Raw genomic sequence first — 112,712 nt, forward strand, 5'->3', positions numbered from 1 at the left:
CCGAACGCTTCAATTTCGACTCACCCATCGGGTGACTTCCTTGATCAACGCCAAACCCTTAGCCTGCCAGTATTACGGGCAAACTGCACCTCACCAACTGAGGTTTCTAGGTTCATGCCAAAAAAAATCCGTACCGAGGCATTTCAGCCCATCGTCGACGTGACCGCCCGACACCCGGAAGGCATCGGCGGCAGCGTGTATCTCCCGGTCGCGCTGCCACAGCGCCTCGCAGAGCTGTTCGGCATCGTGCTCCAGATCGCCGGTGAAATCGACGACCCCTTCGAGCAGGCCTTCTTCCTGATGGTGCACCTGCCTTACCTGCAACCCTTCGAAGACGTGAATAAACGTGTTTCGCGCCTCGCCGCCAACATTCCGCTGGTCCGCCACAATCTCTGCCCGCTGTCCTTCATCGACCTGCCGGCACAGGCTTACGTCGATGCGATGCTGGGGGTGTATGAACTCAACGACGTCGCCCTGCTGCGCGACGTATTCGTCTGGGCCTACGAGCGTTCGTGCCAGCAATACGTCGCCGTGCAGCAGCAGCTCGTGCCGCCCGATACGTTCCGCCTGCGCTACCGCAACGAACTCGCCGAAGCCGTCGCTGCCATCGTGTGCGGCGGGCAAGCCGCCGACGAAGCAGCGATCCGCGCCGTGTTGCCGGTAACGGTGGCGGAGGAGGACCGGGTACGTTTCGTGACATTGACGCTGGCCGAATTCAAGACGCTTCACCCCGGCAATGCGATCCGCTTCGGGCTCAGGCCGCTGGAGTTTTCGACGTGGTTGGAGCGGGAGGCTGGGCGTGATTGAGGCTGGAAAAATGCCAATGCCAATGCGAAGGCATGGATCCAGGAGAGCGGGGTTGTCCTATGGCATCGGGGTTGGAAATTGGGGCCTGTCCCCTATTCCCCCTGCTTGCCGCCGCCCGCGCGGCGCTCCAGACGCCGGCACCGCAAGCCGCGGTGATCGAGGCGGCCGAAGACTTCCTCGCCCGCGTGAGCGGGGAGGACCCGCGATCCTGCCGCGCGCCATCCAATGTGGATGGCCTGCGCGTAGAATCCCGCCCGAGCTTCCGGGTACTGCCCGACGAGTACTCCTTGGGCGTGAGCCCGAACCAGCTCGCAAAATGACGGGCATCCTTGAAGTGCGTCATGTCGCCGCCGGTGGCCGCCACCATCGCCGTCGCGGTCAACAGGCCAATGCCCGGCACCGACATCCGTTGTGTGCACGCGGCACTATGCCGCGCCACTTCGGTGAATTCGCGCTCCAGCTGCGCGACGCGTTGTTCGAGCAGGCGGATCTCTTCGATGAGCCGCCGCATCGTTTCGCGGATCAGCGTCGGCACGGGCGAGCGCGGGCCGGCCAGCACGCGGCTGATCGTCTCGGCGCCGGTGCGTGCTGCTACAGGGCGGTCATCCGCGCGCCTGCGAGCAGGCCGACATAGCAGGCGAGTTCCGCCGCCTGCTGCAGCGCGCCGAGCAGGTCGCCGGTGTAGCCGCCGAGGCGGCGCACGAACATGCGCGCGGCCCAGGCGGTGACGCCGGCTACCGCGGCCAGTACGGCGAGGGCTTGGGCCGGCGCCAGCCAGGCCAGCGGGAGCAGGCCGAAGACGGCGGCGATGGCGAGTTCGGTCGGAGTCAGGCGCTTGGCGAGCGGCTTCGACTTGGCGGTTTCGTCCTCGCGCACGTAGGGCAGCAGGTGGATCAGGCTGGTCGAGGCGAGGCGCGACAGCGGGTGGGCGACGAAGAGTGCGAGCGCCACCGCAGGTCCGCCACCGGCCGCCGCCAGTTCGAGCAGCGCCGCGGCCTTGGCGAGCAGCATCAGCACGATGCCGACGGTGCCGTAGCTGCCGATGCGCGAGTCCTTCATGATCGTCAGCACCTGCGCTTTGTCCCAGCCGCCGCCGAGGCCGTCGCAGGCGTCGGCGAAGCCGTCCTCGTGGAAGGCGCCGGTGGCGCGGATGGTCACCGCCATCGACAGGATCACGGCGAGCGCGGGCGGCAGCGCCAGGGCGAAGACAAGGTAGCTGACCGCGCCGAGCGCGCCCACCACCCAGCCCACGAGCGGGAAATAGCGCGCGGCGTGGTTCAGGCGTTCGGACGACCACGGCACCCAGGCCGGCACCGGCAGGCGGGTGAAGAAGCCGAGCGCGGTGAAGAAGAGTTCGAGCTGGTAGCGCATCGCCGCGGGCCTGTTCCTATGCCTCAGCCCTTCTCGCTGACGCCGGCCGATTCGAAGCTCGCCATCTCGTTGAGGAAGTTCACCGCCGCCTGGACGAGGGGGTAGGCGAGTGCGGCGCCGGTGCCTTCGCCCAGGCGCAGGTCGAGCTCCATCAGCGGTTCGGCGCCGAGGAAGGCGAGCTGCACGCGGTGGCCGGGCTCCTGCGAGCGGTGGGCGAACACGCAGTAGGGCAGGATGGTGGGGGCGAGGGCGTGGGCGACGAGCAGGGCCGAGGTGACGATGAAGCCGTCGATCAGCAGCACCATGCGCTTTTCCGCGGCGCCGAGCATGGCGCCGGCCATCATCGCGATCTCCAGCCCGCCGTATTCGGCGAGCGCTTCGAGGGCGTCGGTCGGGTAGCCGCCGCGGGCCAGCGCCTGGCGCAGCAGGGCGCGCTTGCGCGTCAGGCCGGCGTCGTCCAGGCCGGTGCCGCGGCCGGTGACGGTGTCGAGGTCGGCGTCGCGCTCGGCGCCGATCAGGCAGTGGGTCAGCAGCGAGGCGGCGGCGGTGTTGCCGATCCCCATCTCGCCGAAGCCGATGCAGTTGCAGCCGTTGTCCGCCAGCGCATGGGCGAGGCGGCGCCCGCGCGCGAGCGCGGCGTCGCGCTGTTCGGCGCTCATCGCCGGGCGTTCGAGGTAGTTGGCCGTGCCGGCGGCGATCTTGGCGTCGATCAGCGCGGGGCGGGGGGCGAACGCATGATTGACGCCGGCATCGACGACGCTGAGGTCGAGGCCGAGCTGGCGGCTGAAGACGTTGATCGCGGCGCCGCCGGCGAGGAAGTTCTCCACCATCTGCCAGGTCACGTCCTGGGGGAAGGCCGACACGCCGGCGCGTGCCGCGCCGTGGTCGGCGGCGAAGACGGCGAGGTGGGGCTGGCGCAGTTCGGGGGTGAGGCTCTGCTGGATCAGGCCGATCTGCAGCGCGAGCGCTTCCAGCCGGCCGAGTGCGCCGGGGGGCTTGGTCTTCTGGTCGATCTTGTGCTGGAGGGCGGGGGCGAGGGCGGCGTCGGGCGCGGCGATGTCGAAGTTCATGTGGGCGTGTCGGTGGTGGCGGAATCGTCGGGGTAGAACAGGCTGTCGTCCGCGGCCAGGCGCAGGCGCACGTTGGTCATGAACACGCTGCGGCGGGTGCCGCGCAGCGCGTTGCGCAAGGCGATGTAAGTGTTGCCGGTGATGGTGTTGGGCACGTCGGTGCCGCCGGCCATGACGAAGGCTTCGCCGTCGACGAATTCCCAGCGCTCGGGCTGTTGCCCCTCCCAGGCGAGGAATGCGTCCAGGTTCATGGCGCGCTTTGCGGCGGGCAGGCTCAAGTCGTGCTCCTCGGTTGGCGTCCAGGGCGCAGTTTAGCCCTGCTTGAGCACCAGCGGCAGACCGGCGGCGACGAACACCACGTGGGCGCAGCACGCCGCCACCGCCTGGTTGAGCCGCCCGGCCTCGTCGCGGAACAGGCGCCCGAGCGGGGTTTCCGGCACCAGGCCGAGGCCGACCTCGTTCGCCACCAGGATCACCCGGCCGGGCAGGGTGGGGAGGACGGCAAGGAGCGCGCCGCGCTCGTCGCGAAAGCGCGGCAGGGCTTCGGCTTCGGCGCCGGGGGGCAGGGCCTCGGCACCGGCGAGGAGGTTGGCGAGCCACAGCGTCAGGCAGTCGACGACCAGGCAGCGTCCGGGTGCGGCTTCGCGGCGCAGCGTGGCGGCGAGCGCCAGCGGCGCTTCGACGGTGCGCCAGGCGGCGGGACGGTCGGCGCGGTGGCGGCGGATGCGCGCCGCCATCTCGTCGTCGAGCGCCTCGGCGGTGGCGATGACGGTGACGGCGAGGCCGGAGGCGGCGGCGCGGCGCTCGGCCTCGCCGCTCTTGCCCGAGCGCGCGCCGCCCAGGATCAGTTCAGCGCTCATCGGATCAAGGGCCTGGGTTGTGCTTGAGGTGTGGCCGTAGGGCCTCGTTCGGTGGCATGTGCGGGTGGGCAGGTTCGATGGCACTGCAGGATTGCGTCCGGGACGGTATCATCCATGCCCATTGCCCCGGAAGGGGCAACGCGTCATCGGTGCCCGCGGGCGGTTCTCGCCCCGGGTTAAACGGGAAACAGGTGCGCGGCCCATCGCTGGAACGATGGCCGCAATGCCTGTGCTGCCCCCGCAACGGTAAGTGCGCGCAAGGCGGATCACGCAGCCACTGGGACACCCTCCCGGGAAGGCGATCCGCTGCGACCGGCCCATCGGCCGGTACAGCGCCCGAGCCCGGAGACCGGCCGAACGCGATTTGGCGGATGTGCCGCGGGGTGGTGGCGACGGGCGCGGGTTTTCCTGCTCGGTTCGGTGCGCTCCTGCTTCCGGCATGTCCATGTGCAGCTGCCATGACGTGCGGGGACGCGCGCCCTGGCGAATGGAGTCCCCCGTTCAAATGAAAATCCGCCTTTCCGCGCTCGTCTCCGCGTGCGCGCTCGCTTACCCGTTCGTCCCGGCCCAGGCCGGCGATCCCCAGCTCGACCACGTCGTGGTCACCGCGACCCGCCAGGAAAGCAAGGTCGACGACTTGCTCGCCGACGTCACCGTGGTCACCCGTGAGCAGATCGAGCGCCTGGGCGACACCACCTTGGCGCAAGTGCTGTCCCGCACCGCCGGGGTGTTCGTCACCGACGGCGGCCTGCCGGGCAAATCCGCCTCGGTGCTGATTCGCGGTACCGACAGCGGGCACGCGCTGCTCCTCGTCGATGGCATGCCGGTCACCTCGGCCACGCTCGGGCAGGCGCCGTTCGAGACCCTGAACGCGGCCGAAATCGAGCGCATCGAGATCCTGCGCGGCCCGGCTTCGTCGCTGTACGGTTCGGAGGCGATCGGCGGCGTGGTCCAGGTCTTCACCCGCCGCGGCCAGGGCCCGGCGAAGCCGCGGCTGGCGCTGCGCTACGGCAGCCACGACACGCGCGACCTGCAGGCCGGCGTGTCGGGTGGAACGGAGCAATGGTCCTATGCGCTGTCGGCCAGCCGGCTCCAGACCGACGGCATCTCGGCGACGCGCGGCCCGAGCGCCAATCCCGACCGCGACGGCTACGACAACAGCGCCGCTTCGGGCAGCCTGCAGTGGCGCCCGGCCGAGGGCCATGAGCTCGGCGTGCACGTGCTGCGCTCCGCGGACGAGAACCACACCGACGGCGACTTCGATTTCGACAACCACACCGACAACGACATCCTGAGCTGGAATGCCTACACGCGAAACCGGCTGAGCGAGCGGTGGACGTCCACGCTGCGGGTGGGGGCGATGGAATACGCTTCCGACAACTTCCGTCCCGGGGCCAAGGACCGCTTCGTCACCGATACCGGGCTCGTCTCCTGGCAGAACGACATTCGCACGGTGTGGGGCACCTGGCTCGCCGGCATCGAGCAGCAGCGCCAGGAGGTCGATACCAGCGGTGCCCTGGTGGTCGATTCGCGGACCACCGATTCCGCCTTCCTCGGCTGGACCGCAGCGTTCGGCGCGCACGGCGTGCAGGTCAACCTCCGCCACGACGACATCGAACGCTTCGGCAGCGAGAAGACCTGGTCGGCCGCCTACGGCTACCAGCTCACCGAGGCGCTGCGCGCCTTCGCTTCATTGGGGACGGCGTTCAAGGCGCCCAGTTTCAACGACCTGTACTATCCGGTGAACTGCTTTTCCTTCGGCTGCTTCGGCGGTAATCCGGACCTCGCGCCGGAGTCGGCGCGCAACCGTGAGGCCGGCCTCGCCTGGGAGCACGCCGGCCAGGAAGTGCGCGTGGTCTACTTCGACAACCGGATCTCGGACCTCATCGACTGGGGCTTCACCCCGGAGAACATCGGCAAGGCCAGGATCCGCGGCCTGACCGCCAGCTACCGCGGCCGCGCGCAGGCCTGGCAGTGGAACGTGGTGGCCGATTTCCTCGATCCGCGCGACGAGCAGACCGACAACGTGCTGCGCCGGCGCGCCCGCCAGCGCCTGCTCGCCGGAGTCGATTACAGCGTCGGTGCGTGGACCGTCGGCGGCCAGTGGACCGCGGTCGGTGCGCGCTACGAGGATTCCGCCAACGATCAACGGATGGGCGGCTATGGCCTGGTCGATCTGTTCGCCCGTTACCGATTCGACAAGGCGTGGACGCTGGAAGCGCAGCTCAAGAACGCGGGCGACAAGGACTACGTGCTCGAGCGCGGCTACCAGAACACGGTGTTCGCGACCGAAGGGCGCACCGCCTTCGTCGGCCTGCGCTACACCCCGCGCTGAGCCCCGGTGGCCGTGTTCCGCCCGCCTTCGGCCCACGGCTCCGCGCTTGCCGGACGGCGGGCGCGGATCGTCCTCGCCGGGCTTGCGCTGTCGGCGGTGCTGGCCCTGCTGTGGGCCTTGTCGGCGGGTGAGCTCGACATTCCGGCGGGCACCGTGTTCGGCGCCCTGTTCGGCAGCGAGCAGGGCATGTCCGCCGCGATCGTGCGCGAACTGCGCCTGCCGCGCGCGGTTGCCGCCTTCGCCTGTGGCGGCCTGCTCGCCACCGCCGGCGCGCTGATGCAGGTGCTGCTGCGCAATCCGCTCGCCGACCCCTACATCCTGGGCATTTCCGGCGGTGCAGCGGTGGGGGCGCTGGGCGCGATCACGCTCGGCGCGGCGAGCTTCTGGATCGATGCCTCGGCCTTCGTTGGCGCACTCACCGCGATGCTGCTGGTGTTCGGGCTGGCGCACGGCGACGGCAGCTGGACGCAGACCCGGCTGCTGCTGACCGGGGTCATCGTCGCCGCCGGCTGCGGCGCGGCGGTGTCGCTGATGCTTGCGCTGGCATCGGATACGCGGGTGAAATCGATGCTGTTCTGGCTGATGGGGGACGCCAGCGCGGCGGTGCGGCCGTGGCCGGCGCTGGTGGTGCTGGTGGGGGCGCTGGCGCTGGTGGCGCCCTGTGCGCGCGACCTCAACGTGCTCGCGCGCGGCGAACTCGGCGCGCGCGCGCTCGGGGTGGCGGTGTCCCGCCTGCGCGTCGGCCTGTACGTGCTCGCTTCGCTGCTGACCGCGACCGCGGTGACGCTGGTGGGCTCGGTCGGCTTCGTCGGCCTGATCGTGCCTCACCTGGTGCGGCTGGCGCTGGGCAACGACCAGCGCGTGCTGATTCCGGCCGCGGCGCTCGCCGGCGGCACCCTGCTGACCCTGGCCGACACCGCGGCGCGCACGGTGATCGCGCCCCAGCAGCTGCCGGTGGGGGTGCTGACCGCGCTGATCGGCGTGCCGGTCTTTCTGTTCCTGCTCTCGCGCAGCCCGCGATGAACGCCGTCCGCCGCCCCGCCACCGACGCTCCCCTGCTCGAGGCCGAGCGCCTCGCGCTGCAGGTGGGCGGGCGCTGGCTGTGCTGCGAGTTCAGCCTGCGCCTGGCGGCGGGGGAGTGCCTGGTGCTGCTCGGCCCCAATGGCGCCGGCAAGACCACCTTGCTGCACACCCTGGCCGGGCTGCGCGCGCCCACGGCGGGCGCGGTGCGGCTCGGGGGGCGGCCCTACGCGGCGTGGCCGACGCTGGAGGCGGCGCGCTTCCGCGGCCTGCTGGTGCAGCAGCAGCCGGACCATTTCGCCGCGAGCGTGCTCGAGACGGTGCTGATCGGCCGCCATCCCCACCTCGGCCGCTGGGGTTGGGAGGGCGCCGAGGATGTCGCCATCGCCCGCCGGGCGCTGGCCGACGCCGGCCTCGCCGGGTTCGAGGGGCGCGACGTCCTGACCCTGTCCGGCGGCGAGCGCCAGCGCGTGGCGATCGCCGCCCTGCTCGCGCAGGCGCCGCGCCTGTTCCTGCTCGACGAGCCGCTGAACCACCTCGACCTGCACCACCAGATCGCCACCCTGGAGCTGTTCCGCCGCATCGCCCGCACCGATCCGGCGGGCCGCGGCGTGGTCATGGTGATGCACGACCTCAACCTGGCCGCGCGCTTCGCCGACCAGGTGATCCTGCTCGACGGCCGTGGCGGGGTGATTGCCGGCGCGCGCGACCGGGTGCTGCGCGAAGACGTCCTGAGCCAGGCTTTCGGCCATCCGCTGCGGCGCTGCGAACTCGACGGCCGGGCGATTTTCGTGCCGGACTGAACGCGCGCAGGCAGATCGGGGACAATGTGCACCGTGCGCGTTGGGGCGCGCGATGCAGCTAATCGAGGAAAGGACAGCATGACCGAAAGCGAGGAACGCGACGCCCGCCACAACGCGCGCATGGCGCACAAGAAGGCGGTGATCGACGACCGGATCGCGCACGCACAGGCCGAGCGCGGTGTGCTGCTGGTCAACACCGGCAACGGCAAGGGCAAGTCGAGCGCCGGCTTCGGCCTGGTGGCGCGCGCCCTCGGCCATGGCCTGCAGGTGGGCGTGGTGCAGTTCATCAAGGGCCGCGCCGACACCGGCGAGGAGGCCTTCTTCCGCGCCCAGCCCGGCGTGCGCTGGCTCGTGATGGGCGAAGGCTTCACCTGGGATACCCAGGACCGCGCGCGCGACGTCGCCCGCGCGCAGGCGGCCTGGGCGCTGGCACGCGAGATGCTTCAGGATCCGGGCATCGGCCTGGTGGTGCTCGACGAGCTCAACATCGCGCTCAAGCACCGTTACCTGGAGGTGGACGCGGTGCTCGCCGATCTGCGCGCGCGGCCGCCGCGCCAACACGTGGTGGTCACCGGCCGCGGCGCGCCGTCCGCGCTGCTCGAGGCCGCCGACACCGTCACCGACATGACGCCGGTCAAGCACGCCTTCGCCGCCGGGGTGAAGGCGATGCCCGGCATGGAGTGGTAAAGATGGCACTGCCCGATCTCGCGGTCTATCGCCCCGGCCCGCTGCCGGGGCATGTGTACCTGGTGGGCGCCGGCCCCGGCGACCCGGAACTGTTCACCCTGCGCGGCGCCCGCCTGGTGGCGGGGGCGGATGTGGTCGTCCATGACAACCTCGTCAGCCCGGCGATCGTCGACCTCGCCCCGGCGGCGGCCGAGCGCATCTACGTCGGCAAGAAGGCCGCCGACCACACCCTGCCGCAGGACGAGATCAACCGCCTGCTGCTGCGCCTGGCGCAGGCCGGCAAGCGGGTGGTGCGGCTCAAGGGCGGCGACCCCTTCATCTTCGGCCGCGGCGGCGAGGAGATGGAAGTGCTGGTCGAGGCCGGGATCACCGTCGAAGTCGTTCCCGGCGTCACCGCCGCGGCCGGCGTCGCCGCCTATGCCGGCATTCCGCTGACCCACCGCGACCATGCGCAATCGGTGGTGTTCACCACCGGTTTCCTCAAGAACGGCGCGCTCGATCTGGACTGGGCGATGCTTGCCCGCCCGCAGCAGACGGTGGTGATCTACATGGGCATTTCGCGCCTGGCCGAGATCTGCCGCCAGTTCATCGCCCACGGCCTGCCGCCGGACACGCCGGCCGGGGTCATCGAGCGCGGCACCACCCATGCGCAGCGGGTGGTGGTGGCGGATCTGGCGACCCTGGCCGAGCGCGTCCACCAGGAAGGGGTGCGCCCGCCCTCGCTCACCGTGATCGGCAGCGTGGTCGGCCTCTACCCGAAGCTGTCGTGGTTCGAGCCCGCCGCCCAGCCCCAGGCTTCGCCGCTGCCGCACGCCGGCTGTGCGGTGGTGCATGGGGAGGGCCGGAAGTGAGCACTGTCGTGGTGCGCCAGGCCGCGGCGGCGGCCCCGCAAACGGCCGCGGCGCGCTGCCCGGCGCTGTTCGTCGCCGCACCGGCTTCGGGCCAGGGCAAGACCACGATCACCGCCGCGCTCGCCCGCCTCCACACCCGGCTCGGGCGCCGCGTGCGGGTGTTCAAGTGCGGGCCCGACTTCCTCGACCCGCAGATCCACGCGGTGGCCAGCGGCGCGCCGGTGGATAACGTCGATCTCGGCATGTGCGGCGAGGCCGACATCGCCTGGCGCCTGTACCGGGCGGCGGGCGAGGCCGATCTGATCCTGATCGAAGGGGTGATGGGGCTGTACGACGGCGCCCCTTCGGCGGCCGACATCGCCCGCCGCTTCGGCATTCCGGTGATGGCGGTGATCGACGCGCGGGCGATGGCGCAGACCTTCGGCGCCGTCGCCCATGGCCTCGCCCACTACCGGCCCGGGCTGCCGTTTGCCGGCGTCCTCGCCAACCACGTCGGCAGCGCGCACCACGCCGAGCTGCTGCGCGCATCGCTGCCCGCCGGCATGCGCTGGTTCGGCGCGGTGATGCGCGATGCGGCCGCGGCGCTGCCCGAACGCCATCTCGGCCTGTTGCAGGCGGCCGAGATCGAAGACCTCGATGCGCGGCTGGACCGCCTCGCCGACCATCTGCAGCACACCGGTGCGGTGGCGTTGCCGCCGGCGGTCGAATTTCCCGCAGTGCCGGCGCCGGTGATTCCGCCCCTGCTCGCCGGGCGGCGGGTGGCGGTGGCGCGCGATGCGGCCTACGGCTTCCTCTACCCGGCCAACCTCGACACCCTGCGCGCGCTCGGCGCCGAGCTGGTGTTCTTCTCCCCCCTCGCCGGCGAGCCCCTGCCGCCCGCCAGCGACGCGGTGTGGCTGCCCGGCGGCTACCCGGAACTCCATGCCGCCGCGCTCGCCGCCAACACCGGCCTGTGGTCGGCGCTGCGCGCCCACGTCGCCGCCGGCAAGCCGCTGCTGGCCGAATGCGGGGGGCTGATGAGCCTGCTCGAAACGGTGGTGGACCGCGACGGCGCGGCCCACGCCTTCGCCGGCCTGCTGCCCGGGCGCGCCGTGATGCAAAAGCGCCTGGCGGCGCTCGGCATGCAGGAAGTGACACTGCCCGAAGGCCGGCTCAGCGGCCATACCTTCCACTATTCGAAGACCGAAACCGCGCTCGTGCCGGCGCTGCGCGCGCGCCGCCCCGACGGCGGCGAGGGCGAGGCGATCTACCGCTGCGGCGCGCTCACCGCGTCCTACGTGCATTTCTGGTTTCCGTCGAACCCGGCAGCGGTCGCGGCCCTGTTCGGCGCCGCGGCGAGTGTGGCGGTGCAGGCGCTCAGCGCCGGCTGCCGTTGTGGCGCACCAGGCTGACCGCCAGGGTGATCACGGTGAGCGGCATCACGTAGCCGAGCATGACGCTGGAGAAGGCGGGCAGGCTGGCGTGCTGCTGAGCCTGGAGGGCCAGCCAGGCGGTGTAGGCGGCGTAGTAGCCGAGGAAGATGCCGCCTTCCCAGCGTGCGATTTCGCGCCCGGTGATCATGATCGGCAGGCAGGCGAAGGCGACTGCGAGCATCACCCACAGGTCGAAGTTGCGCGCCGCCTCCGAGACCGGCAGGCCGGCGCCCGAGGCGATGCCGGCGGCGCCGAGCACGGCGAGGATGTTGAAGACGTTGCTGCCGACGACGTTGCCCACGGCGATGTCGCGCTGGCCGCGCAGCGCGGCGACGATCGAGGTGGCGATTTCGGGCATCGACGTGCCGACGGCGACGATGGTGAGGCCGATCACCAGGTCGCTGACGCCGAAGGCGCGGGCGAAGGCGACCGCGGCGTCGACCAGCCAGTCGGCGCCCACCACCAGCATCGCGAGGCCGATCGCGATCAGCGCCAGCTGCGCGCTCCAGTGGCGGTCCCAGGTCGAGGTCGGGAGTTCGGTTTCGAACTCGTCCTGGACCTCTTTCGAGGCGCGCCGCGACTGCACCACCAGGAACACGGTGTAGGCGAGCACGAGGCCGAAGAGAATCGCGGATTCGAGCAGGCTCAGGCTGCCGTCGAGGGCCATCACCACGAGCAGCGCCGAGACCCCGATCATGATCGGGATTTCCTGGCGGATGATCTGCTCGTCCACCAGCAGCGGTGTGATCAGCGCCGAGATGCCCAGGATCAGCAGGATGTTGGCGATATTGCTGCCGACCACGTTGCCGATCGCCAGGTCGGGGCTGCCGGCCAGCGCCGAGCCGACCGACACCGCCATTTCCGGTGCGCTGGTGCCGAACGCGACCACGGTCAGGCCCACCACCAGCGGCGACACGCCGAAGGATGTGGCCAGCCGCGAGGCGCCGCGCACCAGCAGTTCCGCGCCGGCGACGAGGACGACGAGACCGAGGACGAACATCAGGACTTGCTGGAGCATGGGCGGTACGAAAAGTCGTTGATGGAGGTCTGAATGCCGGCGGCGGCAGGCGATGTCCGATCCCGCCTGCCGCCGCCGCGATGAAAAAGAGCCGCTTACAGCCCGGCGTCGGCGCGCAGCGCGGCGGCCTTGTCGGTCTGCTCCCAGGTGAACTCCGGCTCGTCGCGGCCGAAGTGGCCGTAGGCGGCGGTCTTGGAGTAGATCGGGCGCAGCAGGTCGAGGGTCTGGATGATCGCTTTCGGGCGCAGGTCGAAGTGCTTGCCGATCAGGGCGGCGATGCGGTCGTCGGCGATCCGGCCGGTACCGAAGGTGTTGACCATCAGCGACACCGGGCGCGCCACGCCGATCGCGTAGGCGACCTGCACTTCGCACTTGCCCGCCAGGCCCGCAGCGACGACGTTCTTGGCGACGTAGCGGCCGGCGTAGGCGGCCGAGCGGTCGACCTTCGACGGGTCCTTGCCCGAGAACGCGCCGCCGCCGTGGTGGGCGGCGCCGCCGTAGGTGTCGACGATGATCTTGCGCCCGGTGAGGCCGCAGTCGCCGTGCGGGCCGCCGATGACGAAGCGCCCGGTGGGGTTGATCAGGTAGCGCACCTCGCCCTGCATCAGCTCCTTCGGCAGCACCGGCTTGATGATCTCCTCGATCACCGCTTCGGAGATCTGTGCATGCGACACGTCGGGGTGGTGCTGGGTGGACACCACCACGGTGTCGATCGCCACCGGCTTGCCGTCGACGTACTTCACCGTAATCTGGCTCTTCGCGTCCGGGCGCAGCCACGGCAGGCGGCCGTCCTTACGCACTTCGGCCTGGCGCTGCATGATGCGGTGGGCGTAGTAGATCGGCAGCGGCATCAGGCTCGGAGTTTCATCGGTGGCGTAGCCGAACATCAGCCCCTGGTCGCCGGCGCCCTGGTCGAGATCGAGGCCTTCGCCTTCGTTCACCCCCTGGGCGATGTCGGGCGACTGGCGGTTGATCGCCGCCAGCACCGCGCAGCTCTTGTAGTCGAAGCCGATGTCGGAGTTGTCGTAGCCGATGCGGCGGATGACTTCCTGGGCGATCTCGCGGTAGTTGGGGTGGGCGGTGGTGGTGATTTCGCCCGAGATCACGACGAGGCCGGTCGACACCAGGGTCTCGCAGGCTACGCGCGCTTTCGGGTCGTCGGCGAGGATGGCGTCGAGGACGCCGTCGGAGACCTGGTCGGCGACCTTGTCGGGATGGCCTTCGGAAACCGATTCGGAAGTGAAGAGAAATTCAGCCATGGTGCCACTCCTTGAAAAACGAAAATCCCCGTGCTGTCGGCCTTGCGTCTGCGGCCAGCTCCGGGGATTTCGTCGAGCAGCCGACGCTTTAGCAGTATTTTTGCCGGTGGCCTGCGCCTGCCGTACCGCCCTGCAAGTTGTCGAGTTAACTCGGCGGTGGGGACGGATTATAGACCGGGATCGCCGGCTGTGTAAGCATTCGGGTCCTGCAACTCCCCATGCCAGTCGCCGACGTGCTGCTCGACCTCTTCTTCCGCCTGCTCTCGCGCCTGCCCTTGTCCTGGCTGCACCGCCTCGGCGGCTGGATGGGCTGGCTCGCCTACTGGGCTTCGCCGTCCTACGCCCGCCGCCTGCGCGCCAACCTGGCCAACGCCCTCGGCCGCGAGGACGACGCGGTGCGCCGGGCAGCGATCGCCGAAGCCGGCCGCCAGGCCCTCGAGCTGCCCTTCATCTGGTTGCGCCCGGCGCCCGAGGTGGTGGCCGCCGCGGTGCGCACCGAAGGCTGGGAGCTGGTCGAGCAGGCGCGCGCCGAAGGCGCCGGAATCCTCTTCATCACCCCGCATCTGGGCTGCTTCGAGATCACCGCGCAGTGCATCGCGGCGCGGATTCCGATCACCGTGCTCTACCGTCCGCCGCGCAAGGCCGCGCTGCAGCCGCTGATGGAGGCCGGGCGCGCGCGTGGCCGGATGCGCACCGCGCCGGCCGACGTGTCGGGGGTGCGCAGGCTGGTCAAGACCCTGCGCAGCCACGAGGCGGTGGGGATGCTGCCCGACCAGGTCCCGGGGGCCGGCGAAGGCGTGTGGGCGCCGTTTTTCGGCAAACCGGCGTGGACGATGACGCTCGCCGCGCGCCTGGCTGCGGTCAAGGGCGTGCGGGTGATCTACACCTGGGCCGAGCGCCTGCCGCGCGGCGCCGGCTACGTGTTCCGCCTGCAGGCGCCGGCCGAGGCCTTGTCGGGCGAGCTGGAGGCCGACGTGGCGGCCATCAACCGCGAAGTCGAACGCCTCATCCTGCAGTGCCCGCAGCAGTATCTGTGGGGCTACAACCGCTACAAGCAGCCGCGCAAGGGGCGCGAGGATGAAGCCGCCGGGGCTTCGGCGGGGCAGGAGCCGCAGCGATGAGCCGGCTCGCGATCGCCCTGTTCTGGCTGCTGCACTGGCTGCCGCTGGCCGTGCTCGCGCCGCTCGGCCAGGCCTTCGGCCTGCTGCTCTACGTGCTCGTGGCGCCGCGGCGCAAGGTGGTGCTGACCAACCTGCGGCTGTGCTTCCCGGAGCTGTCCGAGGGCGAGCGCCGCGCCCTCGCCCGGCGCAACTTCGCCGTCACCGGGCGCAGCATGCTCGAACGTGGCCTGGCGTGGTGGGCGAGCCCGGCGCGCCTGCGGGCGACGGTGCGCATCGAGGGGCTGGAGCGGCTGGACGCGCTGAAGGCGGCCGGCCGCCCGGTGATCCTGCTCGCGCCGCATTTCGTCGGCCTCGACATGGCCGGCACCCGGCTGTCGCTGGAGGGCGACTTCGTCAGCGTCTATGCGCGACAGAAGGACCAGGTCTTCGACCGCTGGCTGTACCACGGCCGCAGCCGCTTCAACGACCAGCTGCTGCTGTCGCGCCACGACGGCGTGCGGGCGACGGTGAAGGCGATGAAGGCCGGGCGCCCGTTCTACTACCTGCCCGACCTCGACTATGGACGCAAGGAATCGATTTTCGTGCCTTTCTTCGGCGTGCCCGCGGCCACCATCACCGGCCTGCCGCGCCTGGCGCGCCTGGCGGGGGCGGCGGTGGTGCCGTGCGTCACCCGCATCCTGCCCGGCGGTGCGGGTTACCTGCTGGAGCTGGGGGCGCCGTGGGCGGACTACCCGTCGGATGACGTCGAAGCCGATACCCGGCGCATGAATACCTGGCTCGAAGGGGTGATCCGCACCATGCCGGAGCAGTATTATTGGGTCCATCGACGCTTCAAGACGCGGCCTGCGGGCGAACCGCGCTTTTATTGACCGAGCACATGGACCGTCCCGGTCCGGGAACGAACCGATGAAACTGCGCTTTACCAAGATGCACGGCCTCGGCAACGACTTCGTCGTCATCGACGCCACCCGCGCCCCGGTCGACCTCGATCCGGCGCGGGTGCGGGCGATCGCCGACCGCCATTTCGGCGTCGGCTGCGACCAGCTGCTGGTGGTCGAGCCGGCGAGCCGGGCGGATGTCGACTTCCGCTATCGCATCTTCAACGCCGACGGCGGCGAGGTCGAGCAGTGCGGCAACGGCGCGCGCTGCTTCGCCCGCTTCGTCCACGACCGGGGCCTCACCGCAAAGCGCGAGATCCGCGTCGAGACCCGCTCCGGCATCATCGCGCCGCGCCTGCGCGAGGACGGTCTGGTCACGGTGGACATGGGCGTGCCCGAGCTGGCGCCGGCGAAGATTCCCTTCCGCTCCGACTCCGACGCCGTGGTGCAGCCGCTGCAGGTGGGCGAGGCCACGCTGGCGATCACCGCGGTGTCGATGGGCAACCCGCACGCGGTGCAGGTGGTGGCCGATGTCGATGCCGCGCCGGTGGCCGCGCAGGGGGCGCTGATCGAGCGCCATGAGCGTTTTCCGGCGCGGGTCAATGCCGGCTTCCTGCAGGTGGTCGATCCCCATCGTGCGCGCCTGCGCGTGTTCGAGCGCGGCGCCGGGGAGACCCTGGCCTGCGGCACCGGCGCCTGCGCGGCGGCGGTGGCCGGCATCCTGCGCGGCTTGCTGGAGTCGCCGGTGCGGATCGAGACCCGCGGCGGCGAGCTCGAAATCGCCTGGGACGGCCCCGCTACCAACGTGTGGATGACCGGACCGGCGGTCACCGTGTTCGAAGGCGAGATGACGCTCGACTGAGGGGGGCGGCGGCCCCGTTGCGGGCGCGGCCCTCCGATTGCAAACCGGACGGAGGAGGATCGGCGGGAGCCTGCGCCGCCGGCGCACGCTGCGGTTCACGTCGCGGGAATGCCGCGACCGGCACAACGGAACGAACTTCGGGCCGCCCGGCGGCCCTCAGGAGTGGAAGCGATGAATGCCGAAGATCTCGCGCGCTACCTGCGCGAACACCCCGACTTCCTCTGTGAGCACGGCGAAGTATTTGCCGGGTTGACCGTGCCGCATCCGCAGCACGGCGGGCAGGCGATTTCGCTCGCCGAGCGCCAGCTGCACACCCTGCGCGAGCGGATTCGCCAGCTCGAACTCGATCTCGCCGAGCTGATCCGGTTCGGCGCCGACAACGACGACATCAGCGCCAAAGTGCATCGCCTGTCGTTGGCGCTGCTCGAAGCCGGCAGCGCCGAAGGCGTGCGCCAGGCGCTGACCGACAGCCTGCAGGACGACTTCGCCGTGCCCTATGTCGCGCTCAAGCTGTGGGCTGCAGATCCCGTGACGGGGGCGGGCGAAGTCGGGGAGGCGGCGCGGCGCCAGCTCGACGGCCTGCGCCAGCCCTACTGCGGCGTGCCGGAGCATGCCGAAATGGCGGGCTGGTTCGGCGAATCCGGCGCTCACATCCGCTCCCTCGCGCTGATGCCGCTGCGCCGCCAGGGAGTCTGCTTCGGCCTGCTCGGGCTCGGCAGTGGCGAACCCGAGCGCTTCTACCCCGGAATGGGCACGCTCTACCTGGGACGCATCGGCGAGCTGGTGGCGGCGGCGCTGGCGCGGAGCCCGGCCTGAGTCCGCGGCCCGGCTCCGGCCTGCCGGCGGCGGCTCGCGGACCCTTCCGGCAGGGTAAAGAGGCGCGGCGATGAAGGGCGCGGAACGGCCGGAGGCGATGCTGCCGGCGGAAATCGAAGCCTGGCTGGAGTGGCTGGCGACCCAGCGCCGCGCCGCGGCGCCGACGCTGAAAGCCTACCGCGCCTGCGTGCACGCGCTGCTGCGCCTGGCCGACGGGCGGGCCTTGCCCGCGCTCGAAGTGCAGGACATCCGCCGCTTCGTCGCCCGCCTCCACGGCGAAGGCCTGGCCGGGCGCTCGATCGCGCTCCACCTCGCGGCCTGGCGCGGGCTGTACCGCTGGCTGATCCGCCACCGCGGGGTGCGCGTCAATCCGGCGCTCGGGGTGCGCCCGCCGAAATCGCCTGCGCTGCTGCCGCGTGCGCTGTCGCCCGACCAAGCCGCGGCGCTGCTCGATCCGGAGGCGGAAAGCGCGCTCGAAGTGCGCGATGTGGCGCTGTTCGAGCTGGTCTATTCGTCCGGGCTGCGGGTCGCCGAAGTCGCGGCGCTCGATGTGGAGCGGGGGGTCGATCTCGTCGAGGGTGTGGTGACCGTCAGCGGCAAGCGCAATCGCATCCGCAGCGTGCCGGTCGGGGCGCGGGCGCGGGCCGCGCTCTGGGACTGGCTGGCGGTGCGCGCGCAGTTCGTGCGGGGCGGCGAGCGGGCGCTGTTCGTCACCCGCCACGGCACCCGCCTGTCGCCGAGCGGCATCGCCAGCCGCCTGGCACGGCGGGCACAGGCGCTGGGGCTGGGCGTCCATGTCCATCCGCACATGCTGCGCCACAGTTTCGCCAGCCACCTGCTGCAATCGAGCGGCGACCTGCGCGCGGTGCAGGAACTGCTCGGCCACGCCAGCATCCGCAGCACCCAGGTCTACACCCACCTTGATTTCCAGCACCTGGCCAAAGTCTATGACCGCGCCCATCCGCGCGCGCGCAAGGCCGACCCGGCGGGAAAAGGTTTTCCGGCGGAAAAAGACCTCCCGGTGGGAAAAGGCTCCCCTGCGGGGAAGGCCCCCCCGGCGGCGGGCGGGGGCGGGGAGAGCGACGGCGACGGCTGAAGCCGGCGGGCGCCGGGCCGGTGCTCCGGAACGCGGCGCGGCGCCCGTGCCGCCCCGTGCGGGACCGCCCTGGCGCTCCGAATTAGGCGCCGAACAGGTCTCCGCCCTGCCCGCTGCGCGGCGGGGCGAGGTCGAAGTGCTGCCAGATCGAAGGTGTCGCCATGCGCCCGCGCGGAGTGCGCTGCAGGTAGCCCTGCTGGATCAGGTAGGGCTCGATGACGTCCTCGATGGTGTCGGTCGATTCGCCGATCGCGGCGGCGAGGTTGTCGAGCCCGACCGGGCCGCCGCCGAACTTCTCCAGCATCGCGCCGAGCAGCTTGCGGTCCATCAGGTCGAGACCGAGATGGTCGACGTCGAGCATCTTCAGCGCCGCGTCCGCCACCGCGCTGCCGATGTTGCCGCCGGCCTTCACTTCGGCGTAGTCGCGCACGCGGCGCAGCAGGCGGTTGGCGATGCGCGGGGTGCCGCGCGCGCGGCGGGCGATCTCGAGCGCACCGGCGTCGTCGATGGCGACGTTCAACAGCCGCGCCGAGCGGCCGACAATGAAGGCGAGCTCGTCCGCGGTGTAGAACTCGAGCCGCGAGACGATGCCGAAGCGGTCGCGCAGCGGATTGGTGAGCATGCCGGCGCGGGTGGTGGCGCCGACGAGCGTAAACGGCGGCAGGTCGAGCTTCACCGAGCGCGCCGCCGGGCCTTCGCCGATCATGATGTCGATCTGGAAGTCTTCGAGGGCCGGGTAGAGGATTTCCTCCACCACCGGCGACAGGCGGTGGATTTCGTCGATGAAGAGGACGTCGTGCGGTTCGAGGTTGGTGAGCAGTGCGGCGAGATCCCCGGCGCGTTCGAGCACCGGCCCCGAGGTCTGGCGCAGGTTCACCCCCATCTCGGCGGCGACGATGTGGGCGAGGGTGGTCTTGCCCAGGCCGGGAGGGCCGAACAGCAGCACGTGGTCGAGCGCTTCGCTGCGGTTGCGGGCGGCAGTGATGAAGATCTCGAGCTGCTCGCGGATCTTCGCCTGGCCGACGTATTCGGCCAGGCGCTTGGGGCGCAGCGCGCGCTCGACGGCGTCTTCCTGGCGGTCGGCGGGGCGCGGCGAGATCAGCCGTTCGGCGGGGGCGGCCTGCAGCTTGTCGGTTTCGATCATGGCGTGAGTGTAGCCGTTCCGGTACGGCCCGGTGCGGTCCGGACGGTGGATTCGTTCAGGCCCTGGACAGCGCCTTCAGCGCCTGGCGGATGCCTTCGGACACGCCCGCGTCCGCGGCCAGCCCCTTCATCGCACCGAGCGCCTCGCGTTCGTTGTAGCCGAGCGCGAGGAGCGCGTTGAGGATGTCGCTCTTGGCATCGGGCGGTGTGCCGGGGGCGGCGGCGAGTTTGGCGCCAGCCAGGTTCGGCAAGGCTTTGCCGAGCTTGTCGCGCAGCTCGAGCAGCAAGCGCTCGGCGGTCTTCTTGCCGATGCCGGGAATCTTCACCAGGCGGCCGGCTTCCTGCAGCGCGACCGCCTGGGCGAGGTCGTTCACCGACAGTCCGGACAGCACCGCGAGCGCCATGCGCGCGCCGACGCCGGATACCTTCAGCAGCTGGCGGAATGTGGTGCGCTCTTCCGAGGTGGCGAAACCGAACAGGAAGTGGCCGTCCTCGCGCACGACGAAGTGGGTGTGGAGGCTGACCTGGGTGCCGGCTGGCGGCAGGCCGTAGAACGTGCTCATCGGCACGTCGACTTCGTAGCCGACGCCGTGGACGTCGATGAGGATCTGGGGAGGGGTTTTTTCCAGCAAGGTGCCGGTGAGGCGGCCGATCATCGGAAGGCGTCCGGGAGGTGAGACGCCGAGTGTACCAGTCCGGCCGCAGCAGGGCGGCATCGCCCCGGTCAGAACAGCGCCAGCGCGGCGGTGAGGAGCAGGCCGTGGACCAGGGTGGCGGCGATGGTGCGCCGGATCGCGGGGGCGAGTTCGGCCGGGGTGGCGGCGTATTCGAGCAGGTCGCGGGCGGCGGGGAAGGAAATCGCCACCGTCAGCGCGGCGGCGGCGGTTTTTTGCGGCAGCTGGTGGGCGGTGACCATGGCGATGAGCCAGGCGTAGGCGGTGATCGCGATCAGCAGGTAGCCCCATTTCGCGACCTGCGGGCCGAGGCGCACGACCAGGGTGCGCTTGCCGGCGGCGGCATCGCCGTCGTGGTCGGGGAACTGGTTGATGAACAGCAGGTTGGCCACCAGCAGGGCGTAGGACAGGCCGGCGGCGGCCGGCAGCATGGCGAAGGCGCCGCGCTGGACGTAGTCGGCGCCGACCACGACCAGCAGCCAGCAGGCGGTGATCACCAGTTCGCCGCAGCCGCGATGGACCAGTTGCAGGGGCGGGGCGGAGTAGGCCCAGCCGAGGACGAGTCCGGCGGCGCCGACCAGCACCAGGCCGGGGCCGGCCTGGGCGGCGAGCCACAGTCCCGCGGGGACCACCGCGGCGAGCAGTCCGTAGCCGAAGCGGGCGGTGTGGCGGGCACCGAGGACGCCGTTCTGGATGAAGCGGCTGCCCCCGGTGAACGGAAACAGGCGCCCGCGGTTGGCGTCGTCGGCCCCGCTGACGGCATCGTGGTAGTCGTTGATGACGTTGCCGCCGGCATGGGCGGCGAGGGCGGCGAGCAGGGTCGGCAGGGCCGTCCAGGCGTCGATGGCGACGCCGTCGGCGTGCGCGCTGGCGAGGCCGATCAGGCAGGCGACCAGGGTGACGGCGAGGAAGGCCGGGCGGGTGGCGGCGAAATGGCGGGCGAGTGCGCTGCGGTAGCGTTCCGGGCGGGGTTCGGCAGGATGGGGGGCGGCAGGAGGGGGCGAGGCGGTGTTCACGGGGCTGCAGGCGGGCGTTTCGCGCCGGGCGGAGCCGGCGCGTGGGCGATCAGAACCGGCAGGGTATCAGCGCCGCCCCGTACATGCACGAAAACGCAGGGCCGTCCGCTGCCGCCCGCAGGGCACGGCCGGCGGGCGGGGCGCGCCGGTGCCGATTCCGACAATCACCGTTTCGTGTAGGCGCCCACTCCGACCAGATGACGGCCCACGCGCTTCACGTAGGAAACCTTCTTCTCCGTCTTGCGGGTGACGGGATTCATCCACAGATAATCGACCTCGGCGACATCCTGCTCCGCGCTCAGCCGGATCATTTCCTGGATGAACGGTTTCCCGTCCGGGTCGCGCAGATCGCCGACGTCCTTTCCGATCTGACGCGGTTGCGCGCCGTGGGCACGCGTCCGCTGGTCGTCCAGATCGATCACGAAGACGTAGAGATCGTCCTGGACAAAGCCGCCGTTGAGATCGTTGAAGGTCCGGATGGCCGCTTCCGGCTCCTGCTTCATCTCATGAACCGCCCGCCAGAGCATCGACCGGGCCTGATCCGCCGAGGAATGCGGGATGTAGTAGCCGACCGCGATGATGACGTCGCCTACGGCCTGGTAATGGACGACTTTCGGGACCGACTTGCCGTACTGAGGATTGAGCCAGCGGTATTTGACCGTACCCGCGCCGCGGCTCCGGGCGCCGTCGAGCATTTCACGGATGAAGGGCTTGCCGTCGGCATCCTTCAGGTCGCTGATATTGCGGTCGATCAGGGTGATGGAGGGGCCGCCGCTGGCCTTCATGGTGCCGTCGACGCCGAGCGCATAGACGTACAGGTCGCCGGACAGGAATTCACCGGCACGGCTGAAGGCGGCGAAGGCGGCATCACCGTCGGCCTTGTAGCGAGCAACGGCGCGCTCCAGGAGGGCCTTGGCGGCGGCGCTGTCGGAGGCCGGGGCCACGGCGATGCGCTCCGCCGTTTCGGCGGCCGGAGCGGAGACGGGCATCGCCAGAAGAATGGAAGCGGCAATCAGGGCGCGTGTCGATTTCATGATGGGAAGTCACTCAAAAAGGTAGGACGGCCGGTCGACGAAGATATAACTGTATGCTCGCAAGCGATTGATTGCACAAATCGTTCTTTGCTGGTCAACGGCAAGTGGGTCGCTGCGGCAACCCTGGGTTCGGCAGGATGAGGTGAGCCGGCAGGGTATCCCGTGCCGGCCCGCACATGCACGAAAACGCAGGGCTGTCCGCTGCCGCCCGCAGGGCTCAGCCGGCGGACAGGGCGCGCCGGTGCGGCAGGGGCGCGGCATGCTGTGGGGCCGCGTCCGGGAACGGCAGCAGGGTTTCGGGGGCGGACATCGCAGTCTGCCCGTTCGCGGCATCACCGAGGACGAAGGCGCGGATCAGGTCGTTCAGGTGCTCGGCATGGGCGCGCATGGTGCTGGCGGTGGCGGAGTTCTGCTCGACCATGGCGGCGTTCTGCTGGGTCATGGTGTCCATCTGGGTGACCGCGGTGTTGACTTCGCCGATGCCCACGCTCTGCTCGCGTGAGCCGGCGCTGATTTCGGCGATGGCGCTGGTCACTTCGGTGACGCGCTGCACGATCAGCTGCATCGTCCTGCCGGCCTGTTGCACGATCTCGGCGCCGCTCCGGGAGTGCTCGACGGACTCCCCGATCAGGGTCTTGATCTGCTTTGCCGCATCGGCCGAGCGCTGCGCCAGCATGCGGACTTCCTGGGCGACGACGGCGAAGCCGCGGCCGTGATCGCCGGCGCGGGCCGCCTCCACCGAGGCGTTGAGGGCGAGGATGTTGGTCTGGAAGGCGATCGCGTCGATCATCGAGACGATGTCGCCGATCTGCGTCGACGAACGGCTGATGTCGGCCATGGTCTTCTCCACCTTCTCCATCGCCTCCCTGCCCTGGTGTGCCACCTGGGCGGCGGACTGGACGAGACGGTCGGCCTCCTGGGCGTGCTCAGCGTTGTTGCCGACGGTGGAGGTGATCTGCTCCATCGCCGAGGAGGTCTGCTGCAGGCTGGCGGCGGCCTGGTCGGTGCGCGAGGCGAGTTCCTCGCTGCTCTGGGCGATCTCGGTGGAGGCCTGGTAGACGTCGGACGCGCTCTGGCGGACTTCGATCAGGGTCGCCTGGATGCGGGCCAGGAAACCGTTGAATTGGGTGGCGAGCTCGCCGATCTCGTCGCCGCTGGTGATGCGGAGGCGGCGGGTGAGGTCGCCCCTGCCTTCGGCCACCTCGTGGGCGATCTTTTCCATGGCGGTCGCGGTGTCGCGGACCTGGCGGGCGATCCGGCGGGTGACGAGGACGGTGATCGCCGTGATGGTGAGCAGCAGGGCCGAGGCAATGAAGAAGAAGCGGATCAGCGTGGCGCGCAGATTTTCCTGCGCGGCCTGTTCGATGGTGGCCATCGCGGCGTCGATCTCGGTGACGTAGACACCGGCGCCGATCACCCAGCCCCATTCGGGCAGGTTGGCGACGTAGGAGTATTTCGGCTCCTGCTTGCCGGTGCCCGGATGAGGCCAGGCGTACTGGTAGTGGCCGCCGCCGTTGCGGGCGATGTCGATCATGTCGCGGATCAGCGGCTTGCCGTTGGGGTCGGTGGCGTCGATCATCCGGGTGCCTTCCTGGCGGGGCACGGCAGGCTGGACGAGCATGGTGCCCGCATGATCGAAAACGAACACGTAGTTGTTGTCGTCGAAGCGCATGTTGCGCAGCAGGGCCTTGGCGGTTTCCTTGGCGACTTCGGGGTCGGCCGTTCCGGCGGCCACCTGCTTCACCATCGATCCGGCCAGGGCGACGACGTCTTCGACGCCCTGCTGGCGGGACTCGATGAGCAGCTTGCGCTGCTGCGCGAGCTGGGTGCGCGTGTCTTCGATCCGTGCCATGTTTTCCATGATCACCAGGCTGGTGGAGGAGATCACGAGCGGGATCAGCACCAGCAGCAGGATCTTGTTCTGGAGGTTGAGCGAAAGGAAGTTTCTCAGCGAGCGGGAAGCGCCTGCGGGCAGACTGCGTTTTTGCATGGATGCCTGTCTCCTGGATGGCCGGTCCGGTCGTGGCCGGTTGTCGTTGCCGCGGGGCGCGGTCGTGCGGGGAAGCACGGAAGCGATGCCGGCTCGACGGCTTCGGCATCTTCTAACGCTACGGCATCCAGAGCTTACCTCGGCCGGATATCCACAAGCTGGGCGCGCTATGCTGTTGTTGTTATCCTTTGATCTGGGTCAATGTTTGGGGTGGGCGGAGAACGGCAGAACCGGGCCGGCCCGCTCGGCGGGGTTCACAGCAGGACGATGTCGAACTGCTCCTGGGTGTAGCTGCCCTCGGCGTGGAGCGAGACCTTCTTGTCGATGAAGTCCGACAGCATCGCCAGCGACTGGCTTTCCTCGTCGAGGAAGAGGTCGATGACGTTGGGCGCGGCGAGGACGCGGAACTCCCTGGCGTTGAACTGGCGCGCCTCGCGCAGCAGCTCGCGCAGGATCTCGTAGGCTACCGTGCGCGCGGTCTTGACTTCGCCGCGGCCGCTGCAGGTGGGGCAGGGCTCGCACAGCAGGTGGGCGAGCGACTCGCGGGTGCGCTTCCGCGTCATCTCCACCAGGCCGAGCGCGGTGAAGCCGTTGATGCTCATCTTGGTGTGGTCGCGCGCCAGCGCCTTGCGGAATTCCTCCAGCACCATTTCGCGGTGCTCGACGTTCTCCATGTCGATGAAGTCGATGATGATGATGCCGCCGAGGTTGCGCAGGCGCAGCTGGCGGGCGATCGCCTGGCTGGCTTCGAGGTTGGTCTTGAAGATGGTGTCGTCGAAGTTGCGCGCGCCGACGAAGCCGCCGGTATTGACGTCCACCGTGGTCATCGCCTCGGTCTGGTCGATGATCAGGTAGCCGCCCGACTTCAGGTCCACACGGCGGGCGAGCGCCTTCTGGATTTCCTCTTCGACGTTGTAGAGCTCGAACAGCGGGCGTTCGCCGCTGTAGTGCTCGAGCAGGGGCAGGACCTTGGGAGTGTATTCGGCGGCGAAGGCGGAAAGCTTCTGGAAGTTTTCCCGCGAATCGATGCGGATGCGGGTGGTCTCGTCGTTGGCGAGGTCGCGCAGGGTGCGCTGGCCCAGGCCGAGGTCCTCGTGCACCAGCTTGGGCGGGAACGCGCCGCGGGTGCTGCCGGAGACCTCGCCCCACAGCTTGCGCAGGTAGGCGATGTCGGCGCCGAGCTCGGCGTCGGAGGCGGATTCGGCCATCGTCCGGACGATGAAGCCGCCCGGTTCGTCCTCCGGCACCAGCGCGGTGAGGCGGCCGCGCAGGGCTTCGCGCTCGGCCTCGTCCTCGATCCGCTGCGAAATGCCGATGTGTTTTTCCTGGGGGAGGTAGACGAGCAGGCGCCCGGCGAGGCTGATCTGGGTGGACAGGCGCGCGCCCTTGGTGCCGATCGGATCCTTGAGCACCTGCACCATCAGGCTCTGGCCTTCGGCGAGGATGCGCTCGATCGGCCGCGCCGGCTCGCCATGGGGGCGGTCGGTCCAGATGTCGGCGACGTGGAGGAAGGCGGTGCGCTCGAGGCCGATGTCGATGAAGGCCGACTGCATGCCGGGCAGCACGCGGACCACCTTGCCGAGGTAGATGTTGCCGACGATGCCGCGGCAGGTGGTGCGCTCGATGTGCAGTTCCTGCACGACGCCCTGCTCGACGATCGCCACCCGGGTTTCCTGCGGGGTGCAGTTGATGAGGAATTCGATGCTCATGATGTCGTTTCGAATGGGATCAGGTCTTGCTTCTGCGCTTCCGCGAACGGGGGCGGGGAGGCGCGAATTCAAGAGCTGATCCCACTGCCGATGACGCCGCAGCCGAAGGCATCGAGCAGCTGCGCGGTCTCGAACAGCGGCAGCCCCATGATGCCCGAGTAGCTGCCGCGGATCTCCTCGACGAACACCGCGGCGCGCCCCTGGATGCCGTAGGCGCCGGCCTTGTCCATCGGTTCGCCGCAGGCGATGTAGTGGCGGATGTCGTCTTCGCCGAGGGGGCGGAAGCGCACTTCGCTGACCGACAGCCGGCTGCGGATGCGCCGGCCGTCGCCGACCGCGATCGCGGTCAGCACCCGGTGGCTGCGCCCGGACAGGCGGGACAGGATGGCGCGGGCGTCGGCGGCGTCGACCGGCTTGCCGATGATGTCGCCGTCGACTTCGAGCGCGGTGTCGGCGGCGAGCACCGGGCGCTGCGGCAGCTTGCGCCACAGCACGCGGCGCACGCCGGCTTCGGCCTTGGCGAGGGCGAGGCGTTCGACGTAGCGCTCGACCGCCTCGCCGGGCAGCGGCGTCTCATCGACGTCGGCGTCCTCGCCGCGCTCGCCGCTACGGAAGGCGAGCACGTCGAAGCCCACGCCGATCTGGCGCAGCAGTTCGCGGCGGCGCGGGCTGGTGGAGGCGAGATAGATGCGCGGACTGATGGGCATGGGCGAGGCCTCATTCGCGGTGATAGGGGTGCTTGCGCAGTACCGTCCAGGCGCGGTACAGCGCTTCGGCGAGCAGCGGACGCACCAGCGCGTGCGGCAGGGTCAGGCTGGAGAGGCGGAGCGCCTCGTCGGCGCTGGCCTTGAGCGCCGGAGCGAGGCCGTCGGGGCCGCCGATGATCAGGGCGATGTCGGTGCCGCCGGCCTGCCAGGCTTCGAGCCGGCGGGCGAGGGCCGGCGTCGTCAGGTCGGCGCCGTGCTCGTCGAGGATCACCCGCCGGCAGCGCGGCGGCAGCGCGGCTTCGATGCGGGCGGCTTCGGCGGCCATCAGCGCGTCGACGGTCTTGCCGCTGGTGCGCGGTTCGGCCTTCACTTCGACGAGCTGCAGCGGCAGCTCGCGCGGCATGCGGCGGGCGAACTCGTCGAAGCCGGCCTGCACCCAGCCGGGCATGCGGTGGCCGACGGCGACGACGGTGAGCTTCACGTCACCGGCCGGCGGCGGGGCGGGGCGAAGCCGGCGCGTGGCCCCACAGTTCCTCGAGCTTGTAATAGCTGCGCACCGCGGGCTGCATGATGTGCACGACGATGCTGCCGAGGTCGACCAGCACCCACTCGCCGCTTTCTTCGCCTTCGGTGCTGAGCACTTCGCCGCCGGCGGATTTGACCTTGTCCTGGACGTTGTGGGCGAGGGCGCGGGTCTGGCGCCCGGAGTCGGCGCTGGCGATGACGATGCGGTCGAACAGCGGGGTGTGGCGGGCGGTGTCGATGACTTCGATGTCGCGCGCCTTGATGTCCTCGAGCGCTTGGACGACGATTTTCTGCAGGGCGGGGATGTCCATTCAGGTCCTGGTGAGGGTGGGCGGGGTTCGGTAGGGCGCGGCCCGATCAACGCGGCCTGGCCGGCGCCGCGGGGCCTTTGCCCGCACATGCCGGGAGCGCCGCCCGGCGGGGGGCGTCAGCGGTACAGGCGGTGCGCGGCAATATAGTCGAGAACCGGATCGGGCAGCAAATAGCGCACGCTGTGGCCGTTGTTCACCAGATCGCGGATCAGCGAGGCGGAAATGGCGAGCGGGGTCATGTCGAACGGGATGACCCGGCCGGCCGGGGCGGTGCGCAGGTCGGCCGGGTCGGCGCTGTGGCGGGCGCGGCAGGCGGCGTCGAGCGCCGGCGACAGGGTGGCGGGCCAGCGCCGGCCGTGGGGCGCGTAGCCGGGGCGGTTGGCGACGGCGATGTGGGCGAGCTCGAACAACGCTTCCCAGCGATGCCAGCCCGGCAGGCCGGCGAAGGCGTCGGCGCCGAGGATCAGCACCAGCGGTCGCTGGGCGCCGAGTTCGGCGCGCAGGCGCTGGAGGGTGAGCACGGTGTAGCTCTTCTGGGCCGAGCGCACTTCGCCGTCATCCACTTCGAGGGCGGGGTTGCCGGCCGCAGCGAGTTGCGCCATCGCCAGGCGGTCTTCCGCGATGCTGTGCGGCGTGCCGCGGTGCGGCGGCTGGCCGGCGGGAATCAGGCGCACGCCGGCGAGGGCGAGCGCTTCGCGGGCTTCTTCGGCGAGGCGCAGGTGGCCGAGGTGGATCGGGTCGAAGGTGCCGCCGAGGATGCCGAGCGGGCCGCCCGCCGGAGCCGCTGCGGCTTCGGTGTCAACCGCCATCGCCGTCGTCCGCGGCGGCGTCGATCGCCGGCAGGGTGCTGCCGTCGGGCAGTCCGAAGACGTCGCGCGCGCAGGTATAGAAGCTGGCGAAGATCACCGGCACGATCAGCAGCGGGATCGGCAGCGAGGCCAGAGTGCCGAGCGCGGGCGAGATCAGGCCGAGCACGCCGATGACGATGCCCGGCAGGATCGCGCCGAAGATCGCCAGGCCGATGGCGTAGGCGAGGAAGGGGCGCCAGTTGCGCAGGCAGGCATGGAAGCTGAAGAACAGCGCCTTCGGCGCGGACACCCTCCACCATGCCGCGAGCATCGGGGCGAACCAGTAGGCCATCATCACCGGGGTCGACAGCGCGACGGCGACGATCAGGGTGAAGCCGAGGGTCGAGTCGCCCGCCGTCTGTGCGTCGACTTCGCCGCCGCGCAGGATCTCGAACAGGGTGCCGTCGTCGATCGCGGTGAGGATCAGCAGCACCACCATGGTGGCGATCAGGTAGAGGCCACCGATCGCCACCAGCGCCTGCAGGTTGATCCTGAACCCGGAAAACAGCACGTCGGGGCCGGCCTTGCGGCGGGCGTCGATGGCGCGGCAGGCGTTGAGCACGCCCACCGACAGCGCCGGCATGATCAGCGAAGCGGCGAGCTGGCCGATCAGCGGCACCACGCTCAGCACCACCAGGGTCAGCAGGTAGCCGAAAGTGGCGAACGTGATCAGCGCCGGGTTGCGGCGCCACAGCTGCACGCCGTCGCGTAGCCAGGCCCAGCCGCGCTGCATCGGGAGTTGGTTTGCTTGCATGAGTCTTTTCAGGGTCGAGGAGGTTCGGACGGCGTGTCCGGGGCGGGGTGGGGGGCGCTCACGGCCGCGGCCGCCGGCGGCTCGAGCAGGGGAGAGAAGGTTTCCTTCCACGCCGCGTACAGCGCGCCGGCGATCACCGGGATCAGGATCAGCATGCCGAGCCCGGCGGGCAGCATCGCCACCCACAGCAGGACGTACAGCAGCGCGGCCAGCACGATGAAGGCGAGCAGGTTGTGGACGCAGGCGCGCGCCGACAGCGTCATCGCGTCGAGCGGGGCCACGCCGTGCAGCATCACCAGCGCGGGGGCGAACCAGAGCGCCATCATCAGCAGCGCCCACAGCACGGTGAACACCAGCATCCCGAGCATCATTCCGCCAGCGGCCATGCCCATTCCGGCGAAGGCGCCGATCGCCGCGCCGGTAAGCATCGCGCTGCCGCCGCTGGCCGCCGCCACCGTCGCTGCCAGCAGCAGGCCGAGCAGATGGAAGACGCCCACCAGCAGCAGGTTGCCGGGGTGGCGGCGGAGGCCCTCGAACAGATGGTCGACGCGCAGCGCCTGGCCGCGGTCGAGCGCCTGCGCGCCCGCCAGCATGCCGGCCACCAGCACCGGCAGCGCGATCGGCGCCGCCGCCCAGCCGAGGATGGGGAGGAAGCCGAGGGCGGTGATGACGATGATGAAGATCAGCGCCTGCACCGCCCAGGTGCCCGGCGCCTGCATGAACAGGCGCCAGCCGGCGCTGATCCACTGCAGGGCGTGGCTGGGGGCGACATCGCCCGGTGCGGGCGGAGGCGGAAGGGGGCGGGGGGCGTTCATCGTGGCAGGGAGGGCACGTTGGCGATGCGCAGGCGCAGGATGTCGCGGTACTCGTCCGGGTTCTTCACCAGCACCAGCTCGCCGCTGCGCGGCAGGTGGAAGTCGGCGGCGCGCGACAGCCAGAAGCGCAGCGCGGCGGCGCGCAGCATTGCCGGCCAGGCGTCGATTTCCTCCGCGGTGAATGGGCGCTCGGCGTGGTAGGCGGCGAGCAGGGCGGCGCTGCGGGTGGGGTCGAGGCGGCCGTCGGGGGTGGAGCACCAGTCGTTGACGGTGACGGCGACGTCGAACAGCAGGGCGTCGAAGCCGGCGAAGTAGAAGTCGATGACGCCGCCGATGTGCACTTCGCCGTCGTCACCCGCCTCCCACAGCACGTTGTCGCGGAAGAGGTCGGCGTGGATCGCGCCGGCAGGCAGGCGGGCGAGATCCACCGTGGCCTGGAAGGCGAGTTCGGCATCGAGCAGGCGGCGTTCGTCGGCGGGCAGGAAGTCGTGCACCGCGCGTGCGGTTTCGACGCGCCAGGCCGGGCCGCGCGGATTGTCCTGGCGGCGGCCGTAGGACTGACCGGCGAGGTGCAGGCCGGCGAGCATGGCGCCGACTTTCGCGCAGTGGTCCGGGCCGGGGGCCATCTCGGAGGCGCCCGACAGGCGCATCACCAGCGCCGCGGGGCGCTCCTGCAAGGTGCCGAGGTATTCGTTGTGGCGGTTGGCGATCGGCCCCGGCACCGGCAGGCCGTGGCGCGACAGGTGGGCCATCAGGTGCAGGTAATAGGGCAGTTCGGCGCGGGTCATGCCTTCGAACAGCGTCAGCACGTAGCGCCCGAGGGTGGTGGTGACGAAGAAATTGCTGTTCTGGACCCCGGCGGAAATGCCTTTCAGGACGATCAGGCGGCCGATGGCGTAATCCTTCAGCCATTCGGCGAGCACGGATTCGGGAACGGGGGTGAAGACGGACATGCGGGCTCCGGGGGTGGGCGGCGGTCGGCTCAGGCGGCGAGGGCGCGCGCGGCTGCGGGCAACGTGTCGGGCGAAGGGCCGCGGCGGGTCGGTGCCGGGCCGTCGCCGGCGGCGGCGCGCAGCGCCTGCCAGGCTTCGAGCTTGGCTTCGAAGCGGCGCGCGGCGTGGGCCGGGCTGGTCGACGGCAGGCGGACAAGGCGCAGGGGCGGGCTGCCGGCGGCGCGCTGGACGTGGCGGCGAAAAGCGGTTTCGGCGGCGGCGCCGTTGAAAAAGACCGTGCTGAGCTGCGGGCAGGCTGCGAACAGGGCGGCGAAATCGTTGGGCACGACGCTGTCGGGCTCGATTGCGCTGTCGAGGCTGCCGGCACGCGCGCAACTGCCGATCACATCCCACAGGGCGACGCCCGCGGCGACCAGCCGGTCGAGACGGTCGGCGTAAGGCAGCTGCGGCCCGGCGCCGAACAGGGCGCCCATGATCGGCCAGAAGGCATTGCGCGGGTGGGCGTAGTACTGCGCCGCCGCCAGCGAGGCCGCACCCGGCATGCTGCCGAGGACCAGGACCCGGGCGTCGGCGCCGAACACCGGCGGGAAGCTGCGCACCCGCCCCGCATCCCCGCGGGGCGCGGCGGCGGTGCGGGGGGACGTGCTCACCAGGACTTGACCACCCACATCGGCACCGCCAGCGTCGGCGCGCTGTCGTCGCGCACCATCTGGCCGTTGCCTTCCTTGTCGATCAGGTAGTAGGGCACGCCGTGCGGCGGCGTGACCTTGACCATGTAGAGCTTGCTGCGGATGCGGTATTCGGTGACGGTGTCCTCGCCGCGCTTGACGATGGTGACTTCGGGCTCGTCGACGGCTTCGCTGTCGGCCGGCATCGGCGGCGGTTCGGGAATCGGCTCGAGGGCCGGGGGCTGCTGGGCGAACGCGGGCAGTGCAGCGGCGAGCAGCAGGGCGGTCAGGGTGCGGCGCATGATGTTCTCCTGAATATGGCTGGATTCTAGCCGTTTCGCAGGCGCTTTCGGCGCCCGGGGCAGCGTATCGCCCGATTCGCCGGCAGCGCGCCGGTGCCGTGCCGCTCAAAGGTTCAGCATCATCTCGTGTTCCGCCGGCAGGGGCTGGAAGCCGCGGCGCTCGTAATGCTTGAAGATCGCCTCGACCACCTCTTCGGGCTTGTCGATGACCTGCACCAGGTCGAGGTCCTCGCGGTTGATCATGCCTTCGGCGACGAGGCGGTCGCGCAGCCAGTCGAGCAGGCCTTTCCAGAACGGGCCGTGGACCAGGATGATCGGGATGCGCCGGCTCTTTTTGGTCTGGATCAGCGTCATCGCTTCGAGCAGCTCGTCGAGCGTGCCGAAACCGCCCGGCATCACCACGTAGGCCGCGGCGAACTTGACGAACATGAACTTGCGCGCGAAGAAGTGCTGGAAGGTCTGCGAGATGTCCTGGTAGGGGTTTGCGCCCTGCTCGAGCGGGAGCTGGATGTTGAGCCCTACCGACGGGCTCTTGCCGAAGAAGGCGCCCTTGTTCGCCGCTTCCATGATGCCCGGGCCGCCGCCCGAGATCACCGAGAAGCCCGAGTCCGACAGCAGGCGGGCGATCTTCTCGGTGAGCATGTAGTACATGTGGTCCGGCGGCGTGCGCGCGCTGCCGAAGATCGACACCGCCGGGCGGATCGCCGACAGGCGTTCGGTGGCCTCGACGAACTCTGCCATAATTCCGAAGATTCGCCAGGATTCACGCGCGTTGTAGCGCGGCGCCGTGCCATCCGGCACGCTGCGGGGGAGTTTTTCTTTCGCGGTCATGTTGTTCTCGTAGGGTGGGGACAGGCTCTTTGCACGTGCCCGCCGGATTCGCTGTCGGTGCGCGGACAAGGTCGGGGGCGCGGACCGGGGCGGTACGCTCGCTGCTCCGTGGCGCCTTACCCTGTTGCCCCGGCTTCGATCGCCCGGTTTTCCCGCAAGGATTTTTCCAGCATGCCCACTTTGCTTCTCGTCGACGGCTCCAGCTACCTGTATCGCGCCTTCCACGCCCTGCCCGACCTGCGCAATTCGCGGGGCGAGCCGACGGGGGCGATCCGGGGCGTGCTGTCGATGCTACGTCGCCTCGAAAGCGACTACAAGGCCGAATTCCGCGCCTGCGTGTTCGATGCCAAGGGGAAGACCTTCCGTGACGACTGGTATCCCGACTACAAGGCGCACCGTCCGCCGATGCCCGACGACCTGCGCGCCCAGATCGAGCCGTTGCACGCGGCGGTGCGGGCCGAAGGCTGGCCGCTGCTGGCGGTCGATGGGGTCGAGGCCGACGACGTCATCGGCACCCTGACCCGCCAGGCGCTCGAGCGCGGCTGGGAAGTGGTGATCTCGACCGGCGACAAGGACCTCACCCAACTCGTGCGCCCGGGCGTGCGCTGGGTCAACACGATGAGCGAGGAAGTGCTCGACGCGGCCGGTGTCACCGCCAAGTTCGGCGTCCCGCCCGAGCGCATCGTCGACTATCTGGCGCTGGTCGGCGACACCGTCGACAACGTGCCCGGAGTGGAGAAGTGCGGACCGAAGACGGCGGTGAAGTGGCTCACCGAGTACGGCAGCCTCGACGCCCTGGTGGCCAACGCCGGCAAGGTCGGCGGCAAGGTCGGCGAGAACCTGCGCCGGCACCTGGATTTCCTGCCCCTGGGGCGGCGCCTGGTGACGGTGGCGACCGACCTCGCCCTGCCGGTGACGCTCGATGAGCTGCCCGCGCGCGACGACGACAAGGCGGCGCTGCGCGCGCTGTACGAGCGCTTCGAGTTCCGTGGCTGGCTGAAGGACCTCGATGGCGCAGCGGCGGGTGCGGCGAGCGTCGCCGACGCCAAGGCGGCGACCGAGGCGCGCCGCTTCGCCGCTGAACCCGCTGACGCGGCGGACGACCCGCCGTGCGCCCCCGGCGCCCACCGCAGCGGCTACGTCGCGATCCTCGACTGGCCCACGTTCGACGCCTGGCTGGCGAAGATCTGCGCCGCCGGGCTTACCGCCTTCGACACCGAGACCACCAGCCTCGACCCGATGGCGGCAAAGCTGGTCGGGATGTCGTTCGCGATCGCCCCGGGCGAGGCTGCCTACCTGCCGCTGGCGCATCGTGGCCAGGATCTACCCGCGCAGCTGGCGCTCGCCGACGTGCTGGACAAGCTCAGGCCCTGGCTGGAGTCCGATGCGCACCCCAAGCTCGGCCAGAACCTGAAGTACGACGCCCACGTGCTTGCCAACCACGGCATCACGCTGCGCGGCATCGCCCACGACACCCTGCTCGAATCCTACGTGCTCGAAAGCGACAAGACCCACGACCTGGATTCGCTCGCCCGCCGCCACCTCGGCCTGACGACCATCCCCTACACCGAGGTCTGCGGCAAGGGCGCCAAACAGATCGGCTTCGACGAGGTCGCGATCGGGCGCGCCACTGAGTACGCCGCCGAAGACGCCGACCTCACCCTGCGCCTGCACCGCACGCTGTGGCCGCAGCTCGAGGCCGCGCCGCGGCTGGCCGCGCTGTATCGCGACCTCGAGCTGCCGGTACTCGAAGTGCTGCTCGAAATGGAGCGCACCGGGGTGCTGATCGACCCCTTCCTGCTCGCCCAGCACGGCGAGGAGCTCGGCCGCCGCCTGCATGGGCTCGAACGCGAGGCCCACGCCCTCGCCGGCCAGCCCTTCAACCTCGGCTCGCCCAAGCAGCTCGGCGAGATCCTGTTCGCCAAGCTCGGCCTGCCGGTGGTGAAGAAGACCGCCACCGGCCAGCCGTCCACCGACGAGGACGTGCTCACCCAGCTCGCCGAAGACTACCCGCTGCCGAAGCTGCTGCTCGAACACCGCAGCTTGTCGAAACTCAAGAGCACCTACGCCGACAAGCTGCCGCGCATGGTCAACCCGCACACCGGCCGCGTGCACACCAGCTTCTCCCAGGCCACCGCCGTCACCGGGCGGTTGTCGAGTTCCGAGCCGAACCTGCAGAACATCCCGATCCGCACGCCCGAGGGCCGCCGCATTCGCGCCGCCTTCATCGCCCCGCGCGAGCACCTCATCGTCTCCGCCGACTATTCGCAGATCGAGCTGCGGATCATGGCCCACCTGTCGGGCGACGCCCGCCTGCTCGAAGCCTTCGCCCACGGCGAGGACGTGCACCGCGCCACCGCCGCCGAGGTCTTCGGCTGCACTCCGGCCGAAGTCACGAGCGAGCAGCGCCGCTACGCCAAGGTGATCAACTTCGGCCTCATCTACGGCATGAGCGCGCACGGCCTGGCGAAGAACCTCGGCATCGAGCGCGCCGCCGCGCAGGGCTGGATCGACCGCTACTTCGCGCGCTACCCCGGGGTGGCCGACTACATGGAGCGGATCAAGGCCGAGGCCAAGGCGGCGGGCTACGTCGAGACCGTGTTCGGCCGCCGCCTCTACCTGCCCGAGATCCGCGCCCAGCAGGCCGGCCGCCGCCAGGCCGCCGAGCGCGCGGCGATCAACGCGCCGATGCAAGGCACCGCGGCCGACCTGATCAAGAAGGCGATGATCGCGGTCAGCGACTGGCTGGCCGCGTCGGGACTGAAGTCGAAGCTGATCCTCCAGGTCCACGACGAGCTGGTGCTGGAAGTGCCGAAGGCCGAGCTGGAAGCGGTCCGTGCCGAGCTGCCGCGGTTGATGGGGGCGGTTGCGGCGCTGGAGGTGCCGCTGCTGGTGGAGGTCGGTGCGGGGGAGAACTGGGACGAGGCGCATTGAGCCTGCCCCGGGCGGGAGAGGGGCAGGCGCTGCTTGGTCCGTGTGCGAGTGGTTGGCCGGTGCTGCGGGCGGCGTGGATGTTGGTCGATACGGGGATCACGACCCCTGATCGAGCAGGTCGTTGACCGCGGCCTGGATGCGGCGGATCACCTGCGCGTGGTCAATCCCGGGATTGCGGATGCTGCGCAGCAGCAGGCCTTCGAACAGCGTCGCCAGGACCTCGACCATGCTCGCGATCGCGGCCTCGTCGTCGGCGTGGCCGGCGGCGCGACGGATGTCGCGGATGGTGTCGGCGAGCCCGCGCCGGCAGGCGATGTCGGCATCGCGCACGATTTCGGCCACCCGCGGGTTGCGTGCCGCTTCGGCGACGATTTCCAGCTTCAGCCCGGCGCGCAGCGGATCGAGCTGATCGAGCACACCCTCGGCCACGCGTTCGATCATCGCCGCGCGCACGTTGCTGGCCGAACGAAGTTCTGCCGTCAGGGTCAGCAGATCTTCCAGATCCTGCGCCACGATCGCGGCGATGATCGCTTCCTTGTTCTCGAAGTAGTGATAGATGTGGCCCGCGCTCATGCCCGCGGTCTTGGAAATCTGCGCGATGCTGGCGCCGTGGAAGCCGTGCTCGCGAAAGCACTGGGCGGCGGCGCACAGGATCTGCTGGCGGCGCGCTTCGGCGCGTGGCTGCTCGGTGGCGGAAGGGGGCGGGACGGACATCGCGGCGTTCTCCTGGGGGCGCGTCGGGCGCACTTGTATCTTGCGTCGCAGCAAAGCCTAACATAGAATGAGCATTCAATCTAGAACAGGCATTCGATCGATCGCGGTGGCGGTGGCGGCCATGAGCCGGCAATGTCGCCCGATCCTCGTCCGGAGACGCCCTTCATGCAAACCCCTCGCAACCCGCTGCTCGATTCCCTTGCCGTCGCCGCGCTGAGCGCGACCCTGCTCGCCGCCTGCAGCGGCGGCGAACCCGGGGCCGCCGCCCGCTCGGCGCCGCCGCCGGCGCCGGTGGTCACCGTCGTCACGGTGCAGGCCGAGGCCGTTCCGATGGTGGCGGAGCTTCCCGGCCGTACCGCGCCTTACCTGATCGCCGAACTGCGTCCCCAGGTCACCGGCATCGTCAAGGAGCGCCCATTCACCGAGGGCAGCGAGGTCAAGGCCGGGCAGGTCCTGTACCAGATCGATCCCGCCCCCTACCAGGCCGCGCATGACAGCGCCGAGGCCGACCTCGCCCGCGCCGAGGCCAACCTCCATGCCGCGCGCCTGAAGAGCGAACGCTACGCCGAGCTGGTCAGGATCGAAGCCGTCAGCCGCCAGGCCAACGACGATGCCGCTGCCGCGCTCGGCCAGGCGCGCGCCGAAGTCGCGGCGGCGAAGGCGGCGCTGGAGAAGGCGAAGATCGATCTCGACTACACCCGGGTGAAGTCGCCGATCACGGGGCGCATCGGCCGCTCGGCGGTGACGCCGGGCGCGCTCGTCACCGCCAACCAGGACGCCGTGCTCGCCACCGTGCAGCAACTCGACCCGATCTACGTCGACCTCACCCAGTCGAGCGTCGAGCTGCTGCGCCTGCGCCGCGAAATCGCCGCCGGCCGCCTGCAGGCGGGGGCGAAGGGAGAGGTGCCGGTGAAGCTCATGCTCGAAGACGGCAGCGAGTACGCCGCCGAAGGCCGCCTCGCGGTGGCCGAAGTCACCGTCGACGAGGGTACCGGCAGCGTCACCTTGCGGGCGCGCTTTCCCAATCCGAAGGGCGAGCTGCTGCCCGGCATGTACGTGCGCGCACGCCTGCCGCAGGGCGTGCGCAGCGACGCGATCCTGGTGCCGCACGCGGCGCTGTCGCGCGATGCGCGCGGCACCGCGCTAGTGATGGTGGTCGATGGCGAAGGCAAGGTCGAGGCGCGACCGGTGACGGTCGCGCAGTCGTTCGGCGAACGCTGGGTGATCACCGGCGGCCTCGCCGGCGGCGAGCGCGTCGTCGTCGAAGGCCTGCAGAAGATCCGCCCCGGTGCGCCGGTGCAGGCCCAGGAAGCGGGGGCGGCGCCGGCCGCCCCGGCGCAGTGAGGTCGGCGCCATGGCCCGTTTCTTCATCGACCGACCCATCTTCGCCTGGGTCATCGCGATCGTCATCATGCTGGCGGGAGCGCTCTCGATCCAGCAGCTGCCGGTGTCCCAGTACCCGTCGATCGCGCCCCCGGCGATCGTCATCAACGCCAAGTACCCGGGCGCTTCGGCGAAGGCGGTGGAAGACTCGGTGACGCAGATCATCGAGCAGAAGCTGACTGGCCTCGACGGCCTGCTGTACATGAAGTCGACCAGCGACGCCTATGGCAACGCCTCGACCACGCTGACCTTCTCCGCCGACACCGACCCGGACATCGCCCAGGTCCAGGTGCAGAACAAGATCCAGACCGCGCTGCCGCTGCTGCCGCAGGCGGTGCAACAGCAGGGGGTGACGGTCGCCAAGTCGGCGATGAACTTCCTCATGGTGGTCGGCTTCGTGTCGGAGGACAACACCCTGTCGGGCACCGACCTGTCGGACTTCCTCGTGTCCGCGGTGCAGGATCCGCTGTCGCGCGTCGACGGCGTCGGCGAAGTGACCGTGTTCGGCGCCCAGTACGCGATGCGGGTGTGGGTCGATCCGGCGAAGCTGACTAACTACCGCCTCACTCCGGGGGATGTGCGCAGCGCGCTGCTGGCGCAGAACACCCAGGTGTCGGCGGGCCAGCTCGGCGGCACGCCGGCGCTTCCGGGACAGGGCTTCACTGCCACGATCACCGCGCAGAGCCGGCTGCAGACCGCGGCCGAGTTCGAGGACATCCTGCTGCGCAGCAGCACGCAGGGCGGCGAAGTGCGCCTGAAGGACGTCGCCCGCGTCGAGATCGGCGCCGAGAACTACGGCACCGTGGCACGCTTCAACGGCCAGCCCGCCGCCGGCGTCGGCATCCGCCTCGCGTCGGGGGCCAACGCGCTCGATACCGCGACCGCGGTGCGCACCCGCCTCGACGAGATGCAGCGCTACTTCCCTGCCGGGGTGAAGTACGTCGTGCCCTACGACACCACGCCCTTCGTCAAGATCTCGATCGAATCGGTGGTGATGACGCTGATCGAGGCGGTGGCGCTGGTGTTCCTGGTGATGTACCTGTTCCTGCAGAACTTCCGCGCCACGCTGATTCCGACCATGGCGATCCCGGTGGTGCTGCTCGGCACGTTCGGCCTGATGGCGGCGTTCGGTTTCTCGATCAACACCCTGACCATGTTCGGCATGGTGCTGGCGATCGGCCTGCTGGTGGACGACGCCATCGTCGTGGTCGAGAACGTCGAGCGGGTGATGAGCGAGGAGGGGCTGCCGCCCCGGGAAGCGACCAAGCGCTCGATGGACCAGATCACCAGCGCGCTGATCGGCATCGGCCTGGTGCTCTCCGCGGTGTTCGTGCCGATGGCCTTCTTCGGCGGCTCGACCGGCGTCATCTACCGCCAGTTCTCGATCACCATCGTCTCGGCGATGGCGCTGTCGGTGCTGGTGGCGATCGTGTTCACGCCGGCGCTGTGCGCGACCATGCTGAAGGCGGTGGAAAAGGGCCACGAGCATGGTGAAGGCGGCCTCTTCGGCCGCTTCTTCCACTGGTTCAACGTCAAGTTCGAGCGCAGCACGCGGCGCTACGAATCCGCCGTCGGCGGCATCGTCAAGCGCAGCGTGCGCTTCCTCGCGATCTACGTTGCCATCGTCGCTGTGCTCGGCCTGCTGTTCGCCCGCATGCCGACCTCCTTCCTGCCCGAGGAAGACCAGGGGGTGATGTTCACCCAGGTGGTGCTGCCCGCCGGGGCGACCCAGGAGCGCACGCTGGACGTGCTGAAGAAGGTCGAACACCACTTCCTCGACAACGAGAAGGACACCGTGCGCGCGCTGTTCACCGTCGCCGGCTTTTCCTTCGGCGGCAGCGGCCAGCACATGGGCATCGGCTTCGTGAACCTCAAGCACTGGGACGAGCGCCAGGCGCCGGGGCTCGACGTGAAGTCGGTCGCCGGGCGGGCGATGGGCGCGTTCGCGCAGATCCGCGAGGCGATGGTGTTCGCCTTCGTGCCGCCGGCGGTGATCGAGCTCGGCACCTCGGGCGGCTTTACCGTGCAGATGCAGGACCGCTCCGGCCTCGGCCACGACGCCCTGCTCGGCGCGCGCAACCAGTTCCTCGGCATGGCAGCGCAGGACCCGCGCCTGGTCGGGGTGCGCCCCAACGGCCAGGAGGACATGCCCGAGCTCAAGCTCGACATCGACCACGCCAAGGCCGGCGCGCTCGGGCTGTCGATCGCCGACATCAACGACACCTTGTCGACCGCCTGGGGCGGCAGCTACATCAACGACTTCCTCGACCGCGGCCGGATCAAGAAGGTCTATCTGCAGGGCGACGCACCGGCGCGGATGACGCCGGAGGACCTCGGCAAGTGGTACGTGCGCAACAAGGCCGGCGAAATGGTGCCGTTCTCGGCCTTCGCCACTTCGCACTGGACCTACGGCTCGCCGCGCCTGGAGCGCTTCAACGGCCAGCCGTCGATGGAGATCCTCGGCCAGGCCGCGCCCGGACTGTCCTCGGGCGAGGCGATGGCGGCGGTGGAGGAGATCATGGCGAAGCTGCCCGCCGGCATCGGCTACGACTGGTCGGGCACGTCCTACGAGGAGCGCCGCTCCGGCTCGCAGGCGCCGGCGCTGTACGCGCTGTCGTTGCTGGTGGTGTTCCTGTGCCTGGCGGCGCTGTACGAGAGCTGGTCGGTGCCGTTCGCGGTGATGCTGGTGGTGCCGCTCGGCGTGCTCGGCGCGCTGCTCGCCGCCACCGGGCGCGGGCTGTCGAACGACATCTACTTCCAGGTCGGCCTGCTCGCCACCATCGGCCTGTCGTCGAAGAACGCGATCCTGATCGTGGAGTTCGCCAAGGCGCAGATGGAAGAAGGCAAGGACCTGGTCGCCGCCACCCTGGCCGCGGTGCGCATGCGCCTGCGCCCGATCCTGATGACTTCGCTCGCCTTCGGCTTCGGCGTGCTGCCGCTCGCCATCGCCACCGGCGCCGGCGCCGGCAGCCAGAACGCGATCGGCACCGGCGTGCTCGGCGGCACCATCGCCGCGACCGCGCTCGGGATCTTCTTCGTGCCGCTGTTCTACGTCGTGATCAAGCGCGTTTTCCCGGACAAACCCAGGAAAGAGGCCGTCGTGCCGGCCGCCCAGGAGGGACGTTGAAATGAATGACTTTGCTGCACAGTCCGCGCTGCAGGCGGAGGTGGTGTCCGCAGGGCGGGGACGCGCGCGCCGGGCGTTGCGCGGCGTGGCGCTGGCGCTCGCCGCTGCCACGCTCGGCGCCTGCGCGCTGATTCCCGCCTACGAGCGCCCGGCGGCGCCGGTGGCGGCGAGCTTCCCGCAGGCGCCGGCAGCCGCTTCTGCCGCGCCTGCGGCCGATGCCATCGCCTGGCGCGACTACTTCGCCGATCCACGCCTGCGCGAGCTGATCGCGCTCGCGCTGGAGAACAACCGCGACCTGCGCGTCGCCGCGCTCGCCATCGAACGCGCCCGCGCCCAGTACGGCATCCAGCGCGCCGAGCTGTTCCCCTCGATCGCGCTGAGCGGCGGCCAGAACGCGCAGCGCGCGCCGGGCGCGTTCAACGCCGGCGGCGAATCGACCGTGAGCCGCCAGTACAGCGCCAACCTCGGCTTCGCCGCCTACGAGCTCGACTTCTTCGGCCGCGTGCGCAGCCTCGAGGAGCAGGCCCTGCAGACCTACCTCGGCACCGAGGAGGCGCGCCGCAGCGCGCACATCAGCCTCGTCGCCGAGGTCGCCGGCGCCTGGCTGCGCCTGGGTGCCGACCGCGAGCGCCTGGCGCTGGCGCGCAACACCTTCGAGACCCGGCAGAAGTCCTACGAGCTGACCCGGCGCAGCTTCGAGCTCGGTGCGGTGTCCGCGCTCGACCTGCAGCAGGCCGAGACCCTGCTCGAGGGTGCACGCGCCGACGCCGCGCGCTACACGGCGCAGGTCGCGCAGGACGAGAACGCGCTCGCCCTCGTGGTCGGCGCCGCGGTGCCGGCCGCACTGCTGCCGCAGGCGCTCGGCGGGGATGTCGCCGCGGTCGCCGAACTGCCCGCCGGGCTGCCGTCCGAAGTGCTGGCCCGCCGTCCCGACATCCTGCAGGCCGAACGTGCGCTGCGGGCGGCCAATGCCAGCATCGGTGCGGCGCGCGCGGCCTTCTTCCCGCGCATCAGCCTCACCGCCAGCGCCGGCAGCGCCAGCACCGCGCTCGACGGCCTGTTCGAGAGCGGCTCGCGGGCGTGGAGCTTCGTGCCCCAGATCCGCCTGCCGATCTTCGAGGCCGGCCGCCTGCAGGCCAGCCTGGACGTGGCCGAAATCCAGCGCGACATCCAGGTCGCCGAATACGAAAAGGCGATCCAGTCCGCCTTCCGCGAGGTCGCCGACGCCCTCGCCGAGCGTGCCACCCTGGCCGAGCAGCTCGGCGCCCGGCGCCGGCTGGCGGCGGCGGCGGGGCGCAGCTTCGAGCTGTCCGAGGCGCGTTACCGGGGCGGGGTGGACAGTTACCTGAGCCTGCTCGATGCCCAGCGCAGCCTGTACGCCGCCGAGCTGGAGCTGATCGCCACCCGCCTGGCGGACGCCACCAACCGCGTCGCACTGTACAAGGCGCTCGGCGGCGGCTGGCAGTAGAACCGTCGCCATGGGCAGGCGCCGAATTCGGCGCGGATCGTAGTCGGTCGGTATAAAATGCGAAGCATTCTCATTGCTGGAGGTGCCCATGCATCCGCGACTGCCTGCCCAGGCGCTGCTCGAACTGATCGAGCAGCGCCGTTTCGGTGTCGAGTACCAGCCTGTCCTTGCGCTCGCCGACGGGGCGATCATCGGCTACGAGGCGCTGGCGCGCTTTTATGACGCGCGCGGGCGCGCGCTCGCCCCGCAACAGGTGTTCGATTCGCTGCACAGCAGCCCGCTGAGCCTGTTCCAGGTTGAGTACGAAATGAAGCGCCTGCAGCTCGCCCACGCGCCGCGGGAGGCGGGGCGCGTGTTCGTCAATCTCGACCCCGACGCCTTCCAGGTGGCCGCCGCCGACGAGCACCACCCGCTGGTGGCGCTGCTCGCCGCCCGCCCCGGCGTGGTGGTCGAGATCATCGAGAACAGCAGCATCAACGATGCCGACCTCAGCGATGCGATGGTCGCGGCCTTCGCCGGCACCCCGGTCGAGCTCGCCCTCGACGACATCGGCGCGCCGCGCACGATGCTGTCGCTGCCGATCCTGCTCGCGGTCGATTTCATGAAGTTCGACCGCTCGTGGATCGGCCACCTCGACGATCCGGTGCGCGTCGCCGCACTGCGCCATCTGGTCGCCTTCGCCCGCGAGTGCGGCAAGCAGACGGTGCTGGAAGGCATCGAGCACGAATGGCAGCGCGCGTTCGCCGCCGCGATCGGCTTCGACCACGTCCAGGGCTTCCTCTACCGTCACTTGTTCCGTAGCACCGCTTGCCTGGCCGGCGTGGCGGGGGACGGCGCAGCCGCGCTGCCGGCCGCAGCCTGATACCCTGGCGCTCGCCGGCGCATCGCCCGGAGTGTGAAAATAGCCCTGCGCCCCGCCGGGCCGCCCATCCGGCCTTTGCGCGCGCTACCAGGACACCGGACATGAACGACACTGCCCCCCGCCCCGACGACCGCCGCCTTCCCGTCACCGTGCTCACCGGCTTTCTCGGCGCGGGCAAGACCACGCTGCTCAACCACCTGTTGCGCCAGCCGCGGATGGAGGGCTGTGCGGTGCTGATCAACGAGTTCGGCGAAGTCGCGGTCGATCACCATCTGGTGGAAAAGGTCGACGAGACCCTGGTCGTGCTCGATTCGGGCTGCCTCTGCTGCAGCGTCCGGGGCGATCTGGTGCGGGCGCTGAAAGGGCTGTTCATGCGCGCGCTGCGGCGCGAGCTGAAAGGCTTGCGCCGGGTGCTGATCGAGACTACCGGGCTGGCCGACCCGGCGCCGCTGATCCATACCCTGATGGCCGAACCCTTCCTCGCCGAGCGCTACCGTATCGATGGCGTGGTCGCCGCGGTGGATGCGACCCATGCACTGGCCCAGCTCGCCACCCATGGCGAAGCGGTGCGCCAGGTGGCGATGGCCGACCGCCTGCTGCTGACCAAGTGCGACCTCGCCGATGCGGCGGCGCGGGCGGCGGTGGCCGCTCGCCTTGCGCAGCTCAATCCGGGTGCGCGCCAAGTGGAGACCTGCAACGGCAAGGTCGAGGCAGGCGTGCTGTTCGACTGCGGCTTGTACGATGCGTCCGGCAAGGCGCAGGACGTGGCCGCCTGGCTGGGGGAGGCGGCGGTGCGCGGCGCGCCCCCGGCGTCGGGCGGCGGGGCCGCGTCGCGCCACGGCGCCGGGGTGCACAGCTTCGTCCTGCGCTTCGACGCGCCGCTGCCATGGTACGAATTTTCCGACGCCCTGGCGCTGCTCCTTCAGGTCCATGGCGGGCGCATCCTGCGCATCAAGGGCCTGCTCGACGTCGCCGGCGACCCCCTGCCGCGGGTGCTGCAGTGCGTGCAGCACAGCGTCTATCCTGCCGCCAGCCTGGCGGCGTGGCCGTCGCAGCCGCCCTACGACGAGCGCTGCAGCCGCCTGGTGTTCATCGTCCGCGACCTGGCGCGGGACGACGTCGCTGCCATGCTGGCCTCTTTCATCGGGCAGCCGCCGGTCGCGCCGGGCTGAGCCGGCTCCGGCGGGGAGGGGAGAAGGCGCGCCCGCCCGCGGCGGCGCTCATTCGCAGCTCGCGCGGCAGGCTTCCGTGCTGCAGTCCGCGGCCTGCACGGTGCAGACCGCCTTGCTGCGGTGCTCCAGGCGGTGGTCGTTGTCGTAGTCGCAGATCAGCCGGGTCAGGCTCTTGTTGCGCTCCACTTTCATGCGTAGCGCCTGCGAGGCGCGGATCTGCGCCGGCGGCACCTCGCACGACAGATAGCCGTTGAAGCCACCGTCGGCCGACTCCCACAGTGCGGTGTTCTTCACCGCGCGGTAATTCTCGAAACTGGCGCAGGTCAGCACGTCGCGGCCGTACAGGCGGGCGTTGTCGGCGCAATACCCCATGAAGGTGTAGCGCAGCTCGGCGTCGGTCGGGCAGGCGGCGACCTGCACCGCCTCCTGCAGGTCGGGGCAGGGCAGCTCCGTGGCGTGGGCGCTCGCCCCCAGGGCGGCGAACAGCACTGGAAGGAGGGTCGTTTTCAGTCGGGTTCGCATGGCGTCTCGGCAATGGGCGGAGGTGAGGACAAGGCGTCCGAATCCGGGAGACTAGCCTTTGCCGCCGACCGAAGAATGATCTCGATCAAGTTCTCTGCAGGCGCCGGCGGTCGTTGCCCGAGCGCGGGTTTCCTGCGCCCCCGCAGCCGGCATCCGGGGTTCGATCATCGGCTCGAATTCTGATAGCGTAGTACCCCATCCATCGATTTCTCCGTCGCCCGCCTATGAGCCGTCCTTATCCAGACAGGGGTCAGAACGAGGACGAAATCCTCCGTCTGCGCAAGGCGCTCGACAATGTCGGTGCATATGTCTTCATCAAGGATCGCGACGGCCGTTACACCTATGTGAATCGGATGGTGTCCGAACTGTTCGGCACCGCCCCGGAAGACATCCTCGGCAGCACCGACGAGCGCTTTTTCGATCTTTCGGTCTCCACCGACCTGCGCGACCACGACCGCCGGGTGGTCGAGGAGGCGGTCCGGGTCGAAGGCGAGGAGCGCAACGTCGTCGCCTGCAGCGGCGAAACCCGCTACTACGACACCGTCAAGCAGCCCCTGTTCGATGACGACGGCGCCGTCACCGGCGTCCTCGGCGTATCCACCGACATCACTGCGCGCAAGCGTGTCGAGATCGCGCTCCGGGAGCGCGAATCGCTGCTGAGCGACATCCTCGACACCGCCAGTGTCGCGATCTTCCTCGTCGATCGGGACGGCGTCATCACCCATGCCAACCGCCGGATGGCGGAAATGTTCGGCCATCCGCTGGCGCAGCTGATCGGCAGCGAGTACGTAGACCATATCCATCTGGCCGAGCGCGACACCGGGCGCGAACGGATGCGGGCGCTGCTCGCGAGCAAGATCGCCGCGGTGGATCTCGAGCGGCTCTACCTGCGCGCCGACGGCAGTGAATTCTGGGGGCACCTGACCGGGCGCCGCTTCCAGGATGCGCAGGGGGCGGAGCGCGGCCTCGTCGGCGTGATCGCCGACATCTCGGCGGCCAAGCGTGCCATCGAGCGCCATGCAAGCGTGATCAATCTGGCGATGGATGGTTTTCTCGCCGTCGGTGCGGACGGGCGGGTGCGCGAATGCAATGCCGCTTTGTGCGCGCTGACCGGCTACCTCCGCGAGGAAATCCTCGGCAGCAGCCTGAGCCGCTTCGAGGCGCAGGAGTCCGCGGATGAAGCCGCCGCTCACACCCGGCGCATCTTCGCCACCGGCAACGACCGCTTCGAGACGCACTGGCGGCGCAAGGACGGCAGCGTCGTCGAAGTCGAGGTGACGGCGACCTGCCTGCGCCGCGACGAGGAAATCGGCGTCTTCGTGCGCGACATCACCCAGCGCAAGGCGCATCAGGACGAACTGCGCTACATCGCCAGCCACGACCTGCTCACCGGCCTGCCCAACCGCGCGCTGCTCTTCGACCGCATGCCGCAGGCCGTGGCCCAGGCCGACCGCGCCGGCACCCTGCTCGCGGTCTGCTATCTGGATCTGGACGGCTTCAAGCCGGTCAACGACCGCTTCGGCCACCAGGAAGGGGATGGCGTGCTGATCGAAGTCGCCCGCCGCCTGAAGGGCTGTGTGCGCGGTGACGACACCGTGGCCCGCATCGGCGGCGACGAGTTCGTGCTGCTGCTGCAGGGGCTGGGCGACACCGGCGCGGTCGACACCGCGCTGCGGCGGGTCCTCGCCGCCGTGGCCCAGCCGCTGCGGGTGGGCGGCAGCGAAGTCGCGGTTTCGGCCAGCCTGGGCGCCGCACTGTACCCGCGCGACGATGCCGATACCGACACCCTGCTGCGCCATGCCGACCAGGCGATGTACCTGGCCAAGCAGGGCGGGCGCAACCGCTTCCACGTCTTCGACACCGAGCAGGACCGCTGCGTACGGGAACGCACCGAGCGCCAGGCGCGGATTGCCCAGGCCCTGCGCGACCAGGAGCTCGTCCTCCACTACCAGCCCCAGGTCGACATGCGCTCCGGGCGCGTGCTCGGCGCCGAAGCGCTGGTGCGCTGGCTGCATCCGCAGCGCGGCCTGCTCGCGCCGGCCGAGTTCCTGCCCGCAATCGAAGACAGCGACCTGATCGTCGAACTCGGCGACTGGGTGATCGCGACCGCGCTCGTCCAGCTCGAGGCCTGGCGGCGCGAGGGGCTCGAGCTGCAGGTCAGCGTCAACATCGCCGCCCGCCACCTGCTGCGCACCGACTTCGTTTCCCGGCTGTGCGCGCATCTGGACGCCTGCCCGCAGCTGCCCCGCCATGCGCTCAAGCTCGAAGTCGTCGAGACCGCGGCGCTGGAAGATCTGGAACACGTCTCGGCGCTCATCCGCGAGTGCCGCGAGCTGGGAGTGGCGTTCGCGGTCGACGACTTCGGCACCGGCTACTCCTCGCTGTCCTATCTCAAGGCGCTGCCGGCGCAGGTGCTCAAGATCGACCAGAGTTTCGTGCGCGACATGCTGGCCGACGCCGAGGACCGCGCCATCGTCGAGGGCGTCATCGGCCTGGCGCGGGTGTTCGGGCGCACGGTGATCGCCGAGGGGGTCGAAACCGCCGAGCACGGCGCGATGCTGCTGGCCCTGGGGTGCGAGCGGGCGCAGGGGTACGGCATCGCCCGCCCGATGCCGGCCGCCGATCTGCCGGCCTGGGTCGGCAGCTGGCGCCCGGATGCGTCATGGCAGTAAGCGCGGCGGGAGCCTGCCCCGCCCGTGGTGAAGGGGCCCGGCGCCCGGCGGCGGGCATTGTTATCCTATTGTCCTCGTCCTTGCGCTGTGCCGTACCGTCTTGACCGCTCCTGTTTCCCTTTCCCCGTTCGAAGCGCGCTGGCTGGCCGAAATCGTCCGCCGTCATGAAGAACATCACGGCCTGCTCGAAGATGCGGCCGAGCCGGCGGCGGCGCCCGCTGCGGCGCCCGACTTCGAAGGCCAGATCCTGTGCCGCGCAGACCGGCTCGGTGCACGCCAGGGCTGGCGCGCTGCCGTGCTCGCCTGGCGGCGGCGCGCCCGGACGCTGCTGCTGGTCGCGCTGGCGCTGGCGCTGGTGCTGGGCTTTGGCGCCGCGGCAGGCGTGCTCGGCGACGGCTCGCGGCCGGTCAACGTGGTGTGGACGCTGGGCGGCTTGCTCGGGGTGCACGCCCTGAGCCTGTTGCTGTGGCTGGCCGCCATGGCTTTGCAGGGCCGGGGCGGCGGGCGCATCCGCGGCGGTGGCAGCGCTGGATGGATGTGGCTGCGCCTGGTCGCCCTCTTCGACCGCAGCCGGACGGCGGCGGACCTGCCGCTGGCGCTCGGCGGCCTGCTCGGACGCGGCCGGCTGGCCGGCTGGGGCATCGGCGCCGCCAGCCATGCGCTGTGGCTGGCGGCGCTGCTCGGCGCAACGGCGGGCGTGCTGCTGCTGCTGGCGACGCGGCGCTACGGTTTCGTGTGGGAAACGACGATCCTGCCGGCGCGCAGCTTCGTCGACCTGAGCGCCGCGGTGGGCGCCCTGCCCGCGCTGCTCGGCTTTCCGGTGCCGGATGCGGCGATGGTGACGGCCAGCGGCGCGGCGCCGCTGGCCGACGAGGTGGGCCGGCGGGCCTGGGCGGGCTGGCTGGTGGGGGCGATGGTGGTGTATGGCGTGCTGCCGCGGCTGCTGCTCGCCCTCGCCTGCGCCGGGCTCTGGCGCCGCGGCCTGGGCCGGCTGCGGCTGGACCTGTCGCGCCCCGGCTATGCCCGCCTGCGTGCGGTGCTGATGCCCGGCAGTGCGCGCATCGGGGTCAGCGACCCCGCGCCCGCGGTCCTGCCCTGTCCGCATCGCCCGGCGCCGCCGGCCGGCCGCGGGGGTGCTGCGGTGGCGGTGGCGATCGAGCTCGGTGACGACCTCGCCTGGCCGCCGGCTGCCGCCGCTGCAGCGGAGACAGGGGCCGGGCGCACGCGCTGCAGCGGCGCTTGGGAGGATGGCGGGCGGCTCGACAGCCGCGAGCAGCGCCGCGCCGCCCTCGGCCGGCTGGCGGCGCGACCGCCGGCGCGCCTGCTGGTTGCGGTCGATGCGCGCCAGACCCCCGATCGCGGCACGCTCGGCCTGGTCGCGGAGCTCGCCGAGCGTGCGGTGGCGACGCGGGTGTGGCTGTGCGCCGGCGCGCGCGCGCCGGCCGGGCGTGCCGCGCAGTGGCGCGCGGGGCTCGGCCGCATCGGGCTGGATGCGGCGGCGCTGTTCGAGGATGCGGCCTGCGCGCAAGCCTGGCTGGAGCATCCGGAGGCGGACGGCGCATGAGCGAAATCCTGCGCGTGGCCGTGGTCGGCCACACCAATACCGGCAAGACTTCGCTGCTGCGCACCCTGGCGCGCGACGTCGGCTTCGGCGAAGTGTCCGATGCCGCCGGCACCACCCGCCATGTCGAGGGCCTGCAGCTGATCGCCGACGGGGTGCCGGCGCTCGCCCTGTTCGACACCCCGGGCATGGAGGACGCGATCGCCCTGCTCGAATTCATCGACGGCCTGGCGGCGCCCGGCGAGCGCGTCGACGGCCCCGAGCGCATCGCCCGCTTCCTCGCCACAGCGCAGGCCGGCACCCGCTTCGAGCAGGAAGCCAAGGTGCTGCGCCAGTTGCTGGCGAGCGACGCCGCGCTCTACGTGGCCGATGCGCGCGACCCGGTGCTGCCCAAGCACCGCGATGAACTGGCGCTGCTCGCCGCCTGTGCCCGGCCCTTGCTGCCGGTGCTCAACTTCGTCGCCGCCCCCGCCACCCGGGCCGCCGACTGGCGCGCCGCGCTCGCCCGCCTCGGCCTGCACGCGGTGCTCGGCTTCGACACCGTGGCGCCGCCGCTCGATGGCGAGCGCGAGCTGTTCGACACCCTCGCCACCCTGATCCACGGCCACCGTGACGCGCTGCAGCGCCTGATCGAGGCCCGGGCGCGCGAGGCCGACGAACGCCTCGCCGCCGCCCAGCGGCTGGTGGCCGGCCTGCTGGTCGGGCTGGCCGCGAGGCGCGAGCGGGTCGCCGGCAGCGACGAAGCCGCCCTGCACGATGCCGTTGCCGCGCTGCGCGACGAGGTCCGCGCGCGCGAGCAGGCCTGTGTCGATGCGCTGCTGCGCCTGTACCGCTTCCGCCCCGGCGATGCGCGCGCCGGCGAGCTGCCGCTCACCGACGGGCGCTGGGACGACGACCTGTTCAACCCTGAGACCCTGCGCCAGATGGGCATCCGCCTGGGCACCGGGGCGGCGGCGGGCGCGGCCGCAGGGATCGGCATCGACCTGATGACCGGCGGCCTGACCCTGGGGGCCGCTGCCGCCCTCGGTGCGGTCGCGGGCGGCCTGTGGCAGAGCTTCGGCCACTACGGTGAGCGCATTGCGGCGAAGTTGCGCGGCCACCGCGAGCTCACCGTCGATGAGGCCATCCTGCGCCTGGTCGCATTGCGCCAGCGTGCGCTGCTGGCCGCGCTCGAAGGCCGCGGCCACGCGGCGATGACGCCGATCGAGCTGCCGTCGCCGGCCACCGGCGACGATCCGGTGGCGCGGCGCTGGCGCGACGGCGCCTTGCCCTACGCCCTGGTGCGCGCCCGGGCCCACCCGGAATGGGCCGCGGGCGAGGGCGACGAAGAGCGGGGGGCGGCGATCGACGAGGTGGTGCAGGCGCTGCGCTGAATTCTGCCCGCCCCGGTGTCGCCTTCCTCCTCCCATGGCGCTTACAGCCGCCCGCTCGCGCGCAGGCGGTGGAGCACGGCCGTGCGGTACAGCCACGACAGCAGCGGGCGGATCACCGGCAGGCCGATCAGCCACGCCAGCGGGCGCAGCCGCGGCGTGCGCGCCATCAGCACGATGTAGGCATCGAGCTCGCGGTGGACGCGGCCGTCGGTGTCGGCCACGTGCAGTTCCCGCAGCGCCGCGTGCGGATCGATACCGCGGCGGCGCAGTTCGTCGTCGCGGCCGCTGATGTCCACCCAGCAGGTGTCTGCGGCGTGCTCGCCGGCCAGCCGCTCGTAGCGCGCCCGGTCGCGCACGCAGCGCGGGCAGGCGCCGTCGTAATAGACGGTGAGCGGGCCCCGCCCGGTCGCCATCGAACGCTCCTTCCGCCGTGCTCAGGAACCAGTCTCGTGCGCGCGCTCGGCGTCATAGCGCGCGGGCGTGACTCCGGCGTCGGCGAGGAACTCGCGCAGCTGCTTGACTGCCTGGCGGTTGAACTCGTTGCCGTGATGCGGGTGGTGGAGGAGGAACTCGTGGCGGTTGAGGACGACGCGAAAGCGGGCGCCGTGGCCGGGCTCGACGAGGGCGCCGAGGTGGTGGAGGAGGGATTCGACCTCGCGCCACTGGATTCCGGCCGGCGGCGGCTCGCGGAACAGCGCCTCCAGGACATTGCGGTGCTTGTTGCTCATGATGGGCCTCGGTGCGGGAGTTCCGACGCTTTCATCTTAGCTGCTGCGGCGGCGTCCGGCGCGAGCCGGGCGGCGGCGCGCTCCGACGCGACCAGGATCAGCTTCAGCGTCGCCCGGGTGGCGCCGACGAAGAGCTTGCGCAGGGCGAGCTCGTCGATCGCCTCGAAGTCGATTTCGGTAAACAGGATGCAGGGCGCGGACTGGCCCTTGAAGCGGTACACCGAATCGATCAGCAGTTCTCCGGGCGAGTGCTCGGGCTCGCCGAGGAGGTCGTAGCGCCCGGTGAAGGCGCGCAGGCGATGCGGGCCGAGCTGCGCGAGCGCGGTGAAACGCGAGTGCTCGCGGCCGCGGAAGGTCAGCAGCACGATCTCCTCGCGGCGGAAGCCGAGGCCCAGGGCGCGGGTGATCGCGCGCCGGGTGGCGTCCATCAGCCCGGCTTCGTCGGACCAGGACAGCATTTCAGGCGCGCTGTCGGTGACCGGGCTGCCGGCGCGGATGGGGGCGGGCAGCGGCAGGCAGGCGTTGAGCAGGGCGAGGATGTCTGCCGGCGTGCGGTAATTGGTGTCGGCGGTCAGCCCTGCCCAGCCCGGCAGCGCCACCGGTGGGCGGCCGTAGAGGTTCTGCAGTGGGTCTTCCAGCCACCACGCGCGCGCGTCGGACTGAAGCAGGGCGAGGAGGGCATCGCGCCAGGTTTCGGTGAAGTCCTGGCCCTCGTCGACGATCAGCTCGTCGAACAGCCAGGCGGGGTCGGGCTGGTCGTGTGCGAGTGCGGCGAAGTCGGCTTCCATGCGGCGGAACGCGCCGGGTGCGCCGAATGCGGGCTTGCGCCCGGCGTCGCGCAGGCGGCGGTCGCAGAGCTGGTGGTAGGTCGCCACTTCGCCGCCGGGTGGGGCGATGCGCGCGAAGTGGTCGGCGAGCGGGCGGTTGTAGCACACGTAGAGCGGGCGCCGGCCGGCGGCCAGGGCGTCGGTGTAGGCGGCCAGCGCGAGCTGGGTCTTGCCGCTGCCGGCGGTGGCGGTCACCCGCAGGCGGTGCGGCGCGAGCGTGAGCCGGCGCGCCCATTCGGTGAGCCCGCCGGCGAGCCGGGTGGTGAGCGCGTCGGCCTGGCCGGCGTAGGCCTGCACGTCGGGCACCAGCTCCAGCAGATCGGCGAAGAAGCGGTGCAGGGCCTGGCGCTGGGCGGGGGCGAACGCCGGGTCGCGGTCCTGCGGCCGGGTCAGCGCGGCGACGCGTTCGGGCAAGGCGTCGCGGCGGGCGGCGTCGACGATCCGTGCCGGATCGAGCCCGGCGGTGCCCGCTTGGCGCACGGTGTGGTCGGGGCAGTGCAGCAGCACGTCGAGCAAGGGCTCGGCGCCGTCGAGCAGCGGGCGCAGGCGGGCGCGCAAGGCGTCGGCGTTGCGCGCCAGCGCCACGCTGATGCTCTGTGTGCGCCGCCGCCCGGGGGGCACCAGGCCGGCGGCGGTTTCGTCGAGAAAGCCGGCGTGCTGCTCGATCAGCAGCACCCGCCCGCCCGCGCCGACGACGGCGAAATCGACCGCGCCGAACACCGCCGTGTCGCCCTCGGCGCGCGTCCAGTGCAGGCCGTGGTAGATCGTGCTGTCGTCGGGCAGCGCCGCGGCGAGGCGGGCGAGAGTGGCGAGTGCGCGTCCGCGCGCGCCTTCGGCGGGAAGCAGGCGCCAGCCTTCGGGGTGGGTGCGGGCCATGGCGGGCTTCAGCGGAGGCGCCTGAACAGGGGGTCGATCCGCTTCTGGTGACTGGCGAGCTTGAAGGTTTCAGGCGGGCAGGCGCGCGCGCCGTCGAGGACGCGCTCGATCAGCGCGTGGGGGGCGGAATCGCAGACGGGAGGATGGCTGGTTTCGGGCATGTCGCAGGGAAAGGGGTTCGTTTGGGGAGAGTGGCTTGTATCGACGAACCTTCGGTAGCAGGCCGGATTAAACCCCAGATTGAAGCGGCGGGGTGTTCGCTCTGAATCGGGGCGTGGATGCGGGCTAGAATCCCGCCCCATGCCGCTCACCCTCGCCGCCCCCGTCCATAGCGAACTGATCATCAAGAAAAGCCGCTTCATCGGCTGCGTGCAGCCGATGGCCGACCGCGCCGGGGCGCAGAAGGTGGTGGCCGCGCTGTGGGCGCAGCATCCGGGCGCGCGCCACGTGTGCTGGGCGCTGCTCGCCGGTGGCCAGTCGGCGGCGGTCGATGACGGCGAGCCGAGCGGCACTGCCGGGCGGCCGATGCTCGACGTGCTCCGCCATCAGGACCTCGAGGGCGTGCTCGCCACCGTGGTGCGTTACTTCGGCGGGGTCAAGCTGGGGGCCGGCGGTCTCGTGCGCGCGTATACCGACGCGGTGGCGCAGGCCCTGCTCGGCGCGACCAAGGTGCCGATCGTGCGCCTGACGACACTGCATTGCGCCATCCCCTATGCGCTCGAAGGCCTGCTGCGGCGTGAGCTCGACGCCGCCGGCGCGCAGGGGCTGGAGGTGGCGCACGGGGCCGAAGTCGAGCTGTGCTTCAGCCTGGCCGAGGATGCGGCCGCAGCGCTGGTGGCACGCCTGAACGAGGCCGGCCAGGGGCGGGTGCGCTGGCGGGCGGATGTCGGGCATTCCCTTCCGTGACGCTAGGGCAGCGCAGCGTGCGTTCATTACGGACGCTAGCTGAACGTTCATGGTGAACGTAAAGGCCGTAGTGAACGGTCCCGTTCACTCTGGATTAATTTGTTTTTCAATAAAAACAGCAAGTTGCAAAAGTGGTACGGAATTTGCCTCATAAGGTGATGTAAGCAGCGCATGGTGCGCTGGTTATCGACAAACTTAGAGAGGCTCACAATGAAAAAGCAATTCCTGACCATCCCCGCACTCGTCCTCGCCATCGCCGCCGCTGCGCCGGCCCAGGCCAAGATCGCGACTTCCGAGGAGATCGTCACGATCGGCACCGAGCGCCTGGTGGAACTGACCAACCAGGGGCAGACCACCCTGAAAGTGCTCGTCCGCACCGGCCACGGCGTGGTTTCCGAAGGCAATCCCGACGGCAACGATATCGCCGAGTACTTCGTCGCGCCGGGCCAGGCGGTGCTCGTCAAGGGCCGCTACCGGGCCTACGAATACGTCCCGACGCCGGACTCGGCGAAGGTGTTCGAGGCGATGTATGCGCCCGGGCACTGAGTGCCGGACCAGGCCGGTGATGGCGGCATGCGCCATCCGGCCCGCGATCCCGGCGGGCCGGCCCGGACCGGTGTGCTCCGCTCGCCGCCCGGCGAGCGGGCGCCACCGGGGGGGCGAGCGGGGCGCGTGGCGGGACCACGCCTGAGATCGAGGAAAGGGGAGAAAACATGCTGCAAGACATTGTCTGGATCATCTCGTTGGCGCTGATGGCCGTGGTCGGCCTCGGCTGGGGGTTCGCGCTGCTCAATTCCGGCGCGCGCGAAGAGAATTACGCACCGCTGCAACAGCGCGCCTACCGTTTGCGGGCGCGCTTCTTCTGGGGGCTGGTGGCGGTGTTCGGGGTGCCGATGGTGCTCACCCTGAGCGACCTGCCCTATGACGCGATCCGCCCCGCGCAGGCCGGCGGCGAGGCCCAGGTGGTCGACGCCACTGGCTACATGTGGCGTTGGGAACTGAGCGAGGAGCGGATCGAGGCCGGCCGGCCGGTGGAGTTCCGCGTCCGCAGCGCCGACATCAACCACGGCTTCGCGATCTACGACGAAGAACTGAAGATCGTCGCCCAGGTGCAGGCGATGCCCGGGCTCACCAACACCTTGCGCCACACCTTTACCCGGCCCGGCACGTACCGCGTGCTGTGCCTCGAGTACTGCGGCCTCGGCCACCACAACATGTTCGCCGAATTCACCGTTGAAGAAAGGAGCTGAGCGATGGCAGCCTACAACTATCATCCCGCGCCGGACCACGGCGCGAAGGCCGGCGTGCTCGCCTACCTGGTCACCGCGGCGGCGGTCCTGCTGCTGCTGATGGTGTTCGGCCTGTTGATGCGGCTGGAGCAGGGGGAGCTGATCGAGCTTGGCCCGAACGGGTTCTACCAGCTCATGACCGTCCATGGCGCCGGTATGGTCGGCATTGCCGGCATCGGCGGTGCGGCGGTCATGTGGCACTTCCTCGGCCACTACGTCGCGCTCTCGGCGCGCCTGCTGCTGGTCAACCTGGTGCTGTTCCTGATCGGGGTGGCGATGGTCCTGGGCAGTGTCTTCCTGGGCAATTTCCACGCCGCGTGGACCTTCCTGTATCCGCTGCCGAGCCATTCGATGGGCTTGTGGAGCACCGGAGCGGCGGCGCTGTTCCTCGCCGGGATGCTGGTCATCGGCACCGGCTTCCTGCTCTTCCACCTCGACATCGCGCGCGCGCTGATCGCCCGCTACGGCAGCTTTTCCCGCGCCCTGGGCTGGCCCCAGCTGTTCGGCACTGACGACGGCAACGCCCCGCCGCCGACCGTGGTCGCGAGCGCAATGGTGACCATCGTCAATGTCGTCGGCCTGGTCGTCGGCGCCAGCATCCTGGCGATGATGCTGGTCAATCTCTACGCGCCCGAGTTCGCCATCGATCCGCTGCTGGCGAAGGGCATGATCTACTTCTTCGGCCATGTCTTCATCAACGCCACCATCTACATGGCGGTGATCGCGGTGTACGAGATCCTGCCGCGCTACACGCGCCGGCCGTGGAAGGCGAACAAGGTCTTCCTCGCCTCGTGGACGGCGTCGACGCTGATGGTGATGTTCATCTTCCCGCACCACCTGCTGATGGATTTCGGCTTTCCGAAGTGGATGCTGGTGATGGGCCACATCATCGGCTACCTGAACACGGTGCCGATCCTGGTGGTGACCGGCTACGGCGCGCTGATGATCGTGTACCGCTCGGGGATCCGCTGGGACATGGGCACGCGGCTGCTGTTCCTGTCGATGCTGGGGTGGGCGGCGGGGGCGATGCCGGCCTTCATCGACGGCACGATCCGGGTCAACTACGTGATGCACAACACCCTGTGGGTGCCGGGGCATTTCCACACCTACCTCCTGCTCGGCATGGTGTCGATGCTGTTCGGCTTCATGTACTACCTGACCAAGCCGGCGAAGAATGGGGCGGGGGCGGCCGAATCGGCCCTCGATCGCCTCGCCTACTGGGCCTATCTGGTCGGTTCGCTGGGGTTCACGCTGACCTTCCTCTATTCGGGCAAGGAAAGCGTCGCCCGCCGCTACGCCGAGCATCTGCCCGAATGGGTGCCGTACGACCGTGTCGGCTCGTTGTTCGCGGCGCTGATCGTTGCCGCGGCGCTGATCTTCGTGCTGCGCTTCCTGACCCGCCTGGGCCATGCCGGCAGCAGCCACATGCGGGCGAGCGTGCCGGCCGGAGTGGTTGCGGCATGAAGTCCGGGGCGCGGAATTTCGCTGCCGCGGTGGGGGTCGCCGTGCTCGGGACCGCCACCCTGTGGTGGGGCAGCGACGGCTTCACTGCCTTCACCAGCGAGGCGGCACGCCGCCTGAGCGTGCTGGAAAATCCGCGCCCGCTGCCGGCCGTCGCCCTCGAAGACCAGGACGGCCGGCGGTTCACCCTGCAGGACTACCGTGGGCGGCTGCTCGCGGTGGAGTTCATCTACACCCGCTGCGAGACGATCTGCTACAGCCTGGGTACGGCGTTTCGGCAGATCCGCGAGCAGGTGCCGGCTGCCGCCCTCGGGCGCGAGTTCGCGCTGTTGAGCATCAGCTTCGACCCGGGGCACGACGCGCCCGCCCGCCTGCGCGACTACGGCCGCCGCTTCGGCGCGGACGGGGGGGACTGGCGGATCGCGCGCCCGGCCGACGCCGACGGCCTGCGCGCGCTGCTCGCCGCGTTCGGCGTGGTCGTCATCCCCGATGCGTTCGGGGGTTTCGAGCACAACGCCGCGCTCCACCTCGTCGGCCGCGACGGCCGGCTCGAAGAGATCCGCGACCTCGACGCGGTCGCGCCGTTCGTCGCCGCGCTCGGAGCCCGGCTGTGAGCCCGGCTGTGAGCCCGGCGGTGAGTCCGGCGGTGAGTCCGGCGGTGAGTCCGGCGGTGAGTCCGCGGCGCATTCCCCGCAAGCCGGCCGCGCTCGCGCTCGCCGCCGTCTATCTGGCGCTCGCCCTGCCGCCGGCGCGCGCCTGGCTGGAAGCGTCGATGGTCGGCCACATGCTGGTCCAGATCCCGCTGCTGGCCGCGCTCGGGGCGGGCGCCGGCCTGCTGCTGCCGGCGCCGCGCCGGGCCGTGCTGCGGGCGGCGCTGGGTGGGCCACTCGCCTGCCTCCTCGCGGCCGCGTTCGCGTCCACTTACTGGATGCTGCCGCGGGCGCTCGATGCGGCGGTGCTCGATCCGCTCGCCGCGCTCGCCAAGTTCTCGAGCCTGCCGCTGCTCGTCGGCCTGCCCCTGGCGCTCGCCTGGGAGCGGCTCGGCCTGATCGGCCGGGGCTTCATCTGGACCAACCTGATCAGCATGCTGGGGTTCACCGGCTGGCTGTACCTCGCCGCCCCGCTGCGGGTGTGCAACACCTACCTGGTCGATGAGCAGGCGCGCGTCGGCTGGTGGATGATCGGGCTCGCGGTGCTGCTGTTCGCCTTCTGGCTGGGCGGGCTGTTCGCCGGCCGGCGTCCGCCGTGCGCCTCTCCCGGGCGCTGCGCCGACGGGCAGCCGGTCTGAGCGTTGCGGTCCGGTGTGCTGCGGCCGGCCCGGACCGACGGCCTGGAACGACCGGCCCGGAACGAGCAACTCAGCGCGCGGAATCGAGCTCGGGGTAGCGGGCCAGCCGCTTCCACAGCGTGGTGCGTGAAATGCCCAGACGGCGTGCGGCTTCGGCCTTGTTGCCGCCGGCGGCGCGGAGGGCGTCGCGGATCGCGGCGCGCTCCTCGTCCGCGGACGGCGGCGGCGCGTAATAGCGGGTCAGGGGTTTGGCGGGCGGGGGGGGGGGCGGTGCGCTGTCCGCCGCCGGGGCGGCCGCGGAGAGCACGGCCAGTTCCGGCGGCAGGCTTTCGGGCTGGATCAGGGCGCCATCGGACTGCACCACCGCGTACTCGAGGCAGTTGAACAGCTGGCGGGCGTTGCCGGGCCAGTCGAACGCTTCCAGCCGGCGCATCGCTTCCGGGGATAGGCGCAACGGGGGGCGGGCATAACGGGCGGCCAGCGTCGTCAGCATGTTGCCGACGAGCAGGGGGATGTCCTCGCGCCGTTCGCGTAGCGCCGGAATGTGCAGCGGCAGGACGCACAGGCGGTAGTAGAGGTCCTCGCGGAACAGGCCTTGGGCGATCATCGCCTTGAGGTCGCGGTGGGTGGCGGCGATGATTCGCACATCGACCTTGCGCGCTTCGTTTTCGCCCACGCGCACGATTTCGCGCTCCTGCAGCACGCGCAGCAGCTTGACCTGGGTGGCGGGCGAGATCTCGCCGATTTCGTCGAGGAACAGGGTGCCGCCGTGGGCCGCCTCGAACCGCCCGGTGCGGGCTGTCAGGGCGCCGGAGAAGGCGCCGCGCGAATGGCCGAAGAGCTCGGTTTCCTGCAGCGTCTCGGGCAGGGCGGCGCAGTGGACGGCGACGTAGGGGCCGCCCGCGCGCGGCGAATTGTCGTGCAGTGCGCGCGCGGCGAGTTCCTTGCCGACGCCGCTTTCGCCGCTGATCAGCACGCGCGCATCGCTTGCCGCGGCGCGCAGGATCTTCTGGTAGAGGTCCTGCATCTGCACGCTGCGCCCGGTCAGGCCGCCGAGCTGCCAGTGCTCGCGCACTTCGGCTTCGAGTTCGCGCTCGCGCGAGCAGTCGCGCAGGATGATCGTGCAATGCACGCCGGCGGCGTTGTGCGGCACCCGCATCGCCCACACCCGCAGGGCGCGTTCGCGGCCGTCGGCGTTTTTGATCAGCACGTCCTGGATCTTGCGTTCCTCGCCGTCGTCCGGGGTGAGCGTGCACAGGCCGCTCGTTCTGCAGTGGTGGGCGCAGGGCATCGCGGGGAACAGCGACGGACAGGGGCGGCCGACGAGCTCGCGGCCTTCGCGCTGGAGCATCGTGCTCGCGGCCTCGTTGTTGGCGAGGATGCTGAGCTGGGCGTCGAGCAGCAGCACGCCTTCTTCCAGGGAGTTCAAAAAGCTGCTGCTCATCAGGAAATCGGACATCGGGCCTTTCCTTCGGGGTGGGTGGGCGCAGTGTAACGGGCGTTCATTGCGGACGCAAGCGAACGTTCATGATGGACACTGACGCTGGGGTGGACGGTCGCGTTCACTACGAATGAATTTATTTTTCAGTAAAAACAGTTAGTTGCAAAATTGGTATGGAATTTGCGTCACAGAATGATGTAACGCTCAAACAATGTTCGCGGAGAAATCGCGATGGACCATTTTTCTTCCTCCCGGCTGATGGACGAGATCGCAGCGACCAGCCGCAACAAGGCCGCGCTGAGCATCGCCGGGATGCTGCTCAAAGGCTTCCTTTCCGGTGCGCTGTTCGCCTACGCCACGGCCTTCGCCTTTACCGTGTCCGAGGGGTTGCCGGCAGGGGTCGCCACCCTGGTGTCGGCGGCGGTGTTTCCCGCCGGCTCGGCGATCATCGTCCTGCTCGGGCTCGAACTGGCCACCGGCAACTTCGCCGTCCTGCCGTTCGGCCTGGCGCGCGGCAGCAACCGGCGCGGCGCGGTGGTGCGCAACTGGAGCTGGGTCTATCTGGCCAACTTCCTCGGCAGCGTCTTCGTCGGCGGCCTGCTCACCTTCGCCCTGACCAAGGGCTTCACCGAGAGCGCCGGCGCGCTCGGGGCGAGGATCGTCGCCGTCGCCGAAGCGAAGACGCTGGCCTACCAGCATGCCGGCGCCAGCGGCTGGTTCACCGCGCTCGTCAGCGGCGTGCTGTGCAACTGGATGGTGGCGCTCGGCACCGTGCTCGGCCTCGGTTCGACTTCGTCGATCGGCAAAGTCACCGCGGTCTGGCTGCCGATTTCGATGTTTTTCGGGCTCGGGCTCGAGCATTCGGTGGTCAATATGTTCGTCGTGCCGACCGCGATCGCCCTCGGCGCCGACATCGGTGTCGGCCAGTGGCTGTGGTGGAACCAGCTGCCGGTCACGGTCGGCAACCTGATCGGCGGTGTCGTGCTCACCGGGCTGCTGCTGCATTTCGGCCATCCGGCCGCGGCGCCGGCGGCGGAGCCGGTCGTGCTCGCCGAAGAGACGTCGTAACCGCGCCCGACGTAGGGCACGATACGGGGCGGGTGCAGGTCGAAAGCTTGCCTCGGCGGAGGTCGATTTTCCCATTTTGGAGGAGCACACCATGGACAACAGGCTGGCAGGAAAAACTGCTGTGATCACCGGTGCAAGCAGCGGAATCGGGCGCGCGATCGTCGAACACTACGTCGCCGCGGGGGCGAAGGTGGTCGCCTTCGCCCGCAACCGGGCGGCGCTCGAGGCGCTCGCCGCCGCCCATCCGGGGGCGGTGCTCGCCGTCACCGGCGACGTCACCCGCCCCGCCGACCTGCAGCGCCTTGCCGACGAGGCGGTGAAGGCGTTCGGCGGCGTCGACATCGTGGTGCCGAATGCCGGCATCGCCCGGGTCGTGTCCTTCGAGGACAGCACGCCCGAAGCCTTCGACACCCAGTTCTCGGTGAACCTGTTCGGTGCGGTCGAGACCGTCCGCCGCCTGCTGCCGCATCTGCGCAAGGGCGGCTCGGTGCAGTTCATCAGCACCTTCCTGACCCAGGTCGGCTTTCCCGGGCTGGCGATCTACAGCGCCAGCAAGGCGGCGCTGAAATCGATCACCCAGACGCTCGCGGCCGAGCTCGCGCCGCAGGGCATCCGGGTCAATGCGATCGCCCCGGGGCCGATCGGCACGCCGCTGTGGGGCACGGTCGGGCTGCCTGCGGACGTGCTCGACAGCGTCGCGCACAAGCTCACCGCGCGCCTGCTGCCGGGCGCCTTCGGCCGCCCGGAAGACATCGCCGCGACGTCGGTGTTTCTCGCCTCCGACGACGCACGCAACATCTACGGCCAGGAGATCGTCGTCGACGGCGGATACACGGTGGGCTGAGCAGCGGCGCCCGCGCCCGCGCCCGCCTGCGCTGCGAGGGTAAGTACGAATGGCGGGTGCGGACGGCTTTACATGGTGGCGGGGAGTGAAGTAAAAGCGGGGCTGCCCTTGCCGGCCCGCCCCGCCTGCTCCTGAAGGAAATCCATGCTCCTGCGCCCCCTCGCCGTTTCCCTCGCCGCCATTTTCCTGTCCTTGTCCGTGCCGGCGCAGGCGGCCGAAGTGCAGGTCGCGGTGGCCTCCAACTTCCTTGCGCCGATGCAGCGCATCGCCGCCGCCTTCGAGCGCGACACCGGCCACCGCGCGCGCCTGGCCTCCGGCGCCACGGGCAAGTTCTACGCCCAGATCCGCAGCGGCGCGCCGTTCGAGGTCCTGCTCGCGGCCGACGAGACCACGCCTGCGCGCCTCGAGGCGGAAGGGCGGGCGGTGGCGGGGACGCGCTTCACCTACGCGATCGGCCGCCTGGTGCTGTGGTCGCCGCGCGCGGAGCACGTCGACGCCGAAGGGGCGATCCTGCGCCGCGGCGGTTTCGCCCATCTTGCCGTGGCCAACCCGCGCACCGCGCCCTACGGCGCAGCCGCCGCCCAGGTGCTGGCGGCGCTCGGCCTCGGGGATGCGCTCGCCGCCCGCCTGGTGACCGGCGAGAACATCGGCCAGACCTACCAGTTCGTCGCCTCGGGCAATGCCGAGCTCGGCTTCGTCGCCCTCTCCCAGGTGATGGCCGACGGCAAGCTGGCCGGCGGCTCGGCGTGGCAGGTGCCGGACGAGCTGTACCACCCGATCCGCCAGGATGCGGTGCTGCTCGAGCGCGGCGCGGACAACCCCGCCGCTGCCGCGCTCCTCGACTATCTGCGCGGCGACGCCGCGCGCGCGCTGATCGGCGGCTACGGCTACCGCTTCTGACCCGATGCTCGACGCCACCGACCTCGCCGCGATCCGCCTCACGCTGGAGCTGGCCGCGCTGTCCACCGCGATCCTGCTGGCGCTGTGCACTCCGCTGGCGTGGTGGCTGGCGACCACCCCTTCGCGCTGGAAGGCGCCGATCGATGCGGTGGTGGCGCTGCCGCTGGTGCTGCCGCCGACCGTGCTCGGCTTCTACCTGCTGGTGGCGATGGGGCCGGAGGGGCCGATCGGGCGCTTCACCACCGCGCTCGGCCTGGGCACGCTGCCGTTCACCTTCGCCGGGCTGGTGGTGGGCTCGGTGATCTATTCGTTGCCCTTCGTCGTCCAGCCCCTGCGCCAGGCCTTCGCCGCGGTCGGCCGGCGCCCGCTGGAAGTCGCCGCCACCTTGCGCGCGGGGCCGTGGGACAGCTTCTTCAGCGTCGTCCTGCCGCTCGCCCGCCCCGGTTTCGTCACCGCCGCGGTGCTCGGCTTCGCCCACACCGTCGGCGAGTTCGGCGTGGTGCTGATGATCGGCGGCAACATCCCGGAGCGTACCCGGGTGGTCTCGGTGCAGATCTACGATCACGTCGAGGCCCTCGAGTACGCCCAGGCGCACTGGCTGGCGGGCGGCATGGTGGTGTTTGCCTTCATCGTGCTGCTGTTGCTGTATTCGAGCCGGCGCCTCCGCCCGGGGTGGAGCTGAGATGGGCATCGACGCCCGCATCGAGGCGCGCTTCCGGGTCGCCTACGGCGGTTTCAGCCTCGACGTCGACCTGGTGCTGCCGGGGCGCGGGGTGAGCGCGCTGTTCGGCCACTCGGGTTCGGGCAAGACCACCCTGCTGCGCTGCGTCGCCGGGCTGGAGCCGGCGGCGCAGGGGCGGCTGACGGTCAACGGCGAATGCTGGCAGGACAGCGCGCGCGGCGTATTCGTGCCCACCCACCGCCGCGCGCTGGGCTACGTGTTCCAGGAGGCGAGCCTGTTTCCCCACCTGTCGGTGCGGCGCAACCTCGAGTTCGGCCTGCGCCGGATCCCGCCCGCCGCGCGCCGGGTGTCATTCGCCCAGGCCACCGCCCTGCTCGGCATCGATGCCCTCCTCGAACGCATGCCCGCCCACCTGTCGGGCGGCGAGCGCCAGCGCGTGGGAATGGCGCGCGCGCTGCTCACCAGCCCGCGCATCCTGCTGATGGACGAGCCGCTGGCCGCGCTCGATGCGCGGCGCAAGCAGGAAATCCTGCCCTACCTCGAACGCCTGCACGACGAGCTCGACATTCCGGTGCTGTACGTCAGCCACTCCCCCGAGGAGGTGGTGCGCCTCGCCGACCATGTGGTGATGCTGGGCGAGGGTCGGGTGATGGCCTCCGGCGAACTGCATGCGACGATGGCGCGCCTCGACCTGCCCATCGCGTTCACCGAGGATGCGGGGGTGGTCATCGACGGCATCGTCGCCGAGCACGACGAGCACTACCACCTGACCCGGCTCGACTTCCCCGGCGGCGCGGTGTTCGTTGCCCGCCAGGGGGCGGCGCCCGGGCAGCGGATGCGCTTCCGGGTGCATGCGCGCGACGTCAGCCTCGCCGACCACCGCGTCGACGGCAGCAGCATCCTCAACCTGCTGCCGGTCACGGTGCAGGAGATCGTCGGCGCCGACACCCCCGCCCATGTGCTCATCCGCATGGACGCCGGCGGTACGCCGCTGCTCGCGCGCATCACCCGGCGCTCGAGCGAGCAGCTGATGGTGTGCCCGGGGCGCACGCTGTGGGCGCAGATCAAGTCGGTGGCACTGCTGTAGCAAAACGGGGCGAGGATGCGATGATGCACGCCCCCCAATCAACCGAGAGCCTTTGCCGATGAGTGAAAAACCCCACCTCCGCGCCCGCAACTTCCCCTCCGCCGAAGACGAGGCGCGCGCGGTCCAGCCCCACGGCCGCTACGACGGCCCGGGCAGCGCCTTTCGCATGGCGTTTGCCGACTCCGAGTTCCTGCTGCGCGAGGAGCTGCGTCCGGTGCGCCTCCAGCTCGAGCTGCTGAAGGCCGAGCTGATCCAGCAGGAGCAGGGGGTGGAGTCGAGCGTGGTGGTGTTCGGCAGCGCCCGCTTCAAGGCTCCCGACGTTGCTGCGGCGCTGTTCGCCGATGCCGTGGCGAGCGGCGACGAGGAGGCCATCCGCCGCGCCCGGCAGATGGTGAGCAATGCGCGCTGGTACGAGGAGGCACGCCGCTTCGGCGAGCTGGTGACGCGCGAGTCCGAGGCCCTCGGCGAGCCGGTGATCGTCGCCACCGGCGGCGGGCCGGGGATCATGGAAGCGGGCAACCGCGGTGCCTTCGAGGCCGGCGGGCGGAGCATGGGAATGAGCATCTTCCTGCCCTTCGAGGAGGCGCCGAATCCCTGGATCACCCCCGAGCTGTGCTTCCAGTTCCACTACTTCGCCATCCGCAAGATGCACTTCCTGATGCGCGCGGTGGCGCTGGTGAGCTTTCCGGGCGGCTTCGGCACCCTCGACGAGCTGTTCGAGGTGCTGACCCTGACCCAGACGCGCAAGATCCGCCGCCGTCCGATCGTGCTCATCGGGCGCGATTTCTGGCAGCGCCTGATCGACTTCGAGGTCCTCATCGAGCACGGCGTGATCAGCGCCCAGGACGTCGAGCTGTTCCACTACGCCGAAACCGCCGAGGAAGCCTGGGACGCGATCAAGGCCGCCTACAGCGGCGACAACCCGGCGCTGGTGGCGCGCCAGATGAAAGGCAACTGAGGACAGGCCACCGAGTGCGGCACGCCGGGTCGGGGGAGGGGCGATGACGACGCCGGGCGACATCGTGCTGGTGCACGGGCTGTGGATGCACGGCTGGGTGTTCGCGTTGCAGCGCCGGCGTCTGCAGCGGCGGGGCTGGCGCACCCATGCGTTTTCCTATCGCTCGGTGCGCGGGACGCTGGACGGGGCGGCCGACGCGCTGGCCGAGTTCGTCGCCGCGCTGGGGGACGGGCCGGTGTTCCTGCTCGGCCACAGCCTGGGCGGTCTGGTCGTGCTCGACATGCTCGCCCGCCGGCGCCCGCCGCAGGTGGCGCGCGCGGTGCTGCTCGGCGCGCCCTGCCAGGGCTCGCACAGCGCGGCGGTGCTGCTGCGCCTGCCGCTGTTGCGCGGGCTGGTCGGGCGCGGGCTGGCACAGTGGCTGGTGCGCCCCCTGCCGCAGGTGGACGCCGCGGTCGACATCGGCACGATCGCCGGCAACCGCCCGCTCGGCAGCGGGCGCCTGTTGCCCGGCCTGCCGAGGCCGAACGACGGCATGGTCGCGGTCAGCGAGACGCGCTGGCCGGGCGTGCGCGACCACATCGTGCTCCCGGTCACCCACAGCCAGATGCTGGTGTCGCGGGCCTGCCTCGAACAGGCGCAGCATTTTTTGCTGACGGGCGCTTTCGATCATCGCGCGGCGGGGGCCCCGCCGGCCTGACTTGTGTTGCTTCACCCCGCGATCGGCTTCACCGCCTCCGCGTCTGCGCGCCGGTCGGCGGCGCTTCGTGGAGGACGCCGTCCACGTAATACCAGCGCCCGCCGTCGCACACGAAGCGGCTTGTTTCGTGCAGCCGGTGAGCGCGTCCGCCGACCTTGTAGCGCGCCACGAACTCGACCGTCGCCGCGTCCGCGCCGCTCGTCTCGTGACCCCGCAGCTCGAGGCCCAGCCACCGCGGCGGGTCCCCGGCGTCGAGTTCCAGGCCGGTCGGCCGCGTCGTCGCGTGCCAGGTGGCGAGCAGATACGCTTCGTTGCCGAGCACGTAAGCGGTATAGCGGGAGCGCATCAGCGCCGCGGCGTCGGGTGCCGCCTCGCCGGCGTGGTAGCGGCCGCAACAGTCGGCCAGCGGGCGGCCGCTGGCGCAGGGACAGTTTGTTGCGGCGGGGGAGGGAGAGCGTTTTTTCACGTTGGGCAAGTCCTGGGACGGGGGGAGCGTTGACGCCAGAATTGTGCGGGAACCGGGTGCCGTCAATAAAGCTGGCCCGATCCTGTCGTTATTTGTCCTGCGGGCCGGTTTTCCCCGGCTCCGCTTGCCGGGAGAATCTGCACTCGAAGCCGGACCCGGTATCCTGGCCGGATGCCCCGCCGCTTCCGCCATATGAATCCGGTCCTCGCGCTCTGTGCGGGGCCGCGTCAAAGGACTGCCATGAAGCTTCTCACCCTTTTCCGCAACCTCGCTGCCGTCGCCGGCGTTCTCTCGCTGGCGGCGTGCACAGGCGCACCCACCCGGAACGCCGCCGATACGACAGCCGCTACCCCGACTTCGGCGGTCAAGTTCCAGCAGATCCGTAACGCCACGATCAAGGTGGACTACGCGGGGACGACCTTCCTGATCGACCCGATGCTGGCGAAGAAGGGGGCCTATCCCGGCTTTGAGGGAACTTACAACAGCCATCTGCGCAATCCCCTGGTCGAGTTGCCGATGCCGGTCGACGAAGTGATGCGAGCCGACGCGGTGATCCTGACTCACCTGCATCCGGATCACTGGGATGAGGCCGCGAAGCGCAACTTGCCCAAGGACATCCCGATCTTCACGCAGAACGAGGCGGACGCCCGGGCGGTCCGCAAGGACGGCTTCGAGGACGTGCATGTGCTCAGCGAAAACACCGTCTTCGAAGGCACCCGCCTGAGCAGGACATCGGGCCAGCACGGAAGCGATGCGATGATGCAAAGCCCGCTCGGCGAGATCCTCGGCACAGTATCCGGCGTCGTTTTCCAGCGCCCGGGCCACAAGACCGTCTATGTCGCGGGCGACACGGTCTGGAACAGTCACGTCGAAGAGGCCATTCGTGGCTACCGGCCGGACGTCATCGTGCTCAACGCGGGCGATGCCCGGGTGCCCGGTTTCGACGGCTCGATCATCATGGGCAAGGAGGACGTATACCGTGCCAGTCAATTTGCGCCCCGGGCAATCCTGATTGCCAGTCACATGGAGGCGGTCAACCACGGCATGCTGACGCGCAGGGAATTGCGCGACTACATTGCCGAAAAGCAGATCAACCCGCAGCGCGTTCGCGTCCCTGAGGATGGGGCGTCCTACGTCTTCTGACCATCCGCCGGGGCGGGGCGATTTTCGGGTGCCCCGCGCGGGGCACCCGGCGCCTACCTTCGAACGACCGAGCGCATGACGATCCCTGCGGTAGCCGTCGTGGCCTATCCCGGCTTCAGCCCATTTCATCTGTCCGTGCCGTGCATCATTTTCGGCGATGTTCTGCCAGGGCAGGCCCTGTTCCGGTTGGAGATCTGTGCCGCCGAGCCTGGCCCGATCCGGTCCGTCCATGGGCTAAGTCTCAGTCCCGCGGCCGGCGTCGAGGGTTTGGCTGCGGCCGACATCGTGATTGTGCCGGGCTGGGACGATCCCGCTCTGGCGCCCCCTCCTGAACTGGCTGAAGCGTTGAGGGCCGCGCATGCACGAGGCGCGCAGGTGGTCGGTCTGTGCCTGGGCACTTACGTCCTGGCGTACGCGGGTCTCCTTGACGGACGCCGCGCCTCCACTCACTGGGAGTTCGAGCAGGACTTTCTTCTGCGCTTTCCGCAGGTGCGGCTGGACACCAACGCGCTCTACGTCGACGAGGACCGCCTGATCACGTCCGCCGGCACCGCAGCCGGTGTGGACTGCTGCCTTTACCTGGTTCGCCAACATTACGGCAGCGTCATCGCCAACAAGATCGCCCGACGCATGGTGGTGCCGACCTATCGCGAAGGCGGTCAAGCACAGTTCATCGAAAAGCCCGTGCCTGCCAGCACCCAGGATATCCGCATCAACGAACAGCTGGACTTCCTGCGGCAGAACCTGAGCGTCAGTCACTCGCTCGACACCTTGGCGGCACGGGCGAACATGAGTCGCCGCAGCTTCACCCGTTACTTCCAGAGGGCGACGGGGATGTCGGTGGGGGAGTGGGTGCTGACCGAGCGCCTGCGACGCACGCAGGAGTTGCTGGAGGTCGGCACCCAACCCATCGAAACGATTGCCGAACAGGTCGGCTTTGGCACTGCCGCGTCCTTGCGGCAGCACTTCAAGCACGCATTCGGTGTAACTCCGGTCGCGTGGCGAAAGCGCTTCAACCGCGGAGTGACGGCCTCTGTTCAGACGACTCGGACCGTGCTTCCGTAACGCCCGAGTTTGCCGTCCACCGTGAGGAGAATGAGTGGCTCACTGATCGACTGGGCAACCAGCAAGCGATCGAAGGGATCGCGATGGTCGTCGCTGGCCGGCAAGGTGGAAAGCTCGAGGATGTGGGCGTTCCGGATCGGCAGCCAAGTGAAGCCCATTGATTCGACCTGTGCGGCGAAAGTGGACAAATCGATGCGGACCTTGCCCAAGCCCGCCTTGATCGTCAGTTCCCACAGCGACACGCTGCTGACGAAAACTTCGTCGGCAGATTCCACCAAGCCACGGACTTCCTCGGTGATGCGTGGATCGCCGGTCTGCCACCAGAAGGCGAAATGCGTGTCGAGCAGTAGCCTCACCGGGCGGCTCCCGGGATGCGGGTTCCGTCTTCCGGTTCTTGCAGGCAGGAAAACAGCTCATCGACCGGCGCATCGAAATCGTCGGCCATCCGCCAGTCACGGCCTTTCATGCTTCCCGGTGAAGCAAGCTTGCGGCGCACCGGACGATAGGCGGTCAGCGTGGCAACGGGGCGGCCGGCACGCGCAATGACGACTTCCTCGCCGCGTTCGATCGATTCGAGCAAGCGCGACAGATGGGTCTTGGCTTCATGGATGTTGACGACCTGCATGCTTGACTCCAGTCGGAGTGGACTAAGGCTTAGTCTAGCTCAGTCGGCCCCCGATGTGCACCGCAGGCGTGGTGCCGATATTCTTCGGGCGCAGACGGATCGAATTTTCGGATTGGTGGAGGCGGAGGATATGAAGATTGCAGTGATGGGCGCCGGCGCGGTCGGCTGCTTCTATGGCGGGATGCTGGCGCGCGCCGGCCACGAGGTGGTGCTGATCGGGCGCGCCCAGCATGTCGAGGCGCTGCGGCGCGACGGTCTGTTGATGGAGATGGCCGCCTTCACCGGACACGTGCCGGTCGGCGCGAGCACCGCGGCCGAGGCGGTGCGCGGCGCGCGCCTGGTGCTGGTGTGCGTGAAGTCGACCGACACCGAGGCGGCCGCGGCGCAGATCGCGCCGCATCTGGCGCCGGAGGCGATCGTGCTGAGCCTGCAGAACGGCGTCGACAACGCCGCCCGGCTGCAGGCGCGGCTCGGCCGTGAGGTCGGGCCGGCGGTGGTGTATGTCGCGACCGAGATGGCCGGGCCCGGCCACATGCGCCACCACGGCCGCGGCGAGCTGGTGATCGGGCCGCTGGCCGGCGCCGCCGAGCTGGTCGCGCTGTTCGGCGGCGCCGGCGTGGCGGTCGAGGTCTCGGACAACGTCGCCGGTGCGCTGTGGGCGAAGCTGATCCTCAACTGCGCCTACAACGCGCTCTCGGCGATCACCCAGCTGCCCTACGGGCGGCTGGTGCAAGGCGAGGGCGTCAAGGACGTGATGCGCGACGCGGTGGCCGAGTGCCTGGCGGTGGCACAGCGCGACGGCGTGCGCGTGCCGGGCGAGATGTGGGCGGCGGTGGAGGCGATCGCGCACACGATGCCGACGCAGACTTCATCCACCGCGCAGGACCTCGCACGCGGCAAGCCGAGCGAGATCGACCACCTCAACGGCTATGTGGTCCGCCGCGGCGCGGCGCTGGGGGTGGCGACGCCGGTCAACCGCACGCTGCATGCGCTGGTGAAGCTGCTCGAGGGGTGCGCGACGACATCGGCGGACGTTCGCCTGCAAAGCCCGCACTGATCAGGCGTGCGGACAACGGCCGGGTGAAGAGCCGCCGCCGGGCAGTAGCGGCGCGACTTCGAGGAACCAGCTGGCGCGGTCGTGGGGGGCGATGCCCGAGGCAACCATGCGGCGCTCACCAGCAGCACCCGCCCGCCTTGCAGACGGAGAAGGGCGGGCTCGTGGCCGCTGGCGCTCATGGCGCCGGGGTGGTGTCGTCGTCTGCGGCTTCGAGCCAGGCGCGTAGCGCGACCGCGTTGTTGTGCTCGGGGTCGCGGGCGGCGTAGAGCAGGGTCAGGACCGGGTGGCGGGTGCGCAGTTCGCGCAGCTGCGCCAGCGCTGGCGCCGGTCCGTCGCCATCGAGCTCGGCGGCGTAGCGGCGGCGGAATTCGTCCCAGCGCGCCGGGTCGTGGCCGAACCACTGGCGCAGCGCGGTCGACGGGGCGAGCTCGCGTAGCCACAGGTCGACTGCTGCGCGCGCCTTGCTCAGTCCGCGCGGCCACAGCCGGTCCACCAGCACGCGACAGCCGTCGCCGGGGGCGGCGGCGTCGTGGATGCGTTTGACCAGGATCGGCATGCGCCGGCCCGTGCCCCGGCTCAGATTGCCAGTCCGCTGGTGTCGAACAGGCCTTCGAACAGGATCGAGCTGAGGTAGCGCTCGCCCGAGTCGGGCAGGATCACGACGATGATCTTGCCGGCGTTTTCCGGCAGGCGGGCCAGCCGTGCCGCGGCGGCGACCGCGGCGCCGCAGGAGATGCCCGACAGGATGCCTTCCTCGCGGGCCAGGCGCAGGGCGTATTCCACCGCTTCCTCGTTGCTCACCTGCTCGACGCCGTCGACCAGCGACAGATCGAGCACCTTGGGCACGAAGCCCGCGCCCAGGCCCTGGATCTTGTGCGGTCCGGGCTTGAGCGGCTCGCCGGCGAGGGTCTGGCTCAGCACCGGGCTGGCCGCCGGCTCCACCGCGATCGAGCGGATCGCCTTGTCGCGCGTGCGCTTGATGTAGCGCGACACGCCGGTGATGGTGCCGCCGGTGCCGACGCCCGATACCAGGATGTCGATCGCGCCGTCGGTGTCGTTCCAGATTTCGGGGCCGGTGGTGGTTTCGTGGATCGCCGGGTTGGCCGGGTTCTCGAACTGCTGCAGCAGCACGTAGCGTCCGGGGTCGGAAGCGACGATCTCCTGCGCCTTGGCGATCGCGCCGTTCATGCCCTTGGCGCCTTCGGTCAGCACCAGCTTGGCGCCGAAGGCGACCAGCAGCTTGCGCCGTTCGATGCTCATCGTCTCGGGCATGGTCAGGGTCAGCGGGATGCCTTTCGCCGCGCAGACGAAGGCGAGCGCGATGCCGGTGTTGCCGCTGGTGGGCTCGACGATCTCCTTGCCGGGGCCGAGCAGACCGCGGGCTTCGGCGTCCTGCACCATGGCGGCGCCGATGCGGCATTTCACCGAATAGGCCGGGTTGCGACCCTCGATCTTGGCCAGGACGGTGGCCTGGGCGCCGTCGAGGATGCGGTTCAGGCGCACCAGCGGAGTGCGGCCGATGGATTGCGCGTTGTCGGGATACCAGGTGGACATGCGGGCTTCCTTGTGATGTTGTTGGCGGAGGTTCCCAAAGTATAGGCAAACACGGGCCGGCGGCGGCAGGAGTTTGCCGCTGGCGGCCCGGGGCCGGGAAAGGGCGCTTGACGCCGCCCGGAGCGGATGCGAGCTTAAGGGCATTCCCCGGTGGAAGTGGAGGCCGACCGACGATGAAGGAAAAGGAACTCCGTCTGGCGCTGGTGCTGTTCGGCGGGGTGTCGCTCGCGATCTACCAGCACGGCATCAACCGCGAGGTGCTCAACCTCGCGCGTGCGTCGAAGGCCTACCACGACACCGACAGCCTCGCCGCCAAACAGGCGGCTGCGCATGTGTTCGCCCGCGCCCGCGACCGTGCCGGACGCGGCGCCGGAGACGAGGCCGACGCCCGAAGTGCGGAAGTGTATTTCGACCTCCTCAAGCGTCTCGGGCGGGTGGTCGATCTGCGCGTGCTGGTCGATGTCGTCTCGGGCTCCTCGGCGGGCGCGGTCAACGGCATCGCGCTGGCGCGCGCCCTGGCCCACGATCTCAGCCTGGAGACATTGACCACGCTGTGGCTGGAAGAAGCCGACATGCAGCGCCTGATCGCCCCCGAGGCGCGTGCCAAGGCCTGGAACAAGTGGTATTTCCGCCCCCTGCTGCGGCCGATGCTGTCGTGGCTGCGCCGCGAAGGCATGCTGCCCGCCACCGCCGACCACGAGATGGCCGAGCGCGTGCTGAGCTTCGTGCGTTCGCGCTGGTTCAACCCGCCGCTCGACGGCACCCGGCTCAGTGCGGTGCTGCTCGATGGCCTGCTGGCGATGGAAGAAATGCCCGGTGGGGCGCCGCGCTCGCTGCTGCCGTCGGGCACTCAGTTGTCGCTGGCGGTGACGGTCACCGACTACCACGGCATCGACCGGACGATCTTCACCCACGATCCGCCGATGCTGCGCGAGCGCGAGCACCGCCACGTCCTCCAGTTCTCCTGCGAGAACCGCAAGAGCGGCGTGATCGAGAGCGACTTCGGCCTCGACAACGCGCCTTCGCTCGCTTTTGCCGCACGCGCCTCGGCGTCCTATCCCGGCGCCTTTCCGCCCGCGCGGATGGCGGAGATGGATGCCCTGCTGGCCGCGCGCGGAATGGCGTGGCCGACGCGCGAACGCTTCCTCGAGCGCAACTTCGGCCATTACCGCGAGCAGGGCATGAACCCGGAAGAGCTGGTGCTGCTCGACGGCAGCGTGCTCGACAACAAGCCGATCATGGCGGCGGCACGCTACATCCGCCTGCACCGGGCGTTCCGCGAGGTCGACCGGCGGCTGATCTTCATCGATCCGCACGCCGCCCCGCAGTACGGGCGCGAGGCCGAGCGCGAGGCCGGCGCCGGGGCCGTGCCGGGATGGTTCGAGACCTTGCGCGGCGCGCTGTCGGACCTGCCCCGGCAGCAGCCGGTGCACAGCGAACTGGCCGAGATCAGCCGCTACAACCGCCAGATCCGCCGTCTCAAGGCGATGATCGTGGAAACCCGTCCACAGGTCGAGGCGCTGGTCGAGCAGGCAACCGCCGGCGCCCTGGGCGGGCACTACACGCTCGACGAGCTGCGCCACTGGCGGCTCACTTCGACCAACCTGCTGGCCACTTCCACGCTCGTCTACAACGCGTGGTGGCGGGCGCTGGTGCTGGAGGCGCTCGATTTCGTCGCCGGCCTGCTGCGCAAGCTGTGCGGCTATTCCCAGGAATCGCCGGCGGCGCGCTGGCTGCAGCTGGTGGTGGAGGAATGGGCGGCGTGCAACGGCGTGCTGTGCACCGAGTACCGCATCCCCGACGAGGTGTACGGGAACGCGGACATGCCGCGCTTCGCGCGCATGGTCATCCGCTTCGGCATCGAGTACAAACGGCGGCGGATCAACTTCGTGCTCCACGAGCTCAACGCGCTCTACCAGTACCTGCCGCTCGATACGTACTGCGCCACCGACCCGGGCACGCTCGACGAAGTGAAGGCGGAAATCCATGAGTGCCTCGACGGGCTGGCGATCTACGATGGCAGCGATTTCATCGATGAGGTGACCGCCACTGCGGCGCGTGCCTTGCTGCACCCCGGGGCCCCGGACGCGGGCGAGTTCGGTGGCAGCGCAGTGCAGGATTTCGTCCTGCGCCATGGCCACACGCTCGGCGCCCTGATCGAGCGCCTCGGCGACGAGTGCGGGATCGCCGAATCGAACGCCAACATGGACGCGGCGCTGGCCTCGCCGCGGGTGCAGCGCATCGACGCGAGCTGCCGACGCCAGCTGCTCACCGCCTATCTCGGCTACTTCTACTGGGACGTGATCCTGCGCCCCGCGCTCGGCGCGCTCGCGCTCGGCACCGGCCCCCTCGAAGAAGTGCTGATCGACCGCATCAGCCCCGAGGATGCGACCACCTTGGCCGCCGTCGGGCAGGGGCAGGCGGTGCTGTTCGGCACCTCGTTCGGTAACTTCGGCGGCTTCCTGAGCCGCAAGGCGCGCGAAAACGACTACCTGTGGGGGCGGCTGCACGCTGCCGACCGCCTCATCGACATCGTCGCCGGCGCCCTTCCGGGCAACGGCGGGCTCGGTGAGGGCGAACTGCGGGCGTTCAAGAAGCGGGCCTTCGAGGCGATCCTGGTCGAGGAGGCGGTGCGGCTGCAGGGTGTCCCCGAGCTGATCGCCCGGGTGAAGGCCGCGGTGGCGGCGCTGTGAACCGACCTGTGTCCGTTGTGATGCCGTCTTGGCCAGCCCCTTCAGCGCGGTGCTGCGGCGTCGATTTCGCCGCAGCGGGCGAGGATCGATGTCCGCGTCGCGTCGCGCAGGGCGAGCAGGGCGTGCCAGTCCTCGCCCGTTGGCGCCAGCGGCGGGCAGACGGTGACCGCGAGCGCGCCCGGCTGCGGCCGCCAGCTGCCGTCGCGCAAGACCCGGCGGGTGCCGGCGAGGGCGACCGGAACCACCGCCAGGGCTTGTTCGATGGCGCTCTGGAAGGCGCCGAGGCGGAACTCGCGCAGCCCTTCCTGCGCGGTGAACGTGCCTTCGGCAAAGAACAGCAGCGGTGCGTCGGCGCGTGCGAGGGCGCCGAGGCGGCGGCTGTCTTCGACGCTCTGGCGGGAGTCGACGCGATTGACGAAGCAGGTGTCCATGCGGGCGAAGAGCGGGCCGAGCACGTGGTTGCCGGTGAGCTCGGCCTTGGCGACGAAGCGCACCGGCTGCGGCAGGGCGGCGACAAGCACCAGCCCGTCGATGTAGCTGGCATGGTTGGCGACGAGGATGCAGGGGGCGGCGGGAAGGTGGGCCAGGCCTTCGACCCGGAGCGGGCAGCCGCACAGGCGGTGGCACAGGCGCGCGAGGCGGTGGATCGCCGTCCACCGCTGGTCGAGCCGCGGTAGCAGCAGGATCGCCGCCACCGCCAGCGGCGCCAGCGCCGCGAACATGGCCCACATCCAGGCCGCGCGCATGACCGCGGGAACGGCCTGCAGGTGGCGGCGCAGCCGCGCGCGGGCGCTGGCCCGCTGCAGGCGCAGCAGCTGCAGCCACGGCGGGCGGAGCGGGGCGCCGAGACGGCCGTGGAGGTAGGCCTCGCGCAGCGCGGCGCGGCGGATCTTGCCGCTCGAGGTTTTCAGCACCGCGTGCGGTGGAGCAAGGATCACCGCGTTCGGGGCGAGATCGAACTCGGCCATCGCCGCGGCGACGATCTGGCGCTGCAGGCGGTGGCGGGCGCCGACATCGTCGACGGTGGTTTCGGCGATGACGATCAGGCGCTCTTCGCCGCCGTCGGTGCCGACCCCGAACACCGCGACGCAGCCCTTGCGTACTCCGGGCAGCTCGCCGATCGCCTGCTCGAGGTCGTAAGGATAGAGGTTGCGGCCGGCGCGGATGATCACCTCCTTGGCGCGCCCGGTGACATAGAGTTCGCCGTCGGCAAGGTAGGCGTGGTCGCCGGTGACGAGCCAGCCGCCGTCGAACAGCGCCGCGCTCGCCGCCGGGTTGTGGTAGTAGCCGGCGGTCGCCGACGGGCCGCGAAACTCCAGGTGGCCCACCTTGCGTTCGGGGAGGACATGGCCGGCGCCATCGACGACGCGTATTTCATGACCGGGCAGCGGCGGTCCGCAGCAGACGAAGCGCAGCGCCTCGCCGTCGGCGGCGGCGTGCACGGCGTCACCGCCGAGGTGCAGCGCGGTGCGCTCGACGCGGTCGATGACGGCGCCCCGTCCGGGCGATGACACGCACAGACCGACCGCGCATTCGGCGAGGCCGTACACCGGGGTCACGGTGGTGGCACGCAGGCCGTAGGGGGCGAAGGTGGCGGCGAAACGCTGCAGGGTATCGGGGGTGACCGGCTCGGCACCGTTGGCGGCAAGCCGCCAGCACGACAGGTCGAGGCCATCGAGGGCTGCGCCGGCGAGGCGCTTGGCACACAGCTCGAAGGCGAAGTTCGGGGCCGCGGCCACCGTGCCGCGGTGGTGGTGGATCGCCCACAGCCAGCGCTCGGGATGGGCGAGGAAATCGAGCGGCGACATCAGCACCAGCGGGCAGGCGTAGTAGAGGCTGCCCATCCAGGTGCCGATCAGGCCCATGTCGTGGTACAGCGGCAGCCAGCTCACGCAGACGTCGCGGGGGCTCAGGGCGGCCACCGTGCCCCAGGCGCGGATGTTGGTGAGCAGGTTGGCGTGGGTCAGCATGACCCCCTTCGGCTCGCCGGTGGAGCCGGAGGTGTACTGGATCAGGGCGAGTTCGCCCGCGCTCGCCGGCAGCGGACGGACTGCGGGCGCTGCGGCCAGTTCGGCGGGGGTCGCCACGCGGACGAGGGCCGGCGCGAGGCCGGCGAGCATGCGCGCCAGCGGGCGCACGCGCTCGAAAGTGATCAATGCGCGGGCCTCGCAGTTGCGCAGGATCGCGGCCTGGCGGTGGAGGTGGTCCTCGAGCTGGCTCGGGCGCGCCGGCGGATAGATCGGCACCGGCACCATGCCGGCGCTCAGGATGCCGAAAAAGGCGCGGAAAAAATCCAGCCCCGAGGGCAGCATCAGGGCGACCCGGTCGCCGGCGTGCAGGCCGAGCGCGAACAGGGCGCCCGCGGTGTGTCCGGCAGCGTCGGCGAGTTCGCCGTACGTGAGGGTCTCGGTGCGCTCGTCGCGGTCGTAGAAGGTCACGTGCACGCGCTCGGGATGGCGCCCGGCGTGCCATCCGAGGACCTGCAGCAAGGTGGTGGCGGTGTCGGGTTCGCCGCGCGCAGGCGGGGGCGGCGTCAAGGGCGCGCCGGGAGCGGCAAGCGGCGCCAGGGGGGCGCTCGCCGCCTCCGCGACGACACCCAGCAGCTGGCGTGGCGTTTCGCACGTGCCCAGGGTTTCGGCGGCGAGATGGACGGCGAAGCGGCGTTCGACGCGGGCGAGCAACTCGACGCGGGCGAGGCTGTCGAGGCCGAGGTCGCGGTCGAGCGCGCTGTCGAGCCCGGCCTGCAGGCGGCTGCCCGGTTGCAACTCGCGTACCAGGGCATCGATCAGTTCGAGCAGTGCGTCGGCGGAAGGGGCGGGGGCTTTTCGCTGTTCAGGAGCGGGAAATGAACTCGACATCGGCCGTATCCGGTTGGCGGTCCGGGGGAATGAAGCGGATCGGGCCGGTCGCGGGTCCGCGGCGGCAGCACGGGATTGCACCCCGGGTCCGCTGCGCTTATCGTGCTGCCTTTTCCGCATCAGACCGGATTGGCGACGAAATGATCCTGCCCCGACTCCGCTTTGCCTTCCCCGCCGTGCCGTCGGCCGTGGGGTGCACAGTGAGCACGCCTGCACGGCTGCCCGAAGGGAAACGCTCACTTCCCCCGGGGAGGAGGTCGCGCAGCGACGGGAGGGCCGTTCGGTGAGCGCTCAACTCGCCCTCGGGCTGCGCGACGTCGCCGCCTTCGGCCAGGTGTTCACTCCCGACAGCGTGGTGCGCGCGATGCTGGCGCTGCGCCGCAACGCCGGCCGGGTGCTGGAGCCATCCTGCGGTGACGGTGCCTTCCTGCGCTACCTGCCGGGCGCGGTCGGGCTCGAACTGGACGCCGACCACTGCCCGCCCGGAGCGCAGGCGATGGATTTCTTCGCCTACCCCGAGCACGAGCGCTTCGACACCATCATCGGCAACCCGCCCTACGTGCGCTACCAGGACATCCCGCCCGCCACCCGGGCGCTGATCGCGCGCGGCGGCCACGGGCGCGGCCTCGACGGGCGCTCCAATCTTTACCTGTTCTTCATCGAGAAGTGCGTGCGCCAGCTCGCCCCGGGCGGCGAGCTGATCTTCATCACGCCGCGCGACTTCCTCAAGGCGACCTCGGCGGTGAAGCTCAACCGCCTGCTGTACGAGGCCGGCTCGATCACCGAGGCGATCGAGCTCGGCGACGCCCGCGTCTTTCCCGATGCGCTGCCGAACTGCCTGATCTGGCGCTTCGAGAAGGACTGCACCGAGCGCACGATGCGCTATTGCGAGATCGGCACCGGCGCCGACCTCGACGCTGCGCTCGCCGCACCGGCCTGGCAGACACGCCACTTCCTCGAATGCGGCGGCCACCTGATGTTCGCCCGCGGCGACTACCCGCTGCGCCTGGCCGAGCTCGCCTTCGTCAAGGTCGGCGCGGTGTCGGGAGCGGACGAGCTGTACGCCGACGACGTCCACGGCAACCGCGACTTCGTGTGCTCGTCGACGGTCAGCAGCGGACGCACCCGGCGCATGATCTGGAGCGAGCCGGGCGAGCCGCCGCCGGCCGTGCTGGCGCCGCACAAGGCCCGCCTGCTGCAGCGCAAGGTGACCCGCTTCGACGAATCGAACTGGTGGCTGTGGGGGCGGCTGCACCACCGCAGCGCCGCGCCCCGGGTCTATGTGAACGGCAAGACGCGGGTCGCGCAGCCGTTTTTCGTGCACGACTGCACCGACTACGACGGCGCCGTGCTGGCGGTGTTTCCGCGCCGCGCCGACATCGATCTGGCGGCGTTCTGCACCGCGCTCAACGCGGTGGACTGGGCCGATCTGGGCTTCGTCTGCGACGGCCGCTTCCTGTTTACCCAGCGCAGCCTGGAACACGCGCCGCTGCCGGCGGCCTTCGCCGCCTTCCTGCCTTCACCCTGACGGCAGGCAGGGCGGGGCCTGGGGCGGGCGGGACTTCACGGAGGACAGCATGGCGAAGCAACGTGGCGGCGGCTAAAACCGGATTTCATCGCCGTGCCTCCGGCGTCGACCGGTGCGCCGCGCAAGAGGCGCGCAGGATCGCCGGCGGTGACAGCACCGCCCCGGGGGGCGCGATTCCCCGCTCCACCTGGCGCTGGCTCGACGCGCTGCCGGCCGATCGCGCGGTGTGCGTGCTGCTGCGCCATTCGGTGCGCGACGCGCTCGCGCCCGGCGACATCGGCTACGCCCATCCGCTCAATGCCCTCGGCGAGGAACTCGCCTGCCGCTTCGGCGCCGCCCTGCGCGGGCGCCTGCGCACCGTGCACAGCAGTCCGCTGCAGCGCTGCCTGGCGACCGCCGAATTGCTGCGTGCCGCCGCCGGGGCGGAAGGGGCGGTGGTCGAGGACCGCTTCCTCGGCGACCCCGGCGCCTACGTCGTCGATGCTGCGCTCGCCCGCCACAACTGGGAGACGCTGGGCAGCGCCGGCATCATGGCGCGCATGGCCGCAGGCGGCCCCGGCCTGCCCGGCACCCGCCCGCCCGACGAAGGCGCCCGCATCCTGCTCGCGCACATGCTCGACACCGCGGGGGCGGTGCCCGGAGTGCACGTCTTCGTCACCCACGACATCCTGCTCGCGATCACCGCCGCCCGCCTCGTCGGCCCGCCGCGCGGGGTGCCGCGCTGGCCGCGCTACCTGGAGGGCGCCTTCTTCTGGCGCGATGCGGCCGGACTCCACGCCGCCTACCGCGGCCGCCGCTGCACCCTGCAGATCGGGCAGCTGTAGGGGCGACCCGCCGGCTCGTCCCTGCGGCGCTACGATCAGCGCAGGGAATCCCCCTGCGGGGGCAAGGCCGCCGACAGGGAACATCGAAACCGGTGGGGAATCGGGAGATCGAGGTCGGGCGCGCTTGATGGAGATCAAATCCATCCCCACATAGTCGACTAATCTACTCAACTATGTGGCGCTCCACGTCTTGCAGGTCCGTCGATCATGGCCAAGAAATTCCCCTTGCATCCCAAGCATCCCGAGCGCATCTGCTGGGGGTGCGACAAGTACTGTCCGGCGGATTCGCTCGGCTGCGGCAACGGCTCCGGGCGGACGATGCACCCGGCGGAGATGCTCGGCGATGACTGGTACCTGTACGGGGACTGGGGGCTGGAGATCCCCGCGCAGGAAGCGGGCAAGGCTGCGGGGGAAGGCGGCGAGGCCGGGTAGGGCCGAACGGATGAGGTTCGGCGCTGGGGCGCGGTGCTGCGCCGGCAGCGCCGTGATCGAGCGCTCGAGGTCGGGCCTCTCCGTCAGCGGGGAAACAGGCCCCCCGCGCCGGTCCGGGGCAGCCGCTTCCCGGCGGTCTTTCAGTAGCTCTTGTAGGGCAGGAACTTGCCCGACAGCACCACGTTGACACGATCGCCTTTCGGATCCGCCTCGCGCTGGATGTCGAGCGAGAAATCGATTGCGCTCATGATGCCGTCGCCGAATTCTTCGTGGATCAGCTCCTTGATCGTGCTGCCGTACACGTTGACGACCTCATACCAGCGATAGATCAGCGGATCGGTCGGTACGGCGGTGGGCAGTGAGCCTTTGTAGGGGGCGACCTGGAGCCAGGCGACCGCTTCGTCGGACAGGCCGAAGAGGTTGCCGATGGTTTCGGCCTGGGCCTTGGTGAACGTCATTTGCCCCAGGCAGCCGGCAGTCGTCCATTCCTTGGACAGACCGATGGCCTTGGCGACATCGGCCCACTTGATGCCCTTGCGGACCTTGGCCGAGAGGATCGTTCGGGTTACTTCGTCACGGCTGGAAATCATCACATTCTCCGGAGGCAGGAATCGGTTCTGGGCTTCACCGCGCAAGGTGCCGGCGCACGCGGCCCCCGATCGTAGCCCAACTTTCCTATGCCGTAAAACATAGTCATATAAGCGGGGGCATATCGGGTGGGGTGGGAGCCGAGGACGCGGCGATCCGCCGGAAGCGCGCCAGGCGCACGTCCACGGTCACCGTCAGCGCGCTCAGCGCTGCGGCCCGGGCACGGCCTGCGGCGCTGGCGCGGTAGAGGTGCGGCGTCATCGCCAGCAGGTCGGTGATCTGCGCTGCGCCGGCCAGCTGCAAGGGGTAGCGGACATTTTCGGTGGCGAGCGCGGTAAAGCCGTCCGGCGCCCGGGGGTTTGCAGAGCGTTCCGGCTTCAGCGCGGGGTAAATGATTTCGCGCAGCTCGCGCAGATGGTCGGGCCCGGCATCGACCAGCAGCAGCTCGCCGCCGGGCCGGAGCACGCGGGCGAATTCGGCGTGGACCGGAAAGCCGAACATGCACAGCACCCGGTCGAGGGTGCCCGTTTGCACCGGCAGCCCGGCGTTGCTGCCCACTACCCAGTTCGCTCGCTTGTCCTGCTTCGCCGCGGCCATCACCGCCCACTTCGAGATATCAAGCCCGAGCAGGGCGAGCGGGTGGCGTTCGCCGGCCGCGGCGGCGAGCTGGCGCAGGTAGTAGCCTTCGCCGCAGCCGGCGTCGAGGCAGCTGGCGGCGGCGCCGGGCGCGAGATCGGCGAGCAGCGCCCGGCTGACCGCGGCGGCGATCGGCTGGTAAGGGCCGGGCTGGCAAGGCCCGGCGCCGGGGCCGGGATCGAGGAAACGGTGGCGGGCGGCGACCATCTCCTTGCTGTCGCCCGGGTCGCGGGAACGTTTGCTCTGCACCGGCAGCAGGTTGATGTAGCCCTGGCGGGCGATGTCGAAGCTGTGGCCGGCGGCGCAGCGCCAGGCGGCGCCGTCGCGCTGCAGGGGCTCGCCGTCGAGGGGGCAGGCCAGGGACTGGAAGGGCGTGATCATGGGGGGCGAAGGACGGAAATCGTGGGCGTGGCGGATTATCGGCGTTGTGCCGCGGGCGAGGGGGAACGGCGGCAGGTTTCCGTGCCTGCCGGCATTCAGGCGCGCATCGCCATCAGGCCCGCGTTGCCGCCTGCGGCGGCGGTGTTGATGCTGAGCGTGCGTTCGTGGACGAGGCGGGCCGGATCGTAGTCCGGGTCGGGGCGCAGCAACGGCACGATGGGGCCGTCGCGCGCGGCGAGGCGGTGCTGCCAGGCGTCGGCCTCGGTGTCGGGGCCGTCGAAGAGCAGGGCGCCGAAGTCCGCGTCGAACCAGCCGGGATCGCAGCAGAGGTGCGCCTGCAGCGGCGCGGGTAGGGCGGCGTGAAGGCGCCGCACCGTCTCTCCGTCGTTGGTCCGCAGCCGGTTCGCACTGGCCAGTGCGGCGATGAGCTGGTGCAGGTAGCCGGCGATGTCGCAGGCCAGGCCGGCGAGGGTGCCGCGGGCGCAGAAGCGCAGGCTGTTGTGCTCGCCGGTGGGGCCGGGCAGGGTCAGGGTCAGGCCGGCGAGGCGACGGCTGCGGCAGGTGTCGGCGCGGGCGTGCAGCGCGGCGTGCTCGGCGGCCGTGACCAGGGTGCGGCCATCGCCATCGAGCCAGGTAAGCAGGGCCGCGAGGCGGGTCTCGGCGGCGCGGGCTTCGTCGCCCGCGCTGACCGCGAGCGCGCCGTCGGCCAGTGCCGGGCCGGGACTGCGCGCGAGCAGACGGTGCAGGTAGAGCGGCCCGCCCGCCTTCGGCCCGGTGCCCGACAGGCCTTCGCCGCCGAAAGGCTGGACGCCGACCACGGCGCCGATCATGTTGCGGTTCACGTACAGGTTGCCGACCCGCGCGCGTGCCGCCACGCGCCGGACGGTTTCGTCGATGCGGCTGTGCACGCCCAGGGTCAGGCCGTAGCCGGTGGCGTTGATGGCATCGACGAGCGCGTCGAGTTCGCTGGCGTGGTAGCGCAGCACGTGCAGGACGGGGCCGAAGTGTTCGCCGCGAAGCTCGGACAGGCGGGCGATCTCGATCACCGTCGGGGCGATGAAGGTGCCGTGTGCGCAGGCGGCGGGCAGGGGCCGGCGCGTGACCGCCGCTCCGGCTGCCCGCATCGCGGCGACGTGGGCTTCCAGCCCGCTGCACGCGGCGGCGTCGATCACCGGGCCGAGGTCGGTGCGCACGTCGGCCGGGTCGCCGATCCGCAGCTCGTCGAGCGCCCCGCACAGCATCCGCATCAGGTCGTCGGCGATGTCGTGCTGCAGGCACAGCACGCGCAGTGCCGAGCAGCGCTGGCCGGCCGAATCGAAGGCGGAGGCAAGCGCGTCGGCCACGACCTGTTCGGGCAGCGCGGTGGAGTCGACGATCATTGCGTTCTGGCCGCCGGTCTCGGCGATCAGCGGCACGTTGCCGCCGCGTGCCGCGAGCGCGCGGTTGATGTGCACGGCGACCGCGGTGGAGCCGGTGAACATCACTGCGCGCACGCGCGCATCGGCCGCCAGCGCGGCGCCGACGACTTCGCCGCGGCCGGGCAGCAGCTGCAGCACGTCGGTGGGAATGCCGGCTTCGTGGAGCAGGGCGACGGCGCACGCGGCGATCAGCGGCGTCTGCCCGGCGGGTTTGGCGAGCACGGGGTTGCCGGCGGCGAGGGCGGCGGCGAGCTGGCCGGTGAAGATCGCCAGCGGGAAATTCCACGGGCTGATGCACAGCACGGGGCCGCGCGGCGGATGGCTCGCGGCGTCGAAGTGCTGCGCCTGCTGCGCGTAGTAGCGCAGGAAGTCGACCGCTTCGCGCAGCTCGGCGACCGCGCTCGCCCAGGTCTTGCCCGCCTCGCGCACCGCCAGCGCGAACAGGGTGTCGGCCTTCGCCTCGTAGCGCTCGGCGGCGCGCAGCAGGATCTGCGCGCGCGCGGCGGCGGAACGGGCGGCCCAGCCGGGGGCGGCGGCCTGGGCGGCGGCGAGCGCCGCTTCGACGGTGGCGGAGTCGGCCTCGAGCACGTAGCCGACGATCTCGCCGTGTACGGCCGGATTGCGCACCGGCCGTGCGCCCGGCGGCGGGGGGGCGGAGGCGGGCCCGGGGGCGCCGGTTGCCGCGGCTGCGGCAGGCGGACGCGGTGCGGCGTCGAAGCGCATCGAGCGCGACTGTGCGAGGGCGGCCGCGAGGCGGGCGCGCACCGTTTCGCTGGCCAGATCGAAGCCGGTGGAATTGGTCCGTGCGGCGCCGAACAGGGCGGCCGGGAGGACGATGTCCGGGTGCGGCGCGCCGGCGAGCGGAGCGGTGTGTTCGACGGGGTCGGCGATCAGCGCCCCGATCGGGATGTCCGGGTCCACGACGCGATTGACGAAGCTGGTGTTGGCGCCGTTTTCGAGCAGGCGGCGGACCAGGTAGGCGAGCAGGGTGCGGTGGGTGCCGACCGGAGCGTAGATGCGCACCAGGCGGTGGCGCTCGGGGTGGCCGACGATCTGGTCGTAGAGCGCTTCGCCCATGCCGTGCAGGCACTGGAACTCGTAGTCGCCCGGCTGCCAGGTGCGGCCGTCGGCGGCGGCGAGGTGGAACACCGCGGCCAGGGTGTGGGCGTTGTGGGTGGCGAATTGCGGGTACACCGCGTCGCGCGCGGCGAGCAGCTGTTTCGCGCAGGCGAGGTAGGCGACGTCGGTATAGGCCTTGCGGGTATACACCGGGTAGCCGGCGAGGCCGTCGACCTGGGCGCGCTTGATTTCGGCGTCCCAGTAGGCGCCCTTGACCAGGCGCACCATCAGGCGCCGGCCGCTGCGGCGGGCGAGGGCGATGACGAAGTCGAGCACCCTGGGGGCGCGCTTCTGGTAGGCCTGGACGACGAAGCCCAGGCCCTGCCAGCCGGCGAGGGTGTCGTCGGCCGCGAGGGCTTCGAGGAGGTCGAGCGAAAGGTCGAGGCGGTCGGCTTCCTCGGCGTCGATGTTAAGGCCGATGTCGTAGCCGCGGGCGAGCCTGCACAGCGCATGCAGGCGCGGCAGCAGCTCGGCGAGCACGCGCTCGCGCTGCGACCAGGTGTAGCGGGGATGGAGCGCGGACAGCTTCACCGAGATGCCGTTGCCGTCGATCACGCCGCGCCTGGCGCCATCCCGGCCGATGGCGTGGATCGCCGCTGCGTAGGCGTCAAAGTAGCGTTCGGCGTCGGCCGCGGTCATCGCTGCTTCGCCGAGCATGTCGAAGGAATGGCGGTAGCCCCGTTTCGCGGGCCCCCGGCTGTGCCGCAGGGCCTCGCCGATGTCGCGGCCGGTGACGAACTGATCGCCCAGCAGGCGCATCGCCAGGTCCATGCCCTTGCGGATCAGGGCCTCGCCGCCGCGGCCGGGCAGGCGGGTAAGGGCCGCGGACAGGCCGGCACGGTCGTGCGGGGCGAGCAGGCGGCGGCCGATCAGCAGCCCCCAGGCGGCGGCGTTGACGAACAGCGAGGGGCTGTGGCCGAGATGGGCGTGCCAGTCGCCGCCGGCCAGCTTGTCGCGGATCAGGCGGTCCGCGGTGGCCCGGTCCGGCACCCGCAGCAGGGCTTCGGCGAGGCACATCAGGGCCACGCCTTCAGCGCTCGACAGGGAAAACTCGCTCATCAGCGCATCGACGCCGCCCGCGTGGCTGCGTGCCGCCCGCAGTCCGGTGGCCAGCTCCCGTGCCAGCGCCTGGACCCGGGCCGCACTCCCGGAGTCGAGGCGTGCGGCCTCGACCAGGGGCGGCACGCAGGCCGGCTCGGGCGTGCGCCAGGCGTCTTCGATGGTCGCGCGCAGGGCGCAGCGCGGCGTCTGCGGCAGCGCGGCGGCGGCGGGCGGCTCCGTGCCCGGAAGGGCGGGCGGGGAGGGCAGCGGGAGGAGGGGCGGGAGGAGGGGCGGATTCACGGTCGGGCACTCCTGCAAAGAATGACGCGCGCTGCCGGTGGCGGCCGGGCGTTCCCCCCGTCGCCGGCGCCGGCCTGCGGAGCGGACGGGCGCGCCGGAGGAGGACATATGAAGCCATAATCCGTGGCCGGGGTGAAGCGCGCGCCACGCGCGCCGGCGGGCGCAGGCCTTGGTGTAACATTCCGGCCAATCCATTCGCTGCGGACCGCCCCGCCGCAGCGTCCTCCCGAGAGACATCCATGGTTCCCCACCTCACCACTGCCCTCACTGGCCCGCTGCTCGAACTGGAACGCCAGTTCCTCGACAACGCCACCGACATCGAAAAATGGTTCCGTGCCCAGTGGCAGGACCATCTGCCGCCGTTCTACGGTTCGACCGACCTGCGCAATTCCGGCTTCAAGCTCGCCCCGGTCGATCTCAACCTGTTTCCCGGCGGCTTCAACAACCTCAACGACGCCTTCATGCCGCTGTGCGTGCAGGCGGCGCAGGCGGCGATCGAGCGCATCTGCCCGGAGGCGAGCAAGCTGCTGCTGATCCCGGAGAATCACACCCGCAACCAGTTCTACCTGCAGAACGTCGCCAAGCTGGTGGCGATCCTGCGCCTGACCGGCGTCGAAGTGCGCATCGGCAGCCTGCTGCCCGAGATCGTCGCGCCCACCGTGCTCGAACTGGCCAACGGCACCACCCTGACCCTGGAGCCGCTGCGCCGCAGCGGCAGCCGCATCGGCGTGGACGGCTTCGACCCCTGCGCGGTGCTGCTCAACAACGACCTCTCGGCCGGTATTCCGGCGCCGCTGAAGGGGCTCGACGAGCAATGGCTGATCCCGCCGCTGCATGCCGGCTGGCATTCGCGGCGCAAGTCGCGGCATGCGGAGTGCTACGACCGCGTCGCGCGCGCCTTCGCCGCGGAGATCGGCATCGACCCGTGGCGGATCAATCCCGAGTTCGGCGTCTGCGGCCAGATCAACTTCCAGGAGCGCACCGGTGAGGAATGCCTCGCCGCCCAGGTCGACTCGCTGCTGGCCCGGATTCGCGCCAAGTACCGGGAGTATGGCGTCACCGACCAGCCTTTCGTGGTGGTCAAGGCCGATGCCGGCACCTACGGCATGGGCGTGATGACGGTCAAGGACGCTTCCGAAGTGGTCGGCCTCAACCGCCGCCAGCGCAACAAGATGGCGGTGGTGAAGGAAGGCCTGCAGGTGCAGGAAGTGATCATCCAGGAAGGCGTGCACAGTTTCGAGACGGTCGAGGACGGCGTCGCCGAGCCGGTCGTCTACATGATGGACCACTACGTCGTGGGCGGCTTCTACCGCGTCCATACCGAGCGCGGGCGCGACGAGAACCTCAACGCCCCGGGCATGCACTTCAAGCCGCTCGCCTTCGACACCTGCTGCACCCTGCCCGACCGCGCCCAGGGGCCGGACGCGCCGCCCAACCGCTTCTACGCCTACGGCGTGGTCGCACGCCTGGCGCTGCTCGCGGCCTCGGTGGAAATCGAGGAGACCGCGCCGGCCGAGGACGACGACCGCCTCGCCGCCTGAGCCGTGCGGGGCGCCGGCCGGCGCCCGCCGCGCCGCGCCGCCGTCCTTTCCTTCCCGCATCGATTTCCGGAAACGCCCATGTCCCGCCCGCTCCAGCTCCTGTTCATCCTCGATCCGCTCGACGGCCTGAAGGCCTACAAGGACTCCAGCGTCGCCATGATGCGTGCCGCCGCCCGCCGCGGCCACGCCGTGTGGACGCTGCAGCGCGCCGGGCTCGCCTGGCGCGAAGGCGTGGTCGTCGGCACCGCCTGCGTGCCGCTGAGCCTGGCCGACGAGGATCACGACTGGTACCGCGCCGGCGCCGCCGAAGCGCGGCCGCTGGCCGCGTTCGACGCCGTGCTGATGCGCCAGGACCCGCCCTTCGATTTCGAATACGTCACCGCCACCTGGCTGCTCGAGCGCGCGGTGCAGGCCGGGGTGCGCGTGTTCAACGACCCGCGCGCGGTGCGCGACCACTCCGAAAAGATCGCGATCACCGAATTCCCCCAGTTCACCGCGACCACCCTGGTGGCGCGCGACCCGGCCGACATCCACGCCTTCATCGACGAGCTCGGCGACGTCATCCTGAAGCCGCTCGACGGCATGGGCGGCAGCCAGATCTTCCGCGTGCGCGCCGACGACCCCAACCGCAACGTCATCGTCGAGACGCTCGCCCAGGACGGCACGCGCACGATCATGGCGCAGCGCTACCTGGCGCAGATCGTCGACGGCGACAAGCGCGTGCTGATCATCGGCGGCGAAGTCGTGCCCTATGCGCTCGCGCGCATCCCGAAGGCGGGCGAGACGCGCGGCAACCTCGCCGCCGGCGGGCGCGGCGTGGCGATGGCGCTGACCGCGCGCGAGCGCGAGATCGCCGAATTCCTCGCCCCGATCCTGTGGGCGCGCGGCCTGCTGATCGTCGGCCTGGACGTGATCGGCGGCCACCTCACCGAGATCAACGTCACCAGCCCCACCTGCATGGTCGAGATCGCCGCGCAGCAGGGCTTCGACGTCGCCGCGCGGGTCATCGACGCGCTGGAGCAGGCATGCGGCTGAGCACGGTGGCGAGGGCACGGCGGGAGCTTGCGGAGGCGGGACGGTGAGGGTTTCCCGCCGCTCCGGCGGCGCCCTGCTCCGGCTGCTGGCGCTGCTCGTGGCCGCGTTCGCGCTCGGCGCCTGTTCGCGGCCGCAGGTGTTCCACCATGAAGCCTTCGTTTTCGGCACCCGCGTCGATGTCGCCGTCTACGGCACCGACCAGGCCCAGGCCGATGCCGCGGCCGCAGTGGTGCTGCGCGAGTTCGACCGCCTCCACCGCGCCTATCACGCCTGGGAACCGTCCGAGCTGACCGCGCTCAACGAGGCGATCGCGCGCGGCGAGCCGGCCACCGTGTCCGATGAGCTCGCGGCGATGCTCGCCGATGCGCAGCGCATCGCCGCCACCGGCGACGAGCTGTTCAACCCCGCCCTCGGCGCCCTGGTGGCGCTGTGGGGGTTTCACACCGACACGTTCGTGCCCCGGCGGCCCGATCCGGCGGCGCTGCAGGCGCTGCTCGCGGCACGCCCGCAGATGGCCGATCTGGTCATCGACGGCAATCGGGTGGAAAGCCGCAACCGGGCGGTGCAGCTCGACCTCGGCGGCTACGCCAAGGGCTACGCGCTCGACCGCGCAGCGGCGATCCTGCGCGAACGGGGCGTGAACAATGCGTTGATCAACATCGGCGGCAACGTCATGGCGCTCGGCGACAAGGGCGGCCAGCCGTGGCGGATCGGCATCCAGCACCCGCGTGCCCCGGCGCCGCTCGCCACCCTGCCGCTGTACGACGGCGAAGCAGTCGGCACGTCGGGGGACTATCAGCGCTATTTCGAGCTCGACGGCGAACGCTACGCCCACCTTCTCGATCCGCGCAGCGGCCAGCCGGCGCGCGGCACCCAGTCGCTGACCATCCTGGTCACGCCGCGTCCCGGCGCGGGCACGCTGTCGGACGCGCCGAGCAAGCCCGCCTACCTCGCCGGCGGCGCTTGGCGCGACTACCTGCGCCGCTACGGCATCGAGCACGGCCTGCGGGTGGGCGAGGACGGCCGCATCGAAGTGACCCGCGCGCTGCGCGCGCGGCTGCAGTTTCCCGCACCGCTCGAGGTGACGGTGATCGATTGAACGCAAGGAGGACAAGACCATGACCCCACAGACCGCCTGGCTGCTCGCCATTTCCGCCGTCATCGTCGCGGCCCTGATCGGCTTTTTCGTCGGCCGCCGCTTCGGCGCCGGGAAGGCGCGCATCGACGAGCTGGAAGCCGAGCTGGGCCGGCAGCAGAACGAAGTCGACCGCTACCGCGCGGAGGTCGCGGCGCATTTCGACCAGACCGCGACTCTGTTCGTGTCGATGGCGGGTTCCTACAAGGCGCTCTCCGAGCACCTGTCCGCCGGCTACGAAAAGCTCGCTCCGGCGTCGTCGCGCGAGCTGTTCCGGCAGCGCATCGAGGCCTTGCAGGTGGACGAAGACTCCGCTCCGGGGCCGGACGGCAGGCCTGGCGCCGATGACCGGCGGGATGGCGCGGCCGCATCGCAGGCCGCCGCCGCAGGAGCCGCCACGCTTGCCGCCGGGGCGGCGATGGCCAGCGGGATCGGTGGCGAGGGTGACGAGGGTGAAGACGGTGAAGACGGGGCCGCGCCCGCCCGGACCGTGGCCGGCGATGCCGGGATCGACGAGGCGTGCCGGGAGGAGGATGCCGGCGTCGCCCTCGATCCGGTCGCGGAGGAAGTCTCCGGCGAACGCGCCGGGCGTGGCGAAGAGGCGAAATGAGCCCGACGCCCAAGCATGAGCTCGACCGCCTGGCGATCGGCCTGATGGTGTTGCTGTGCACGATCTGGGGGCTGCAGCAGGTGGCGATCAAGCTCACCAGCGTCGGCATCTCGCCGGTGTGGCAGGCCGGCGTGCGCTCGCTCGGCGCCACGGCGATCGTATTCGGCTGGGCGGCGCTGCGCGGCGTAAGGCTGTTCGAGCGCGACCGCACGCTGCTGCCGGGGCTGTTCGCCGGGCTGCTGTTCGCGGCCGAGTTCGCGCTGATCTTTCTCGGCCTGCAGCTCACTTCGGCTTCGCGCGGCGTGATCTTCCTGTACACCGCGCCCTTCTTCGTCGCCCTCGGTGCGGTCTGGTTGTTGCCGCACGAGCACATGCGCCGCGCCCAGTGGGCGGGGATGGCGATGGCGTTTTCCGGGATCATCGTGCTGTTCGGTGAGCACCTGTTCGTGCCGGCGGGCGAAGCCTGGATGGGCGACCTGATGATCGTGGTCGCCGCGCTGCTGTGGGCGGCGACGACGCTGACGGTGAAGGCCAGCGCGCTGGCGCGGGCCTCGGCGGAGAAGACCCTGCTCTACCAGCTCGGGGTTTCGGCGCTGGCCCTGCCGCCGCTGTCGTATGCCCTCGGCGAGCCCGGCGTGTTCGCGCCGACCCCGCTGGTGTGGGCGGGCCTGCTGTTCCAGACCGTGATCGTCGCCGGGGCGTCCTACCTCGCCTGGTTCTGGCTGGTGCGGGAGTACCCGGCGACGCGCTTGTCGTCGTTTTCCTTCCTGACCCCGGTGATGGGGGTGCTGGCCGGCGGCGTGCTCCTCGGCGAGCCGCTCACTCCGGCGGTGTTCGCTGCGCTCGCCTTGGTCGGCACCGGGATCTGGGTGGCGAACCGGCCGGCCTGAGCTGCAGCGCTCGGCCCGGGGGCGCGTGCCCGGGGCCGATGCTCTATAGTGGCGGCGTCCCTGTTGCGGAGCCGTGCCCATGTCCCGTCCGGTCGTCGAGTTCTGGTTCGAGTTCGCCAGCACCTATTCCTACCTGTCCGTGATGCGCATCGAAGCGGCGGCGCAGGCCGCCAGGGTGGATATCGAGTGGCGCCCCTTCCTGCTCGGCCCGGTGTTCATGGCGCTGGGCTGGAACGACTCGCCGTTCAACATCTACCCGCCCAAGGGACGCTACATGTGGCGCGATCTCGAGCGCCTCGCCGCCAAGCAGGGGCTACCCTTCCACCACCCCAGCCGCTTTCCGCGCAACGGCCTGCTCGCCGCGCGGGTGGCGCTGCTCGGCGCCCATGAAGGCTGGGTGGGGCCGTTCGCGCGCGCGGTGATGACCGCCAACTTCGCCGAAGACCGCGAGATCGGCGAGCCGGCGGTGATCGGGGCGATCCTCGAAGACCTCGGCCTGCCGGCCGCCGAGCTGCTCGCGCGCGCGCAGAGCGCCGCCAACAAGCTCGCCCTGCGCTGCCAGACCGAACGCGCCGCCGAGCTCGGTCTGTTCGGGGCGCCCAGCTTCCGCGTCGGCGACGAGCTGTTCTGGGGCAACGACCGGCTCGAGGATGCGCTGGCGTGGGCGCGGCAGGGGCGCGCGACGGCGCCGGCACAGTTCATGCCTTGAAGACGTCGACCTTGGTCTCCAGACATCGGCGCAAACTCAGGTCGTTCGCGCCGATGCCGAACCAGCTGTCCGGCTTCTGGAAAAAATCCAGGCCACGGCCGATCTTGATCACCCAGCCGTTGTCGATGCGGATCTCGCGGTCATGCAGGTTCTCGTTCACCTTCACGTCCAGTGCGACGTCCAGTTCAAGCAGGCTCTGCTTGAGCTCGTCCAGCCGCGCGGCGACCTCCTTCAGGTCGGTGCCGTCGTCGTAGCTCGTGGTCAGGCTGATCTTGCGCACACCCGGGGCCTTGATCACCGTTTCGCAGAAGCGCACGAAGTTGTGGATCTGGTGCGTCGCGCGGATGTAGGGGTCCTCGATCTCGACGTGCTTGGCACCCGCCAGGTAGGGCAGCACGATCGCCTCGTAGCTGTAACCGGTATCCCCGTAATGGATGGTGAAATGCTGTTCGCTCGGCGGTGACGGCGCGGCTTCGCCAGCGGGCGGCAGCTGGGCGGCAGCGGGTGCCGCCGCCACGGCCGCCGGCGTGGCGATCGGCGCTGCAGGCGGCGTGACGCCCTGCTCGGACGACGTGTGAATGTTCCGTCTGCTCGGCTCCTGGGTGGCCGTGGCGGTGCGTGACTCGGGGCAGTAGACGACCACGTCTTCGCCGGCGCTGTTGATGAACGACAGGTTGATGCGCCCGAACTCGTCGTCGGTCTTGCGCTTGTTCATCTGCTCCTTCACCCGGCGGCGCATCTCCACCGCGTAGGCGACGTATTCATCGAACTCGGCATCCGATGGCGGGCCGTGGGGGTGCAGGATCTTCAGGAAGGCGCACACCGACTTCTTGATGCCTTTCTCGTCGCGGCCTTCGACCGCCTTGCCGAGCCGGATCCGCTTGCTGACCTCCTCGTAGCGGTTGGTCTGCTTGAGCTGGTGGTGGAAGGCCTCGGCCAGGTAATCGGTGATGAAGCCGTAGTGGCTGGTCAGGAATTCGCTGCTGTTCTTGGGCATCTCCCAGCCCGGCAGATAGCAGGCGAAGCGATCCTGGACCGCGAGGTCGAACTCCTTGGGCAGCGGCTGAAACAGGTCGTACACCTCGGAATGCACGATCTGCTCGACCGACAGGTCCAGGTTGCCGACGAAGGCCATCGACGCGTCGGCGATCACCTCCACGCCGCGCGAGAAGCGCCCGTTGGCCATGAAGTCCTTCATGATCTGGATGGTGTCCTGGTCCTTCACCTTGATGCCGCCGACCTCGTCGAAGGCGACCGTGTCCCAGTAGCCGACCAGGCCGATCTTGCGACGCTGGTTGTTGTAGAACAGCGTCGCCTTGGTGGCCTGGCCACCGCTGATCAGCGTCGAGTAGGGCGAGAACTCGCTGAAGAAGTAGGACTTGCCGGTGCCGCGCGGCCCCAGCTCGATGAAGTTGTAGTTCGCCTCGATCAGCGGCGCCAGGCGGGCGACGAAGTGCATCTTCACCCGGTGGCTGAGCTTGCCCGGCTCCAGGCCGACCGAGCGCAGGATCACGTCCAGCCATTCGTCGCGGCTGAACTGTGCGCGGCCTTCCTTGTAGCGCTCGAAGTCGAAGCGGGCGAGCTGGATCGGACGCAGATCCTCGACGTAGAAGGTGTAGCCGTCCTCCTCGATCTCGTTGAACGCGATCGTCACCTCGGCCCACAGCCCGCCCTGCAGCAGGCGGTCGTTGTCGCGGTAGAACTTCTCGCTGATCGCCACTCGGCGCGAATCGAAGTTCTCCAGCGCCGCCCAGTGCCGGCGGTCCTTCTCGACGTAGTTGACGTGCACCTTGTCGATGAAACGATGCTTGCCCTTGGTCGCCACCCGCGACTGCGCGGCATTGGCTTCATTCGGGCGCACGTAGTTCTCGTTGAGCGTATCGAGCACCGCCTCCATGCCGGCCTGGATCTCGGCGGCGTCGTCGCTCGCGCAGAAGCGCGCGAGCAGGAACTCGAGCACGAAGGTCGGCACGTTGGTGCCCTTCTTGATCCGGTGCAGCAGGTCCTTGCGCACGACCTTGCCGTCGAAGATCGAGGTCAGCTTCTCGTCCAGGGTATCCATCAATCCAGTCCCTCGCCGGGTGGCGCCATCACTCAAACCGCGTAATCGGTTTCGAGCTCGATCTGGGCGTAGATCGCGTTGGTCTTCGGGTTCAGGGCCTTGACCTTGAACTTGCCCTCGAACTCCATCTGCATCTTCAGCGTCACCTGGGCCTTCTCGCCCGCGCGCAGGGTCAGCGTGCCGGTGGCCGGATTCACCACGCCGCCGGCCTTGGCCTCACCGACCACATCGCCCTTGGCGTTGTGCGCCTCCAGCAGGATCTCGAACACGCTCTCGGTCGAGAACATGTCGACCGCATCCACCGCGAGGTCGATCACCGGCACCCGCGTCGTCACCCGCTTCGCGCCGTTCTTGTAGCGCAGCGCCACCGCAGCCTGCGTCAACGCGGGTTGCTCGGCGGCCTTCAACTGCATCGTGATCACCGGCACCACGCACTCCTGCAGCGAGGCGCCGCCGTGGTAGTAGAGCAGGCCGGCGCGATACGCCGCCAGGCTCAGCGGCCCGGCAAAGCGGGCGAAGTCGCCGCGGATGCCGAGTTTGTCCGCGCTCATCTCGAAGTGGTGGGCATCGGCGCCACCGTCACCCAGCGCGCAGCGCTCATGCACCGCGATCCAGTTGCCGGCGGGCCTGGCGCACACGTCGCCGGCGCCGGCATGGGTGTTCATGAAGAAGCCGTGGTCGGTGGCGATCACCACCTCGCTGAAGCCGCGCTGGATCAGCTTGTGGATCGCCTTGCGGATACGCTTGAGGGCGTTGGTGATCTCGGCCGGCGCGGTGTCCGGGTGGTTCTCGAAGTGGCTGTCGATCTCGACCGCACGCAGCACCAGCAGGTCCACGTCCTTGCCGAAGTCGACACGGTCGCGCACGAAGTCTTCCAGGCGCCCCTCGGCAAAACGCTGGCCATAGCGCCGGCGGAACACCTCCATGCGCTGCGCCACCGTCGTGATCGCCTGCTCGCCCAGCATCGGCACGATGCTGTCACCCTGCTTGCTCAGCGTCAGTGTCTGCCCTGCGCCCGGCAGCAGGCTGGCCATGCCGACCGGGGTCACGCTGGGCAGTTGCGCCAACGCCGGCTTCAACTCGACCACCCCGTCCTCGGCGAGCTGCTTTTCCAGCGCCACGCCCAACTCGAAACGCAGCGCGTCGATCATCAGGTAGGCCACGCGGTGGCCGTTGTGCTGCAGCTTGGGGGCCACCACGCGATCGAACACATCGGCGTTGGACAGGTAATCGGGCAGCGGCCAGCCGCTCGCCTGCAGGTGCCGGGTGAACACCATCTGCACCCGCTCGACCAGCTTGCCGTAGCGCTTGCGGGCTTGCTGCTTGATCGGCGTCATCGTGCCGTTGGTGTCCTGCCAATCGAAGTCGCTAACCGCCTGTTCGAACTCCCGATGCAGGCGATCGACCTCGCGCAGCGCGCCGATGTAGAAGGCGAGCAGGCGCTCCAGACTTTGCGCGTGGTCGGGCAACTGGCGGTCCAGGTCCTCGCAGGCCAGCGACAACTCCACGGCAGCGCGCACCAGATCCCATTGCGCCCGGCTCTCGCCCTTGCCGGTCCACACCGAGCGCTCGTGCTGCGCCAGGATCGTCCGTACCAGGTCGATGTCGTCGCGCAGGCTGGCCTCGATGGCGTTGGCGAGGAAGGTGCGTTCCTCGAAGGGGAAGGTGTCGCGCTGGCCCAGGTTCTTGAGGCTGTGGCAGTGCGCGGGCAAGGACAGCTCGCGCTCGATCTCCTCGGCGCGGTCGATGTAGATGGACTGCGTGCGGCGGTTGTTGCGCAGGTCTTCGCACAAGCCCTCGATCACCGGGCGTGCGCTCACCGGTGCCTGCGGGATGTCGGCGAGTGCCGCCGGCAAGGCCTCGGGCAGATCGAACACGAACTCGCTGAACAACACGAAGCGCCACAGCTCGTCGGCGATCGACGACCAGGTCTTGCCGCGCGTCTTCAGCGCCAGGCCGAGGCTGGTCTTGAGCAGGTCACGCGCTTCCGCGCCCCAGGCTTCCGCGCCCTTCAAGGCCTCGTCCTGGCGGGCGCTAGGCGCCAGCAGCGCCAGCAGGATGTCGCGCCCGGACTCGACCCCGAGCAGCGCCCGCAGGTTGGGCCAGCCCAGGCCACCGCCCACGGCATCGATGACCGCGAAGCTCGGCTTCGACTCCGCCTCGAAGAGCTTGCGGATCGCCATGCCGTGATCCGGCTTCGCCTTCAGGCACAGGCTCTCGAAGCTGTCGCTGTCACCGTTCGGGAAGGTCTCACCGCACGCGGCAAAAGCGGCAAAGGGGTCGCGCTGGCGCTCTTCGTCCGCTACGGGCGCGGCGGCAGGTACGTAGATCACCAGTCCGTTCAGCGCCCCCTTGCCGAGCGCCACCAGGGCCTGGCTCGCCGCCTCGCGGCTCAGGATGCTGCTCTCGCTGGCATCGACCACCCGACACTGCTCGTCCTCCATGCCCTGGCACACGGCGCGGTAACGGTGCTGCGGGTCGTACACCACCAGCACGCCGCGCTTCGCGAGGCGGGGGGCGAGGATGTCCTGGCGAATGAAGGTCTCGATACTCATGCGATTCTTGTCTTCTTGTAGATCATGTATGAGCGACTACGCAGCTTGCGGCGCATGAAACGGCGTTTTGTGCGCCACAAACCGAGCAGGCGGTTGTTTCAGGTACCGTCCGACGACCGCTGCACATCAATCCAGAAGGTCACGCCGCCAGCCTGACGATGGCAACGCGGCGGGCGGCGAAATGCAGGCATGCCCTGATGTCTGCCGCCTCCAGGTCGGGGAAGTCGGCCAGGATCTCAGCCTGCTCGACCCCCTGGGCAAGCATTTCGAGCACATCCGCCACCCGGATTCGCAAACCACGGATGCAGGGCAGCCCCCCGCACTGCCGGAGGTTGAAGGTGATGCGCTGTTCAAGGTCAGTGTTCATCACCATTCACCGCCATTCTCTGCAGGAAAAAACCGACTCCTGGGTTCAGGCCCCACTGTCGCCAGAGCCTCGTCACGCTAACCCGCTACAGGGCGAACGCCACCCCGGCGCCCCATGCCATAGCCCACGCGATAAACGTCAGGAAGGTTGATACGGCCATCCTTCAAACGCTCGACCAAGCCCAGCTCAATCAAATCCAGAAGGACACCGTCCTCGCCTTCCGAGACACGGCTGGGAGGAAGGCGAACGGCCTGATCCGCGATGCCACGCTCGAGCTCCTCCACCACACGCTGCTGCCTCCAAACGCGCGAGATCTCATCGAAATGACATGGCACGGTAATGCCGGCCAATGGTTCGAACAAAGGCCTCACCCAAGGGTAGTCCTCCTCGAGCTCTCGCACCCGAATCTTGGACGCTTCCTGGACGCCCCGTTTGATGCTTTCGTAATGCAGGGCAAACTCTTGATTCACCCTCGGCTCATCCTGCGCAGCATGTCGCAGCGCCGAAAGAAAACTGCGCGGGCTGACTTCGCCACGCGCATCGCCGAGATGGCTGGGGAGCCATGAGTAAGGGAACCCCCTTCGCTTGTCCCTTCCCATCCATGGGCCCGTGAATGCATGGAAGACCGACTTTTGCATCTCCTCACTACGCCTGAGCCCCGCCGGCACCAGCCATATCCCATCCTCCTGCTTCCACTGGATGTTGGGCAGCATGGCCTGCACACCACTTCTGAACGGCTCGCCATGCTCCGGCTCATTCGCCAGGTATTGCCAAAGCAGTCCATACAGCTCGCGACGGGGCCACTCCAGGACGATCTTCTGATTGAGCACCTTCGATGCGTCGGGAAAGTTCGCCACGATGGGGTCTTCGAGCTGATCCGGCCGGGCGAATACCTTCAGGCGAATACGCCGGAAAGCCCGCGTATCCAGAACGACCTGCAGCAAACCACGGACCAGCCGGTTCATCGTCGGCCAATCATCCGCCGTCCGATCCAGGGCATCGAACAACACGATGTGGTACTGCCCTTGCCGTTCAAGCTTCGTATCCGCCTGGTACCAGCATTCATCAACGACCTCCGGATGATCGGTCATCCACTGGACGCGGGCCTGCCAATTCTCGAGTGCCACGAACTGCTGGGGTGCATCCGCCCCCAATAGCTGCTGAAAAACGACTGCAGACCAGATCTGCTGCGGATCGATCCCTGATTCATGCAGCGCTTTCAGCGTCCCCTTGCTGGGAAACTGCTTTCCAAGCGGCCGCTGACCGAAGCCGACCGAAACGACTGTTTCGGCACTCAAGCCGGTATCCGAACCAAGCAGCGCGCGGAGGTCGCCAGATTGCAGCGCGGCGAACCAGAAGCTCTTTCCGGATCCGCGCATCCCCTGAATCAGGGTGGTATTCGGATGCAATGCCTTGGCGTGTGAGGCAGGCAGGTACAGATGACGCGCGGCGGGCGTTTCATCGAACTGGGCCGTATCCTCAGGCAGTGCGGCAATCAAGCCTGCGCGGAAGCGATGGGGAAAAAGGTAGGCGCTCATGGCTGGCTAATCTTGATCGGTTGTGGCAAGCAGACGATCGGCCTGCTCGAAGAAAAGGGAAAACGCCTCTTCCGCTGTCTTGCGGTCGATACCCCCCTTGGAAGGATCGAACTCCATCAGCGCGCGATGCCAGAAAATGGGCACCGGTGCGTGGGGGGCAGACTCATCGTCCAGATCGAAGGAGAAGGTATCCAGGTCGTCCGGTCCCGTCACATCGTAGAGGTTGTCGCGGAAGATATCCCACGCGTGCTCCTTGAACCCCTGCAAATAGGCATCTCGTCCGGTGTCCGGAACCATGCCGGCAATAACCTGCAGGTTGGTCCGGAATGTCGTCAGGTGTGGGTGGCTGCGCCAATGCTTGAAAAGTAGTTCGTAGCCCCTCCAGGTCTGTGGCGTGTCGATGGCAAACAGCAGGGTAACGGCTTCCATCCGGGTGGCCAGTACCGCCGCGATGTCATGCAGGCCCGCACGGCTATCCAGAATCACCACGTCCGGCGCGTACTGCTTTTCCATTCGCTCCACGAACTTCTGCAAGCGCTCGGCCCATGACTCCGGCTGGTCACCGCTGAATTCGGCATAGCAGCGGGCGAGCTTGGGGAGATAGTCTTCCGTCCTGGCGCCGTAGGCGGGGATGACGGAGATTTCGCCGTCCAGCCCCTGGGCGAGCGGGCTACGGACGAGCAACTCGCCCTCCACCACGTGCGCTTGCCCCACGCCGTCCTCGACAAACCAGTCCACCACGCCGTAGTCGGGCAGACGATCCGGCGGCAGCAACGAACTGCTGATGCCGGGCGACTCCAGGTCCAGGTCGAAGACCAATACCTTCTTGCCTTGCTCGGCCAGATGCCAGGCCCAATTGACCAAGGCAGTGGAGCGGCCAACGCCGCCCTTGAGACCAAAGAAAGTCACCCGTGGGTTGGTCGTTGTGCGCTGCAGGGCATCTCGCATCCAATCCTGGCCGATGATCTGGCGATCCAGGAGGTAGATGCTGAGGCCGTTGCGCTGCTTCAGTAGCCGGCGTTCGCTCAGGACGACATCGGGCTCGGTCAATTCATCCCTGAAGAGCACGGAACGTGCGGCATCGAATGCGTAGGCGCCCAACTGCGCCGAGAGATCGGAGCGATATTTGTCCAGCTCCGGCCAATCCTTTTTTTTCTTGGTCGGCAAGACCGGACGGATACGCCCGCGCAGGTCGCGCACCAGGACGATTTCATTGCCCAGTGCGGTGCCAAGCGCTTCCGTGATCCCCAGTGCTGTTTCCAGCGCTTGCTGAAACACGATGTTCGCTGTGTTCGTCATGCAATGACTCCATCCAGTACCGCCGCATCCAGGCAGCGCTTCGCGGTTTGGGCGCCGTCCCGATGTGACGCCACCCCTGCCAGGGTAAATCCCGAGCGCGAATCGTAGCGCTGATCCACCTTCCAACTGCCGGCGAACGGGTTCTGGTACGCGCTCAACAATGCGCCGTAACGGGCGCCGCCACGGCTGGAGACGAAGGCACCGAACTCGTCCCACAACCGGTCGATGTGGCCGTGTCGCTTGTCCTCCGGTGCTCCACTGGGCCTGAGCTTCATGCCCAAGGGCAGCATCACCGCCTTGAGCGCGCACTCGGCCGCGAGGCCGAAGAGATGGTCCGCATTGGCCAACCGGCGGTCCTCCAGCAAGAACAGCCCGTCGTCCCAATGACGCCGCGTCGCATCCGCATAGTCCAGCATCACGCCTCCAGCTCTTTGCTGGTCTTCCGCCCCCGCGCCTTCTTCGGCGCCGCAGGCGGCTCCACATACAGATCTTCCAGCCCATGCGCGATCGCCAGCGACTTGTCGTGCCGGCACTTGTCGCGCACGCGTTCGCGCCAGTAGGTCATCGCCAGGTGGGCCCAGTCGTAGTCGCCTTTCTCCAGCTTGGCCCAGGTGTCCTTGAGCAGCTTCTGCCACGGCTTGTGGCGGAACAGCGGCCACAGCGGGGCGGCGGTGATCTGGACACCGTCGTCGTGCTTGGGCTGGTACTGCGGGGCGATGGCCTGGAGCTGGTCGCGCAGGTCGCGCAGTTCGGCTTGCAGTGCGGTCAGCGCTTCGAGGCGCTTTTCCTCGTCGCGGCTGCGGGCGCTGGCTTTGCTGCGCAGGGTGGCGGCTTCGGTTTCGACCTCGGCGAGCTTGGGTTCGACGAAGTCGTTGATGGCGGTGTACAGCGTCTGGCGGGTGAGGCTGGGGTAGTACAGCCACAGCGTGTAGCTGCCGGAGGCGGTGGACAGCGGCCAGTAGATCGGCGCCTTGCGGCGGCTCTTGGAGTAGCGCTGCAGGTGGAAGGGGAAGAAGTCCTTCTGCAACCAGCGGCGCAGCTCGGCCGGCACCGGCATGTCCACCCGCTCCAGCACGCGCTCGGCGATGCCGACCAGGTCGTGGGCATGACCGGGGTCGTCGACCAGGATGCCGGCGTGGGCGTGGAAGGGCGCGTCGCCGTCGGGCAGCATGCCGGGGCTTTTCGCGGGCAGCGGGTCGAAGGGCTCGGGTTCGGGCGGGGCGGCGCGTTCGCCGGTGGCGAGCCGGATGTCGAAGCGGCCGAAGGCGACGCCGACGGCCCAGGACAGCAGCGCGTCGGCGCTCGGGGTGTCGTCGACGGCCTCATCCTCATCACTCTCGCTGTCCGCGTCCTCGGCGGCATCGCCGTCACTGGCCTCGCCGCCAGTGCCACCCAGCGCTGCGGCGCGGTCGGCGGCGGAGAAGCCGTAGAGTGAAAAGGCGATGTCGTCGATCTCGGCCTGGATGCGGGCGAGCTCGGCTTCGATCGCGGGCGGTTCGAAGGCGCCCTGCCGTTCGGCCTGCGCCTGTCGCAGGGCAAGCGGCAGCAGGAAGGCGTGGGAGGTTTCGGTGACGGTGTCGAGGCTGCGCTTGAGCGACCAGGCACGGCGGGCGAGCGCGGCGAGTTGGGTGCGTTGTGCGGGGATGAGGTCGGGCACCGGCGTTTGCTGGATCAGCCCGACCTCGAAGGACTGCGCCAATTCGACACGCGCAAGCTGCACGGACACCAGCAGACCGAAGGCTTTGCTGTTGAGCAGGCAAACCAGGGCCAGCAATTCGTCCGGGTCGTCATTCTCGACGAAAGCCGCTGGGCCTTTGTCAGCAAAGATGCAGCCGGTCGGCATGACACGGAAGCTCAAGCCGTTGGTTCGGCGCGGCCAAGTAAGGCCCGGGCGGAAGTACCATTCGTGTCCATTGAGCGCAGCACTCCACTGATAACCCCAACCGCGAGATCCCCGGTATTCGGAGATGTCGGCCTTTAACTCTCTCCCCGATTGCGCCCAGTTAATGCGGAGGTCGATAGGTGCATAGAAAGGTGAAAAACTTCCGCCCTTGGCGAACGGGGCCCACCGATCCAGCCCGGTATGTTCGCTATCTTCCGAAGTCGCGCCACATACTAATTCCCAACTAGAACGCAGGTACCGGAAGTCATTTTTTGTCGATGCGCCGAAGGTTGGAGTTCGCCGCGGCGACAGAAACTCGGGATGGGAAACAAAAACAGCTCGAATATTCGTGCTGACCCAATACGCAAACGGCTTCCCCGGCACCGCATCGAAGTTCTCCGGCGCCACCTCGAAACACCGGCCCTCCTCCGTCCCCTGCCGCACCCGCACGCAGCTTTCCGCCAGCGCGGCGGCCTTGTCATCCTCGGCGAGCAATCGCAGGAAGGTGGTCACGGCTTCCTCCAGTCCTCGAGCGACAGCCCCAGGTCGAGAAAATGGTCCATGTTGTTGGTGACGAGGGTCGCGTTCTGGCGCAAGGCGGTGACGGCGATCAGGAGATCGGCGTCCGCGATGGGCTTCCCGATACGGTGACGCGCCGCCCAGAGTTCGGCGGCCTGTTGCCAATGCGCCGCATCGAAAGCCGGCTCGAACCAGGCGCCAACCAGGGCGTCGTATTGCGCCTGGTTTTTCTTCTCCCCTTTGAGCAGCAGGTAACGTCGGATCTCAAAGTCCACGACGGGCGAGAGGATGAAACGGACGTGACCCCGGACCCGTGTGAACCGGGACTTCACCGGCTCCTGCCCGCGCAGCAGATCGCTGAGGACGTTGGTATCGAGCAGGTAATTCACGCGCCGCGTTCCATCGAATCCAGACTCAAGGGATGCTGCTTGCGGAACTCCGGAAAGTCGTCCCACACCTGCTGTTCCGCTTCGGTCAGCGGCCAGGACAGAGGATCTTGCGCTGCGGCGCTCGGGTCGACGACGGCTTCTTCGAGCAAGGTCACCAGCACCGCGGTGGGACGAACCAGATGAACGGCTTCGTCGAAGACGATGGTGCCCGAAGGCGTGACGGTGGCACGGACGGTATTCAACATGGCTTGCGCCCTCCTTATTCTCAGTTCCTGACCAGACAATACGCCGCCGCTTCGACCATCGCGTCATCCATCACCCCATGCCCCAGGTCGGCCATGACCTCCGGCGTGGCTACGCCGAGCACGATCTCCTCCCGCCATTTCTGGAAACTCGACAGGAAGAAGCAGGTGCGCGAAGTGATCGCTCCCAGCCGGCCACCGGGGCGCAGCAGCGCCAGTCCTCGTTCGACGAAGATCGCCAGCAGGTCGTTCTTGCTGCGCGGGTAGGCTTTGGCCAGCCGCTCCTTGGTGTTGGCGGCGAGCGCGCCGAAGGGCGGGTTCATCACCACCACGTCGAACATTTCGCGGGTCAGGTCGATCAGCCGCAGGCCCTGCAGCGCATCCTGCGCGAACAGCCGGCCCTGGTAGCTGGCGCGGGCGGCCTGGGCGAAGTCGGTGAGCGCGGCGCGCAGGCGGGTTTCGGCCTGGGTCCATTGCTCGGTGTCGGCGTCCTTGAACAGGCTGCCGTGTTCGCCGAACACCTGGCGAATAGCTTGCGGCAGCTCGCGCTCCACCTGCAGCAGCACGCCGAGCTCCGGCAGGCCCTTGAGCATGAACAGGGTGTGCTCGAAGAGTTCGGCGTCCAGCGTGTCGAGCTGGGCCATGAAGTGTTGGCGCAACGCCTTTTCCGCCGGCGGGGCGACGGCGGCGAGCACGTGGCCGTGGCCGACCGCGGGGCGCGCCCGGGCCTGGGTGCCGGCCTCGTGCCAGGCGCGCTGGGCGCGCAGCCACAGGGCGAGCGAGGCGATCTGCGCGGCGCGAGGGTCGATGTCCACGCCGTGGATGTTGTGCGCGATGATCAGGCGCGGGACATCGCGTGAAAAGGCGTCGGCGTCCGCATAGCTCTGGCACAGCGGGCGCAGATCGTCCGCCTGGCGGGTGGAGAGATCGAGCGCGCCGGGGCCGTGGGTCTGCTCCCAGTCCCAGGCTTCGCGGTAGATCTCCAGGAAGAGGTCGAAGGCGTAGAGGCCGAAGTGCATGGAGCCGCAGGCCGGGTCGAGCAGCTTGAGGGTGCGCGGGTCGCGCAGCTTGACGGCGGCGGGCGGCGCCTCGTCGGGCTTCACCAGCAGGTACTGGCAGCGCTCGCGGAGGCTGGATTGCCCGCCAGTGGCGTTGAACCACAGCCGGCCGAGGGTGTTGTCGACCAGGAACTCGACCACGTAGCGCGGGGTGAAGAACTGGTTGCGCACCGCCAGCTCGCGGCTGTTGCGCGGGGCCTGGCTGGCCTCGCGCATCTTCTTGCGCTCGTCCCTGGAGTTGAAATACTGGTAGATCCAGCCGATGGTCTCGTCCTCGGCCCACAGGCTTGCCACCTCGTGGTGGTTGAGTGCGTCGACGAGCTGCATCAGCGCCGGCTCGCGCGGGAAGAGCTGGCCCTGCGGGGCGAAGCGGTCGAAGAGCGCGGGCAGGTCCTGGGCGAACTCGTCGAACAGGCTGAAGAGGAAGACGCGGTAGGCGTCGCCAGTCTCGCCCAGGGCCCTGCCGGCGATCATCTTGTAGAGCTCGAAGGCTTGCGACTGCTGGCCCTGGCTGACCGCCGGCAACAGCAGGCCGCGAGCTTCCATCATCAGCAGCGCAGCCAGGCGGTTGAGCACGGTGAAGGCCTGCTCGCGGATGATGCGGTCGATGGCGGCGATGCGGTGGGCCTTGTCGTCTTCATCGCCGGCCAGGTAGTGCGCCAGGGTGTCGCGCAGCAACTGCGCGGTGTGGCGTTCGCGGTCGGAGAGGTGGGACAGGCGATCGAGCGGCGTGAGCTCGCCGCTGTTGGGGTCGAGGCCGTAGGTCTGCTGCACCTGGATGGCAAACTCGGCGCTCAGCAGGCCACGGCAGTCGCTGACGAGCTTTTGCAGGCGGTTACGGGTCTTGTCGTCGAAGGCCATGAGGGGTGTCGGGTGCGTTGTCGGTATTCGAGAAAGTGGAGCTCAGGGCTTATGACCCTCATCGTTACCCCCATTCGGAGGTAACGCTTTGCCCCCATTCGCAGTGTCGGCGTCCGGCTCCTGAATGCGGCCGGGCGATGTCGACTGGCGCGTAACGGCAGGGTCGGCGTAGCCATCCATGAGGTCGAGGAGGTCTGCCGAATTGGCAAGGACCGAGGCGACGGGCCGAGAGCCAGGGCGTGCCGGCCGGAACACGGGCAATTTCACGCATCAACCCCGCTGCGCCAGTCCCAGTGCCGGCATGGTGCGCTTCATGAAGCCGTCGAAGAGCGGCACTGTGAAGGCGGTGTCTCCGTGTGCCGGGCTGTAGATCATTCCCTTCTCGATAAGCTTTGCGCGTACCGGGGCGACGGTGTTGATGCTGCGGCCCAGCATTTCGGCGATGTCGCTGGATCGATGAGGGCCGGGGCCGAGCTCCGCCATGGCGCGCATGTAGCGTTTTTCTGATGGGGTCAGACGGTCGTAACGGACCCTGAAAAAGCTCGCGTCGAGTTCGGCGAGTGCAATCTCGGTGGCGCGTCGTGCATCGTCGATGTCTATCGGGGACTCGTCGGCTGCCGACCACGCGTGTTTGCCCCACTCCTGCAGGAAGTAGGGATAGCCCTCGGTGCGGCTGGTGATCTCCGTGATCGCCTCGTCGGTGTAGCTCACGCCCTCCTGCTCGGCAGGCACGCACAAGGCCTGGCTGGCAGAGACGGGGTCGAGCGGGCCGATCGGCACGAACTCGAAGAGTCGCTCGGCATACGACTTGGCGCGGCCCATCTGGCCCAGCAATTGGGGCAGGCCTGCCGCCACCAGGGTGACGGGCAGTTGCTTCTGGTTGGCCCGGTGCAACGCGGTGATCAGCGCGGCAAGTTGCGTCTCGGGAATGTATTGCATCTCGTCGATGACCAGCACCGCGGCGGTCTTGTAATCGGCGGCGCACTCGCCAACGCAGACGACCAGATCGGTAAGGTCCGCCTCGAGATCGCCGCTGTCGGCCACGCCGGCTTCGGTCTCGAGATCGATGTTGAATTCGATGTCTTCGTACTTGAGCTTGGCTGCCTTCACGAAGCTGGCGAGCGCACCCCACGCGCGCTTGGCTGCGGCTTTTGCAGCCTCGGTACGGCTCATCCGGATCAGGCCGGCGCGCAATGCCGGGCCGAGCACCGAAGGCAACGAACGCCCCTCGGGTGACTCGATGACGACGGTGGTCATGCCATCGGCTTCCGCCTGGGTGGCAATGCGCTGCAGCAGCACGGTTTTGCCCACACCGCGCAGGCCATACATGATCAGGCTGCGTGCGGCGCGCCCGTGCGTGATGCGATCGAGGGCAATCGAGGCGCGCTCGATGATGTCGTCACGTCCGGCCAGTTCGGGCGGCGGCGTGCCGGCGCCGGGGGCATAGGGATTACGTCGCGGATCCATTTCTTATCGAAATATATAGCCGTTAGCGTTTTTTGATAACTTTGGGTAACTTCACTATACAGCCTTTCTCCGCGCTTCAGTCCAGCTCCACATCCAGCTCGAAACTGTGCGCGTACTTCAACTCACCGCGCAGCTTCTGCAGGTCCTGGATCATCGCGTCGAGCGCAGCCAGGTCGGTGATGCGTGCGCGCGTCTTGATCCGGCGCTTGATGGTCTTGGGGCCTTCGTGAACGCCCAGCGGCGCCTGTTCCTCGGCCAGTCGCGCCTGCAGGCGTTCGCGGCCGAGTTGCTCGATGCGGCGACGCAGTTGCTGGACCTGGTCCTGGATCTCGAACTCGCGGTTGATCAGCGCCTTGAGGCCGGCGAGGTCGGCGGAGGCGACCAGCGCGAGCGCTTCGAGTTGGCCGAGCAGCTCCTGCTGCTCGGGGAGGCTCAGCTCGATCCACTCGGGCACACGCTGCAGGGCGGACTCCGCCTCCTTGATCCGCGTCGCCTGGGCGGCCTGCATCGTCTCGACCGCAGCCCGGATGCGGGTGCGCAGTTCCGTGAGGCGGGAGGCGAGGTCGGCGGATGCGCGGTAGAAGTCGGCCTGCTGCAGGCGCTCGGTGATCTGCGCGAGCGGCTCGGCGAGCTCTTCGCGCAGTACCGCGGGCGTGCCGGTGTGCGGCAGGCTGGCGACGGCGTCGCGGATCTGCTGCAGCTCGCGCAGCGTGGTTTCGAGCCCTTGTTCGAGCGCGATCTTGAGCTCGGCGGCCCACTTGAGGCTGTCGAACAGCGCCGATTCTTCCTTGCCCAGGCGCTGCGGCGCGTCGGAGGCGTCGGTGAGCAGCAGGTCGGTGATGTCGCGCGACAGGGCGTCGAGGCGGTCCTCGCCGGGCAGGCCGAGGCCGCGCAGCTTCTCCGCCAGCGGCGCGTAGCGCTGCTGCAGGTTGGGGAAGAGCTTGATGGTGGCCTTGCTGATGGCGTCTTCGAGCGGCACCACCATGTCGCCCGAGAGCTCGGTGAGGCGCATCGAGGCGAGCGCCAGCATGGCCATCGAGGGCTTGTCGTCGCGCAGCGAGACGCCGACGTTCTTGAAGCTGTTGTTGGTCTTGAGGGCTTCGATGGCCTGCTGGCCGTTGACGCTGATCTCGCGCCCGCCGGCCTTGAGCTTGAGCTCGCCGGCGACCAGCATCGCCGCGACGAGGTAACGCAGGGTGTCGGCCGACCAGCCGAAGGGGGCGTCGCCGAAGCGGTCGGCCAGGGCCTTGCCTTCGATCACGCCCACGCGGTCGATGGCGTCGCGGATGCTGACCAGCGCCTTGTGGTCGACGCGGATGCTCGGCTTGCCGCCCTGGGTGTGGACGAGGCCGAGCGGGTCGATCTGCGAGGTGATGCCTGCGAGATTGCCGGTGCGCAGGAAGCGCTCGGCCAGGTCGGTGCCTACTCGGACGGGAGCCTCGCCGTAGCGGTCGAAGACCTGCTCGGCCACGGTGGCGAGGTGCTTGCGGGCGGCGTCGTGCAGGTCGTTCGAGAGCCCCTCGACCGCGCTGGCCTGGCCGCGGAACAGGAAGGAGCCCTGCAGCAGGCTGCGGCGGGTCAGGCGCTCGAGCTCGGCAGTGAGCCGGTTCGCGCGGTCGAGCTGGCCGTTGCAGTACTCCTTGACCTCCTGGTCGGGCTCGTTGCGGTATTTGTTGGCGATCTCGCGGCAGCGGAAGATCTCGGCGGTGAGCTCGTCGATCTCGGGCGTGCTGCGACCGACCAGGAAGATCTGGTACTTGGCCGAGGGGTGGCGGGATTCGTCGAGCAGGCGGCTGCGGGTGGCGTCGTAGTCCTTGGGGTCGGTGAGTTCGACGATGGTCTGGATGGTGTTGCGGTCGCCGGCGAGCGCGGTGAGCATGCCGCCCGCGCCCTGCGCCTTGAGGCCGGTCTGCACCGCCAGCGAGTTGTGCAGTTGGGTAGTGGGCAGCGGCGAGAAGACCTCGGTGAGCGCGGTGTTGGCGATGCGCTTGAGTTCGACGCCGCGTAGCCCGATCTGGCTGCGCTCCTGCTCGATGTCGTTGAGCTTCTCGCTGAAGAAGCACAGCGCGCCGTCCTGCTCGCCGAAGGGCACGATCGGGTCGGAGATCAGTTGCTCGATAGCCTGGTCGATGGCAGCCGCCTGGCTCGCGCCGCTGACGCTGTCGTGCATCAGGCTGGCGACGTTCTGCCGGGTGAGCGGCAGGTTCTTGAGGATCTGCAGAATCGTGACCGTCTTGGCGATCTCCTGGTGCAGCGTCGAATCGGCGAAGCGGATGCGGCAGACGGTGTTCACCGCCTTGTGCAGGCTCGGCTCGGCGCGCTGGATGTCCTTTTCCAGTGCGTCGTAGAGGGTGACGGTGGTGGCGAGCCAGCCGACCTGCTGGTTGGCGACCGGGGTGCGGCCGCTCTCGGCATCGATCAGGATGTCCTGGATGACCTTGATCGCCGAGCGCAGGCCGATGCCGCCGGTGGAGCGCGCCAGCGCGCCCAGCAGGTGCAGCAGGATGTCGAAGTGCGCGGGCAGGAAGGGGTAGAGATCGACGAAGGTCTTGCGGTCGAAGTCGGCGCCGAAGGCGCGCGCGTCCTCGAGCTTGGTGTGGTGGCGCAAGGCCTGGCCGTGCTGGTCGAAGAGCGCGCCGAGCGCCGCGGCGCCGTCGGTGGATTTGCCGAGCAGGCGGGTGAAGCAGATCTCCTTGATGTCGTTGGCTTCGAGGTCGAGCTGGATCGGGAAGCGGTCCTTGAGCTTGAAGAGCTGCGGCGAGTTGAGCGAGGCGCGCGGGTCGTCCTCGGTGAGCGTCTGCTGCGCGGTGCCGATGATCCACACTTTGCCGTTGCCGAGCGCCTTGAGGTTCTTGGCGAGGCCGTCGAGGTTGAGGATGAGATTGGGGCGCGAGCCGACGTACTGGCCGACCTCGTCGATGATGAAGACGAGGTAGTCCTTGCCCGAGGCCTCGCGGGCGATGTCGAGCATCTCCTGGACACGGTCGTTCTCGAAGCGGATGACCTCGGTCGCCGTGGTGGAGAAGGCGGCGTCGGTCTTGAAAAGATTCGGGTAGAGCCGATGCGCGATGGCAGGGATGAGGCTGTCGACGACGAGCTCGTCGTTGCGGTAGCTGTGCCAGGGCTCGCCCCCGGTGGCTTCGGCGAACAGGTCGAGAAATTCCTGGTAGCGGCCTTCCTTCTTCAGTCGGCGCTCCAGCGCGGCCACCTTGAGGTTGCGCGAGTAGCCCGCCCACTGCAGCACCTTGTAATAGAGGACGGTCGACACCTCCTCCATCGTGGCGCCGGCGAGCTGTTCGCTGGCCAGGTCGAGCAGCAGCACCGCTGCGGGGAAGCGCCTGGCGACCGTGCTTAGCAGCTGCCGGGTCTGGGTGCGCTTGAGGCGGTCCTGCAGATGCTGGATGAAGGGCACACCGTCGATCTTGATGCGGTCGTCGAAGGCGAGGCCCAGGTACTTGGTGAACGAGCTCTTGCCCGAGCCGTAGAAGCCGGACACCCACACGCCGACCTCGTTCTCGCCGCCGGCGTCCATCGCCGCCTGCATCTTCAGCAGCAGCTTGTTGAACTGCTCGTCGATGCTGTCGGTGACGACGTATTCGGTGATTTCCTTCTTGAGCCGCTCTTCCTGCGACACGCCGTAGGCGATCACCTTCTCGATGCTGCGGTAGATGTCCTTGCCGGGGTCGAAGAGTTGTCTGATTTCCATGGGAGTCTCTCAAGCCTTAGCCACCGACGTGGACCGAGCGGTAGTTGCCGTCCTCGGGGTAGAAGCCGAGGAAACGGAGGCGGGTCTTTCCGGTGCGCACGCCGGGGTAGAGGAAAACGGTGGGCACGTGAAACTTGCCCTGGAGCTGGCCTTCGATGACGCCGATGCGCAGGTAGGGGTGGAGCGCCTCCAGATCGGTGACCAGCAGGATCGCCTTGGGCTTGCCTTCGAGGGTTTCGAGCTTCGCCTCCAGGCGTTTCTGCAGCGCACCGCCGGCCACGGCATTGGCGAGCGAGCCGTTGGCCTTGTCCCAGGCGAGCGGCGCCTTCTGGTCGGCGACGAGCCAGATCTTGCGCATCGGGGCCTTGGCCAGGATGTCGGCGATCTCGTCGGCGATCGAGAAGCTGTGGACGTCCCAACCGTCGTTGGCGAGGCGCCTTTCCCAAGCGAACTGGCGGCGCTTCACGTCCAGGATCTGTTCCGGGTGGAAGACCAGGTAGAAGATCGGCTCGAAGCTCGCATGGCCGAACTCACGGCCGTGGCGGATGCGTTCGATGAGCTCGTTGAAGTCGTTATCGAGTGATGACATCGCTCAACTCGTCCAGGGTTTTACAGGTCCAGCCGACATGGACCACATCGCCCGCCGACTGCAGGATCAACAGGCCCTGCAGCGACAGGCGCTTGAGCAGGTCGCGCACATCGTCGGGGGTGAGACCGAAGAGCTGCCAGTCCTCGTGGGTGAGGAGCTGGTTGTCGCCCAGGCCTTGAAAATGCAGGTCGTAAGCGAGGTAGGCCGCCACCTTGGTGTGCAGCCGCAGCGGCTGGATGGGGCGCGGGCCGCGGCCGTTTCCACCGAGCAAGTCGTAATCGGCGCAGCAGCCGAGCAGGTAAGTGGCGACACGGCGGATCGTGGTGTCCGACCACGGCTTTTGCGTGCGGCCGGCGCGCATGGCGGCGATGACGAATTCGCGCGCATCGTCCAGGGTGAGCGCGTCACGGCCGGCAGCGTAACGCGGCCAATAGAGCTCGCGGATGAAGTCGGCGAGCACCCGGTTGGCGCGGGCGGTGTGGATGAGCAGGAGTTGATTGAATTCCGCGCGGGCGAGCCCGGCGGCCAGGCGCTTGAGCACGGCTGCGGTGTTCGGTGTGCGCAGGTAGCGCGGTGCGAAACACTCGGCGACGATGTTGCGCAGGCGCCGGGCGGTGACGAGCGGAAAGCGGCCGGAGGCGAGCGCACGCTCGGTCAGCGCCGCGACGCTCAGCCCGGGCTCGTGGAGTTCCAGCAATTGCCGGGTTTCGGTGATCAGCCCCAGCCCGGCCTGGAGCTGGGTGGTGTAGAAGCGCCCTTCCGCCATTACGCCTCTCGCAGGTAGGGAAAGGTCTGGATCCCCTTGCTGAAGGCATCGGCGTAGAGGCCGGCGATGGTTTCGAGCTGAGATGCCGGATCCTCGGCCATCGCACCCAGCGAAACCGGACCTTCGGCGGCCGCAGTCACCGTACCGAGCGATGCGAGCCGCGCGAGCGCCTGATCGCGGCCGTCCAGCTGCGGGCGTATCCCGGCCTCGAAACCAGGGTCGGCAAGCGTTGCGGCCACCACCTGTTCGAGCCCTTCGGGCAGCCGGAAAAGGTGGAAGCTACGGCCAATGCCGATGTGCTCGTCATGGAGGCGTGCCGCCGCTGTGGTCACCCCGCGGCACTGCGCCAGGAAGAGCGTGCGGGCGAAGACGGGGCCGAGAAAGGCGGCGGCATTCGGGCTGAAGAATCGGCTAAGCCACCATGCGGGCGCCTGTTCGCCGAGATAGCCGACGAGGATGCGGAGTTCGGTGAGGAAGCGAGCGTTTTGAATCATGCGATATGAGAAACGGTAGAGTCCGCGCGGGTTTCGAGGCAGGGTCGAGAGCGGGGGCTTACTTCTTGCCCGCCTGTTCTTCCTCGTACCGGCGCAGACGTTCGTCGTAGCGCTCGCGGTCGCGCTCGGCCTGGGCGGCGCGCTCGGCAGCATCTTCCTCCGCCTGGCGCCGCTCGGCGGCGCGTTCGGCGTCACGCGCGGCGCGTTCGCGTTCCGTTTCGTCCTGCGCGGCGCGGCTGGCGGCTTCGCGCTCGGCGCGGATGTGCGCAGCGTCGGGGGTGGTCTCCGGGGGCGCGGTGCCGGAAGCGGAGGGCGCAGGAGCTGCCGGTGCCGGGGTTTCCGGTGTTGCTGGCGGTTGTGGCAGGTCAGGGGTTGCAGGCAGGGCCTGTGCCGGTTGGAGCTCGGCCGGCGGCGCGTCGATCGCGCGTGCACGGGCAGCGTCGGCGGCGCGCTGGCGTTCGGCCAGATCGAGGCGGCGCGCCTCGGCTTCCAGCCCGCGCGCGCGGGTGATGGTGTCGAGGCGTTCCTTTTTGGCCTGGTCGATGCAGCGGTTGACCAGGAAGCGCTCGTGGCAGGCCGCCTCCGCGGCGCGATAGGTGGCTTCGGCCTGGGCGCGCAAGGCCTTGCCTTCGGCTTCGAGTTCGGCGATGCGGGCGCGGTCGTCGCCCGGCTGGCGCGCCGCCGTCGGCTGGGCGCGGGCTGCGTCCGGCAGGGCGGCGATGCCCGCCAGCGCGATCAGGAGGGCGAGCATCGTCCTCCGGGCCTTGCCCGGCCGGGGCGGTGAGCAGCGGGCCGTGGCGGTCGGTTCCGTCCGGCGGGCGGCCGGCGGGCGGTCGCCGAGGGGGAGCGGCAAGCGGGCGGAAGGGACGGGGCGGGTTGGCGTCGGCGTGTGAGAGCTGGACATGCGCGCGGTTTCCGGGGGCGATTCGGCGGGAGCGTAGTGACTGGGGCGTAGAATAGCGCCTTTAGATGACTCCGCGGCCGCCCGGCCGCGTTTACGTTCGTGATCAGCCTTCGCAACCTGCGCCTCGCCCGTGGCGCCAAAATCCTGATCGAAGGCGCCAGCCTGCAGATCCACCCCGGCTGGAAGGTCGGCCTCACCGGTGCCAACGGCAGCGGCAAATCCAGCCTGTTCGCGCTGCTGCGCGACCAGCTCCACCCCGACCAGGGCGACCTCGACCTGCCGCCCGGCTGGGTGATCGCCCATGTCGCCCAGGAAACGCCCGGCCTGGCGCAACCGGCGATCGACTACGTGCTCGACGGCGATGCCGAGCTGCGCCGCATCGAGGCCGAACTGGCCGCGGCCGAGGCGGCGCATGATGGCAGCCATATCGGTGAGCTCCACGCCCGCCTGCACGAGATCGGCGGTTACGCGGCGCGTGCGCGTGCGGCGGCGCTGCTCGACGGCCTCGGTTTTCTGCAGTCGGACATCGAGCGCCCGGTGGCGGACTTCTCCGGCGGCTGGCGGATGCGCCTGAACCTGGCGCAGGCGCTGATGTGCCGCTCCGACCTGCTGCTGCTCGACGAGCCCACCAACCACCTCGACCTCGACGCGGTGATCTGGCTCGAAGCCTGGCTGCGCGACTACCGCGGCACCCTGCTGCTGATCTCGCACGACCGCGAGTTCCTCGACGCCTGCGTCACCCATATCGCCCATATCGAGCAGCAGAAGCTCACCCTCTACAGCGGCGGCTATTCCGACTTCGAGCGCCAGCGCGGCGAGCGCCTGCTGCAGCAGCAGGCGATGTTCGACAAGCAGCAGCGCGAGATCGCGCACATGGAGGACTACATCCGCCGCTTCCGCGCCAAGGCCACCAAGGCGCGCCAGGCGCAGAGCCGGATCAAGGCGCTCGAACGGATGGAGCGCATCGCCGCCGCGCACGT

General features: G+C 69.6%; 102 protein-coding genes, 1 pseudogene and 1 riboswitch (1 of these 104 running past the window's edge). Of the genes and pseudogenes, 48 read left to right on the forward strand and 55 right to left on the reverse strand.

Annotated features, from left to right (window positions below; all coding sequences use genetic code 11):
• The coding region (locus MXC99_RS10125) for a Fic family protein (RefSeq protein ID WP_247725330.1) at positions 1-807 on the forward strand (807 nt) is incomplete at its 5' end.
• Between the two features lie 253 nt (positions 808-1,060).
• Here the strand turns inward: MXC99_RS10125 and MXC99_RS16995 are convergent.
• The 5 genes and pseudogenes from MXC99_RS16995 to cobU form a co-directional block, all read right to left on the reverse strand.
• Positions 1,061-1,318 (reverse strand): annotated as a pseudogene (locus MXC99_RS16995) (transposase); the annotation flags it as partial.
• Between the two features lie 80 nt (positions 1,319-1,398).
• Positions 1,399-2,178 (reverse strand): adenosylcobinamide-GDP ribazoletransferase, encoded by a 780-nt coding sequence (locus tag MXC99_RS10135; protein ID WP_247725331.1) that lies wholly within the window; start codon positions 2,176-2,178, stop codon positions 1,399-1,401.
• Between the two features lie 23 nt (positions 2,179-2,201).
• On the reverse strand, positions 2,202-3,248 hold the full coding sequence (cobT, locus tag MXC99_RS10140; protein WP_247725332.1) for a nicotinate-nucleotide--dimethylbenzimidazole phosphoribosyltransferase: 1,047 nt from the start codon (positions 3,246-3,248) through the stop codon (positions 2,202-2,204).
• The gene (locus tag MXC99_RS10145; protein WP_247725333.1) at positions 3,245-3,526 is read right to left on the reverse strand and encodes a Uma2 family endonuclease; all 282 of its coding nucleotides are present in this window, start codon (positions 3,524-3,526) and stop codon (positions 3,245-3,247) included. Before MXC99_RS10145 ends, cobT begins: the two co-directional genes overlap by 4 nt.
• Positions 3,527-3,559: 33 nt before the next feature.
• The gene (gene cobU / locus MXC99_RS10150) at positions 3,560-4,108 is read right to left on the reverse strand and encodes a bifunctional adenosylcobinamide kinase/adenosylcobinamide-phosphate guanylyltransferase (RefSeq protein ID WP_247725334.1); all 549 of its coding nucleotides are present in this window, start codon (positions 4,106-4,108) and stop codon (positions 3,560-3,562) included.
• Between the two features lie 130 nt (positions 4,109-4,238).
• Positions 4,239-4,480: riboswitch (cobalamin riboswitch) on the forward strand.
• Between the two features lie 133 nt (positions 4,481-4,613).
• On the opposite strand from cobU, the gene MXC99_RS10155 reads away from it, so the two are divergent.
• The 6 genes from MXC99_RS10155 to MXC99_RS10180 all read left to right on the forward strand — a co-directional run bounded on the left by MXC99_RS10155 (position 4,614) and on the right by MXC99_RS10180 (position 11,195).
• Positions 4,614-6,443, forward strand: a complete 1,830-nt coding sequence (locus MXC99_RS10155; protein WP_247725335.1) for a TonB-dependent receptor domain-containing protein — start codon at positions 4,614-4,616, stop codon at positions 6,441-6,443.
• A 66-nt stretch (positions 6,444-6,509) separates the two neighbouring features.
• Positions 6,510-7,466: a FecCD family ABC transporter permease gene (locus MXC99_RS10160; RefSeq protein ID WP_432654246.1), complete on the forward strand. Its 957-nt coding sequence runs from the start codon at positions 6,510-6,512 to the stop codon at positions 7,464-7,466.
• Positions 7,463-8,266 (forward strand): ABC transporter ATP-binding protein, encoded by an 804-nt coding sequence (locus MXC99_RS10165; RefSeq protein WP_247725336.1) that lies wholly within the window; start codon positions 7,463-7,465, stop codon positions 8,264-8,266. Before MXC99_RS10160 ends, MXC99_RS10165 begins: the two co-directional genes overlap by 4 nt.
• 78 nt (positions 8,267-8,344) lie before the next feature.
• A complete protein-coding gene (cobO, locus tag MXC99_RS10170) occupies positions 8,345-8,953 on the forward strand; it encodes a cob(I)yrinic acid a,c-diamide adenosyltransferase (RefSeq protein ID WP_247725337.1) in 609 nt (202 codons plus the stop codon).
• Between the two features lie 2 nt (positions 8,954-8,955).
• A complete protein-coding gene (cobA, locus tag MXC99_RS10175) occupies positions 8,956-9,804 on the forward strand; it encodes a uroporphyrinogen-III C-methyltransferase (protein ID WP_247725338.1) in 849 nt (282 codons plus the stop codon).
• Complete coding sequence (locus MXC99_RS10180) at positions 9,801-11,195, forward strand: cobyrinate a,c-diamide synthase (RefSeq protein ID WP_247725339.1); 1,395 nt, start codon at positions 9,801-9,803, stop codon at positions 11,193-11,195. Before cobA ends, MXC99_RS10180 begins: the two co-directional genes overlap by 4 nt.
• Here the strand turns inward: MXC99_RS10180 and MXC99_RS10185 are convergent.
• Entirely contained in the window at positions 11,161-12,234 is a 1,074-nt protein-coding gene (locus MXC99_RS10185) for a calcium/sodium antiporter (RefSeq protein ID WP_247725340.1), read from the reverse strand. The two genes, MXC99_RS10180 and MXC99_RS10185, sit on opposite strands and share 35 nt — an antisense overlap.
• 95 nt (positions 12,235-12,329) lie before the next feature.
• Positions 12,330-13,493 carry a methionine adenosyltransferase gene (gene metK, locus MXC99_RS10190; RefSeq protein WP_247725341.1) on the reverse strand — a complete coding sequence of 388 codons (1,164 nt, stop codon included), beginning with the start codon at positions 13,491-13,493 and terminating at the stop codon, positions 12,330-12,332.
• 218 nt (positions 13,494-13,711) lie between these two features.
• Here metK and MXC99_RS10195 point away from each other — a divergent pair, with 218 nt between their 5' ends.
• From MXC99_RS10195 to MXC99_RS10215, 5 genes are all read left to right on the forward strand, one after another.
• Entirely contained in the window at positions 13,712-14,614 is a 903-nt protein-coding gene (locus tag MXC99_RS10195) for a lysophospholipid acyltransferase family protein (protein WP_247725342.1), read from the forward strand.
• Positions 14,611-15,483: a lysophospholipid acyltransferase family protein gene (locus tag MXC99_RS10200; RefSeq protein ID WP_247725343.1), complete on the forward strand. Its 873-nt coding sequence runs from the start codon at positions 14,611-14,613 to the stop codon at positions 15,481-15,483. Before MXC99_RS10195 ends, MXC99_RS10200 begins: the two co-directional genes overlap by 4 nt.
• 37 nt (positions 15,484-15,520) lie before the next feature.
• Positions 15,521-16,354: a diaminopimelate epimerase gene (gene dapF, locus MXC99_RS10205; RefSeq protein WP_247725344.1), complete on the forward strand. Its 834-nt coding sequence runs from the start codon at positions 15,521-15,523 to the stop codon at positions 16,352-16,354.
• 171 nt (positions 16,355-16,525) lie between these two features.
• Positions 16,526-17,170, forward strand: coding sequence for a DUF484 family protein (locus tag MXC99_RS10210; protein ID WP_247725345.1), 645 nt, complete (start codon positions 16,526-16,528; stop codon positions 17,168-17,170).
• A gap of 70 nt (positions 17,171-17,240) precedes the next feature.
• Positions 17,241-18,266, forward strand: a complete 1,026-nt coding sequence (locus MXC99_RS10215) for a tyrosine recombinase XerC (RefSeq protein ID WP_247725346.1) — start codon at positions 17,241-17,243, stop codon at positions 18,264-18,266.
• An 82-nt stretch (positions 18,267-18,348) separates the two neighbouring features.
• On the opposite strand, the gene ruvB is transcribed toward MXC99_RS10215, so the two are convergent.
• The 16 genes from ruvB to MXC99_RS10295 form a co-directional block, all read right to left on the reverse strand.
• Positions 18,349-19,410, reverse strand: a complete 1,062-nt coding sequence (gene ruvB / locus MXC99_RS10220; protein WP_247725347.1) for a Holliday junction branch migration DNA helicase RuvB — start codon at positions 19,408-19,410, stop codon at positions 18,349-18,351.
• Positions 19,411-19,465: 55 nt separating this feature from the next.
• Positions 19,466-20,065, reverse strand: coding sequence for a Holliday junction branch migration protein RuvA (gene ruvA, locus MXC99_RS10225; RefSeq protein ID WP_247725348.1), 600 nt, complete (start codon positions 20,063-20,065; stop codon positions 19,466-19,468).
• A 68-nt stretch (positions 20,066-20,133) separates the two neighbouring features.
• Complete coding sequence (locus MXC99_RS10230) at positions 20,134-21,099, reverse strand: prenyltransferase (protein WP_247725349.1); 966 nt, start codon at positions 21,097-21,099, stop codon at positions 20,134-20,136.
• A 164-nt stretch (positions 21,100-21,263) separates the two neighbouring features.
• Positions 21,264-22,133: a cache domain-containing protein gene (locus MXC99_RS10235; protein WP_247725350.1), complete on the reverse strand. Its 870-nt coding sequence runs from the start codon at positions 22,131-22,133 to the stop codon at positions 21,264-21,266.
• Positions 22,134-22,350: 217 nt separating this feature from the next.
• Positions 22,351-24,123, reverse strand: a complete 1,773-nt coding sequence (locus MXC99_RS10240; RefSeq protein WP_247725351.1) for a methyl-accepting chemotaxis protein — start codon at positions 24,121-24,123, stop codon at positions 22,351-22,353.
• A gap of 254 nt (positions 24,124-24,377) precedes the next feature.
• On the reverse strand, positions 24,378-25,832 hold the full coding sequence (gene rng / locus MXC99_RS10245; protein ID WP_247725352.1) for a ribonuclease G: 1,455 nt from the start codon (positions 25,830-25,832) through the stop codon (positions 24,378-24,380).
• Positions 25,833-25,900: 68 nt separating this feature from the next.
• Positions 25,901-26,539: a Maf family protein gene (locus tag MXC99_RS10250; protein WP_247725353.1), complete on the reverse strand. Its 639-nt coding sequence runs from the start codon at positions 26,537-26,539 to the stop codon at positions 25,901-25,903.
• Between the two features lie 10 nt (positions 26,540-26,549).
• Positions 26,550-27,020, reverse strand: a complete 471-nt coding sequence (gene rlmH, locus MXC99_RS10255) for a 23S rRNA (pseudouridine(1915)-N(3))-methyltransferase RlmH (RefSeq protein WP_247725354.1) — start codon at positions 27,018-27,020, stop codon at positions 26,550-26,552.
• 1 nt (position 27,021) lies between these two features.
• The gene (rsfS, locus tag MXC99_RS10260) at positions 27,022-27,375 is read right to left on the reverse strand and encodes a ribosome silencing factor (RefSeq protein WP_247725355.1); all 354 of its coding nucleotides are present in this window, start codon (positions 27,373-27,375) and stop codon (positions 27,022-27,024) included.
• A gap of 116 nt (positions 27,376-27,491) precedes the next feature.
• Positions 27,492-28,184 carry a nicotinate-nucleotide adenylyltransferase gene (gene nadD / locus MXC99_RS10265; RefSeq protein ID WP_247725356.1) on the reverse strand — a complete coding sequence of 231 codons (693 nt, stop codon included), beginning with the start codon at positions 28,182-28,184 and terminating at the stop codon, positions 27,492-27,494.
• Positions 28,174-28,977, reverse strand: a complete 804-nt coding sequence (locus tag MXC99_RS10270; protein WP_247725357.1) for a BPSS1780 family membrane protein — start codon at positions 28,975-28,977, stop codon at positions 28,174-28,176. Before MXC99_RS10270 ends, nadD begins: the two co-directional genes overlap by 11 nt.
• An 8-nt stretch (positions 28,978-28,985) precedes the next feature.
• A complete protein-coding gene (locus MXC99_RS10275) occupies positions 28,986-29,792 on the reverse strand; it encodes a BPSS1780 family membrane protein (protein ID WP_247725358.1) in 807 nt (268 codons plus the stop codon).
• Positions 29,789-30,745 (reverse strand): homoserine kinase, encoded by a 957-nt coding sequence (locus MXC99_RS10280; protein ID WP_247725359.1) that lies wholly within the window; start codon positions 30,743-30,745, stop codon positions 29,789-29,791. The genes MXC99_RS10275 and MXC99_RS10280 overlap by 4 nt, the downstream gene beginning before the upstream one ends.
• Positions 30,746-30,774: 29 nt before the next feature.
• Positions 30,775-31,395: a DNA-deoxyinosine glycosylase gene (locus MXC99_RS10285; protein ID WP_432654244.1), complete on the reverse strand. Its 621-nt coding sequence runs from the start codon at positions 31,393-31,395 to the stop codon at positions 30,775-30,777.
• Positions 31,392-31,715 carry a DUF2782 domain-containing protein gene (locus MXC99_RS10290; RefSeq protein ID WP_247725360.1) on the reverse strand — a complete coding sequence of 108 codons (324 nt, stop codon included), beginning with the start codon at positions 31,713-31,715 and terminating at the stop codon, positions 31,392-31,394. The genes MXC99_RS10285 and MXC99_RS10290 overlap by 4 nt, the downstream gene beginning before the upstream one ends.
• A gap of 105 nt (positions 31,716-31,820) precedes the next feature.
• Entirely contained in the window at positions 31,821-32,546 is a 726-nt protein-coding gene (locus MXC99_RS10295) for a TIGR00730 family Rossman fold protein (RefSeq protein WP_247725361.1), read from the reverse strand.
• A 171-nt stretch (positions 32,547-32,717) separates the two neighbouring features.
• Between MXC99_RS10295 and polA the strand changes: the two genes are divergently transcribed.
• Complete coding sequence (polA, locus tag MXC99_RS10300; protein WP_247725362.1) at positions 32,718-35,480, forward strand: DNA polymerase I; 2,763 nt, start codon at positions 32,718-32,720, stop codon at positions 35,478-35,480.
• A gap of 96 nt (positions 35,481-35,576) precedes the next feature.
• On the opposite strand, the gene MXC99_RS10305 is transcribed toward polA, so the two are convergent.
• On the reverse strand, positions 35,577-36,194 hold the full coding sequence (locus MXC99_RS10305; RefSeq protein ID WP_247725363.1) for a TetR/AcrR family transcriptional regulator: 618 nt from the start codon (positions 36,192-36,194) through the stop codon (positions 35,577-35,579).
• 165 nt (positions 36,195-36,359) lie between these two features.
• On the opposite strand from MXC99_RS10305, the gene MXC99_RS10310 reads away from it, so the two are divergent.
• From MXC99_RS10310 to MXC99_RS10330, 5 genes are all read left to right on the forward strand, one after another.
• Positions 36,360-37,538 carry an efflux RND transporter periplasmic adaptor subunit gene (locus tag MXC99_RS10310; protein WP_247725364.1) on the forward strand — a complete coding sequence of 393 codons (1,179 nt, stop codon included), beginning with the start codon at positions 36,360-36,362 and terminating at the stop codon, positions 37,536-37,538.
• Positions 37,539-37,548: 10 nt separating this feature from the next.
• Positions 37,549-40,704, forward strand: coding sequence for an efflux RND transporter permease subunit (locus MXC99_RS10315; protein ID WP_247725365.1), 3,156 nt, complete (start codon positions 37,549-37,551; stop codon positions 40,702-40,704).
• Position 40,705: 1 nt separating this feature from the next.
• On the forward strand, positions 40,706-42,172 hold the full coding sequence (adeC, locus tag MXC99_RS10320) for an AdeC/AdeK/OprM family multidrug efflux complex outer membrane factor (protein ID WP_247725366.1): 1,467 nt from the start codon (positions 40,706-40,708) through the stop codon (positions 42,170-42,172).
• Positions 42,173-42,260: 88 nt separating this feature from the next.
• A complete protein-coding gene (locus MXC99_RS10325) occupies positions 42,261-43,034 on the forward strand; it encodes an EAL domain-containing protein (protein ID WP_247725367.1) in 774 nt (257 codons plus the stop codon).
• A 101-nt stretch (positions 43,035-43,135) separates the two neighbouring features.
• Positions 43,136-44,206, forward strand: a complete 1,071-nt coding sequence (locus MXC99_RS10330) for a CobW family GTP-binding protein (protein WP_247725368.1) — start codon at positions 43,136-43,138, stop codon at positions 44,204-44,206.
• 48 nt (positions 44,207-44,254) lie between these two features.
• On the opposite strand, the gene MXC99_RS10335 is transcribed toward MXC99_RS10330, so the two are convergent.
• Positions 44,255-44,728 carry a hypothetical protein gene (locus tag MXC99_RS10335; protein WP_247725369.1) on the reverse strand — a complete coding sequence of 158 codons (474 nt, stop codon included), beginning with the start codon at positions 44,726-44,728 and terminating at the stop codon, positions 44,255-44,257.
• A gap of 224 nt (positions 44,729-44,952) precedes the next feature.
• Between MXC99_RS10335 and MXC99_RS10340 the strand changes: the two genes are divergently transcribed.
• The 3 genes from MXC99_RS10340 to MXC99_RS10350 all read left to right on the forward strand — a co-directional run bounded on the left by MXC99_RS10340 (position 44,953) and on the right by MXC99_RS10350 (position 50,334).
• Positions 44,953-47,400 (forward strand): sensor domain-containing protein, encoded by a 2,448-nt coding sequence (locus tag MXC99_RS10340; protein WP_247725370.1) that lies wholly within the window; start codon positions 44,953-44,955, stop codon positions 47,398-47,400.
• A gap of 100 nt (positions 47,401-47,500) precedes the next feature.
• Positions 47,501-48,964, forward strand: coding sequence for a DUF2868 domain-containing protein (locus tag MXC99_RS10345; protein WP_247725371.1), 1,464 nt, complete (start codon positions 47,501-47,503; stop codon positions 48,962-48,964).
• The gene (locus MXC99_RS10350; RefSeq protein ID WP_247725372.1) at positions 48,961-50,334 is read left to right on the forward strand and encodes a GTPase/DUF3482 domain-containing protein; all 1,374 of its coding nucleotides are present in this window, start codon (positions 48,961-48,963) and stop codon (positions 50,332-50,334) included. Before MXC99_RS10345 ends, MXC99_RS10350 begins: the two co-directional genes overlap by 4 nt.
• A 41-nt stretch (positions 50,335-50,375) precedes the next feature.
• Here the strand turns inward: MXC99_RS10350 and MXC99_RS10355 are convergent, their stop codons facing one another.
• The 4 genes from MXC99_RS10355 to MXC99_RS10370 are packed head-to-tail and all read right to left on the reverse strand — an operon-like array spanning position 50,376 to position 52,926.
• The gene (locus MXC99_RS10355; protein ID WP_247725373.1) at positions 50,376-50,747 is read right to left on the reverse strand and encodes a thiol-disulfide oxidoreductase DCC family protein; all 372 of its coding nucleotides are present in this window, start codon (positions 50,745-50,747) and stop codon (positions 50,376-50,378) included.
• 21 nt (positions 50,748-50,768) lie between these two features.
• Positions 50,769-51,062: a type II toxin-antitoxin system HicA family toxin gene (locus MXC99_RS10360; protein ID WP_075147672.1), complete on the reverse strand. Its 294-nt coding sequence runs from the start codon at positions 51,060-51,062 to the stop codon at positions 50,769-50,771.
• The gene (locus MXC99_RS10365; protein WP_247725374.1) at positions 51,059-52,765 is read right to left on the reverse strand and encodes an ATP-binding domain-containing protein; all 1,707 of its coding nucleotides are present in this window, start codon (positions 52,763-52,765) and stop codon (positions 51,059-51,061) included. Before MXC99_RS10365 ends, MXC99_RS10360 begins: the two co-directional genes overlap by 4 nt.
• A gap of 8 nt (positions 52,766-52,773) precedes the next feature.
• A complete protein-coding gene (locus MXC99_RS10370; RefSeq protein ID WP_247725375.1) occupies positions 52,774-52,926 on the reverse strand; it encodes a hypothetical protein in 153 nt (50 codons plus the stop codon).
• Positions 52,927-53,065: 139 nt separating this feature from the next.
• On the opposite strand from MXC99_RS10370, the gene MXC99_RS10375 reads away from it, so the two are divergent.
• The 6 genes from MXC99_RS10375 to MXC99_RS10400 all read left to right on the forward strand — a co-directional run bounded on the left by MXC99_RS10375 (position 53,066) and on the right by MXC99_RS10400 (position 57,709).
• A complete protein-coding gene (locus MXC99_RS10375; RefSeq protein ID WP_247725376.1) occupies positions 53,066-53,671 on the forward strand; it encodes an IMPACT family protein in 606 nt (201 codons plus the stop codon).
• A 210-nt stretch (positions 53,672-53,881) separates the two neighbouring features.
• Positions 53,882-54,217, forward strand: a complete 336-nt coding sequence (locus MXC99_RS10380) for a hypothetical protein (RefSeq protein WP_247725377.1) — start codon at positions 53,882-53,884, stop codon at positions 54,215-54,217.
• A 167-nt stretch (positions 54,218-54,384) separates the two neighbouring features.
• A complete protein-coding gene (locus MXC99_RS10385; protein ID WP_247725378.1) occupies positions 54,385-54,921 on the forward strand; it encodes a cytochrome C oxidase subunit II in 537 nt (178 codons plus the stop codon).
• 3 nt (positions 54,922-54,924) lie between these two features.
• Positions 54,925-56,424, forward strand: a complete 1,500-nt coding sequence (locus tag MXC99_RS10390; protein WP_247725379.1) for a cbb3-type cytochrome c oxidase subunit I — start codon at positions 54,925-54,927, stop codon at positions 56,422-56,424.
• On the forward strand, positions 56,421-57,035 hold the full coding sequence (locus MXC99_RS10395; protein WP_247725380.1) for an SCO family protein: 615 nt from the start codon (positions 56,421-56,423) through the stop codon (positions 57,033-57,035). The genes MXC99_RS10390 and MXC99_RS10395 overlap by 4 nt, the downstream gene beginning before the upstream one ends.
• Positions 57,032-57,709, forward strand: coding sequence for a hypothetical protein (locus MXC99_RS10400; RefSeq protein WP_247725381.1), 678 nt, complete (start codon positions 57,032-57,034; stop codon positions 57,707-57,709). The genes MXC99_RS10395 and MXC99_RS10400 overlap by 4 nt, the downstream gene beginning before the upstream one ends.
• A 70-nt stretch (positions 57,710-57,779) precedes the next feature.
• Here the strand turns inward: MXC99_RS10400 and MXC99_RS10405 are convergent, their stop codons facing one another.
• A complete protein-coding gene (locus tag MXC99_RS10405) occupies positions 57,780-59,168 on the reverse strand; it encodes a sigma-54 interaction domain-containing protein (protein ID WP_247725382.1) in 1,389 nt (462 codons plus the stop codon).
• 213 nt (positions 59,169-59,381) lie between these two features.
• On the opposite strand from MXC99_RS10405, the gene MXC99_RS10410 reads away from it, so the two are divergent.
• From MXC99_RS10410 to MXC99_RS10440, 7 genes are all read left to right on the forward strand, one after another.
• Complete coding sequence (locus MXC99_RS10410) at positions 59,382-60,218, forward strand: formate/nitrite transporter family protein (RefSeq protein ID WP_247725383.1); 837 nt, start codon at positions 59,382-59,384, stop codon at positions 60,216-60,218.
• Between the two features lie 91 nt (positions 60,219-60,309).
• A complete protein-coding gene (locus MXC99_RS10415; RefSeq protein WP_247725384.1) occupies positions 60,310-61,062 on the forward strand; it encodes an SDR family NAD(P)-dependent oxidoreductase in 753 nt (250 codons plus the stop codon).
• Positions 61,063-61,206: 144 nt separating this feature from the next.
• Complete coding sequence (modA, locus tag MXC99_RS10420; protein ID WP_247725385.1) at positions 61,207-61,962, forward strand: molybdate ABC transporter substrate-binding protein; 756 nt, start codon at positions 61,207-61,209, stop codon at positions 61,960-61,962.
• A 4-nt stretch (positions 61,963-61,966) separates the two neighbouring features.
• Complete coding sequence (gene modB / locus MXC99_RS10425; RefSeq protein WP_247725386.1) at positions 61,967-62,644, forward strand: molybdate ABC transporter permease subunit; 678 nt, start codon at positions 61,967-61,969, stop codon at positions 62,642-62,644.
• A 1-nt stretch (position 62,645) separates the two neighbouring features.
• Positions 62,646-63,731, forward strand: coding sequence for a molybdenum ABC transporter ATP-binding protein (gene modC, locus MXC99_RS10430; RefSeq protein ID WP_247725387.1), 1,086 nt, complete (start codon positions 62,646-62,648; stop codon positions 63,729-63,731).
• 58 nt (positions 63,732-63,789) lie between these two features.
• A complete protein-coding gene (locus MXC99_RS10435; protein ID WP_247725388.1) occupies positions 63,790-64,689 on the forward strand; it encodes a TIGR00730 family Rossman fold protein in 900 nt (299 codons plus the stop codon).
• A 43-nt stretch (positions 64,690-64,732) separates the two neighbouring features.
• Entirely contained in the window at positions 64,733-65,386 is a 654-nt protein-coding gene (locus MXC99_RS10440) for an esterase/lipase family protein (protein ID WP_247725389.1), read from the forward strand.
• Between the two features lie 28 nt (positions 65,387-65,414).
• Here MXC99_RS10440 and MXC99_RS10445 read toward each other — a convergent pair whose 3' ends face one another.
• A complete protein-coding gene (locus tag MXC99_RS10445; RefSeq protein WP_247725390.1) occupies positions 65,415-65,852 on the reverse strand; it encodes a YchJ family protein in 438 nt (145 codons plus the stop codon).
• 240 nt (positions 65,853-66,092) lie between these two features.
• Here MXC99_RS10445 and MXC99_RS10450 point away from each other — a divergent pair, with 240 nt between their 5' ends.
• Positions 66,093-66,995, forward strand: coding sequence for an MBL fold metallo-hydrolase (locus MXC99_RS10450; protein WP_247725391.1), 903 nt, complete (start codon positions 66,093-66,095; stop codon positions 66,993-66,995).
• Between the two features lie 75 nt (positions 66,996-67,070).
• Positions 67,071-68,060 carry a GlxA family transcriptional regulator gene (locus MXC99_RS10455; RefSeq protein ID WP_247725392.1) on the forward strand — a complete coding sequence of 330 codons (990 nt, stop codon included), beginning with the start codon at positions 67,071-67,073 and terminating at the stop codon, positions 68,058-68,060.
• Here MXC99_RS10455 and MXC99_RS10460 read toward each other — a convergent pair.
• Together MXC99_RS10460 and MXC99_RS10465 are read right to left on the reverse strand one after the other, a co-directional pair.
• Positions 68,033-68,416: a type II toxin-antitoxin system VapC family toxin gene (locus MXC99_RS10460; RefSeq protein ID WP_247725393.1), complete on the reverse strand. Its 384-nt coding sequence runs from the start codon at positions 68,414-68,416 to the stop codon at positions 68,033-68,035. The two genes, MXC99_RS10455 and MXC99_RS10460, sit on opposite strands and share 28 nt — an antisense overlap.
• Positions 68,413-68,685: a type II toxin-antitoxin system Phd/YefM family antitoxin gene (locus MXC99_RS10465; protein ID WP_247725394.1), complete on the reverse strand. Its 273-nt coding sequence runs from the start codon at positions 68,683-68,685 to the stop codon at positions 68,413-68,415. Before MXC99_RS10465 ends, MXC99_RS10460 begins: the two co-directional genes overlap by 4 nt.
• A 130-nt stretch (positions 68,686-68,815) precedes the next feature.
• Between MXC99_RS10465 and MXC99_RS10470 the strand changes: the two genes are divergently transcribed.
• Entirely contained in the window at positions 68,816-69,742 is a 927-nt protein-coding gene (locus MXC99_RS10470) for a ketopantoate reductase family protein (protein ID WP_247725395.1), read from the forward strand.
• Between the two features lie 175 nt (positions 69,743-69,917).
• Here the strand turns inward: MXC99_RS10470 and MXC99_RS10475 are convergent, their stop codons facing one another.
• Positions 69,918-70,298: a DUF488 domain-containing protein gene (locus tag MXC99_RS10475; protein WP_247725396.1), complete on the reverse strand. Its 381-nt coding sequence runs from the start codon at positions 70,296-70,298 to the stop codon at positions 69,918-69,920.
• 20 nt (positions 70,299-70,318) lie between these two features.
• A complete protein-coding gene (cysK, locus tag MXC99_RS10480) occupies positions 70,319-71,296 on the reverse strand; it encodes a cysteine synthase A (RefSeq protein WP_107222033.1) in 978 nt (325 codons plus the stop codon).
• Positions 71,297-71,469: 173 nt separating this feature from the next.
• Here cysK and MXC99_RS10485 point away from each other — a divergent pair, with 173 nt between their 5' ends.
• The gene (locus MXC99_RS10485; protein WP_247725397.1) at positions 71,470-73,989 is read left to right on the forward strand and encodes a patatin-like protein; all 2,520 of its coding nucleotides are present in this window, start codon (positions 71,470-71,472) and stop codon (positions 73,987-73,989) included.
• 41 nt (positions 73,990-74,030) lie between these two features.
• Here MXC99_RS10485 and MXC99_RS10490 read toward each other — a convergent pair whose 3' ends face one another.
• Complete coding sequence (locus MXC99_RS10490) at positions 74,031-76,847, reverse strand: AMP-binding protein (RefSeq protein ID WP_247725398.1); 2,817 nt, start codon at positions 76,845-76,847, stop codon at positions 74,031-74,033.
• 283 nt (positions 76,848-77,130) lie between these two features.
• On the opposite strand from MXC99_RS10490, the gene MXC99_RS10495 reads away from it, so the two are divergent.
• The 3 genes from MXC99_RS10495 (at position 77,131) to MXC99_RS10505 (ending at position 79,631) form a co-directional block, all read left to right on the forward strand.
• On the forward strand, positions 77,131-78,375 hold the full coding sequence (locus MXC99_RS10495; RefSeq protein WP_247725399.1) for an Eco57I restriction-modification methylase domain-containing protein: 1,245 nt from the start codon (positions 77,131-77,133) through the stop codon (positions 78,373-78,375).
• A 62-nt stretch (positions 78,376-78,437) separates the two neighbouring features.
• Positions 78,438-79,199, forward strand: a complete 762-nt coding sequence (locus MXC99_RS10500) for a histidine phosphatase family protein (RefSeq protein ID WP_247725400.1) — start codon at positions 78,438-78,440, stop codon at positions 79,197-79,199.
• Between the two features lie 207 nt (positions 79,200-79,406).
• Positions 79,407-79,631, forward strand: a complete 225-nt coding sequence (locus MXC99_RS10505) for a DUF3079 domain-containing protein (RefSeq protein ID WP_247725401.1) — start codon at positions 79,407-79,409, stop codon at positions 79,629-79,631.
• A gap of 140 nt (positions 79,632-79,771) precedes the next feature.
• On the opposite strand, the gene cynS is transcribed toward MXC99_RS10505, so the two are convergent.
• From cynS to putA, 3 genes are all read right to left on the reverse strand, one after another.
• Positions 79,772-80,221, reverse strand: coding sequence for a cyanase (gene cynS, locus MXC99_RS10510; RefSeq protein WP_247725402.1), 450 nt, complete (start codon positions 80,219-80,221; stop codon positions 79,772-79,774).
• 103 nt (positions 80,222-80,324) lie between these two features.
• Positions 80,325-81,236 (reverse strand): putative RNA methyltransferase, encoded by a 912-nt coding sequence (locus MXC99_RS10515; protein WP_247725403.1) that lies wholly within the window; start codon positions 81,234-81,236, stop codon positions 80,325-80,327.
• 95 nt (positions 81,237-81,331) lie between these two features.
• Positions 81,332-85,114, reverse strand: coding sequence for a bifunctional proline dehydrogenase/L-glutamate gamma-semialdehyde dehydrogenase PutA (gene putA, locus MXC99_RS10520; protein ID WP_432654245.1), 3,783 nt, complete (start codon positions 85,112-85,114; stop codon positions 81,332-81,334).
• 239 nt (positions 85,115-85,353) lie between these two features.
• Between putA and gshA the strand changes: the two genes are divergently transcribed.
• The 6 genes from gshA to MXC99_RS10550 all read left to right on the forward strand — a co-directional run bounded on the left by gshA (position 85,354) and on the right by MXC99_RS10550 (position 91,034).
• A complete protein-coding gene (gene gshA, locus MXC99_RS10525) occupies positions 85,354-86,655 on the forward strand; it encodes a glutamate--cysteine ligase (RefSeq protein WP_247725404.1) in 1,302 nt (433 codons plus the stop codon).
• Between the two features lie 78 nt (positions 86,656-86,733).
• The gene (gene gshB / locus MXC99_RS10530) at positions 86,734-87,690 is read left to right on the forward strand and encodes a glutathione synthase (RefSeq protein WP_247725405.1); all 957 of its coding nucleotides are present in this window, start codon (positions 86,734-86,736) and stop codon (positions 87,688-87,690) included.
• Positions 87,691-87,763: 73 nt separating this feature from the next.
• Complete coding sequence (locus MXC99_RS10535; protein WP_247725432.1) at positions 87,764-88,789, forward strand: FAD:protein FMN transferase; 1,026 nt, start codon at positions 87,764-87,766, stop codon at positions 88,787-88,789.
• Between the two features lie 19 nt (positions 88,790-88,808).
• The gene (locus MXC99_RS10540; RefSeq protein WP_247725406.1) at positions 88,809-89,435 is read left to right on the forward strand and encodes a YhcB family protein; all 627 of its coding nucleotides are present in this window, start codon (positions 88,809-88,811) and stop codon (positions 89,433-89,435) included.
• Positions 89,432-90,325 carry a DMT family transporter gene (locus tag MXC99_RS10545; protein ID WP_247725407.1) on the forward strand — a complete coding sequence of 298 codons (894 nt, stop codon included), beginning with the start codon at positions 89,432-89,434 and terminating at the stop codon, positions 90,323-90,325. Before MXC99_RS10540 ends, MXC99_RS10545 begins: the two co-directional genes overlap by 4 nt.
• 79 nt (positions 90,326-90,404) lie before the next feature.
• Positions 90,405-91,034: a 2-hydroxychromene-2-carboxylate isomerase gene (locus MXC99_RS10550; protein WP_247725408.1), complete on the forward strand. Its 630-nt coding sequence runs from the start codon at positions 90,405-90,407 to the stop codon at positions 91,032-91,034.
• Here the strand turns inward: MXC99_RS10550 and brxL are convergent.
• The 16 genes from brxL to MXC99_RS10630 all read right to left on the reverse strand — a co-directional run bounded on the left by brxL (position 91,024) and on the right by MXC99_RS10630 (position 111,579).
• Entirely contained in the window at positions 91,024-93,096 is a 2,073-nt protein-coding gene (gene brxL, locus MXC99_RS10555) for a BREX system Lon protease-like protein BrxL (RefSeq protein ID WP_247725409.1), read from the reverse strand. The genes MXC99_RS10550 and brxL overlap by 11 nt on opposite strands.
• A gap of 32 nt (positions 93,097-93,128) precedes the next feature.
• Positions 93,129-95,651, reverse strand: coding sequence for a PglZ domain-containing protein (locus tag MXC99_RS10560; protein ID WP_247725410.1), 2,523 nt, complete (start codon positions 95,649-95,651; stop codon positions 93,129-93,131).
• Positions 95,652-95,790: 139 nt separating this feature from the next.
• Positions 95,791-96,018, reverse strand: a complete 228-nt coding sequence (locus MXC99_RS10565) for a DUF433 domain-containing protein (RefSeq protein ID WP_247725411.1) — start codon at positions 96,016-96,018, stop codon at positions 95,791-95,793.
• Between the two features lie 77 nt (positions 96,019-96,095).
• Positions 96,096-97,556, reverse strand: a complete 1,461-nt coding sequence (locus tag MXC99_RS10570; RefSeq protein WP_247725412.1) for a hypothetical protein — start codon at positions 97,554-97,556, stop codon at positions 96,096-96,098.
• A 6-nt stretch (positions 97,557-97,562) separates the two neighbouring features.
• Positions 97,563-98,855 (reverse strand): tyrosine-protein kinase family protein, encoded by a 1,293-nt coding sequence (locus MXC99_RS10575; protein WP_247725413.1) that lies wholly within the window; start codon positions 98,853-98,855, stop codon positions 97,563-97,565.
• Entirely contained in the window at positions 98,852-99,271 is a 420-nt protein-coding gene (locus MXC99_RS10580) for a hypothetical protein (protein ID WP_247725414.1), read from the reverse strand. The genes MXC99_RS10575 and MXC99_RS10580 overlap by 4 nt, the downstream gene beginning before the upstream one ends.
• On the reverse strand, positions 99,271-100,713 hold the full coding sequence (locus MXC99_RS10585) for a BREX-1 system adenine-specific DNA-methyltransferase PglX (protein WP_247725415.1): 1,443 nt from the start codon (positions 100,711-100,713) through the stop codon (positions 99,271-99,273). The genes MXC99_RS10580 and MXC99_RS10585 overlap by 1 nt, the downstream gene beginning before the upstream one ends.
• 533 nt (positions 100,714-101,246) lie before the next feature.
• Positions 101,247-101,645 (reverse strand): PIN domain-containing protein, encoded by a 399-nt coding sequence (locus tag MXC99_RS10590; RefSeq protein ID WP_247725416.1) that lies wholly within the window; start codon positions 101,643-101,645, stop codon positions 101,247-101,249.
• Complete coding sequence (locus tag MXC99_RS10595; RefSeq protein WP_247725417.1) at positions 101,642-101,890, reverse strand: hypothetical protein; 249 nt, start codon at positions 101,888-101,890, stop codon at positions 101,642-101,644. The genes MXC99_RS10590 and MXC99_RS10595 overlap by 4 nt, the downstream gene beginning before the upstream one ends.
• A gap of 20 nt (positions 101,891-101,910) precedes the next feature.
• Positions 101,911-103,806, reverse strand: a complete 1,896-nt coding sequence (locus MXC99_RS10600; protein WP_247725418.1) for a BREX-1 system adenine-specific DNA-methyltransferase PglX — start codon at positions 103,804-103,806, stop codon at positions 101,911-101,913.
• A gap of 270 nt (positions 103,807-104,076) precedes the next feature.
• A complete protein-coding gene (locus MXC99_RS10605; protein ID WP_247725419.1) occupies positions 104,077-105,273 on the reverse strand; it encodes an AAA family ATPase in 1,197 nt (398 codons plus the stop codon).
• Between the two features lie 76 nt (positions 105,274-105,349).
• Positions 105,350-108,979, reverse strand: a complete 3,630-nt coding sequence (brxC, locus tag MXC99_RS10610) for a BREX system P-loop protein BrxC (protein WP_247725420.1) — start codon at positions 108,977-108,979, stop codon at positions 105,350-105,352.
• 16 nt (positions 108,980-108,995) lie between these two features.
• On the reverse strand, positions 108,996-109,568 hold the full coding sequence (locus MXC99_RS10615) for a BREX protein BrxB domain-containing protein (RefSeq protein ID WP_247725421.1): 573 nt from the start codon (positions 109,566-109,568) through the stop codon (positions 108,996-108,998).
• Positions 109,552-110,334: a BrxA family protein gene (locus MXC99_RS10620; RefSeq protein WP_247725422.1), complete on the reverse strand. Its 783-nt coding sequence runs from the start codon at positions 110,332-110,334 to the stop codon at positions 109,552-109,554. Before MXC99_RS10620 ends, MXC99_RS10615 begins: the two co-directional genes overlap by 17 nt.
• On the reverse strand, positions 110,334-110,828 hold the full coding sequence (locus tag MXC99_RS10625; RefSeq protein ID WP_247725423.1) for a BrxE family protein: 495 nt from the start codon (positions 110,826-110,828) through the stop codon (positions 110,334-110,336). Before MXC99_RS10625 ends, MXC99_RS10620 begins: the two co-directional genes overlap by 1 nt.
• A 58-nt stretch (positions 110,829-110,886) precedes the next feature.
• Positions 110,887-111,579 (reverse strand): hypothetical protein, encoded by a 693-nt coding sequence (locus MXC99_RS10630; protein ID WP_247725424.1) that lies wholly within the window; start codon positions 111,577-111,579, stop codon positions 110,887-110,889.
• 252 nt (positions 111,580-111,831) lie between these two features.
• Between MXC99_RS10630 and MXC99_RS10635 the strand changes: the two genes are divergently transcribed.
• A protein-coding gene (locus MXC99_RS10635; protein ID WP_247725425.1) for an ATP-binding cassette domain-containing protein crosses the window boundary here: on the forward strand, positions 111,832-112,712 show its 5' portion. The gene runs 1,051 nt beyond the window's last position; the window shows 881 of its 1,932 coding nt (coding positions 1-881); the start codon lies at positions 111,832-111,834; its stop codon lies beyond the right edge, outside the window.

Source organism: Thauera aromatica (assembly GCF_023093595.1).
Classification (GTDB): Bacteria; Pseudomonadota; Gammaproteobacteria; order Burkholderiales; family Rhodocyclaceae; genus Thauera; species Thauera aromatica_A.

Coding starts and splice junctions, on each gene's coding strand:
- nadD (WP_247725356.1), bottom strand. CDS start 28,184: ATGGCGGTTGACACCGAAGCCGCAGCGGCTCCGGCGGGCGGCCCGCTC.
- MXC99_RS10310 (WP_247725364.1), top strand. CDS start 36,360: ATGCAAACCCCTCGCAACCCGCTGCTCGATTCCCTTGCCGTCGCCGCG.
- modC (WP_247725387.1), top strand. CDS start 62,646: ATGGGCATCGACGCCCGCATCGAGGCGCGCTTCCGGGTCGCCTACGGC.
- MXC99_RS10440 (WP_247725389.1), top strand. CDS start 64,733: ATGACGACGCCGGGCGACATCGTGCTGGTGCACGGGCTGTGGATGCAC.
- MXC99_RS10200 (WP_247725343.1), top strand. CDS start 14,611: ATGAGCCGGCTCGCGATCGCCCTGTTCTGGCTGCTGCACTGGCTGCCG.
- brxC (WP_247725420.1), bottom strand. CDS start 108,979: ATGGAAATCAGACAACTCTTCGACCCCGGCAAGGACATCTACCGCAGC.
- cobU (WP_247725334.1), bottom strand. CDS start 4,108: ATGAGCGCTGAACTGATCCTGGGCGGCGCGCGCTCGGGCAAGAGCGGC.
- MXC99_RS10455 (WP_247725392.1), top strand. CDS start 67,071: ATGACGATCCCTGCGGTAGCCGTCGTGGCCTATCCCGGCTTCAGCCCA.
- MXC99_RS10395 (WP_247725380.1), top strand. CDS start 56,421: ATGAAGTCCGGGGCGCGGAATTTCGCTGCCGCGGTGGGGGTCGCCGTG.
- MXC99_RS10275 (WP_247725358.1), bottom strand. CDS start 29,792: ATGAACGCCCCCCGCCCCCTTCCGCCTCCGCCCGCACCGGGCGATGTC.
- MXC99_RS10375 (WP_247725376.1), top strand. CDS start 53,066: ATGCCGCTCACCCTCGCCGCCCCCGTCCATAGCGAACTGATCATCAAG.
- MXC99_RS10565 (WP_247725411.1), bottom strand. CDS start 96,018: ATGAACACTGACCTTGAACAGCGCATCACCTTCAACCTCCGGCAGTGC.
- MXC99_RS10435 (WP_247725388.1), top strand. CDS start 63,790: ATGAGTGAAAAACCCCACCTCCGCGCCCGCAACTTCCCCTCCGCCGAA.
- rng (WP_247725352.1), bottom strand. CDS start 25,832: ATGAGCATCGAATTCCTCATCAACTGCACCCCGCAGGAAACCCGGGTG.
- MXC99_RS10215 (WP_247725346.1), top strand. CDS start 17,241: ATGAAGGGCGCGGAACGGCCGGAGGCGATGCTGCCGGCGGAAATCGAA.
- MXC99_RS10600 (WP_247725418.1), bottom strand. CDS start 103,806: ATGGCCTTCGACGACAAGACCCGTAACCGCCTGCAAAAGCTCGTCAGC.
- MXC99_RS10625 (WP_247725423.1), bottom strand. CDS start 110,828: ATGATTCAAAACGCTCGCTTCCTCACCGAACTCCGCATCCTCGTCGGC.
- MXC99_RS10545 (WP_247725407.1), top strand. CDS start 89,432: ATGAGCCCGACGCCCAAGCATGAGCTCGACCGCCTGGCGATCGGCCTG.
- modB (WP_247725386.1), top strand. CDS start 61,967: ATGCTCGACGCCACCGACCTCGCCGCGATCCGCCTCACGCTGGAGCTG.
- dapF (WP_247725344.1), top strand. CDS start 15,521: ATGAAACTGCGCTTTACCAAGATGCACGGCCTCGGCAACGACTTCGTC.
- MXC99_RS10290 (WP_247725360.1), bottom strand. CDS start 31,715: ATGCGCCGCACCCTGACCGCCCTGCTGCTCGCCGCTGCACTGCCCGCG.
- MXC99_RS10390 (WP_247725379.1), top strand. CDS start 54,925: ATGGCAGCCTACAACTATCATCCCGCGCCGGACCACGGCGCGAAGGCC.
- MXC99_RS10405 (WP_247725382.1), bottom strand. CDS start 59,168: ATGTCCGATTTCCTGATGAGCAGCAGCTTTTTGAACTCCCTGGAAGAA.
- ruvA (WP_247725348.1), bottom strand. CDS start 20,065: ATGATCGGCCGCCTCACCGGCACCTTGCTGGAAAAAACCCCTCCCCAG.
- MXC99_RS10615 (WP_247725421.1), bottom strand. CDS start 109,568: ATGTCATCACTCGATAACGACTTCAACGAGCTCATCGAACGCATCCGC.
- MXC99_RS10280 (WP_247725359.1), bottom strand. CDS start 30,745: ATGTCCGTCTTCACCCCCGTTCCCGAATCCGTGCTCGCCGAATGGCTG.
- MXC99_RS10490 (WP_247725398.1), bottom strand. CDS start 76,847: ATGTCGAGTTCATTTCCCGCTCCTGAACAGCGAAAAGCCCCCGCCCCT.
- MXC99_RS10240 (WP_247725351.1), bottom strand. CDS start 24,123: ATGCAAAAACGCAGTCTGCCCGCAGGCGCTTCCCGCTCGCTGAGAAAC.
- MXC99_RS10195 (WP_247725342.1), top strand. CDS start 13,712: ATGCCAGTCGCCGACGTGCTGCTCGACCTCTTCTTCCGCCTGCTCTCG.
- MXC99_RS10385 (WP_247725378.1), top strand. CDS start 54,385: ATGCTGCAAGACATTGTCTGGATCATCTCGTTGGCGCTGATGGCCGTG.
- MXC99_RS10315 (WP_247725365.1), top strand. CDS start 37,549: ATGGCCCGTTTCTTCATCGACCGACCCATCTTCGCCTGGGTCATCGCG.
- MXC99_RS10350 (WP_247725372.1), top strand. CDS start 48,961: ATGAGCGAAATCCTGCGCGTGGCCGTGGTCGGCCACACCAATACCGGC.
- MXC99_RS10250 (WP_247725353.1), bottom strand. CDS start 26,539: ATGCCCATCAGTCCGCGCATCTATCTCGCCTCCACCAGCCCGCGCCGC.
- MXC99_RS10450 (WP_247725391.1), top strand. CDS start 66,093: ATGAAGCTTCTCACCCTTTTCCGCAACCTCGCTGCCGTCGCCGGCGTT.
- MXC99_RS10370 (WP_247725375.1), bottom strand. CDS start 52,926: ATGCCCGAAACCAGCCATCCTCCCGTCTGCGATTCCGCCCCCCACGCG.
- MXC99_RS10335 (WP_247725369.1), bottom strand. CDS start 44,728: ATGCGAACCCGACTGAAAACGACCCTCCTTCCAGTGCTGTTCGCCGCC.
- MXC99_RS10605 (WP_247725419.1), bottom strand. CDS start 105,273: ATGGATCCGCGACGTAATCCCTATGCCCCCGGCGCCGGCACGCCGCCG.
- MXC99_RS10155 (WP_247725335.1), top strand. CDS start 4,614: ATGAAAATCCGCCTTTCCGCGCTCGTCTCCGCGTGCGCGCTCGCTTAC.
- MXC99_RS10185 (WP_247725340.1), bottom strand. CDS start 12,234: ATGCTCCAGCAAGTCCTGATGTTCGTCCTCGGTCTCGTCGTCCTCGTC.
- MXC99_RS10475 (WP_247725396.1), bottom strand. CDS start 70,298: ATGCCGATCCTGGTCAAACGCATCCACGACGCCGCCGCCCCCGGCGAC.
- MXC99_RS10360 (WP_075147672.1), bottom strand. CDS start 51,062: ATGAGCAACAAGCACCGCAATGTCCTGGAGGCGCTGTTCCGCGAGCCG.
- polA (WP_247725362.1), top strand. CDS start 32,718: ATGCCCACTTTGCTTCTCGTCGACGGCTCCAGCTACCTGTATCGCGCC.
- MXC99_RS10305 (WP_247725363.1), bottom strand. CDS start 36,194: ATGTCCGTCCCGCCCCCTTCCGCCACCGAGCAGCCACGCGCCGAAGCG.
- MXC99_RS10515 (WP_247725403.1), bottom strand. CDS start 81,236: ATGATCACGCCCTTCCAGTCCCTGGCCTGCCCCCTCGACGGCGAGCCC.
- MXC99_RS10235 (WP_247725350.1), bottom strand. CDS start 22,133: ATGAAATCGACACGCGCCCTGATTGCCGCTTCCATTCTTCTGGCGATG.
- MXC99_RS10620 (WP_247725422.1), bottom strand. CDS start 110,334: ATGGCGGAAGGGCGCTTCTACACCACCCAGCTCCAGGCCGGGCTGGGG.
- MXC99_RS10465 (WP_247725394.1), bottom strand. CDS start 68,685: ATGCAGGTCGTCAACATCCATGAAGCCAAGACCCATCTGTCGCGCTTG.
- cysK (WP_107222033.1), bottom strand. CDS start 71,296: ATGTCCACCTGGTATCCCGACAACGCGCAATCCATCGGCCGCACTCCG.
- MXC99_RS10570 (WP_247725412.1), bottom strand. CDS start 97,556: ATGAGCGCCTACCTTTTTCCCCATCGCTTCCGCGCAGGCTTGATTGCC.
- cobA (WP_247725338.1), top strand. CDS start 8,956: ATGGCACTGCCCGATCTCGCGGTCTATCGCCCCGGCCCGCTGCCGGGG.
- MXC99_RS10575 (WP_247725413.1), bottom strand. CDS start 98,855: ATGACGAACACAGCGAACATCGTGTTTCAGCAAGCGCTGGAAACAGCA.
- MXC99_RS10630 (WP_247725424.1), bottom strand. CDS start 111,579: ATGCTCGCCCTCCTGATCGCGCTGGCGGGCATCGCCGCCCTGCCGGAC.
- MXC99_RS10135 (WP_247725331.1), bottom strand. CDS start 2,178: ATGCGCTACCAGCTCGAACTCTTCTTCACCGCGCTCGGCTTCTTCACC.
- gshA (WP_247725404.1), top strand. CDS start 85,354: ATGGTTCCCCACCTCACCACTGCCCTCACTGGCCCGCTGCTCGAACTG.
- MXC99_RS10210 (WP_247725345.1), top strand. CDS start 16,526: ATGAATGCCGAAGATCTCGCGCGCTACCTGCGCGAACACCCCGACTTC.
- MXC99_RS10380 (WP_247725377.1), top strand. CDS start 53,882: ATGAAAAAGCAATTCCTGACCATCCCCGCACTCGTCCTCGCCATCGCC.
- MXC99_RS10365 (WP_247725374.1), bottom strand. CDS start 52,765: ATGGCCCGCACCCACCCCGAAGGCTGGCGCCTGCTTCCCGCCGAAGGC.
- MXC99_RS10295 (WP_247725361.1), bottom strand. CDS start 32,546: ATGACCGCGAAAGAAAAACTCCCCCGCAGCGTGCCGGATGGCACGGCG.
- MXC99_RS10485 (WP_247725397.1), top strand. CDS start 71,470: ATGAAGGAAAAGGAACTCCGTCTGGCGCTGGTGCTGTTCGGCGGGGTG.
- cynS (WP_247725402.1), bottom strand. CDS start 80,221: ATGATTTCCAGCCGTGACGAAGTAACCCGAACGATCCTCTCGGCCAAG.
- MXC99_RS10540 (WP_247725406.1), top strand. CDS start 88,809: ATGACCCCACAGACCGCCTGGCTGCTCGCCATTTCCGCCGTCATCGTC.
- MXC99_RS10580 (WP_247725414.1), bottom strand. CDS start 99,271: ATGCTGGACTATGCGGATGCGACGCGGCGTCATTGGGACGACGGGCTG.
- MXC99_RS10355 (WP_247725373.1), bottom strand. CDS start 50,747: ATGGCGACCGGGCGGGGCCCGCTCACCGTCTATTACGACGGCGCCTGC.
- brxL (WP_247725409.1), bottom strand. CDS start 93,096: ATGGATACCCTGGACGAGAAGCTGACCTCGATCTTCGACGGCAAGGTC.
- MXC99_RS10340 (WP_247725370.1), top strand. CDS start 44,953: ATGAGCCGTCCTTATCCAGACAGGGGTCAGAACGAGGACGAAATCCTC.
- MXC99_RS10325 (WP_247725367.1), top strand. CDS start 42,261: ATGCATCCGCGACTGCCTGCCCAGGCGCTGCTCGAACTGATCGAGCAG.
- MXC99_RS10330 (WP_247725368.1), top strand. CDS start 43,136: ATGAACGACACTGCCCCCCGCCCCGACGACCGCCGCCTTCCCGTCACC.
- gshB (WP_247725405.1), top strand. CDS start 86,734: ATGTCCCGCCCGCTCCAGCTCCTGTTCATCCTCGATCCGCTCGACGGC.
- MXC99_RS10560 (WP_247725410.1), bottom strand. CDS start 95,651: ATGAGTATCGAGACCTTCATTCGCCAGGACATCCTCGCCCCCCGCCTC.
- ruvB (WP_247725347.1), bottom strand. CDS start 19,410: ATGATCGAAACCGACAAGCTGCAGGCCGCCCCCGCCGAACGGCTGATC.
- MXC99_RS10415 (WP_247725384.1), top strand. CDS start 60,310: ATGGACAACAGGCTGGCAGGAAAAACTGCTGTGATCACCGGTGCAAGC.
- MXC99_RS10165 (WP_247725336.1), top strand. CDS start 7,463: ATGAACGCCGTCCGCCGCCCCGCCACCGACGCTCCCCTGCTCGAGGCC.
- modA (WP_247725385.1), top strand. CDS start 61,207: ATGCTCCTGCGCCCCCTCGCCGTTTCCCTCGCCGCCATTTTCCTGTCC.
- MXC99_RS10550 (WP_247725408.1), top strand. CDS start 90,405: ATGTCCCGTCCGGTCGTCGAGTTCTGGTTCGAGTTCGCCAGCACCTAT.
- MXC99_RS10505 (WP_247725401.1), top strand. CDS start 79,407: ATGGCCAAGAAATTCCCCTTGCATCCCAAGCATCCCGAGCGCATCTGC.
- cobT (WP_247725332.1), bottom strand. CDS start 3,248: ATGAACTTCGACATCGCCGCGCCCGACGCCGCCCTCGCCCCCGCCCTC.
- MXC99_RS10595 (WP_247725417.1), bottom strand. CDS start 101,890: ATGTTGAATACCGTCCGTGCCACCGTCACGCCTTCGGGCACCATCGTC.
- adeC (WP_247725366.1), top strand. CDS start 40,706: ATGAATGACTTTGCTGCACAGTCCGCGCTGCAGGCGGAGGTGGTGTCC.
- MXC99_RS10470 (WP_247725395.1), top strand. CDS start 68,816: ATGAAGATTGCAGTGATGGGCGCCGGCGCGGTCGGCTGCTTCTATGGC.
- rsfS (WP_247725355.1), bottom strand. CDS start 27,375: ATGGACATCCCCGCCCTGCAGAAAATCGTCGTCCAAGCGCTCGAGGAC.
- cobO (WP_247725337.1), top strand. CDS start 8,345: ATGACCGAAAGCGAGGAACGCGACGCCCGCCACAACGCGCGCATGGCG.
- MXC99_RS10270 (WP_247725357.1), bottom strand. CDS start 28,977: ATGCAAGCAAACCAACTCCCGATGCAGCGCGGCTGGGCCTGGCTACGC.
- metK (WP_247725341.1), bottom strand. CDS start 13,493: ATGGCTGAATTTCTCTTCACTTCCGAATCGGTTTCCGAAGGCCATCCC.
- MXC99_RS10410 (WP_247725383.1), top strand. CDS start 59,382: ATGGACCATTTTTCTTCCTCCCGGCTGATGGACGAGATCGCAGCGACC.